Annotated in this window: 117 protein-coding genes and 5 pseudogenes (1 of these 122 running past the window's edge); 62 read left to right on the top strand and 60 right to left on the bottom strand. The window is 58.6% G+C overall.

The annotated features are described in order from the left end of the window. The 3 genes in view from ACODR6_RS12805 to ACODR6_RS12795 are tightly spaced (each overlapping or abutting the next) and all read right to left on the bottom strand, a layout consistent with a single transcriptional unit that may run on beyond the window. A protein-coding gene (locus ACODR6_RS12805) for an error-prone DNA polymerase (protein WP_203431542.1) crosses the window boundary here: on the bottom strand, positions 1-1,984 show its 5' portion. Its footprint begins 1,280 nt before the window's first position; 1,984 of the gene's 3,264 nt are visible here — the first part of the coding sequence; its start codon is at positions 1,982-1,984; its stop codon lies off the left edge, out of view. Beyond that, a complete protein-coding gene (locus ACODR6_RS12800; protein ID WP_148194865.1) occupies positions 1,981-3,492 on the bottom strand; it encodes a Y-family DNA polymerase in 1,512 nt (503 codons plus the stop codon). The genes ACODR6_RS12805 and ACODR6_RS12800 overlap by 4 nt, the downstream gene beginning before the upstream one ends. Beyond that, positions 3,413-4,165 (bottom strand): ImuA family protein, encoded by a 753-nt coding sequence (locus tag ACODR6_RS12795; protein ID WP_148194866.1) that lies wholly within the window; start codon positions 4,163-4,165, stop codon positions 3,413-3,415. The genes ACODR6_RS12800 and ACODR6_RS12795 overlap by 80 nt, the downstream gene beginning before the upstream one ends. 288 nt (positions 4,166-4,453) lie before the next feature. Here ACODR6_RS12795 and ACODR6_RS12790 point away from each other — a divergent pair, with 288 nt between their 5' ends. The 6 genes from ACODR6_RS12790 (at position 4,454) to ACODR6_RS12765 (ending at position 7,957) form a co-directional block, all read left to right on the top strand. After that, on the top strand, positions 4,454-4,705 hold the full coding sequence (locus ACODR6_RS12790; protein WP_246777737.1) for a hypothetical protein: 252 nt from the start codon (positions 4,454-4,456) through the stop codon (positions 4,703-4,705). A gap of 64 nt (positions 4,706-4,769) precedes the next feature. Further along, the gene (locus ACODR6_RS12785; RefSeq protein ID WP_203431541.1) at positions 4,770-5,462 is read left to right on the top strand and encodes a hypothetical protein; all 693 of its coding nucleotides are present in this window, start codon (positions 4,770-4,772) and stop codon (positions 5,460-5,462) included. Positions 5,463-5,488: 26 nt separating this feature from the next. Further along, positions 5,489-6,109, top strand: coding sequence for a GXWXG domain-containing protein (locus ACODR6_RS12780; RefSeq protein WP_489022575.1), 621 nt, complete (start codon positions 5,489-5,491; stop codon positions 6,107-6,109). Positions 6,110-6,258: 149 nt separating this feature from the next. Then, the gene (locus ACODR6_RS12775; RefSeq protein WP_162708794.1) at positions 6,259-6,429 is read left to right on the top strand and encodes a hypothetical protein; all 171 of its coding nucleotides are present in this window, start codon (positions 6,259-6,261) and stop codon (positions 6,427-6,429) included. 379 nt (positions 6,430-6,808) lie between these two features. Continuing rightward, on the top strand, positions 6,809-7,003 hold the full coding sequence (locus ACODR6_RS12770; protein WP_148194868.1) for a hypothetical protein: 195 nt from the start codon (positions 6,809-6,811) through the stop codon (positions 7,001-7,003). A gap of 438 nt (positions 7,004-7,441) precedes the next feature. After that, positions 7,442-7,957: an acyloxyacyl hydrolase gene (locus tag ACODR6_RS12765; protein ID WP_489022583.1), complete on the top strand. Its 516-nt coding sequence runs from the start codon at positions 7,442-7,444 to the stop codon at positions 7,955-7,957. A gap of 213 nt (positions 7,958-8,170) precedes the next feature. Here ACODR6_RS12765 and ACODR6_RS12760 read toward each other — a convergent pair whose 3' ends face one another. From ACODR6_RS12760 to ACODR6_RS12745, 4 genes are all read right to left on the bottom strand, one after another. Beyond that, positions 8,171-8,467: a DUF2934 domain-containing protein gene (locus ACODR6_RS12760; protein WP_203431539.1), complete on the bottom strand. Its 297-nt coding sequence runs from the start codon at positions 8,465-8,467 to the stop codon at positions 8,171-8,173. 113 nt (positions 8,468-8,580) lie between these two features. Continuing rightward, positions 8,581-9,771 carry a low temperature requirement protein A gene (locus ACODR6_RS12755; RefSeq protein ID WP_246777736.1) on the bottom strand — a complete coding sequence of 397 codons (1,191 nt, stop codon included), beginning with the start codon at positions 9,769-9,771 and terminating at the stop codon, positions 8,581-8,583. Positions 9,772-9,785: 14 nt separating this feature from the next. After that, positions 9,786-10,184: a TIGR02588 family protein gene (locus tag ACODR6_RS12750; RefSeq protein WP_203431538.1), complete on the bottom strand. Its 399-nt coding sequence runs from the start codon at positions 10,182-10,184 to the stop codon at positions 9,786-9,788. A gap of 11 nt (positions 10,185-10,195) precedes the next feature. After that, positions 10,196-11,062: a TIGR02587 family membrane protein gene (locus ACODR6_RS12745; RefSeq protein ID WP_148194871.1), complete on the bottom strand. Its 867-nt coding sequence runs from the start codon at positions 11,060-11,062 to the stop codon at positions 10,196-10,198. A 718-nt stretch (positions 11,063-11,780) separates the two neighbouring features. Here ACODR6_RS12745 and ACODR6_RS12740 point away from each other — a divergent pair. Next, positions 11,781-11,984 carry a cold-shock protein gene (locus ACODR6_RS12740; protein WP_130284340.1) on the top strand — a complete coding sequence of 68 codons (204 nt, stop codon included), beginning with the start codon at positions 11,781-11,783 and terminating at the stop codon, positions 11,982-11,984. Positions 11,985-12,166: 182 nt separating this feature from the next. Next, positions 12,167-12,619 (top strand): hypothetical protein, encoded by a 453-nt coding sequence (locus ACODR6_RS12735; RefSeq protein WP_489022574.1) that lies wholly within the window; start codon positions 12,167-12,169, stop codon positions 12,617-12,619. 100 nt (positions 12,620-12,719) lie between these two features. Here the strand turns inward: ACODR6_RS12735 and ACODR6_RS12730 are convergent, their stop codons facing one another. From ACODR6_RS12730 to ACODR6_RS12690, 9 genes and pseudogenes are all read right to left on the bottom strand, one after another. Next, a complete protein-coding gene (locus ACODR6_RS12730) occupies positions 12,720-13,121 on the bottom strand; it encodes a hypothetical protein (protein WP_246777735.1) in 402 nt (133 codons plus the stop codon). Positions 13,122-13,126: 5 nt separating this feature from the next. Continuing rightward, on the bottom strand, positions 13,127-14,158 hold the full coding sequence (locus ACODR6_RS12725) for a YihY/virulence factor BrkB family protein (RefSeq protein WP_210341278.1): 1,032 nt from the start codon (positions 14,156-14,158) through the stop codon (positions 13,127-13,129). A 110-nt stretch (positions 14,159-14,268) separates the two neighbouring features. Next, entirely contained in the window at positions 14,269-14,496 is a 228-nt protein-coding gene (locus tag ACODR6_RS12720; RefSeq protein ID WP_199629987.1) for a hypothetical protein, read from the bottom strand. A gap of 177 nt (positions 14,497-14,673) precedes the next feature. Continuing rightward, on the bottom strand, positions 14,674-14,994 hold the full coding sequence (locus ACODR6_RS12715) for a hypothetical protein (RefSeq protein WP_203431537.1): 321 nt from the start codon (positions 14,992-14,994) through the stop codon (positions 14,674-14,676). A gap of 551 nt (positions 14,995-15,545) precedes the next feature. Then, positions 15,546-15,719: pseudogene (locus ACODR6_RS12710) on the bottom strand (DUF2934 domain-containing protein); the annotation flags it as partial. A 12-nt stretch (positions 15,720-15,731) separates the two neighbouring features. Further along, on the bottom strand, positions 15,732-16,211 hold the full coding sequence (locus ACODR6_RS12705; RefSeq protein ID WP_112720379.1) for a pyridoxamine 5'-phosphate oxidase family protein: 480 nt from the start codon (positions 16,209-16,211) through the stop codon (positions 15,732-15,734). Positions 16,212-16,284: 73 nt separating this feature from the next. Next, the gene (locus ACODR6_RS12700; protein WP_148194873.1) at positions 16,285-16,641 is read right to left on the bottom strand and encodes a hypothetical protein; all 357 of its coding nucleotides are present in this window, start codon (positions 16,639-16,641) and stop codon (positions 16,285-16,287) included. A gap of 104 nt (positions 16,642-16,745) precedes the next feature. After that, positions 16,746-17,615, bottom strand: a complete 870-nt coding sequence (locus ACODR6_RS12695) for an alpha/beta fold hydrolase (protein ID WP_203431621.1) — start codon at positions 17,613-17,615, stop codon at positions 16,746-16,748. 4 nt (positions 17,616-17,619) lie between these two features. Further along, a complete protein-coding gene (locus ACODR6_RS12690) occupies positions 17,620-17,829 on the bottom strand; it encodes a hypothetical protein (protein ID WP_112720376.1) in 210 nt (69 codons plus the stop codon). Between the two features lie 141 nt (positions 17,830-17,970). Here ACODR6_RS12690 and ACODR6_RS12685 point away from each other — a divergent pair, with 141 nt between their 5' ends. The 6 genes from ACODR6_RS12685 to ACODR6_RS12660 all read left to right on the top strand — a co-directional run bounded on the left by ACODR6_RS12685 (position 17,971) and on the right by ACODR6_RS12660 (position 25,480). Next, positions 17,971-18,411: a pyridoxamine 5'-phosphate oxidase family protein gene (locus ACODR6_RS12685; protein WP_112720375.1), complete on the top strand. Its 441-nt coding sequence runs from the start codon at positions 17,971-17,973 to the stop codon at positions 18,409-18,411. A 738-nt stretch (positions 18,412-19,149) separates the two neighbouring features. Then, positions 19,150-20,640, top strand: a complete 1,491-nt coding sequence (locus ACODR6_RS12680) for an ATPase domain-containing protein (protein ID WP_203431535.1) — start codon at positions 19,150-19,152, stop codon at positions 20,638-20,640. Beyond that, complete coding sequence (locus tag ACODR6_RS12675) at positions 20,630-22,753, top strand: ATP-binding protein (protein WP_203431534.1); 2,124 nt, start codon at positions 20,630-20,632, stop codon at positions 22,751-22,753. Before ACODR6_RS12680 ends, ACODR6_RS12675 begins: the two co-directional genes overlap by 11 nt. Before the next feature lie 189 nt (positions 22,754-22,942). Then, positions 22,943-23,209, top strand: a complete 267-nt coding sequence (locus ACODR6_RS12670) for a hypothetical protein (RefSeq protein ID WP_203431533.1) — start codon at positions 22,943-22,945, stop codon at positions 23,207-23,209. A 449-nt stretch (positions 23,210-23,658) separates the two neighbouring features. Then, the gene (locus tag ACODR6_RS12665; RefSeq protein WP_203431532.1) at positions 23,659-25,098 is read left to right on the top strand and encodes a DUF7125 family protein; all 1,440 of its coding nucleotides are present in this window, start codon (positions 23,659-23,661) and stop codon (positions 25,096-25,098) included. A 19-nt stretch (positions 25,099-25,117) separates the two neighbouring features. Further along, the gene (locus tag ACODR6_RS12660) at positions 25,118-25,480 is read left to right on the top strand and encodes a response regulator (protein WP_112720371.1); all 363 of its coding nucleotides are present in this window, start codon (positions 25,118-25,120) and stop codon (positions 25,478-25,480) included. Positions 25,481-25,573: 93 nt separating this feature from the next. Here ACODR6_RS12660 and ACODR6_RS12655 read toward each other — a convergent pair whose 3' ends face one another. Further along, positions 25,574-25,960, bottom strand: a complete 387-nt coding sequence (locus tag ACODR6_RS12655; protein ID WP_203431531.1) for a response regulator — start codon at positions 25,958-25,960, stop codon at positions 25,574-25,576. Between the two features lie 206 nt (positions 25,961-26,166). On the opposite strand from ACODR6_RS12655, the gene ACODR6_RS12650 reads away from it, so the two are divergent. The 3 genes from ACODR6_RS12650 to ACODR6_RS12640 all read left to right on the top strand — a co-directional run bounded on the left by ACODR6_RS12650 (position 26,167) and on the right by ACODR6_RS12640 (position 27,422). After that, the gene (locus ACODR6_RS12650) at positions 26,167-26,376 is read left to right on the top strand and encodes a hypothetical protein (RefSeq protein WP_203431530.1); all 210 of its coding nucleotides are present in this window, start codon (positions 26,167-26,169) and stop codon (positions 26,374-26,376) included. Next, on the top strand, positions 26,369-26,578 hold the full coding sequence (locus ACODR6_RS12645; protein WP_112720368.1) for a hypothetical protein: 210 nt from the start codon (positions 26,369-26,371) through the stop codon (positions 26,576-26,578). Before ACODR6_RS12650 ends, ACODR6_RS12645 begins: the two co-directional genes overlap by 8 nt. A 343-nt stretch (positions 26,579-26,921) precedes the next feature. After that, a complete protein-coding gene (locus tag ACODR6_RS12640; RefSeq protein WP_112720367.1) occupies positions 26,922-27,422 on the top strand; it encodes a YciE/YciF ferroxidase family protein in 501 nt (166 codons plus the stop codon). Between the two features lie 40 nt (positions 27,423-27,462). Here ACODR6_RS12640 and ACODR6_RS12635 read toward each other — a convergent pair whose 3' ends face one another. Next, complete coding sequence (locus ACODR6_RS12635) at positions 27,463-27,753, bottom strand: hypothetical protein (protein ID WP_112720366.1); 291 nt, start codon at positions 27,751-27,753, stop codon at positions 27,463-27,465. A gap of 189 nt (positions 27,754-27,942) precedes the next feature. Between ACODR6_RS12635 and ACODR6_RS12630 the strand changes: the two genes are divergently transcribed. Continuing rightward, the gene (locus ACODR6_RS12630) at positions 27,943-28,197 is read left to right on the top strand and encodes a hypothetical protein (RefSeq protein ID WP_203431529.1); all 255 of its coding nucleotides are present in this window, start codon (positions 27,943-27,945) and stop codon (positions 28,195-28,197) included. Positions 28,198-28,420: 223 nt separating this feature from the next. Here the strand turns inward: ACODR6_RS12630 and ACODR6_RS12625 are convergent, their stop codons facing one another. Then, on the bottom strand, positions 28,421-30,364 hold the full coding sequence (locus ACODR6_RS12625) for a hybrid sensor histidine kinase/response regulator (protein ID WP_203431528.1): 1,944 nt from the start codon (positions 30,362-30,364) through the stop codon (positions 28,421-28,423). Positions 30,365-30,920: 556 nt separating this feature from the next. Here ACODR6_RS12625 and ACODR6_RS12620 point away from each other — a divergent pair. The 4 genes from ACODR6_RS12620 to ACODR6_RS12605 all read left to right on the top strand — a co-directional run bounded on the left by ACODR6_RS12620 (position 30,921) and on the right by ACODR6_RS12605 (position 32,765). Next, complete coding sequence (locus ACODR6_RS12620; protein WP_203431527.1) at positions 30,921-31,124, top strand: hypothetical protein; 204 nt, start codon at positions 30,921-30,923, stop codon at positions 31,122-31,124. A gap of 244 nt (positions 31,125-31,368) precedes the next feature. Continuing rightward, entirely contained in the window at positions 31,369-31,614 is a 246-nt protein-coding gene (locus ACODR6_RS12615; protein WP_130284381.1) for a hypothetical protein, read from the top strand. 116 nt (positions 31,615-31,730) lie between these two features. Then, positions 31,731-32,159, top strand: a complete 429-nt coding sequence (locus ACODR6_RS12610) for a response regulator (protein WP_348652544.1) — start codon at positions 31,731-31,733, stop codon at positions 32,157-32,159. Between the two features lie 90 nt (positions 32,160-32,249). After that, a complete protein-coding gene (locus tag ACODR6_RS12605) occupies positions 32,250-32,765 on the top strand; it encodes a sigma-70 family RNA polymerase sigma factor (protein WP_112720362.1) in 516 nt (171 codons plus the stop codon). Here ACODR6_RS12605 and ACODR6_RS12600 read toward each other — a convergent pair. After that, on the bottom strand, positions 32,762-33,379 hold the full coding sequence (locus ACODR6_RS12600) for a Crp/Fnr family transcriptional regulator (RefSeq protein ID WP_203431526.1): 618 nt from the start codon (positions 33,377-33,379) through the stop codon (positions 32,762-32,764). The genes ACODR6_RS12605 and ACODR6_RS12600 overlap by 4 nt on opposite strands. A 241-nt stretch (positions 33,380-33,620) precedes the next feature. On the opposite strand from ACODR6_RS12600, the gene ACODR6_RS12595 reads away from it, so the two are divergent. Further along, positions 33,621-33,881, top strand: a complete 261-nt coding sequence (locus ACODR6_RS12595; RefSeq protein WP_203431525.1) for a hypothetical protein — start codon at positions 33,621-33,623, stop codon at positions 33,879-33,881. Between the two features lie 371 nt (positions 33,882-34,252). Beyond that, complete coding sequence (locus ACODR6_RS12590) at positions 34,253-35,566, top strand: sensor histidine kinase (protein ID WP_489022573.1); 1,314 nt, start codon at positions 34,253-34,255, stop codon at positions 35,564-35,566. A gap of 21 nt (positions 35,567-35,587) precedes the next feature. On the opposite strand, the gene ACODR6_RS12585 is transcribed toward ACODR6_RS12590, so the two are convergent. Next, entirely contained in the window at positions 35,588-35,965 is a 378-nt protein-coding gene (locus tag ACODR6_RS12585) for a DUF4112 domain-containing protein (RefSeq protein ID WP_148194912.1), read from the bottom strand. Positions 35,966-35,969: 4 nt separating this feature from the next. After that, positions 35,970-36,359 carry a response regulator gene (locus ACODR6_RS12580; protein WP_203431523.1) on the bottom strand — a complete coding sequence of 130 codons (390 nt, stop codon included), beginning with the start codon at positions 36,357-36,359 and terminating at the stop codon, positions 35,970-35,972. A gap of 393 nt (positions 36,360-36,752) precedes the next feature. Between ACODR6_RS12580 and ACODR6_RS12575 the strand changes: the two genes are divergently transcribed. From ACODR6_RS12575 to ACODR6_RS12565, 3 genes are all read left to right on the top strand, one after another. After that, complete coding sequence (locus tag ACODR6_RS12575) at positions 36,753-37,667, top strand: hypothetical protein (RefSeq protein WP_203431522.1); 915 nt, start codon at positions 36,753-36,755, stop codon at positions 37,665-37,667. 125 nt (positions 37,668-37,792) lie between these two features. Next, the gene (locus ACODR6_RS12570) at positions 37,793-38,005 is read left to right on the top strand and encodes a hypothetical protein (protein WP_112720355.1); all 213 of its coding nucleotides are present in this window, start codon (positions 37,793-37,795) and stop codon (positions 38,003-38,005) included. A 334-nt stretch (positions 38,006-38,339) separates the two neighbouring features. Further along, entirely contained in the window at positions 38,340-39,155 is an 816-nt protein-coding gene (locus ACODR6_RS12565) for a DUF1206 domain-containing protein (protein WP_203431521.1), read from the top strand. A gap of 646 nt (positions 39,156-39,801) precedes the next feature. Here the strand turns inward: ACODR6_RS12565 and ACODR6_RS12560 are convergent. Further along, positions 39,802-40,038 carry a DUF6894 family protein gene (locus ACODR6_RS12560; RefSeq protein ID WP_112720399.1) on the bottom strand — a complete coding sequence of 79 codons (237 nt, stop codon included), beginning with the start codon at positions 40,036-40,038 and terminating at the stop codon, positions 39,802-39,804. A 366-nt stretch (positions 40,039-40,404) separates the two neighbouring features. Here ACODR6_RS12560 and ACODR6_RS12555 point away from each other — a divergent pair, with 366 nt between their 5' ends. The 3 genes from ACODR6_RS12555 (at position 40,405) to ACODR6_RS12545 (ending at position 41,926) form a co-directional block, all read left to right on the top strand. Beyond that, positions 40,405-40,623, top strand: coding sequence for a hypothetical protein (locus ACODR6_RS12555; protein WP_203431520.1), 219 nt, complete (start codon positions 40,405-40,407; stop codon positions 40,621-40,623). A 516-nt stretch (positions 40,624-41,139) separates the two neighbouring features. After that, a complete protein-coding gene (locus tag ACODR6_RS12550; RefSeq protein WP_203431519.1) occupies positions 41,140-41,436 on the top strand; it encodes a PRC-barrel domain-containing protein in 297 nt (98 codons plus the stop codon). 88 nt (positions 41,437-41,524) lie between these two features. Next, entirely contained in the window at positions 41,525-41,926 is a 402-nt protein-coding gene (locus ACODR6_RS12545; RefSeq protein ID WP_203431518.1) for a response regulator, read from the top strand. 56 nt (positions 41,927-41,982) lie between these two features. Here ACODR6_RS12545 and ACODR6_RS12540 read toward each other — a convergent pair whose 3' ends face one another. Continuing rightward, positions 41,983-42,342 (bottom strand): response regulator, encoded by a 360-nt coding sequence (locus ACODR6_RS12540; protein WP_112720349.1) that lies wholly within the window; start codon positions 42,340-42,342, stop codon positions 41,983-41,985. Positions 42,343-42,705: 363 nt separating this feature from the next. On the opposite strand from ACODR6_RS12540, the gene ACODR6_RS12535 reads away from it, so the two are divergent. Next, a complete protein-coding gene (locus tag ACODR6_RS12535) occupies positions 42,706-42,885 on the top strand; it encodes a hypothetical protein (RefSeq protein ID WP_112720348.1) in 180 nt (59 codons plus the stop codon). A gap of 22 nt (positions 42,886-42,907) precedes the next feature. On the opposite strand, the gene ACODR6_RS12530 is transcribed toward ACODR6_RS12535, so the two are convergent. Continuing rightward, complete coding sequence (locus ACODR6_RS12530) at positions 42,908-43,447, bottom strand: response regulator (RefSeq protein WP_203431517.1); 540 nt, start codon at positions 43,445-43,447, stop codon at positions 42,908-42,910. A 350-nt stretch (positions 43,448-43,797) separates the two neighbouring features. Here ACODR6_RS12530 and ACODR6_RS12525 point away from each other — a divergent pair, with 350 nt between their 5' ends. Next, positions 43,798-44,241, top strand: coding sequence for a PPC domain-containing DNA-binding protein (locus ACODR6_RS12525; protein WP_148194894.1), 444 nt, complete (start codon positions 43,798-43,800; stop codon positions 44,239-44,241). Positions 44,242-44,482: 241 nt separating this feature from the next. Here ACODR6_RS12525 and ACODR6_RS12520 read toward each other — a convergent pair whose 3' ends face one another. Beyond that, a complete protein-coding gene (locus ACODR6_RS12520) occupies positions 44,483-44,869 on the bottom strand; it encodes a hypothetical protein (protein ID WP_246777734.1) in 387 nt (128 codons plus the stop codon). 66 nt (positions 44,870-44,935) lie between these two features. On the opposite strand from ACODR6_RS12520, the gene ACODR6_RS12515 reads away from it, so the two are divergent. From ACODR6_RS12515 to ACODR6_RS12505, 3 genes are all read left to right on the top strand, one after another. Continuing rightward, positions 44,936-45,190 carry a hypothetical protein gene (locus ACODR6_RS12515; protein WP_489022572.1) on the top strand — a complete coding sequence of 85 codons (255 nt, stop codon included), beginning with the start codon at positions 44,936-44,938 and terminating at the stop codon, positions 45,188-45,190. A gap of 82 nt (positions 45,191-45,272) precedes the next feature. Next, positions 45,273-45,443: a hypothetical protein gene (locus ACODR6_RS12510; protein WP_203431516.1), complete on the top strand. Its 171-nt coding sequence runs from the start codon at positions 45,273-45,275 to the stop codon at positions 45,441-45,443. Positions 45,444-45,996: 553 nt separating this feature from the next. Continuing rightward, positions 45,997-46,383, top strand: a complete 387-nt coding sequence (locus tag ACODR6_RS12505; protein ID WP_246777733.1) for a DUF6894 family protein — start codon at positions 45,997-45,999, stop codon at positions 46,381-46,383. Here the strand turns inward: ACODR6_RS12505 and ACODR6_RS12500 are convergent. Then, the gene (locus ACODR6_RS12500) at positions 46,380-47,090 is read right to left on the bottom strand and encodes a Crp/Fnr family transcriptional regulator (RefSeq protein WP_203431515.1); all 711 of its coding nucleotides are present in this window, start codon (positions 47,088-47,090) and stop codon (positions 46,380-46,382) included. The genes ACODR6_RS12505 and ACODR6_RS12500 overlap by 4 nt on opposite strands. A gap of 406 nt (positions 47,091-47,496) precedes the next feature. On the opposite strand from ACODR6_RS12500, the gene ACODR6_RS12495 reads away from it, so the two are divergent. Further along, entirely contained in the window at positions 47,497-47,682 is a 186-nt protein-coding gene (locus ACODR6_RS12495; protein ID WP_203431514.1) for a hypothetical protein, read from the top strand. Between the two features lie 151 nt (positions 47,683-47,833). Continuing rightward, entirely contained in the window at positions 47,834-48,247 is a 414-nt protein-coding gene (locus tag ACODR6_RS12490; protein ID WP_203431513.1) for a BA14K family protein, read from the top strand. A gap of 80 nt (positions 48,248-48,327) precedes the next feature. Here the strand turns inward: ACODR6_RS12490 and ACODR6_RS12485 are convergent, their stop codons facing one another. From ACODR6_RS12485 to paoA, 8 genes are all read right to left on the bottom strand, one after another. Next, the gene (locus tag ACODR6_RS12485) at positions 48,328-50,382 is read right to left on the bottom strand and encodes a response regulator (RefSeq protein WP_246777732.1); all 2,055 of its coding nucleotides are present in this window, start codon (positions 50,380-50,382) and stop codon (positions 48,328-48,330) included. Between the two features lie 97 nt (positions 50,383-50,479). Next, a complete protein-coding gene (locus tag ACODR6_RS12480; RefSeq protein WP_246777731.1) occupies positions 50,480-51,541 on the bottom strand; it encodes a sensor histidine kinase in 1,062 nt (353 codons plus the stop codon). A gap of 5 nt (positions 51,542-51,546) precedes the next feature. Next, positions 51,547-52,113: a chemotaxis protein CheB gene (locus ACODR6_RS12475; protein ID WP_112720343.1), complete on the bottom strand. Its 567-nt coding sequence runs from the start codon at positions 52,111-52,113 to the stop codon at positions 51,547-51,549. Beyond that, on the bottom strand, positions 52,110-52,949 hold the full coding sequence (locus ACODR6_RS12470) for a CheR family methyltransferase (RefSeq protein WP_112720342.1): 840 nt from the start codon (positions 52,947-52,949) through the stop codon (positions 52,110-52,112). The genes ACODR6_RS12475 and ACODR6_RS12470 overlap by 4 nt, the downstream gene beginning before the upstream one ends. Next, a complete protein-coding gene (locus ACODR6_RS12465; protein WP_203431512.1) occupies positions 52,946-56,380 on the bottom strand; it encodes a response regulator in 3,435 nt (1,144 codons plus the stop codon). Before ACODR6_RS12465 ends, ACODR6_RS12470 begins: the two co-directional genes overlap by 4 nt. Positions 56,381-56,664: 284 nt before the next feature. Further along, on the bottom strand, positions 56,665-58,860 hold the full coding sequence (paoC, locus tag ACODR6_RS12460; RefSeq protein ID WP_489022571.1) for an aldehyde oxidoreductase molybdenum-binding subunit PaoC: 2,196 nt from the start codon (positions 58,858-58,860) through the stop codon (positions 56,665-56,667). Positions 58,861-58,862: 2 nt separating this feature from the next. Further along, positions 58,863-59,813 carry an FAD binding domain-containing protein gene (locus tag ACODR6_RS12455; RefSeq protein WP_203431511.1) on the bottom strand — a complete coding sequence of 317 codons (951 nt, stop codon included), beginning with the start codon at positions 59,811-59,813 and terminating at the stop codon, positions 58,863-58,865. Continuing rightward, positions 59,810-60,460: an aldehyde dehydrogenase iron-sulfur subunit PaoA gene (gene paoA, locus ACODR6_RS12450; RefSeq protein WP_203431618.1), complete on the bottom strand. Its 651-nt coding sequence runs from the start codon at positions 60,458-60,460 to the stop codon at positions 59,810-59,812. The genes ACODR6_RS12455 and paoA overlap by 4 nt, the downstream gene beginning before the upstream one ends. A 654-nt stretch (positions 60,461-61,114) precedes the next feature. Here paoA and ACODR6_RS12445 point away from each other — a divergent pair. Further along, on the top strand, positions 61,115-61,576 hold the full coding sequence (locus ACODR6_RS12445) for a ProQ/FINO family protein (RefSeq protein WP_112720337.1): 462 nt from the start codon (positions 61,115-61,117) through the stop codon (positions 61,574-61,576). Positions 61,577-61,631: 55 nt separating this feature from the next. After that, a complete protein-coding gene (locus ACODR6_RS12440; protein ID WP_489022570.1) occupies positions 61,632-61,838 on the top strand; it encodes a hypothetical protein in 207 nt (68 codons plus the stop codon). A 208-nt stretch (positions 61,839-62,046) separates the two neighbouring features. Here ACODR6_RS12440 and ACODR6_RS12435 read toward each other — a convergent pair whose 3' ends face one another. Continuing rightward, positions 62,047-62,211, bottom strand: coding sequence for a hypothetical protein (locus tag ACODR6_RS12435; RefSeq protein WP_203431510.1), 165 nt, complete (start codon positions 62,209-62,211; stop codon positions 62,047-62,049). Positions 62,212-62,549: 338 nt separating this feature from the next. On the opposite strand from ACODR6_RS12435, the gene ACODR6_RS12430 reads away from it, so the two are divergent. Genes ACODR6_RS12430 through ACODR6_RS12420 form a run of 3 tightly spaced genes read left to right on the top strand, consistent with a single transcriptional unit; the run spans position 62,550 to position 63,828 of the window. Continuing rightward, positions 62,550-63,170, top strand: coding sequence for a CHASE4 domain-containing protein (locus ACODR6_RS12430; protein WP_246777730.1), 621 nt, complete (start codon positions 62,550-62,552; stop codon positions 63,168-63,170). Then, complete coding sequence (locus ACODR6_RS12425; protein ID WP_489022569.1) at positions 63,137-63,454, top strand: EAL domain-containing protein; 318 nt, start codon at positions 63,137-63,139, stop codon at positions 63,452-63,454. The genes ACODR6_RS12430 and ACODR6_RS12425 overlap by 34 nt, the downstream gene beginning before the upstream one ends. Further along, positions 63,448-63,828 (top strand): EAL domain-containing protein, encoded by a 381-nt coding sequence (locus tag ACODR6_RS12420; RefSeq protein WP_489022568.1) that lies wholly within the window; start codon positions 63,448-63,450, stop codon positions 63,826-63,828. Before ACODR6_RS12425 ends, ACODR6_RS12420 begins: the two co-directional genes overlap by 7 nt. Positions 63,829-64,154: 326 nt before the next feature. Here ACODR6_RS12420 and ACODR6_RS12415 read toward each other — a convergent pair whose 3' ends face one another. Continuing rightward, positions 64,155-64,553: a DUF1236 domain-containing protein gene (locus tag ACODR6_RS12415; protein WP_203431509.1), complete on the bottom strand. Its 399-nt coding sequence runs from the start codon at positions 64,551-64,553 to the stop codon at positions 64,155-64,157. A gap of 169 nt (positions 64,554-64,722) precedes the next feature. On the opposite strand from ACODR6_RS12415, the gene ACODR6_RS12410 reads away from it, so the two are divergent. The 5 genes from ACODR6_RS12410 (at position 64,723) to ACODR6_RS12390 (ending at position 71,897) form a co-directional block, all read left to right on the top strand. Then, on the top strand, positions 64,723-64,968 hold the full coding sequence (locus ACODR6_RS12410; protein ID WP_203431508.1) for a hypothetical protein: 246 nt from the start codon (positions 64,723-64,725) through the stop codon (positions 64,966-64,968). 38 nt (positions 64,969-65,006) lie between these two features. Further along, positions 65,007-65,684, top strand: a complete 678-nt coding sequence (locus ACODR6_RS12405; protein WP_203431507.1) for a response regulator — start codon at positions 65,007-65,009, stop codon at positions 65,682-65,684. 146 nt (positions 65,685-65,830) lie between these two features. Further along, positions 65,831-67,009 carry a GAF domain-containing sensor histidine kinase gene (locus tag ACODR6_RS12400; protein ID WP_246777729.1) on the top strand — a complete coding sequence of 393 codons (1,179 nt, stop codon included), beginning with the start codon at positions 65,831-65,833 and terminating at the stop codon, positions 67,007-67,009. Between the two features lie 402 nt (positions 67,010-67,411). After that, complete coding sequence (locus tag ACODR6_RS12395; protein ID WP_489022567.1) at positions 67,412-68,638, top strand: MFS transporter; 1,227 nt, start codon at positions 67,412-67,414, stop codon at positions 68,636-68,638. A 295-nt stretch (positions 68,639-68,933) separates the two neighbouring features. Further along, positions 68,934-71,897, top strand: coding sequence for a PAS domain S-box protein (locus tag ACODR6_RS12390; protein WP_203431505.1), 2,964 nt, complete (start codon positions 68,934-68,936; stop codon positions 71,895-71,897). A 40-nt stretch (positions 71,898-71,937) separates the two neighbouring features. On the opposite strand, the gene ACODR6_RS12385 is transcribed toward ACODR6_RS12390, so the two are convergent. Both ACODR6_RS12385 and ACODR6_RS12380 read right to left on the bottom strand, forming a co-directional pair. Next, on the bottom strand, positions 71,938-72,336 hold the full coding sequence (locus tag ACODR6_RS12385) for a PAS domain-containing protein (protein WP_203431504.1): 399 nt from the start codon (positions 72,334-72,336) through the stop codon (positions 71,938-71,940). 89 nt (positions 72,337-72,425) lie between these two features. Further along, the gene (locus tag ACODR6_RS12380) at positions 72,426-72,761 is read right to left on the bottom strand and encodes an ArsR/SmtB family transcription factor (RefSeq protein WP_246777728.1); all 336 of its coding nucleotides are present in this window, start codon (positions 72,759-72,761) and stop codon (positions 72,426-72,428) included. Between the two features lie 177 nt (positions 72,762-72,938). On the opposite strand from ACODR6_RS12380, the gene ACODR6_RS12375 reads away from it, so the two are divergent. Further along, positions 72,939-73,199 (top strand): hypothetical protein, encoded by a 261-nt coding sequence (locus tag ACODR6_RS12375; RefSeq protein ID WP_203431503.1) that lies wholly within the window; start codon positions 72,939-72,941, stop codon positions 73,197-73,199. Positions 73,200-74,083: 884 nt separating this feature from the next. Then, complete coding sequence (locus ACODR6_RS12370; RefSeq protein WP_148194907.1) at positions 74,084-74,365, top strand: hypothetical protein; 282 nt, start codon at positions 74,084-74,086, stop codon at positions 74,363-74,365. A 40-nt stretch (positions 74,366-74,405) separates the two neighbouring features. Here the strand turns inward: ACODR6_RS12370 and ACODR6_RS12365 are convergent, their stop codons facing one another. Then, positions 74,406-74,615: a CrpP-related protein gene (locus ACODR6_RS12365; protein WP_199630043.1), complete on the bottom strand. Its 210-nt coding sequence runs from the start codon at positions 74,613-74,615 to the stop codon at positions 74,406-74,408. A 644-nt stretch (positions 74,616-75,259) separates the two neighbouring features. Then, the gene (locus tag ACODR6_RS12360; protein WP_203431502.1) at positions 75,260-75,550 is read right to left on the bottom strand and encodes an integration host factor subunit beta; all 291 of its coding nucleotides are present in this window, start codon (positions 75,548-75,550) and stop codon (positions 75,260-75,262) included. 243 nt (positions 75,551-75,793) lie between these two features. On the opposite strand from ACODR6_RS12360, the pseudogene ACODR6_RS12355 reads away from it, so the two are divergent. From ACODR6_RS12355 to ACODR6_RS12345, 3 genes and pseudogenes are all read left to right on the top strand, one after another. Beyond that, a pseudogene (locus ACODR6_RS12355) lies at positions 75,794-76,122 on the top strand (chromate resistance protein ChrB domain-containing protein); the annotation flags it as partial. Further along, a pseudogene (locus tag ACODR6_RS12350) lies at positions 76,073-76,321 on the top strand (hypothetical protein); the annotation flags it as partial. The pseudogenes ACODR6_RS12355 and ACODR6_RS12350, both read left to right, overlap by 50 nt. A 1,546-nt stretch (positions 76,322-77,867) precedes the next feature. Beyond that, positions 77,868-78,260, top strand: a complete 393-nt coding sequence (locus ACODR6_RS12345; protein ID WP_203431500.1) for a hypothetical protein — start codon at positions 77,868-77,870, stop codon at positions 78,258-78,260. A 924-nt stretch (positions 78,261-79,184) separates the two neighbouring features. Here the strand turns inward: ACODR6_RS12345 and ACODR6_RS12340 are convergent. The 11 genes and pseudogenes from ACODR6_RS12340 to ACODR6_RS12290 form a co-directional block, all read right to left on the bottom strand. Continuing rightward, positions 79,185-79,472, bottom strand: coding sequence for a hypothetical protein (locus ACODR6_RS12340; RefSeq protein WP_203431499.1), 288 nt, complete (start codon positions 79,470-79,472; stop codon positions 79,185-79,187). Between the two features lie 92 nt (positions 79,473-79,564). Next, a complete protein-coding gene (locus tag ACODR6_RS12335; protein WP_203431615.1) occupies positions 79,565-80,032 on the bottom strand; it encodes an Hsp20 family protein in 468 nt (155 codons plus the stop codon). Between the two features lie 831 nt (positions 80,033-80,863). Further along, positions 80,864-81,483: pseudogene (locus ACODR6_RS12330) on the bottom strand (TerC family protein). A gap of 778 nt (positions 81,484-82,261) precedes the next feature. Next, on the bottom strand, positions 82,262-84,505 hold the full coding sequence (locus tag ACODR6_RS12325) for a methyl-accepting chemotaxis protein (protein ID WP_203431498.1): 2,244 nt from the start codon (positions 84,503-84,505) through the stop codon (positions 82,262-82,264). A gap of 586 nt (positions 84,506-85,091) precedes the next feature. After that, on the bottom strand, positions 85,092-85,244 hold the full coding sequence (locus ACODR6_RS12320; RefSeq protein ID WP_199630027.1) for a hypothetical protein: 153 nt from the start codon (positions 85,242-85,244) through the stop codon (positions 85,092-85,094). Between the two features lie 55 nt (positions 85,245-85,299). Next, the gene (locus ACODR6_RS12315; RefSeq protein WP_203431497.1) at positions 85,300-86,166 is read right to left on the bottom strand and encodes a DUF1236 domain-containing protein; all 867 of its coding nucleotides are present in this window, start codon (positions 86,164-86,166) and stop codon (positions 85,300-85,302) included. A 121-nt stretch (positions 86,167-86,287) separates the two neighbouring features. Beyond that, a pseudogene (locus ACODR6_RS12310) lies at positions 86,288-86,500 on the bottom strand (DUF1236 domain-containing protein); the annotation flags it as partial. 227 nt (positions 86,501-86,727) lie between these two features. Continuing rightward, positions 86,728-86,952: an alpha/beta hydrolase gene (locus ACODR6_RS12305; RefSeq protein WP_246777727.1), complete on the bottom strand. Its 225-nt coding sequence runs from the start codon at positions 86,950-86,952 to the stop codon at positions 86,728-86,730. A gap of 569 nt (positions 86,953-87,521) precedes the next feature. Beyond that, the gene (locus ACODR6_RS12300) at positions 87,522-87,815 is read right to left on the bottom strand and encodes an ArsR/SmtB family transcription factor (protein ID WP_203431496.1); all 294 of its coding nucleotides are present in this window, start codon (positions 87,813-87,815) and stop codon (positions 87,522-87,524) included. Next, on the bottom strand, positions 87,802-88,041 hold the full coding sequence (locus ACODR6_RS12295; RefSeq protein ID WP_148195337.1) for a hypothetical protein: 240 nt from the start codon (positions 88,039-88,041) through the stop codon (positions 87,802-87,804). Before ACODR6_RS12295 ends, ACODR6_RS12300 begins: the two co-directional genes overlap by 14 nt. Before the next feature lie 692 nt (positions 88,042-88,733). Next, entirely contained in the window at positions 88,734-89,273 is a 540-nt protein-coding gene (locus ACODR6_RS12290; protein WP_203431495.1) for a Pycsar system effector family protein, read from the bottom strand. A 112-nt stretch (positions 89,274-89,385) separates the two neighbouring features. Between ACODR6_RS12290 and ACODR6_RS12285 the strand changes: the two genes are divergently transcribed. The 3 genes from ACODR6_RS12285 to ACODR6_RS12275 all read left to right on the top strand — a co-directional run bounded on the left by ACODR6_RS12285 (position 89,386) and on the right by ACODR6_RS12275 (position 95,699). Then, positions 89,386-93,051: a FecR domain-containing protein gene (locus ACODR6_RS12285; protein WP_203431494.1), complete on the top strand. Its 3,666-nt coding sequence runs from the start codon at positions 89,386-89,388 to the stop codon at positions 93,049-93,051. Further along, on the top strand, positions 93,051-95,015 hold the full coding sequence (locus ACODR6_RS12280; protein WP_203431493.1) for an adenylate/guanylate cyclase domain-containing protein: 1,965 nt from the start codon (positions 93,051-93,053) through the stop codon (positions 95,013-95,015). Before ACODR6_RS12285 ends, ACODR6_RS12280 begins: the two co-directional genes overlap by 1 nt. Before the next feature lie 288 nt (positions 95,016-95,303). Continuing rightward, positions 95,304-95,699, top strand: a complete 396-nt coding sequence (locus ACODR6_RS12275) for a helix-turn-helix domain-containing protein (RefSeq protein WP_203431492.1) — start codon at positions 95,304-95,306, stop codon at positions 95,697-95,699. A gap of 296 nt (positions 95,700-95,995) precedes the next feature. Here the strand turns inward: ACODR6_RS12275 and ACODR6_RS12270 are convergent, their stop codons facing one another. Then, entirely contained in the window at positions 95,996-96,310 is a 315-nt protein-coding gene (locus ACODR6_RS12270; protein WP_203431491.1) for a hypothetical protein, read from the bottom strand. A 405-nt stretch (positions 96,311-96,715) separates the two neighbouring features. Continuing rightward, positions 96,716-97,612, bottom strand: a complete 897-nt coding sequence (locus ACODR6_RS12265; protein WP_203431490.1) for a LysR family transcriptional regulator — start codon at positions 97,610-97,612, stop codon at positions 96,716-96,718. A gap of 228 nt (positions 97,613-97,840) precedes the next feature. Between ACODR6_RS12265 and ACODR6_RS12260 the strand changes: the two genes are divergently transcribed. From ACODR6_RS12260 to ACODR6_RS12240, 5 genes are read left to right on the top strand one after another with little or no spacing between them, the layout of a single operon-like run. Beyond that, on the top strand, positions 97,841-99,121 hold the full coding sequence (locus tag ACODR6_RS12260) for an ABC transporter substrate-binding protein (protein ID WP_203431489.1): 1,281 nt from the start codon (positions 97,841-97,843) through the stop codon (positions 99,119-99,121). Positions 99,122-99,123: 2 nt separating this feature from the next. Continuing rightward, a complete protein-coding gene (locus ACODR6_RS12255; RefSeq protein ID WP_203431488.1) occupies positions 99,124-100,080 on the top strand; it encodes a carbohydrate ABC transporter permease in 957 nt (318 codons plus the stop codon). Then, positions 100,080-100,307, top strand: a complete 228-nt coding sequence (locus ACODR6_RS12250) for a hypothetical protein (protein WP_489022566.1) — start codon at positions 100,080-100,082, stop codon at positions 100,305-100,307. The genes ACODR6_RS12255 and ACODR6_RS12250 overlap by 1 nt, the downstream gene beginning before the upstream one ends. Positions 100,308-100,336: 29 nt before the next feature. Then, positions 100,337-100,927, top strand: a complete 591-nt coding sequence (locus tag ACODR6_RS12245) for a carbohydrate ABC transporter permease (protein ID WP_489022565.1) — start codon at positions 100,337-100,339, stop codon at positions 100,925-100,927. A 36-nt stretch (positions 100,928-100,963) separates the two neighbouring features. Then, on the top strand, positions 100,964-102,466 hold the full coding sequence (locus ACODR6_RS12240; RefSeq protein ID WP_203431487.1) for a sulfatase: 1,503 nt from the start codon (positions 100,964-100,966) through the stop codon (positions 102,464-102,466). Between the two features lie 3 nt (positions 102,467-102,469). On the opposite strand, the gene ACODR6_RS12235 is transcribed toward ACODR6_RS12240, so the two are convergent. Next, the gene (locus ACODR6_RS12235; protein WP_348652548.1) at positions 102,470-102,823 is read right to left on the bottom strand and encodes a GFA family protein; all 354 of its coding nucleotides are present in this window, start codon (positions 102,821-102,823) and stop codon (positions 102,470-102,472) included. A gap of 765 nt (positions 102,824-103,588) precedes the next feature. Here ACODR6_RS12235 and ACODR6_RS12230 point away from each other — a divergent pair. After that, positions 103,589-104,563: a L,D-transpeptidase family protein gene (locus ACODR6_RS12230; RefSeq protein ID WP_203431613.1), complete on the top strand. Its 975-nt coding sequence runs from the start codon at positions 103,589-103,591 to the stop codon at positions 104,561-104,563. Between the two features lie 544 nt (positions 104,564-105,107). Here the strand turns inward: ACODR6_RS12230 and ACODR6_RS12225 are convergent. Both ACODR6_RS12225 and ACODR6_RS12220 read right to left on the bottom strand, forming a co-directional pair. After that, positions 105,108-105,497, bottom strand: a complete 390-nt coding sequence (locus tag ACODR6_RS12225) for a nuclear transport factor 2-like protein (protein WP_203431486.1) — start codon at positions 105,495-105,497, stop codon at positions 105,108-105,110. A 21-nt stretch (positions 105,498-105,518) separates the two neighbouring features. Continuing rightward, positions 105,519-106,271 (bottom strand): SDR family NAD(P)-dependent oxidoreductase, encoded by a 753-nt coding sequence (locus tag ACODR6_RS12220; RefSeq protein WP_203431485.1) that lies wholly within the window; start codon positions 106,269-106,271, stop codon positions 105,519-105,521. A 109-nt stretch (positions 106,272-106,380) separates the two neighbouring features. Between ACODR6_RS12220 and ACODR6_RS12215 the strand changes: the two genes are divergently transcribed. After that, positions 106,381-107,280 carry a LysR family transcriptional regulator gene (locus ACODR6_RS12215; RefSeq protein ID WP_489022564.1) on the top strand — a complete coding sequence of 300 codons (900 nt, stop codon included), beginning with the start codon at positions 106,381-106,383 and terminating at the stop codon, positions 107,278-107,280. 182 nt (positions 107,281-107,462) lie between these two features. Here ACODR6_RS12215 and ACODR6_RS12210 read toward each other — a convergent pair whose 3' ends face one another. The 3 genes from ACODR6_RS12210 to ACODR6_RS12200 all read right to left on the bottom strand — a co-directional run bounded on the left by ACODR6_RS12210 (position 107,463) and on the right by ACODR6_RS12200 (position 111,849). Further along, positions 107,463-108,827, bottom strand: a complete 1,365-nt coding sequence (locus ACODR6_RS12210; RefSeq protein WP_489022563.1) for an FAD/NAD(P)-binding protein — start codon at positions 108,825-108,827, stop codon at positions 107,463-107,465. A gap of 58 nt (positions 108,828-108,885) precedes the next feature. After that, positions 108,886-110,205, bottom strand: a complete 1,320-nt coding sequence (locus tag ACODR6_RS12205; protein ID WP_489022562.1) for an LLM class flavin-dependent oxidoreductase — start codon at positions 110,203-110,205, stop codon at positions 108,886-108,888. 420 nt (positions 110,206-110,625) lie between these two features. Continuing rightward, positions 110,626-111,849: an ATP-binding protein gene (locus ACODR6_RS12200; protein WP_489022582.1), complete on the bottom strand. Its 1,224-nt coding sequence runs from the start codon at positions 111,847-111,849 to the stop codon at positions 110,626-110,628. Between the last annotated feature and the right edge of the window lie 223 nt (positions 111,850-112,072).

Genomic DNA, 112,072 nt, shown 5'->3' with positions numbered 1-112,072 from the left:
CGCCACCGGTGAAGCCGGCACAGACCATGGCGACCTTCATTGCCGACTCTTGAAACAGCGGGACGCCCAGCGTCTTGCCGAGGACGGCCTCCAGTTCCGGTGTCGGGTACTCGACCTTTTCCTTGCCTTCTCTCCTGCGGAGGTAAGGATGGACCATATTGCCCTGAATCGGGCCTGGCCGAACGATCGCTACCTGGACGACGAGGTCGTAGAAGGTCCTCGGCTTCATACGCGGCAACATCGCCATTTGCGCGCGGCTCTCAATCTGGAAAGTCCCAAGCGTATCCGCCTCGCGTATCATTGCGTAGGTCGCGGCGTCCTCCTGCGGTATAGAAGCAAGATCCAGGGGTTGGTGTTTATGGTCGCGAATGAGATCGAAGGCCTTCTGCATGCAGGTGAGCATGCCGAGCGCCAGGACGTCGACTTTCATGAACCTCAAGGCTTCAACGTCGTCCTTATCCCATTCGATAATCTGACGATCGGCCATGCTTGCCGGTTCTATGGGAACGAGCTCGTCCAGGCGATCATGGGTGAGGACGAAACCGCCCGGGTGCTGGCCAAGATGACGCGGCGCTCCCATCAACTGTTGGGCGAGCTTGAGGGTCAAAGCCAGCCGGCGGTCCGCGGGATTGAGGTTCAGCTCCCGGATATTGCGATCGGGCACTTCCTCTGACCATGACCACATGCCCGAGGACAACGCCTTGATGACGTCTTCCGGCAAGCCCAGCGCCTTGCCCACATCACGGATCGCGCCTTTGGCCCGGTAGCGCGTGACCGTTGAGCAGAGCGCCGCCTTTTCCTTGCCGTAGGTCTTGTAGATCCACTGGATGACTTGTTCACGCCGCTCATGCTCGAAGTCGACATCGATATCGGGTGGCTCGTCGCGCTCCTTGGATACGAAGCGTTCGAAGAGGAGATCGTTGGTTTCAGGATCGATGCTTGTGACCCCGAGGATGTAGCAGATCGCCGAATTGGCGGCTGATCCCCGGCCCTGACACAGGATGCCCTGGCTCCGCGCGAATTTGACGATGCTGAACACCGTCAGGAAGTACGGCGCATAGCGCATCTCCTTGACGAGATCGAGTTCATGTCGGACGGCTCTAAGAACCTTTTGGGGCAAACCTTCCGGATATCGTTGGGGGATGCACTCCCTGACATAATGCTCTAACGACTGCTGGGCATCCATGCCGGGAACAATGGCCTCCTGCGGGTACTGGTACGTGAGCTCTTCCAGTGAGAACCTGCAGCGCTCGGCAATCTCCGTGGTCCTGGCCAAAGCTTCCGCATAGCGCGGAAAGAGGCGCTCCATTTCGTGTGGCGGCTTAAGGTATCGGTCGGCATGGCGTTCACGCTCGAAACCGAGCTCGTCAATGGTCGTGTTGTTCCGTATACAGGTGACCACGTCCTGCAATTGACGCCGCCCCGGTTTGTGAAACAGCACATCGTTTGTGACGACAGTGCGAACACGGTGCTTGGCCGCCATGTTGGCAATCTCGTGGAGCCGCATCTGGTCGTTCGGCCGACGTCGCAAGGTGAGCGAAACATAGGCTCGGTCGCCGAAGATTTCGGACATCTTCCTAAGGTGGAGCGCGCAAAGCTCGTCCGGCAGATCAGGAACCAAAATGGCGATGAGGCCATCGCTGTAGAGAGCGAGGTCGTCAAGTTGCAGGATACAATTGTCCTTGCCTCCCCTACCCTTGCCGAACGTGATCAGCCGGGTCAGCCGAGAGTAGGCCGCCCTGTCGGTCGGATAGACGAGAATGGACATTGCCTCTTGCAGGTCAAGACGACAGCCGACCACCAGGCGAACACCCGTGGCCCGCGACGCCTCGAGCGCCCGGACGATGCCGGCCAGGGAGTTTCGATCGACAACGCCAAGCGCTTCGATGCCCAACTCCTTTGCCGTCGCAAACAATTCGTCGGCAGAAGAAGCGCCGCGCAGGAACGAGAAATGGGTGGTGACCTGGAGCTCGGCATATCTCATCCGAATATCCCATGCATGAACCATTTGCGATCTCCCGTCTCCGGATCGACACCGTCACCGCTGCGGAATATCCAATATCGCTCTCCCATCTCGTTCTCCACCACGTAGTAATCCCGCACGGCCTCAAGCTCGCTCTCGCAGGTCCACCATTCGCCGAAGACACGCTCGGGACCGTCTGCCTTGCGCACATTATGCTGACGTCCCCTCCAGGTGATGCTGCGCGGTGGATAATCCGGCATGAGGGAAAGCGCCTTGATCTCGTCAGGCTGGTGAAGCAGCCGTATCGGCCGTCGCCAGTGGCCGTCCCAGGTCCCTCGGATATCATCCCCAGCAGGCGCAATCCGTCTGACGCTGCGCTCCGGAACATCCGAGGCGACCGGAGCGATACGGTAAACGCGCTGACCGCGATTGCCCAGGATGTCGATCAAAGGCGCAATGTCTGCCGCCGCCTCCTCTACAAGCGACGACGTCTTCTGTTGCTCTTGGAGTGGTTCGGTCACGACCGCGATGAGCGTCAGCTTCTCGATACCGAAACCTGGCTCGATTTTCTCGGTGCGGTCCTTGAACAATTTCGTCAGCCAGGCCTCGTCGCGAGCGGGCTTGGCAGTTCCTGCCCTTATCGCCTGGAGGGTGCCGTCGGTCTTTTCGACGATCAGGTCTATTTTGCGAGCCCCCAGACCGCGACGTTGGAGCTCGCCGATCAGTTGCTGGATGAGCCGACCCACATACTTGTTGATCGTTTCGGCGGCTGCGATGGGTTCAGCGAAAGCGCGTGATACGTCGATCCGGTCGGCTTCGCGGATTGGTTCGATCGGTTCGGAGATCCGGCCGAACATCTGGTCGAGGCGCCGGCCGACTTCCGGGCCGAACCGCAGCGCGAGCGGCGCTCTGGCCGTCGCCGACAACTCGCCGATGGTCCGGAACCCGAGCGTCCCGAGATCGGCGACGATCTTGGGGGCAAGCCTTAGCAATGCAACAGGAAGCCTCGCCACCGCATGGAACAGTTCACCGCGGCCAACGATGACCGTTTCACGCCTGATCGATCGAGCACAGGCATGAGCAGCGCCCCAGGTGTCGGCGATTGCCACCCGTGCGTTAAGACCCTTGGCTTTGAACTGGCTTGCGACACGGCTGAGCATTTTCTGCTCGCCGCCTTGCAGATGATCGGCACCCTCGGTGTTCATGACGATACCGTCGTTGCCATCCACGGCGACGACGGGCGAGTAGATGGAAAGCGCCCATAACGCAATCCGTTTGAGAGCTAACTGGTCGCCAACAGGGTCGGCATCCACCAACTTCAGGTCGCGAAAGATCGCCTGCGCTTTGGCAGCCGGCATTCCAGGGGTTACTCCGGCCCTGCGCGCCGCGTCATCGGCGGCAGACACCCAACGTCTGGAACCCGACTTCGCGATAACCGCGATGGCCTGATCAAGCGGAATAGAGGGATCGGCTCTCCGAATCCGATCGGTCGCCAGATCGGGGAAGAATATCGATACGACCCTTGTCATCGCAGGCTCCGATTTCGAACTCAGCACACTCGCCCGCACGCGATCTCATTAATTCCAACAACCACCTTGGCCTGCCGACGCCCTGAACCGGGAGATCAACGCTTGGCAGGACGCTGATCCTCCAGCGCGTCGTTGCCGCTGTTGGCTGACCAAAGTCGTTGGCTTCGATCTGTCGTCGCCACCGCCTTACGGCCAGGGCAATCGTACCCTTTCGTTCTGCAGCCAACTGAAGCCGCCTTGAGGCAGTCATGGGAAGTCGAACGAGTTCGCCTACTACCGCTCCGAGACCACCATAGGCCAGGCATTCCTCCATACTGGCAAGGACATCTTCCTCCTTGTCTCCTTCGACAAAGACAACCCGGCCGGGATGCAGACCGGATTGTGCCAGAGCAGGCATGAACAGGTCCGGGCGGGTTAGGCACCATACCACCTGACCGGTGGTTCTAGCTGCGATACCAGCGGCGAACAAAGCTGCCGCCGCCCCGTCGACGGTCCCTGCCCCCCCACCCGCGAATTCATGCAGCGCGCCGCGCGCCAGACCACCGCCTGGCAAGGTCGCGTCGATCTCGGCTACACCGAACGGCAGCGAACCGGCACGTCTTGCGATCCCGCCTTCAAGGGCGGAAATGCGCTCTCGCAGGTCGGCGAGAACGTGCTCGCGGGCAACAGTCATCTGTCACGAATCCTTTCGAAATCGCGTTAAAACATCCGGCTTCATGCCGTGAAAAGTTGATTGTTCCCTTTTTGTTCCTTATCTTGACCGCCGTCAAGATCGCCGATTCCAGGAATCTATTCCTCGAACTGGGCGATAGAAAAGATAAGCGAGGTGAATCAATTCCATAGTGGAAGCTTTCAGCTTAAATGCCGTTATCGAAAAAATTCGCCGTCGGTGCCTTGCCTGTTGAAAACCATGCGGCTAGCTAGCTGCCGCGCGATGAGATGCCCTGCGCCTGGAGAAGAGATGGCCAGAAGACACCACAACCTGGCCGGTGGCGATGGCCCCAGGCTAAAGGACTTCCGTGACGCAGTTATCGTGCTGGAATGTAGGTTCTGTCATCGCAGCGATGGCTTCGAGCGAAAGAGTCTCGTCGCACAATTTGGCGCAGACGCATGTCTGGCAAAGCTGCGCCGTCGACTGGCGATGGGCTGCGAGCGAATGGTCGGTTCCGAAGGCGATCGCTGCCAGACACGGTTTGCAAATCTTGAGCCGTAGACCGCTGGAACATTCACCTTCGTTGCCCGTTGGCTCCCCTAGCAACCAACGGAGGAGCATTTCCATGACCAACGTCTATAACGAAGGCGCGCCGAGCTTCGCAAGCGGTCTAGCCAAGAGCACCCTGACTGCATTCTTCGACAGCCGCAGCGACGCCGAAACCGCCGTCGAAAAGTTGAGGTCTAAAGGCGTCGCAGACGTGCGGCTTATGCCGGGCTACGAAGCCGACGGCGAAGGAGCATCGTCTGCCGCGGAAAGTTCCGGCTTCTGGTCAAGGCTCGGGGACTGGTTCTTCCCGGACGAAGACCGCGACGTCTATGCCGAGGGGTTGCGCCGCGGCGGTTTTCTTGTCTCCGCTTCCGTCGATCAGTCGAATTACGACACGGCGCATGACATTCTCGACGACGCGGGTTCCATAGACCTCGATGAACGCGCCGACCTTTGGCGCACCGAAGGCTGGACGGCAGGCACTGGTTCCCAACAGGCAGCAGCGTCCAAGGAAGACGTCTTCCAGGCGGACGCGGCTGCAGGAAGCGCATCAGGACCTGGCCGTTACACGCGAAGCACCCAAGCGACATCACCGCGAGTGCGGGGATACGACCTGACAGAACTGTCCCCCGACGTGGTCGACGACGTCATCCCGACGGGTCATCAGCGCGACGTCTCCGAAGGGGATCGACCTGCCGGAGATCGGCCATCGCAGGATCAGTCTATTGACGACGTCCGGCAAAGCCAGATGCTTCCCGGCAGCCGCTGATCGACCGGCAATCACGGAAGCCGCGTATGATGCGCGGTTTCACCATGGTTGCCGGAATGAACCGCTTGCATTTGTCCGGAGCAAGGATGACCAACGATCAGCAATTGAAGACGATCGCCTGGTTCGGCTCGCTGCCGCCAGTATTGCCGACGGAGATGGTCGGCCTTTGGCAGGGCGAAGGCATTTCTTCCGGTCATCCCCTCGACGGCGTGCTCGAAAATCTGCAATGGTTCGGCAAAAGGTTTCATGCGGATTTTAAAGCCGACGCCCTCCTGTTCCAGTGGCAGACAGGCCGGCTTATTGCCCTGGAGCCGTCTTTTCTGCCTATCAAACTTGCCCTGCGCTTGGCGGCCGTCGGCCGGACATCTATCGCCCGGAACTGGTTTTCGTACGTGCAAAAGGCATGCCGCGCGCGGGGCACGACGGCGATGGTCGAACTGCGGAAACTCGATGGCGCGCAGACAGCGGCTATGGTCTACGACAGCCAGCCGATCGCCGACTACTTCAAACGGATCTGTGACGACCAGATCGCTGGAATGATGGCCGTCGAGGGCGACGCGCGCCGATACTTCTTCCGTCTCTGGCGCGTGGAGCCCCGAATTATCAGCGGCGGTGACCACAGTAAGGGTAGCCCGCGAAACGACTGAGCGCCTTTGTGTGGCTGCAGCACGAGCCTGGCGCCGGACGCTCGCTCCTGCCACGAGCGCCCAACCGCTCCTTTCCCGCATCATCCGAAAAGACAGCTGCCATATGGCCTAAGACCGTGAAATGATGCCGGGCGAACCGGAGGATGACGATGCTGGCGTTGACGATCTGCCTGCCGATTGCTTTTGCGATCGTGCTCCTCGCTGCTGTTGTTTTGCGGCTCATTCCAGCTGGGGGAGAGGTCGAGGGCAGACGCGCCAGCAGCTATTCCCGTCGCATCGAAAAAAGTGGTTTGAAAGATAGTGATGTGCAGCGCTCTTGAACGCTGTGGCAGCATCAGGGCGACCTGATGACGGCAAGGCAGGGTCCGCGAAGCCGCCCGATCTCAAGGCCCTCGCTCTGCTCATGCTGCAGGAGAGATCTCCTTCATCATATCGCCGTCGATTGCAGCAAGATGCAGATATTTCAGGGCGAGGAAAATTTTTCAAGATTGCGCCGTTGCCTGTCCCGCGTCTGATCGCAGGCGACCCAAGGTGCCCCAACCGGAACGCCGCTCGATCCTGCTTTACCAGTTATTGCGAACCGACTTCGAAGACGAACGGCGCCGCTGAGCGTTCGAGGCCGGACAGACGATTGCAAGGACCACCACCAATCTGTATGTCGTAACCGCCTTTCGGATCCTGGGATGATGGGGGAGTTCCATGACGCTCCAAAATGATGACGACAGCGTCTACGAGGCGAGGGCGCGGAAAGCAGCCCGACGTATCGTACGCGATGAAGCGGTTCAGTTTGCGGCGTCTGCGGTTAACGGAGACGAGGCTGGCCTGGAAAACAACGCGCATGCTCTCGAGCAGGCAATCGTCGCGGCAATCATGGAAGGCGTCGGGAGGCGCTAGGTTTTTGCAACTTCGCACTAAGCCTTCAGTCTGAGGCGACGAACGGGCTGGAGCGCATCGGATGTTTCCGATCTGAGGCAGAAGCACCAGAATAATGGCCAGCGCCTGAAGTTACCAGCAACCTGCATCTTTCGTCGCAGGAAGTGAAGCCCGATGTTGTTGAGACAAGGGTGAACGCCGCGGAGCGTTTTGACAAGCGATGGCTGCAACGAGGCACACAAGAAAAGCCCCGGCATTGACCGGGGCTGAAGTGAGGTTGCCGACTGAGGAACGTGCCAGCGCAGCTATAATGCAACGGTGGCGTTGCGGGTTCCACGATTGATGCCGATTGTCATCTTTCGTACAAAGTCGGAATGCCCTTTACGCCGTTGATTGAGGGCTGGCATGATCGACGTCGACGATTCGGGGCGCCCAATGAAAATTCTACACGCTGCAATAATGGCGACACTTGCTGCGGGCACACCGGCGCTTGCAGATGATGGTGTTTTTGACGAGTTACGATTCGGCGCATCTGCGTCCATCCAGGGCGGCGGCGAACATGAAGACGGAATTTTTCCCGAATTTACGCTGTTCTTCGACCCCTTTGACCATGATCAATCGACGGGTCTGCAAAAGCTTGCTCGCCCTCGAATCCATCTGGGAACCTCCATCGGGACGTCAGGATCTGCAAGTCAGGTCTTCACCGGCTTTTCGTGGACAGCCGATTTTTCCGATAAACTGTTTGCAGAGGCGGGCTTCGGCGGCGTCATCCATACAGGCGACCTCGACAGCAACGACAACGGCCCAGCCCTTGGTTGCCGCCTGCTCTTCCATGAATACATAGGCGCGGGCTTCCGGTTCGACAGTCACTGGAATGTAATGGCACAGGTCGCCCATTCTTCTCACGCCAACCTCTGTGATGGCCCCAACAACGGAATGACACGCGCGGGACTTCAGCTTGGCTACAAGTTCTGAGGTCCTTGTGACCGCGCATAAGCAGCGTTAGCAAAGCAGCTCTTTGAAAACCTTCGTGATGACAGAGCAACTCGCTGGACGGCAGGACCTGGCCGCCCTTCTTCGCCTGCGTGTTTCCAAGATCGTAGCCTCATAGCGCAACCCATCAATAAGCTTAGTGGCCGACAGGCACCCCTGGGTACGCTGGCTAGAATTGAACCGAGACCAACTGCCTCAGTGCGTCGTGACGCCCCGAGCCGGTTTGGCGCCGCCAGACACCACAGGCTGCGATGACGCAGCGCTTGCTGATGACTTTTCCTTTTTAATCTTCCCGGTCGTCGCCTTTTTGGCATCTGGCGAAGAGGTCGTCATTTTAGTGGCCCGAGCAGGCTTGAGGGTGCTGGGCTGCGCGTTCTCTGCAATTTCCTGGAAGGCCTGCATCCAATGCTTCAGATCGTCCCCGTGCGGACGGCCTTCACGCTCCCATATCTCATAGGCGCGCTGGCGAATCTGGTCTTCGTGCGTAGACATCGTTTAGTCCCTGTTGTGGTGTGCTGAGCCGTAAGATGGGCCCAATCGAACGAATGGCGATAGCCGGTTCCAGATGGCTATAACCAGGAGATCACATGCCGTCAGACATGAGGCTATCGCTCGGGGCGATGCGACTGCGGCCGGCGACGCGCGGCATATTCGAATATGGCGGCGCAAAGCAATGCTGCCGTTGCTGCGATATTCAGAAGATAAAGCGGCACCAGCAGTGCAACGATACTGATTGCCGAGAGGCCAGCGAGACCAGCAAGGTGAGAAAAGGGAAACCGCTGGGCGGCTGCGAGCTTCAGCCAGATGTTCCCGCACAGAAAGAGCACGGGGCCCCCGATGATCGCGCAGGCACTTTTCCAGTCCCCCTGTTCCTCTGGATGCGAAAGCGCAAAGTCTTCGCCAACTGCTGTCAGGATTATGCCTGCGACGATCGGAAGGTGTCCGTAAGTGAACAAACTATGCGCGACCGCCTCAGGCTCGTTGGTTTCCTCCGCCTTCTCTGCCGCCTCCTCCTGGCCGCGGTGGAAGTAAATCCACCACATAGCGACGGTGCTTAGGAATGCGCCGCAGAAAACCAGGAACGTCAGATCTGGCCCCATATGCTCGACGGCATTGCGACCCGTGGTCAGGATCGTCTCTCCGAGACAAATGATGACAAAGAGTGCGCAGCGCTCAGCCAGATGTTCTCCGTTGAGGTTCAAGGTCTCTTTGTCGGCTCTGCCAAGCCCCGGAAAAGGAAAGCGCAGGAGCGGCACGCCATATTCGATCGCAAGGGCCAAGCCCCAGACTGCCAGACGCCACTCTGTGGATGCAAATGCGCCAGCCACCCAGAGCGTGCCGGCTATGCAGGCCCAGAACGTGATCCGACCGAAGGTCGAGGCCGATTTCGGATCGTGACTGCCAAACGCAACCCAGGCAAACAGCGATCGTCCGACCTGCATCAAGGCGTAGATGGCAGCAAAGGGCAGCGCATGATCGCCAAAAGCTTCGGGAAGCGCGATCGCCATTAGGATGGCTGCGAACATCAGGGCAAAAAGGAGATAGCGGACAGGCTCACTATCGGTGTTGAGGAGATTGGTCACCCAGGTCGTGTTGATCCAGAGCCACCAGATCGCCAAGATGAGCAGCAGGGCCTCACCAACAGCGGTGGACGTAAAATCCTCTGCAAGCGTATGAGAAAGCTGGATCAGGCCGAAGACAAAGACGAGATCAAAAAAAAGCTCCGGAAAGCTGGCTTTCGACTTTTTCGCCTCCCTGTCACGCAGCCAGCGCATCGGTTGCTTCTTCTTGCTCATCGGCACTCCATTGCTCATGGGTCTGCATAGCCGGCCGCGCGGACCGACAGGTCGCCGGCAGCAGGATCGGCGGAGAAAATCAGCGCCCCCTCGCCCGACGAGTTTGCCGGGACATAGTCGAGCGTCGTTTCGGCCGTCTCTGTTATTCCATCAGGCCGGCGCCATTCGCCACGCACGAGCACGGCCGCAGCTGTGGTATCGGCGATGTTTGTGATTTTGAACCGCACCTGTCCCTTGGGGATAGCGTCAGTGGGCGCAAGTCGGGAGACCACAAAGTCCGGTGGGGATCTGGAGTTCGTTGCCGCTTCATAGCCAACGATGGCGATAAGAATTGCAACGAGAAGGCCGCTGGCAACGCCGAGCGCCCATTCAACCGGGTGCGGTTTCGCTGAAGGTGTTTTCTTTCGTGCCACTTTTCGTCGTCCTACAAAATCAGGCGTGCGGCCGCTGCACCGATGGAGCACGGGAGGCCAAGGACCACCACGGCCGGGAGAATCGCCGATGCAGATGTTCCGCTGAAGCGTTCGAATATCCAGAGGCAAAAGGCGCTGACCAGCAGCGCGATGACATATCCCGGCAATGTGAACCGAACCACGATGTGCCAGGCGGGCACCTTGTCGCCGATCTCATGGCCCCCCTTGAACGAGACAGCGTAGACAAAACCGTGCATGACCGCCAGTGAGATGACAATGACGCAAAGAACATGCCATGGGCTCATTTTGAAGGACAGGAGGATCATTTCCTCGGTCGGAGCGACATTCAGGCCGAGAAACAAGGCCCCGAGCGCCATCAAGAACATCTCGCCGCTATAGTCGGCGGGGCCTTCCTGCACCGGATCACCTTCATCGCCTTTGGCACTCTCGTCGCCATTGAGCTGACTTCGGCCCAACAGAGCGCCGATACTGGCTGGTACCGCCTGGAGGGCGATCTTTCCGACAATCTCGTAGACAGGCTGGCCAGCCTTAAGCACGCCGACAGCGAGAAGGATCGCCACCGACGACACGATACCAATGGCAAAAGCGATCGCTGCATCACGGCTCGCATCGCGCCACGTCGACGTCTGTTCGAACCCGACGCGGTCCGAAAGGAGGATAAGAAGCGGGACGTTCACAATCAGAAGGAGCAGCAGACGCCAGCGATCCATGTAGAACCCCAGTTCCCACATCTCCATGGTCATGAACATCGGCAGAGCAAAGATCAATGCCCCGGCAAAACCTCGTCCGAGGCCTGCGGTAAACGCCTTGCCATCCCATTCACCGCTTGTTTGCGCTTCCGTCTTCGCTACCGCCATTTTCCTAGAGGTAGGAGGCCAATCGATTTTGGCGAGGAGCAAACCTTAACTCTTCGCATGTATTGACTGCAGGATTGTCATCGCCCTCGCTCCAATTCGCAAGACGCAACCGACGAGCTCAGCGATCTGATCCAAGTCTTGGCCGTCGTCTCGGCCCGGATCTGGGCCACCCCTCGGTCGAACCGTGCCCGACGCTCTTCAGAGATAGCTTCGATGCCCCGTGACACCGCGTCTCTTGAGCCTCGACTCGGCCGCACTGTACAGGCGAGTGAGAGGCCATGCGCGCATTCCGATGGTGAGAAATAAACACTGCCCTGTAGAGGGTCCCGCCTATGGTAATTGAACCAGACAATGTTGTTCTCTGGGACATCGGTGGGTGTCCGCAGAGCATTGCACCCAATACTCAGTCACGCTGAACCCTAGATCGCCGAAGTTCGGTTCATTGGAAAAGCTCGGGGCATCTGAAGCATCTTCAGCGCTGGCCCAAATCACAGATAGTGCGATCTACCCGGGAAGGCACGGCCTGCATCAAGATCGAAACTCGTCGTTTGCTTCCCCTCTCACCACGCGTGCCCGCTCTTCGTCCAACCGATCAAGCCAGCTAAGACACAATTGGGTTCCTTCCTCTTTCATTGTGTCACTTGCAAAAAGGCCGTTGTGCCCACCCGGTTGCCTGCCTAAAGTGAACACGTCTGGACCGACATATTCCGAGGAAGAAATGGCAACAGGAACAGTGAAGTTTTTTAACCAGGACAAGGGCTTCGGCTTCATCACGCCGGACGCTGGCGGACCGGATGTCTTTGTCCATGTCAGCGGGCTCAGCGGTCAGGGATCGATCAAGGATGGCGACAAAGTCACTTACGACGTCGGCCAGGACCGTAAGACCGGCAAATCCAAGGCCGAAAATGTCAGACTGGGCTGACTGCTCCTGCCCCGGCCGCGCAGGTGGCCGGGGATCGACGGCTGCATCGTAAGCGGCCCTCGTTCGGCGAAAGGTAGATGGCATCCCAGCCCGTAGACAATTTCTTCGATCGGAGCGCCGTATGGCGGAACCGCCGACCTTCGCGGTCGTTAGATTAACGCGAAAACGGAGGTTCCTACATCATGTCGAACGTCTCGAGGACCGGCAATACCGAAGAGATCAACACCGCGACCAGCCAGGTCGAGTTTGGAAGCTCTGTCGAGAGCAAGGCTCAGATCGAGGACGCGACCGCTGCCGGCGCCGATCTGAGCGCGGAACCTCTTTCCATCTATCGCCTGGAGCCGATTGCGGGTCCAGGCGATCCGAAATGGGCGAACGCACCGGGTCATGGTGTGGTTGTTGTGGCAGCGCGCACCTCCGGTGACGCGCGGATCGTCGCCGCCAGCCGCGAACTTGATTACATGGAGATCGATTCTGCGCCTGCAGAAGACGTCACGACAGCAAATGCCAGCTCCTTCCGCGACGATAAGCTCTACACCGTGATTGAGATCGCTCACGGCCGCACCGACGTGAAGCGCGGTGTTCTGGACGGCCAGATCAGCGTCGACACCATTCGACCAACGCAACGCGACTGATTACGAGGATGCTTTTTACGGCCTTGCACTGTCGTTGAACGGCAGGCCCCGCATGCGCCACTCGTCGCGCAAGACCCTCTCAAGATCATCGAGCGCGAACTCATCGAAATTTACCCATAACTGCACCTGCGGCGGCATCGGCGAGGGCGTCGACTGCAGGGTTCAGGTCCAAATTTCCGTTCATAGCGCCGCAGCGGAAACAGGATCGACGAGCGCGCACGCGTTCATCTCTTCGTTCCGCTGGCTGTACAGCGGCAGGGGCAATCGAGCTGCTATCAGCCTGCTCCTGCGCTTCGACGAAACGTGAGACATCGCCCAGGCGGCGCTCCTTCTTGCTTGCCTTGCTATCGGTTTCTAACATCACTGCTCCTTCGCATAACGAACGCCAGTTTCCTTGCGGAACGTCGCTAAAGATTCTGAAGATCCGGCCCAGGGTCGAAACGACGCTGTTCGCACGCTCCGCGGCGATCTTGAGGCCGTGTCGATCGCCCAGCTTAACCATGAAGCTTAGCCGGACTGACCAGAGGTCTTTCCGAGGCTGTCGGCGACGAAGGCACCGCGCACTCCCATTGGAAGCGGAGCGCCAGTTGTCGTGTCTCTCGCCGTCTGATGTTCGAGCTCGGCATTAAGCTCGGCGCCAACGATCAGAATCGTGACAGAAAGCCAGGTCCAGACCAGCAGGCCGATTAGCGCGCCAAGCGCCCCGTATGTCGCCTTGTAGTCTGCGAACCGGTCGAGATAGAGGGAAAAGCAGAGCGACATTGCCACGCAGGCGATCGTCGTCATCGCAGCACCCCAGGTCATCCAGCGCACCTTGGCGGGTTCACGGCTTGGGCCAAAGCGGTAAAGGGCCATGATGCCGCAAAAGAAGATCGCAAGCAGAACCGGCCAGCGTATCATCAGCACGATCTCTTCGGGCACCTCCCCCAGCCACACGTAGGAGAGGACGATCGGCAATCCCGCGACTAACCCGATCATTGCAATGACCACGATCGTAGCGCCAAGCGTAAACGCGAGGCCGGTCAGGTTGCGCCACAAGAAGGTCCGTTTTTCGTCTTCCTCATAGGCGACGTTCATCGCATCAAAAAGCGCTAACGTTCCATTGTGGGCGCTCCACAAAGCGATCGCGAAGCCCGCAAAGAAGGCAATGCCGAGCGATCCGTTCGGCTTTTTCGAAAGCTCCTGGATCTGGTCTGCGACAATGTCGAAGGCACCTGGCGGGAGAAGAACGGCGAGCTCCCGGATATGTTGGGCCATCGTCGCTCGATCCGCCGCAAGCCCGTAAAGTGCGACGACCGCGCCAAGGGCGGGAAAGAGTGCCAAAAACAGATAAAAAGTGACGCCGGCGGCGATCAGACTAACCCTGTCCCTCAAGACTTCTTCGTAGACGCGCCAGAAAACATCGACTAATCCCCGGGCGGGTATCGCCTCAGGCCGTTCGGCATCCCTTCCATGAGGATCTTCGGTCGCGATATTGCGACAGGGATCACCCCGGCTGCTGAGGCGAACTACGAGCCGCGTCGCGGCTAAGGCCATCATCGCGCCGGCGAGAGGGACAAGATATCGTTTGATCGACAGGCCCAAGTTGATCGGCTCCGTATTCTTTCGCGAAGGAACGCTTGCTGGTCTTCAGCGCAACTTTACGAACGTTAGCCCGGCGCTGCCTCGCCACTTTTTTGAAGCTTGGCGAGGCCAATCTCCAATACCTGATCCATCTCGCGTTTCAGCGGACCGTCCGTTGTGTCGTATCGATCGATTCCCGGCGATGACATAACAACGAGATGCTGCAAGGGCGTTATTCGCTCATCGACGACAGCTGCTATCCCGGCGGACCAGGCTTCAGAAAAGAGTTCCGGTGTCCATTGATCACTACTCATCCAGGCCTCCAGGCGACGGGCGGGTTCCTTGTCTCCTCACAAACATTTGTAAAGCCAATCGGTTCCGGCTGGCGTTGCCGAACCCGCAAAGAGTGGACCTCCGGCAAAACATTCAATGCTGTGCAAACGGAAAAAGGCCGGAGATGATCCGGCCTCCCTGTCGTCAGTTACAATCTGTCAGTTGTTGTTTTCGCCGCAGGCCTGATCCTGTGGCGTCGCATCACCCTTGCCGGCCTGGGTCTGGAGAGCGCCCTTGGCGTTCGAGCCGTCCTTACACTTGGTCTGTTCGGTCGTGCTGTTGGTCATCGTCGAGTCTGTGCCCATCGGCTTCATGGTCTTGGTGCCGGAAGAATCGCTGCTTCCAGCGCCGCCGCCGGCATCCTCGTTGGCGTTCTTATCGGTTGCCATGTGATTGGGAACCGGGTTGGACTGCGCGTAGGATACAGACGTTGCCATAGCGTGTGCGACGACGGATGCCGCAATAAGTTTGATACGCATTGGGAATTTCCTCCGTGGGAGTTTTCTGAGTTGGTAACCATTGCCAAACCTACGCAACGATGCCTGGTTCCACCGGCAGCAACAATAAATTCCCAAGTCCTACGGCAGTTGCCTCACTTCCGCCTTGTACTGGTTATCGTCAGAAGTTCTATCGCCGGCTCAGGCTGAGCAAGCGAAACCAAAGGTGTCATGACGCGTTGGTGATCCTTGCTTGGCGAGATCGAAATTGGCTGCCGGGTGGCTTAATCGCGGCCGGCCGTCAGCGATGAGCGGACATGATCTGCGAGCACAGTGTCGGTTGCGAGATGACGCTGAAAATCAGCCTCCTCCATCCGGCCCGACTGATAGGCGTTCAGCACTTCCTGCTGATCACCGGTCAGGGTTGTCAGCCCATCCCGCTCCGGAGGCAGAACGCCCAATTCCGTCAACAAACCATTGAGGCCGTCGCTGTTTTGTTTCGCCATGAGATGCGTCTCCTTTTGAGCGTGGCCGGCTGGCCCCGCCTCGAACGAGTGACTTTTAGCTGTCGCAGACTCGCCAAATGCGAGGTCATCGTCATGATCGTCCTCATCGAGCAGTTCCTGCATTGTTTCGTGATCATCATCGCCGAAGAGCTCGTCCTCCGCCTGCAGCCAATGTCGCTGGTCGGCACCGTCCGGACGTCCCTCGTCCTCCCATATTTCGAAGGCGCGCCGGCGGATTATTTCCTGTCTGTCGACACCCATGACCGCCTCGACCTACATTTGTACCTTGGCATTCTCGCCCATATCCGGCTTGGCGCTGGATACAGCAGCGGCAGCCATCTTGATGTAGCTGACGATGGTGCCTGGACTATCCCAATATTCGGCGAAGTTCGGCGTTACCTTGAGGATGCGGATCGAGGGATCTTCGGGACTATCCCACCATGCCTTGGCGGGGGTCGCCCAGAGGTCCCGGATCTTCTCCCGGTCGTTCTGGACCTCCGCGATGCCCGATATCGAGACGTATTTCTGCCCCTTGCTGTCTGCGAAGGCGAGGCAGACGGCAGGGTTACGCTCGATTTCGTCATCCTTGTGGCTGTCGATATCGGTAAGGAAGTAGAAGGCGTTGTCGACCCTCTCGGCATATGCCGACATCGGACGGGCGCGTAGATCGCTTCCCGACTGTGTGGTCAGCATGCAGAAGCCAATTTTCTCTGAAAGGTCCCATACCTTGTGCAGTTCGTCATGCTCCGTCATTTAAAAGCCTCCTGACTGTTTTCATTGAACAAAGTGCGGGGGCAGACTATGCCGCCGGCGTCCGAACATGACCTCATTGAACCTTCTCGGTGCCCGACGGTGTGGTGACCTGCGTCGGACCGCCGCCGTTGCCGCTCGGCGAAGGCGAACGATCTGTCTGCTCCGGCGGGGGCACGCTGCCATCGGCGGCATTATTGTCGAAGGTTCCTTCCCCTGAGGGCTGGGCATTGATGGGGTCATTCGCAGTTGCGGCCGTCGAGGTTTTGTCGGTGTCTATGCTCTCGCCCCACATATCGACACCTATCCAGACGATCATAGCAAGGACCAGGCCACCGATAAGGACCAGGAACACCGGCCTGCCCCATCGGCCCTGCCTTGCCTCAGTCGCCGTTTCGGTCACTCTTTCACTGCTGCGGTGGTTGTTATTCATAGTCTTTCCTTTCGCGGTCGCTTGACGCGGGTAGCAGGCGCGGATCCGAGATCACGAGCTACAAATATGACGCGCCATAAAAGTTCCATGCAAACCGACGCCTCTCAATCCTCAGTGAGGAGAAATGTCTTGATTGCGGCAGCCAGATCTCTTGGATTTTCTTCTGCGACATGATGCCCACTGTCGACCCCGAAGCCGTTGACGTCCCTGGCCCAGTTGCGCCATATCGCGACGGGATCGGTGTAGATTTGTTGCATGTCGTCGCGAAGTGACCAAAGACAAAGCATTGGGCAGGAAACCTTGCGGCCCGCCTCCCGGTCCTGCTTGTCATGGATATGATCGACGCGGATCCCGGCTCGATAATCCTCGATCATCCCGTGGATCACGGCTGGGTCATGGATGGCCTCACGAATGTCGGCATAGGCCTCCGCCCCCATTACGTCGGGCGACAGCTTGTCGTACCAAGCTTGGGGATCTGCGGAGATGACCCGCTCGGGCTTTCCGGGCTGGGCAAAGAAGAACCAGTGATACCAGTCGCGGGCGAACCGCCAATCGGCGCGTTCGAGATGTTCGAGCACAGGCAGGCCATCGATGATCACGAGCTTTCGCACAATGTCGGGACACATCATGGCCAGCCGGAACGCCGTCAGGCTCCCTCTGTCATGCCCGGCGAGAAAGAAGGACGGAAGACCAAGCTTATCCATCAGCTGGCGAAGCGATCTGGCCTTTTCCATCTTTGACGAATGGATCGAATCGGGCGCGTCCTGCGGTATGTAGGATTTGCCGAAACCAGGCAGATCGGGACAGACGACGGTGAAAAACGGCGCGAGGATTTCGGCGACGGTGCCCCATGTCATGTGCGTGCGGGGATGGCCGTGCAACAGAAGCAAGGGCGGCCCGCTTCCACCAATTCTGAGGCGGATGGCACCGGCATCGACATCTACCGTTTTGAGTTCGAAATTGGAAAACGGCATATCGTCAGCGTTCGCTGATTGACGGCAGATGGAGCTCGACTTCCCGACGTTTTTCTTCATCGAGAGGAGCAACATGCTCCTGCCAGAACCTTTCCGCCTCGGGAGTATCCTCATCCCATGCCCGCGTACTGACGATGTTATCGTCAACCTTGGCGAGCCTGCGGCCACCGAGCCGGCGGTACTCCTCTGCAAGCTGTTTCGATTGGGTCATCATGGTTGTGCTCCTTTCCTGCGAAAACACCGAGAAATGATCCAGGTTCCGGCGGACCTGCCATTTTCAGCGTGTTTCGCTTTCGCCGGAACATTCCGGAGCCTTTGATACTTATAGGATCTCAGTCACGCCCAGGAGGACATCATGCCGTCAATGACACTTGAGGACCTGTCCTCGCACTTGAGGAAAATCGACTTTTGCATGCTCTGCACCAACGCCGGCGCCGGCAGGATTGCCACCCGGCCGATGAGTAACAACGGCGACGTCGAGTATGACGGAGACTCGTGGTTTTTCTCCTACGAAGACACCCGCAAGGTCAGCGAGATCGAGGGGATAAATGACGTTTTGCTGACCTTCACCGCTCCCCCAAGCCTGCTGGGCAAACCGGGGATCTTCATCGCGGTTGAGGGAAGCGCTTCCGTCATCCGCGACAAGGCGATGTTCGAGGATCACTGGTCCTCCGGTCTAGAGCGTTGGTTTCCGGAAGGGACCGAGACGCCAGGCCTGGTTCTCATAAAGGTTTCGGCTGCATCTATCCGTTATTGGGACGGTGAAGAAAACGGCGATGTCATACTGTCTTCCTAGCCGTAGCAACGGCGCGGGATAAGAACTAGCCACACTTCGGGAGGACAGTCAGGTTTCGCCGCCGCCGTTCGATAGCGAGCTTTTGGCGGCCGAATAGTGGAGAACGGCACAGCTTAGAGCGGGGTCGAAACGAAGCACAATCGTTTTGCGAAACGAGACCGCCGAGAGGGGATCCTAAGATGGACCTCACGGACGATTAAGACCGCAACATGCCAACGGTTGCAGCGATGTCCAAAGCCGACCGACTCTGAACGGTCCAGCTTGCGACAAGAAAATTGCTTCGGCGTTGATCACCGATGGATTGGGACATGACCTCGTCCGGACGATTGATGCTCCGTCCGCGAGGAAGGCAGTGTTCCGCTATCGCCTGGAGTGAGATTTCTTTTTTGAACAGCGGGAACAATGGTAGCGCTGACACGTTTGGGTCTAGCCGCCGGGCGAAGTGACGCGGATCTAACGAGACCCCGGCTTTTTCGATGCAACCCGGCGGTCCTTGCTCTGTTTTCAGCACGTTCAATTTCCCCGATGACTGACGTCGTCGGGGATTTTTATTAGTCCTCTAGGTCATGCGCTGGTTTCGCGAGCGTGCGAGGCTGCCCGTCTTAACGAACCTGGTCACAGTGGATGCAGGTGCCAATCAGCGACAGATTTCCGCCCGAGACGAGCGAACGGGCTTGCCGGATTGTGGATCGATCATATTTCTTGAAAAAAACCAATTGATATCTAGGACCCGTAACGTTGCCTGACACTATTTCGACCGGAAATGCAGGTCTTGACATCATCCTCAAAGGCGGCCTGTCGCCACGACGACTTTATCTTCTGGAAGGCGCGCCTGGCTCCGGCAAAACGACGCTGGCCTTGCAATTTCTTCGCGAAGGAGTGCGGCGCGGCGAAAAGGCCCTTTACATAACTCTGTCAGAAACGGCTGAAGAGCTTGCGGCCGTTGCTGCATCGCATGGATGGGACAGTGGCGAGTTCGACGTGTTCGAGTTCGACTCCGCAGCCGAAATTTTTGGTGAGGGCCGTGATCAGTCGATCCTACACCCCTGGGAGATGGAGCTCGGCGAGACGATCAGGCTCATCCAAGAAGAGGTGGAGCGGGTTAAGCCTAAGCGCGTTGTGTTCGATAGCCTATCGGAAATGCGCCTGCTCGCACAGGATCCGCTACGGTATCGCCGGCAAGTGCTCGCTCTCAAGCAGTTCTTCTCGGGACGCGACACAACGGTGATCCTAGTTGATGACATGACCGGCAAAGCCGATGGCCGCGACGCTCATCTGCATAGTCTCTGCCATGGCGTTATAACCCTTGAGCGGCTGACGCTCGACTTCGGCGCCGCGCGGCGGCGACTGCAGGTCCAGAAGCTTCGCGGCATTGATTTCATCGCCGGCTATCACGATTTCACGATCAGGACAGGCGGGCTGCAGATCTATCCAAGACTGATTGCGGCTACTCACCACGGTGAATTTGCCGACGAGGTCACGCCGAGCGGCATACAGGGGCTCGACAACCTGCTTGGCGGCGGACCTCTTCGCGGCACGAGCACGCTTCTGACCGGCCCCGCTGGCAGCGGCAAGACGACGATCGCGCTGCAATATCTGCATGCGGCCTGCGAGCGGGGTGAACCCTCCACCGTCTATGAGTTCGACGAGCGGATAGGAACATTGATGGCTCGCGCCAAAGCCTTCGGTTTCGATCTGGAGAAGCATATTGCGAATGGCACGCTTTGCGTCGAACAGATCGACCCCGCGGAGATTTCGCCCGGTGAATTTGCATTTCGGGTGCGACGTGAGGTCGAGGAGCGCAAGGCCCGGATGATCGTCATCGACAGCCTGAACGGATATGTCGCTGCCATGCCTCAGGAGCAGCATCTCATCCTGCAGATGCATGAGCTCCTGTCCTACCTCAGTCAGAAAGGCGTTGTGACGCTGCTGATCGATCCTCAAACCGGTCTCGTCGGTGCGATGACGACGAGCCTCAACATATCCTATGTTGCAGATGCAGTCGTCTTACTGCGGTTTTTCGAAGCCGAGGGGCGGGTGCGCAAGGCAATCTCGGTCCTCAAGAACCGTGGAGGCGCGCACGAGGATACGATCCGTGAATTGAGGGTCGGTGCGGGCGGGATCCGCGTGGGCGAACCCCTGTCCCAGTTCAGGGGCATTCTGACCGGTACGCCCGAATATCTCGGTATACGGGATCCCTTGATGGAAGATCGAGATCGTGAGCGATAGGTCAGAGACGTCCGAAGGCCGGCGTATCCTGATCTGCGCGCCCTTCGGCAGGGATGCGGATGCGGTCTCATCGATCCTGACGCATAAAGGCTACGAGGCGGTCATCTGCCGCGATCTCGAAGATGTCGCAGGCATGATGAGCGAACAGATCGGCGCGATCCTGCTGACGGAAGAAGCGCTGGCAAGAAATGCCGACACCTTGAAGTCAGCGCTTCAGGCTCAACCCTCCTGGTCTGACGTGCCATTCGTGCTTTTGGCCGCGCCTCGCGCGGCGCGCATGCCCAGCGAACACTTGTCGCAACTGGCGCTCTTCGATTTGTCGAGCAACAGCGTTGTGCTCGAACGGCCACTCGGAAGCGCCTCTCTTTTCAGTGCGATCGCATCGGCGATGCGGCTGAGGCAGAAACAGTTCCAGATGCGCGATCGCCTGAGGGACCTCGATGAGAGCGAGACGCGGTTACGTCTAGCAACGAGTGCGGCGGGAATCGGGACCTGGGATTATAACCCTGCGACGGGGGCCTTGCGTTGGGACGAGCGCTGCAGGGCGATGTTTGGATTGACGTCTGATCGGCAAATTTCCTACGAAGGCACCTTTCTCGCTGGACTTCACCCACAGGACAAGGAGCGCGCCGACAACGCCGTCAAAGCTGCCTTGGAGCCCACAGGGCGCGGCGAATTCGAAGTCGAATACCGCACCATCGGCATTGACGACGGCAAGGAGCGTTGGATCGCTGCAAAGGGAGGCGCAATATTTTCTGGTGCGAGCGCGGTGCGCTTCATCGGAACCGTGATCGATATTACTGAAAGAAAGCGAACTGAAAGCGCTCTTGCGGCATCGGAGGCGGCGCTGCGTGTGGAGCGTGAGGCGCTCGACACCCTGAACCGAACGCTTGAACAGCGGGTTGCCGAGCGCACAGCCGCTCTGGAAAACGAAATGGCGGCTCGCAATCTTGCCGAGGAAGCCCTCCGCCAGTCCCAGAAAATGGAAGCGGTCGGTCAACTGACCGGCGGGATCGCACATGATTTCAACAATATGCTCACCGGTATCATTGGGGGCATCAATATCGCAAAACGCCGCATCGCAAGCGGACGGCTCGAAGACGTCGACAGATTCATGGACGCCGCCGTGGATTCGGCAAATAGGGCGGCAGCTCTGATTGCACGGCTGTTGGCCTTTTCTCGCCGCCAGACGCTGGACTCCAAACCAGTCGAGATCGCGCCGCAGTTGGAAGCAGCCAGGGAACTCCTGGAAAGGACATTGCCGGAGAACATACGCGTAGAGATCGACGTCGAGGCCGGGACCGGGGCAGCCTTGGCCGATGTCAACCAGTTGGAAAGCGCATTGCTCAATCTCGCAGTCAACGCGCGCGATGCTATGCCAGACGGCGGTCGGTTGAGAGTTGCCGCCAGGCGCTGCGTTGTCGAGGCCTGCGAGCGGAGTTTAGACTTGAAGCCGGGCACCTATGTATTGCTAGCCGTTAGCGATACCGGTATCGGCATGCCGGCCGATGTTGTGAACAAGGTGTTCGAACCGTTCTTCACGACAAAGCCGATCGGCCAGGGCACCGGCCTCGGCCTGTCGATGATTTACGGTTTTGTTCGTCAATCCGGTGGCCAGGTCCGCATTGATAGCAGGCCGGGACAAGGGACATCGATCGAGCTCTATCTCCCGGCGGCTGACGGGCCAAGCGATGATGAAGGACCGATGGTTCCAGAAGCGGCACCGGAGGGACGGGGGCAGAGCGTCCTTGTGGTCGAAGATGACGACGCAGTGCGCCTCCTGATCTGCGACGTGCTCGGTGAACTGTCCTATCTCGCCTTCGAGGCGGCCAACGCGGAAGCCGCCATCGGTATTCTCGCCTCTGAAAAAACGGTCGACCTCATGGTTTCGGATGTCGGCCTTCCTGGGATGAACGGCCGACAGTTGGCGGAAATTGCCCGGCAATATCGGCCGGATCTTCCGATCTTGTTCGTGACAGGCTATGCGGAAAACGCTGCCACAAAGGCAAGTTTTCTTGGGCCCAACATGGCGATGATCGGCAAGCCTTTCGCCGTCGATGATCTTGCCGCAAAGATCAATGAGATGATGCTGGCCAACAATCCCGGCCGATAGCTTGATCGGCAGAACAGACTAAAGCTCCAAGGACCGCCGCTGTGCGTGCTGCAGCTCCTGCGTGAGCGCGAGTGGACCGCACCTTCGACAGCAGTTCGAGCATGGGGTCGGACCACGCCTCACGGAAATCCCTGCAAGCGGATGGAACCGCGAGCGCTTCCTTCTGTTCTAATCAGAAAGGAGCCTATCATGATCTACGTCGCCTCCCCGCGTTTCAGTCAGGACCCGGCTGCCCGTGCGGCAAACCTCAAGGAATGTCTTGAGACGGCAAGCAAACATCTTGATGAGACATCTCGATCGTCATCTGCGGAGAAAATGGTCGCTCTGATCGAATCGGCAGTGCGGGCGGGATGGGAGGAAAATGAGGTCCGTGCCGCGCTATCGGCATCGCCTCAGCCCGGCGACGAAGCTGCGGACACGCCCTCACCGAACGTGGTGATGTCGTCGTCGATGTAAGTCTGCCCCTATCGGCGGCAATTCAAATGCCTGTGCGGCCGTTCGCGCGCAGCAGGGCGAACACCAACCCACTCGGCCTGAGCCGGAACCCGATCGATGAAGGGTCGGCCGCCCGAGACAACTGCCCTTGCCATCCTTGCTCAGCGAATCGATCATATTTAAGGGCATTGCAAGCGACCGCTGATCGACCGCAAATGTCTTTCCCCTGCCCTCGCCTCGACGGAGATACGAGGTATCGTGCGGCAAATTCGGCGATCGCGGCCTTTATAGGAAGCGTCGCCCGGTGTCCTTCTTATTTTTCATTAATCCAGAGAAAGCTTCGGCCTGCAGCAGAGGCCTAGGGATCGTCGACCGAACCGGCCGCTTCGCCAACGGCCTCATCATAAGGTGTTCCCAAATGGCGCCAAGCCTTCTAGGGTGCGGCAGGGGTAGTTGACGGAACCAGAATTGTGACACAGGCACTAGCAAGACTTCAAACGGGCGTTCCCGGCCTAGACGCCGTCCTTGGCGGAGGGCTCGTCGTCGGCGCATCATACATCCTGCAAGGCCACCCTGGCGCAGGAAAGACGATCTTCGCCAATCAGATCGCCTTCAAGACAGCCGAGAAGGGCAGCAAGGCGCTCTACGTCACGCTCCTTGCAGAGACGCACGAGCGGCTCTTTCAGGCGCTTGGCACTCTTGAGTTTTTCGACAGTTCACGTCTCGGTATCGACGTCACCTATGTCAGCGTGTTCCAGACCCTGCGTGATGAGGGTCTGTCGGCGGTCGTAAAGCTGATCCGGCAGGAGATCGCCCGTCAGGGGGCCACCCTGCTGGTGTTCGACGGGCTCCTGAATGCGCGTGATCGGGCCGATACGCAGCTTGACGTCAAAACCTTCGTCGCCGAGGTTCAGAGCCAAGCCGCCTTCGTCGGTTGCACTGTTTTATTCCTGACCAGCAGCCGGATCGCCGAAGAAAGCCCGGAGCATACAATGGTCGATGGGGTGATCGATCTTCATAACGAGTTGAGCGGTGTGCGCGCTGTTCGCCGCCTCCAGGTCAAGAAGTCCAGAGGAACCGCAGCACTTGGCGGGCACCATCAGTTCGAGATCACGTCTGATGGCGTGGCGGTATTTCCCCGAGTCGAGGCGCTTCTCGCTCATACGAGCGTGCCTGATCATGCGCCGACTGGATCAGTTTCGTCCGGGACGGGCGGTTTCGACGCATTGGTCGGAGGCGGCTTGCCTGAAGGTTCGGTATCACTCGTCTTCGGACCGTCAGGAAGCGGAAAAACCTCGCTCGGGATCAATTTCCTGTCGCTTGCGACGCAAGAGCAGCCGGCGCTTCATTTCGGCTTCTATGAGACGCCTGCCCGCCTGCGCGGCAAGGCAGCCGCGCTGGGTGTCGATTTCGAAGGGCTGATCAAAAATGGCGCTCTCGAAATGATCTGGAATCCGATGACCGAAAATCTCTTGGACAAGCTCGGACATCGTCTTCTCGACGCCGTGCGTGAGCGCGGCGTGAAAAGGCTGCTGATCGACGGCCTTGGCGGTTTCGAGCGTGGGGCGGTTCATCAACCGCGTATGGTCGAATTTTTCGCAGCTCTGACGAACGAACTGCGTGCGCTCAACGTTACTACAATCACGACCTGGGAACTGCGAGATCTCTTCGGACCCACGGTGACGGCGCCAGGATCGGAGATCTCCAGTCTCCTGGATAATCTGGTAATGCTGCGCCATGTAGAGATCGGATCGCGTTACAAGCGCACTGTTTCGGTCCTGAAGGTCCGTGACCGGGCGTTTGAACCGATCATCCATGAGATCGGATTCGGGCCGGGTGGGATGGAGGTTCGAGCGGCACTTGAACCGGTCGCGGGGGCCGCCACCGGATTGGCGCAGGGGCCGGCTTGACAACAGGGAACTGCCAGGGATGCCGCTGATCGTCATAGCCGAGGATGAATTCCTGCTCGCAGATGTCCTTACAATGATGCTGGAGGACGCGGGCTATGAGGTGGCCTCCGCATCACATGGAAAGGCCGCGCTGACGCTGGTCAAGCAAAAGCTGCCGGCGCTCGTCATAACGGATTTCATGATGCCGCTCATGACCGGTTTGGAGCTCGCTCAAGCTATGCGAGCTGATGCCACTCTTTCGTCCATTCCAATCGTGCTGGTAAGCGGCGCACAGGGAAGCATTGGGCGGGCGCACCCTGAGGTCTTCGATGCCGTCCTTGACAAGCCTTATCGGGAAAAAACGCTGATCGCGACCGTTGCCGGTCTGATCGGCAACAGGTGATAAAAGATCCACCAAACGTTTTCGGAAGAGGCAGAGAGCTCTGCTCGTCGTCTAGCCTAGTTATTATGAGCGTCCCGAAGTTTTGAAATGCCGTCATTGGGCTTTTGATGAGTTCGGCTCGGTATGCTCTGGACTAGCCCGAATGGCTGCGGCCAGTCGTATGGCGTGTCGCACAGCCTCGCGCGTCACCGGCTTTGCCGCGCCGCCCATCGCGTCGCTGGAACCCTTCGGCGCGTCCTGACCGTTCGTCAAATAAACAACCCCAATCCCAAAACCATTGACCAGGCTTTTGGCAATCTCCGGGCCGGTCATTCCGTTGCCAAGACGGATGTCGATGAGGGCGACGTCTGCGAGAGGCGCAAGTTCGAGCGCTTCGGCCAGCGTCGTGGCAATCCCGATCACTTCCCCGCCCTCCTGCAGGATGACCTCCTCGATTTCAAGAAACATCTGAGGCTCGTCTTCAATAACCAGGACGCGCATACCCACTCTCCCTCATGAAAGACGCCTCTAAACCAGAATAGCACGGGAGCGCCGGAGCGCAGACGATAAGTCAATGCCGGACTGCCATTGTCCGAAACCGGACATTTTTGAAAGAAGGCCGCGGCCGTGGGGTATCGAGGGAACATGACGGTCATCCCCGGGTTAGACTTCTAGACCGTTTCGAACAACGACCAAGGAGAAGCAAAATGGGAATGAATTCTCCCAAAGACGGGATGCCCGGCACGACGGACCAGTCGCCGCGCTGGGAAGGACCGAAATCGAACACGCCGCGCGGCTACATGCCAGCCAAGGACGATCCGGATCTCGACCGTGACGCCATGGGCGAGAACAATCGCGACCCAGAGACCAGAAAGATCTCCGACGCACTGAAGACAAAGGAGAACAGTGATGAGTAACGTCGAAAAGGATGCACGCGGACAGTTTGCGAAATCACAAGGTGACCGCAAGGCGTCCGGCGTCCACAGCGCCAAGCCCACTGTCGTGACCGGCTCAGAGGATGCGACAGCTCACAAGCGTCCTCCAGGTTCCAAAAAGCCGGAAAAGGACTGGGACATCAACTATGACCCGTCAGAAATGAACGAGGGACGCTCTCACTGACCCAATCCGGGGCTCCGCTGTATCAGGAAGCTTGAAGACGGTGATCAAGGTCAGGAAATCAGCGTTCGTTGGACAAGCCGCGTCGCCTTCGAAGATCCACGCGGCGAAAAACGTATGCGAACGTTTATGACGCGATGTGCCAGTGTTCGCCGGAGCATGGCTGATGCACTCTCCTCCGAGCGACTTCAAGTTCTCGATCTCGTAGCAGTTAGTGCCGTCATCGTGATGATGCCGCTGGTTGTGGTTCACGCGAGTTCGTCACCGCTTCTAGCGGGAACACCAGTTTTGGAACAAAGGACGCCGCTGTTTGTTGGACGCGTGCAAACCTAAAAAGGAGAACGACATGGCCACAGCAAAGACCCTCGACGACCTGTTTCTCGACACTCTCAAGGACATCTATTATGCCGAAAAGCAGATTTTGCGTGCACTACCGAAAATGGCCCGGGCTGCACAGTCTGAAGATGGCAAGGAAGGTTTTCTGAAGCATCGCGACGAAACTCAAGGCCAGATCGAGCGCCTGGAACAGGTATTCGAGATCATTGGGAAGCCGGCCCGAGGCAAGACCTGCGAGGCGATCCAGGGGATCATTGCAGAAGCAAACGAAATCATCGAGGAATTCGACGGAAGCATTGCTCTCGATGCTGGCCTGATCTCGTCAGCGCAGGCTGTAGAGCATTATGAAATTGCGCGCTACGGCACGCTGATTGCGTGGGCCAAGCAGCTCGGGCACAAGCAGGCAGTCACCCTTCTCCAGCAGAACCTTGCGGAGGAGGAGGCAACCGACAAGAAACTGACAGAACTTGCACTGTCAGCGGCGAACGCCAAGGGCACCAAGGCAGCTTGACATCTTGAAGCGCTGCGGCACGGTCGCAGCGCTTCACACCTCAGGCATTGTCAAGTATCGGCCAGTAGCAGTCGTTCCGGAAATCCGCTGGAATTGGGTCGAGGCGTGATAAGGCGCCTACCACAAATTCAATTTGCATTCGAAAGTGATCAACAGAACGCGGCACCGCAATACCGGTAATGCGCCGCCGTGCCTCCAGCCGATCATAGCCCGAATCTCGCAGCCGACGCGCGCCCTCTCTTCTGACCTGCGCTACATCAACCTGAGCGGCATTGTCTCCATTCACCCACCCATTGGCCGCGAGGCCACCCTCGATCACCCTGAATGCCATCTTCGTTCCACCGTCACCCCGACCCTAACTGGGATCAGAATCCGATTCGACGCAACGGCATCGATAGCGGGGCGGACGATGGTCGATTGATTCTAGCGGCGGTCATTGCTGATTTGCAACAGCTGGCCACAGGTGGGCAGGAACAACTTTCCGCCTGGTTCGATTGAGCAACTATTCAAGGGGCTGCAAATGACGAACTACCTGACATTGGAGGCCGGATGCGAGCGCAAGGGTGACTTAATCGTCAAACTTACCGTTCAAGTCACCAAATCCGCGGATTCATTCGAAACATCAAGGTTCGGAAGACGAGGACATGGTCTTTCTGGCGAGGAGACGGAACCGCCCGTTGTCCTGAGATCGCCGGTAATCATCTCGGCGATGCCAATATTGATCGAGCTTACGGAAGGTGTCGAGTGGGACGAAAGATGGGATCAACGCGCATGAAGCTTGTAAACCGGTTTGCACGGCAACATCAAAGCTTGCACACTGAGCCAAAAGATTCCGGATGCCAAAAGATAACAACCCGCTCGAGCGGATCCCTTGTCGGGCAGGCAGGCTCTCGTCACTGGGTTCCACCGCATCTTCGCGCAGCGGCTGGCAGATCAGTACGGAGTGACCGGTCAAAAGAGCGACAAATAGAATGTACGCAAACGGGGCTGAAGAACCTTCATTCTCCAATTCGATCAAGCAGGGCGGCAGGTCTGGCAGCTGCCAGCGCGACACTCAGCTGTGCCTGCGTGAATGGTTTCGAGAGCTTCACGACGTGTGGCGCCGTGCCGTCGGGCAGCTCCGCATAGCCTGTGGCAAGAACCAGCGCCACGGACGGGTGCGAAAGGCCGACTGTTCGGATCAGCTCCGCCCCTGTCATATTTGGCATGGCATGATCGGTCAGGATGACGTCCGGAATGAACCCTTCCTTGAGCAACTCGAGCACCTGCCCCGCTGATTCTGCCTGTATGGCCTCGTGGCCCAGATCTTCCAGCATCAGAATAGTGTTCATCAAGACGAGAGCATCGTCATCGACGGCAAGAACAGTCAATTGCGACGGTGATTGGACAAGCGGTTCGCTTGGCAGATGGGACGCCGGCTCGGTCAGATCAGCCGCGACTGGCAACCACAGTTGCGCCGTGCAACCAAGGCCCGGCGCCGACTTCAGATGAAGGGCCCCGCCTGCCTGGGCCATAAGGCCCTGGACCATGGGCAAACCCAGTCCAGTACCTTTGCCAATTCCCTTGGTTGTGAAAAAGGGCGTCGTGGCAAGCTCCAGGGTCTCGTCATCCATGCCGCCTCCTTGATCGGCGACCGAAAGACAGACATAGTGTCCCGATGGCAGTCCCTGGCTGTTGGTACCTGTGAGGCTTTGGCTCCCGGCGCTAATCGTGATCGTGCCACCATCGGGCATGGCATCACGCGCATTGACGACCAGATTCAGGAGAGCGTTTTCAAGCTGATTTGCATCCGACAGAACTGCCGGCAGGTCAGGCTCAAATCGGCTCACGATCTCGATCGCCGGACCGATCGAGCGTTCCATCAGTTCCGTCATTCCGCTTACAAGATCAGCGACCTTGACCGGTTCAAGTTTGAGGTCCTGCTTGCGGGAGAATGCCAGCAGCCGCTTCGTGAGAGACGCGCCCCTTCGCGCGCCGACGATGGCGTTGTCAATCAAATCGAGGACGCCTTCCCCGGCCAGGGTTCGTTTGCGGGCGATCTCAAGGCTGCCAAGGATTGCCATCAGCAGATTGTTGAAGTCGTGCGCGACCCCGCCGGTCAGCTGACCGACCGCCTCCATCTTCTGCGCCTGAAATAGCTCCTGCTGTGCACGGACCAACGCTTCTTCGGCCTGCCGCTTCTCGGTAATATCGCGGGTGATCTTCGCAAAGCCGACAAGGCTGCCGTCATCGGCATGTATGGCATCTATTATGACATTTGCCCAGAAGCGGCTGCCGTCCTTTCTGATCCTCCAGCCTTCCTTCTCAAAACGGCCTTCGCGCGCGGCTGTTTCAAGGGCTATAGAAGGCAGACCCGCTGCCTTGTCCTCGTCGGTGTAAAAGCGTGAGAAATGCTGCCCGATGATTTCGTCGGGCAGAAAGCCCTTGATGCGCTGAGCGCCAGCGTTCCAGCTGGAAACCTGGCCATCGGGATCGAGCAGATATATCGCGTAATCCGTGACACCCTGAACGAGCATGCGGAACTGCTCTTCCTGACGCTTGAGAATCTGTTCGGCCTTCTTGCGCTCAGAAAGATCCCTGGTGATTTTGGCAAAGCCGAGGAGCAATCCGCGACTATCGCGGATCGCATCGATCACGACATGGGCTGGGAAACGCTCCCCGTTCTTTCTGAGCCTGAAGCCCTCTGCCTCGAAGCGGCCGGTTGTGGCTGCCGTCTCCAGTGCGGTTGCGGGAACGCCGGATGCCCGGTCTTCCGGCGTATAGAAGCGCGAAAAGTGTTCACCGAGGATTTCGTCCTCCTCGTATCCCTTAAGGCGCTTGGCGCCCATGCTCCAACTGTTTACCCGTCCTTGCGGGTCAAGCATATAGATGGCGTAGTCGGTGATAGCATCGACGAGCAGCCTATATCGGCCGTCCAGGTCGCTCCCCTCAAGATCTGTCATGCTGGCAGTCCCAAAATCACTTTGCGCTATGGAGGTTTGGATAACAGCTATGATTTAGTCCAACCCGTTCATCCGGCAAGGCTGTGTACGATTCCGGTCATAAGGACCATATCTACTAGTCGAAGCTGAAGTTGTCTGGAAGCGGCGTAGCAATGCTGCAACAGTTTTCGTCATCGGTACTTCGAGATTTGGGAATGTCCGGTCTGTGGGACGGTGCCTCGGCACCGACAGCGCCACGGCGCGCACTCTCGAAACTGAAGATCCATCAGCATGGGACTGGACGGGCTCGCCCGCTATCCGCACTTTGTAGACCACCCGGACCTGTCTCATCGTCGAGAGCTTAAAAGCCATCGAACTTTGCGAGAGAGAGGGCGTTCGATCTTATGCGAAGCGAAATCGGACCGATCTCCGCTTGAACAAAATCGGAAAATTATCGTTTGCTTTCTATCGCGCGGGAGCCAGCATGATTCTCCAAAAGGGAAGCTTCGCTGCAGACTATCTGACTGGCACGCACATACGGAAAAGCCAGCGAAGTGAAAGATAAGGCGATTTGTCGATGAACCAGCCTCGAACGGTAAGATTGACCCGCGCCGATGCCGAGAGCATTGGACAATTGATCCGGTTCTGCCGGGAGCTCGCCAGCATTGTCCGCGATGCAGATCTTGCCGAACTGGATCAAATTACGGCCGCCATTAATCAGGCGCAGGCGTTTCTTGAGCGCAATGAAGACATGATCGAGCCGGACAACGCCCCGGTTTAAGACTGCTGTTCAATTTCGGCCATCCCGTCGCCGCATGGCGCGCCGGATAAGACCCTTCTGCCGTCTTTGCTCGATAAGGTAGTCAGCATACCCAAGGGCAACGTACAATAATGTTCGTCCGGCAACAGCGGCAATCAGCAGCAGTGCTATCAAAATGATCCATGTCATTGGAACGCCTCGGTATCGGGATGATGCTTCAAACGTGGAAATACCAGCCTGGTTCCCAACATCCGGGCTGTCGTCCATGGAACTGCTGGCGGCCTCGGTAGTTCGACGAAGCGACATGGGATACAGCCACGCGATGGAACCCTTTCGATCGAAATATGAATGGCGCAGGACAGGCACCGGATCCCTGGATGGCTTCGACGGCAACGTCCGTTTTGGGCGGGTTATCTTTGAGGTGGGTGGCGGCCCGCGGCAATGGCGATGGGAAGGCGGGCTTGACCCACGGATCAAGATGATCATTAAACCGCACGTCGGGGCAGCTTAACGAGAATCGGATGCTGTTGCACTGGTCGAAGCCCACTACGAAAGCTGCCTCAGATTGAATGGGCTGACAAAAGGCCGGGCGATCCAGTTCTCGTGGAGCGACGTACAGGAAGGACAGTGACGCTGACGCGCGGAGGCGGTGCCTCGCTCGGCATGGAGGGTAATGTGGATCAGAAGCTTAGCCTGCTCACTGGGAAGAATATCCTGATCGTTGAAGACGAATATTTCGTCGCCGACGATGTGCGGCAGGCACTCGAGTGGGCGGGAGCGTGCGTGGTCGGCCCGGCGCCTTCTGTCGAAGCCGGCATGGTATTAATCGACACGCGTGCCATCGACGGCGCGATCCTGGACATCCGGCTTGACGGTGAGACGGTTTTTCCGATTGCCGAACGGCTTCAGACAATGGGAATACCGTTTGTGTTCGCGACCGCTTATATCCGCAGCCAGATTCCCGACCGCTACGTGGGATATCATCTTTGCGAAAAGCCGACGGAACTCGGCGCCATTGCTGTCGCGCTTTTCGGCACCGCGAGAGGTGACCATTAGGCACCGATCCCTAGGTACGGTTGCGTACCTTGCCCTTTTCACCCGGAACAAAGGTACCTTCTGAGCTTTGATGAGGCAGGGAGGTGCACAATGGCCCTTAAAATCAATCGACAGTCGAACATAGAGCACGAGCTGGTCCTTCTGTTGCCGGCTCTGCGCGCTTTTGCGAGGACTTTTCATCGCAATCCGACCGAGGCGGACGACCTCGTCCAGGAAACGGTGGTCAAGGCGCTATCACACATTGACCGCTTTCAAGAGGGCACAAGGCTGAAGTCGTGGCTCTTTACCATCATGCGAAACACTTTCTGCTCGAAGTTTCGTGTCGGGAAGCGGGAGATTCTTGGCGCCGAAGATTGCGCCTCCTCACGTGGCAGCGTCCCACCCGAGCAGGAGTGGCGCGTGCGAGGCCATGAACTCGAGCGTGCCTGCGGCCAACTGCCCGAACCCTATCGATCGGCATTCGAGTTCGTGTTCATCGAAGGCCACTCCTATGAAGCGGCCAGTGAGCACTTCGATTGTCCAACCGGAACGATCAAAAGCCGCGTCAACCGAGCAAGAGAGCGGATTGCGCAAGACCTTGGCGAGTTGAAGAGTGGGACGCCCTAGCTGGGAGCATTGGGGCGCAGCGTTGCGACAAGATCGCGATAGGCGCTTTCTGCCTGCCCGTAGCAGCCCTGGCAGAATTGTTCCAGTCCGCGGCGATCCCTCACCACGACGAGACTGCGTTCCGAATGGATCGATCGCCGGCCCTCAAGCACATGAAGCGCCGTCGTCACGCTTGGACGGCGAACAGCCAGCATGAGTGAGAGGAATTCGTGTGTGAGGGATACACGGTCGCCGTCGATGCGGTCGTGGCACATCAATATCCAGCGCGCCAGGCGCTCTTCGACGGAGCAGTTGGCGTTTGCCAAGGCCGTCGAAGCTGTCTGCACCAGGAAGCTCTGGGCATACCGGTACATGATCTCGCTTACTGCCGGGTGGACTAGCAGGACGGGCCGGAAATTCTTTGTGCGGGCCCGCAGGCCATATCCCTCGACTTGCATGACGGCATCGAACGGCGCGCTTTGCCCCGTGGGCAATCCAGCGATTGGCGCTGCCCCCTCCCGTCCGACAATGCCCACCTCGCAAGACCGGCCCTCCGACGTCGTCATGATGATCGAGGCTATACCACCCTCCAGAAAGTAACAGAATTCCGGAACCTTCCCACTGGTCGAGAGCATCGTATTCTTTGCAAGGACGACAGGTTCAAGAAGAGGCCGTAGCGCAGACATCGCGTCTTTTGCGATAACAGAAAGCAGGTCCGTTGCGTTCGACTGCCTCGGTGGATGTGTCCATTGGCCGATCTCCCTTTGCCTCCCGAACGTCGGCGCAAAGCGCGAGTTCCAGCGCGGCGAACTCACCAAGGCCGGAACTTTCTACCTTGGAAACTGTTCGGCAATTTTCCTGAAAGGAGTTCGGCAGATGAGCGAGACCGCGCTGACACCGGGTCTGGAAGTTGTGCCCTCGGATGATCCAAATGTCTTCAACCTCGCGCACGAGGGTACGTATATCGGGGTTCTGGCCTGCGACGGCAGCAACCTGACCAGCAAGGCTCCGTGGGGTTGGCGTCTGAGCGTTGGTCACGGCGTTGGCACCTTGCCGCCGACTGGGACCTCGGCCAGTATAGAGGAGGCGATCGCTCAGGCTGAACGCGCCCTTCGCCGGATTACGACACGGCGCTGACCCGACTGTCAGGAGGGCAATCGACCAGGACCGTTCGCCTTCCAGTGCCCGTCCGGCCGATCAATCGCAGCCTTTCGCGTGTTTGTCTTCTGGCAGACATTGACTCCTATAGCCTGCTATCAGAGAAATGAAATCTACCGTTCGGCGGGGATTGAATGCGAACCCAACGCGATTCCACGATAGTTGGAAAGGCAGCGGTCGGCGCGATTGCGGCGATGTTCTGCGGATTGGCGGTCGTCCTTTCCTTGTGGCTCCATTCGAGCTACTGGTCGGCCGTCACACGCGGTGAAGAACAGGTCACGGCGACAACCAAGATCGTCGCTGCAAACGCGATCTGGATCAATTCGCTCGCTCGCCAGACGCTCTATCGCATGGCCGATGCGGTGGGTGACGCTTCCCAGCCGCTCGACGCTACCGGCATCAAGCATCTCAACCAGGCGACAGCCGGATTGCCTGTCACCGCAACGGCATACGTCATTGCGCCCGACGGCCACGTGATTTACTCCAACGATCGCGAGAACAGCCCTTCCGACATCGCCGATCAGCTTTTCTTCAAGCGATTGTCGAATGGGGCGGAGGATTACACTTCCGCTTTGACAATGCTTCGAGGCACGAACCGTCATGTGTTCCTGTCGGCAACAAGGATCGAGCGTAACCGAATTTTCGCAGGAGTTGCCGTGCTTGCCTTCGATGCCGGGATGCTGAGGGCGATATGGGATGCCGCATCCCTCGGAAAAGGTTCAACGGTCAGTTTCATCCGACGTGACGGGAAGCTGATCGCCAGGCATCCCGAAGCAAAGGATCCGGTCGATCTCGGTAACTATGTGCTGTTTACAGACTATATGCGAAAGGCAACGGCGGGCACCTACATATCGGCATCGCCCGTCGACGGTGTCACCAGGCTCGTCGGCTACCGGATCGTCGAGCGCACGCCCTTCGTGGCAATCGCCTCGGCAGAAGTGTCAGCCATCATGTGGCCGTTCTGGCGTGACGTCCTGACAGCGGCGACCGTTCTTCTGCTTGCGCTTGCCGCAGCCACGACCGGCGCCTTGAAGATCCTCAGTCTCGCCAAGGCCGAAGCACAACGCACCACCGAGCTCGCACAGGCAGTGCGCACCAACAAGGTGCTGATGCGCGAGATTCACCACCGGGTGAAGAACAATCTCCAGACCGTGATGGCTTTGATCCGGCTTCAGGGCCTCAAGCAGGAGACAGTCCAACGGCTGCACGAGCGTATCATTGCCATGTCAGCTGTCCATGAGCAGATGTATGGCTTCGACCAGTTTCGAAGTGTCCAAGCACGCGATTTCATACCAAACCTCGTCAGAACCCTCGTTGACCTCCATGATCGCGACATAGCACTTAATTTCGAGATCGACGATATCGAGATCGATGCGGACAAGGCAACACCGTTCGCGCTTCTCCTTAACGAACTCCTGACCAATGCAATGAAGTATGCTTTCGACACGCGCCAAGATGGCCGCATCGAGGTTCGGCTTCAAAAACTGTCTACCGGGCGGGTCAGACTGGAGGTGAGCGATGACGGAATCGGCTATGTGCCGGCAGGCGCCAGGTCAGGGATGGGAACCCGGCTGATCAAGTCATTTGTTTCGCAGATGAGCGGGGAATATCGCTATGAGCAGGCCGGCGGAACGGTCTTTATCGCGGAAATCTCACTCGGATAGCGGCGACGCGCAGCGTCATCGTCAGGACTGTCGGTCGATCCCGAAATGGTCGAGGATGATGCGGGCGTTACGCCGGTGGGATTTGAAATAGACATCGAAGAAGTCGCCTGCAATCGGGATGGTGCCCGACGCCGCATCAAGCCCGAGATTGACAAGCATTTTGACGAGCTTTTCGCGCGGAAGGCCTAGCTGTCGCGCCTCGTTGATGATCACCAGCCCAACCAGCGATCCGGCAATATCGCCAATGCCCGGGATCAGACCGAGTATCGCATCGGCGCCGAACCTTATCCCAAGGCCAGGAATGCCAACAGCGGTGTCCATGAGGTTTGCGAGGCGCATTGCACGACGGATCCGCACTTCCTCTGCTGGCGTCGGCCCCGAGTTGCGCCTAAAACTCATCGGCTCAGGCTGCCATTGTGAGCCGCTGCGGTGCAGGAATGTCCTCACCTTGAGTTTTGGCACTGATATAGCGCAACACTGCGGCCACATCGTCGTTTCGAACGGGTTTGGCGAGTACACCAAGCGAGCCGCGAAATCCCTCAACAGCTTCGGGATTGCCGGTCAGAAACACGACATTCACGCCGAACTCGTCGATGAGGCGGCGGGCAATTTTGGGACCCTCTACCCCGTCACGCAGCCGAACATCGACGAAAGCGACATCCGCCTTTGGAGCGAGCGCGAGAGCATCATCATATGATGCAGCAAACCCGACGGAGCGATGTCCGGCATAGTGGACGTCGTCTTCGAGGTTCAAAGCAAGGATGATTTCGTCTTCGACGATCATAACGTTCATGAAAGTGCGCCCTTTTAAGATCGCACATTAACGTTAAGCCGGATACTTTAGTTCCAGCTCATGAGCGATTTCAGCGGTCGAAGGGGATGTCCGTTATATTGTTAATTGGTTGACGACGCCCGCAGATCCCGACCGTTAGCGGCACGAGGGCGGCAATGGCGCGCTTTTGGCCCCCACTCGGCATTCAACTGTGGGCTGGCGCTTGTCTGACGTAACCTTGAACTGTGATCTTCCAAGTCGCGGTTGGAACAAACAACGCTTTGCGAAGTTACGACCCCGTTAGTCATTCTTTCAGGAGGTTTTAAAATGGGTCGTGGACTATTGCTTTGGTTGCTTGGGATCCCCCTGCCAATCGTCATTCTTCTCGTACTGTTCATGCGATAGGAGCGGCTCATGGCTCTTGGCTCCGAAACCGGCACCGGGCTCGTTCCGGTCGAATCGGCAAAATCAGCGATCTCCTGGGGTCCAATTATCGGTGGGACGGTCGCGTCAATCGGCGTGACGCTGATGCTTCTTCTGCTCGGTACAGGGATGGGCCTGACCATGGTATCTCCGTGGTCGGGCGAGAGCAGCTCGGCCGCGACCGTTGGGATTTCCGCAGCGATCTGGCTGGTCGTCGTGCAGTGGCTCTCTTCGGCCCTTGGCGGATATCTAACGGGGCGCCTGCGTACGAAGTGGGCTGTGGTCCATACCGACGAGGTCTTCTTCCGCGATACAGCGCACGGCTTCCTCAGTTGGGCACTGGCGACGATCTTCGTTGCTGGATTCCTTGCTTCATCTCTCGCATCGCTTGCGGGCGCTGGCGCAAGCGCAGCCGGTTCTGTCGCGACCGGCGCCGGGATCGCGGCGGCCGCGCCTGCAGCATCCGCCGCATCCACCAGCGATCTGTCGACGGGTTATTTCACTGATGCCCTTCTTCGCCCGGCCGAGGCCGGTGCCAGGGCAAAAGAGGACAACGCGGCGGCGACAGCGGAAATCTCGCGCATCTTGATGCAGAGCGCCGCGAAGGGATCGGTTTCCGATAACGACAAGGCCTATATCGCAAGCCTCGTTGCCGCACGTACCGGCTTGTCCGAACAGGATGCGCGCAACCGGGTTGATACGGTGCTCAAAGAGATCGAAGATGCAAAGGTTGCCGCGCAGGCTGCCCTCGACAAAGCGCGAAAGAGCGCGGCAACAACCGCTCTTGTGGGAACGATTTCGCTGCTAGTCGGCGCCTTCATCGCATCGGCTGCCGCCGCACTTGGTGGCCGCCAGCGTGACGAAGAAGAGGATTTAGTGCGCACGACGCGCGGCCCTCTCGTCTGAGTGCGCATTGAAAAGCCGGCAGCGCTCACGCGCTGCCGGCTTTTTGTTATCAAACGTACAGACACCCTCCGTCGTCTCATCTTGGTGTAGCATAGGCGCATGCAAGGCGGAGTTGTCGTGCTATCATGCCACCGATAAAAAATGCCAGGCTTCTGATTCTATTGGAAGGATTGAACCAGACAGAGTACATCTCGCCGCCGAGTGGCGTTGGGCTGAAAACCGGCCTGCGAGCTGTCGAACTGGGCCTCGTCCAATGGAACGACGACGTTAAAGCTGCGCGGTTCAAGCTGACGAAAAAAGGGCTGGGCTACCGGTCGCGCTTTGCAAAAGCCATCTGATCATCATGTATCCCGTCTGGATGAAACTGCCTGCATCGTTGCGCGAAGTGCGGCATCCAAGACTGCGCGGCCAGGCAGCAATCGGGCCAAGCGGGGCTGTCGACATATTCGCGCCCCTGCCTCGCCGCCCTCGATCAAAGTCTGACGCAAGTCGTCGTCGCTCAATTGGTGCTCCCGCTTTCTGTAGAACCTGGATATAGGCCTTAGACCGCGAACGGTAAGCCCCAGACGCTCAGTCGTTGCGGAGAAGCTCTGTTGGAAACAGCGAGACCGAACTCATGATGCCGTTGCGCGTTATGACGTGACAGCATCTATAAGCCAGGAGCAAACAAAAATGAAAAATCACGTCCGGTTCGCGCTTCTGGCGAAAGCCGGCTATGCGGCACGGGGTCTCGTCTTCCTTCTCGTCGCGGGACTGGCGCTATTTTCGGGTCTCACCGGCGGCACTCCTGAGACGAAATCAGCACTCTCAACGCTGCTGCAGCAACCTTTTGGCCGCGTGTGGGTCGGCCTTATCGGGATTGGATTGCTGGGCTTTGTCGCATGGCGACTCGCACAATCCCTAGCCGATGCGGATCGGCATGGGCGCGACGCAAAGGCAATGATCATTCGCTCAGCCCTGTTTGGCAGTGCGATCACCTATATCGGTCTTGCTGCCTATGCACTCGGTCACGCCTTTGCGGTCGGCGGCACGAGTGGAGGTTCTGGAGAAAAGGGCTTAGCGGGATGGATCATGTCGCAGCCATTCGGCTCCTACCTAGCGATCGCCGTCGGCGTCGGTTTCATTGTTGGCGGGGGCATGACCGCGCTCAAGGGTGTCACCGGAAAGTTCAGACGTTACATCAGGCTGGACGAACGGTCTGCAGCTTCATGGATTTGTATCTATGGTCTGCTCGCACGTGGCGCAGTCTTTGCGGTCACAGGCATGCTGTTCGTTTTCGCTGGCATCCATGTTAATCCTGATGAAGCGGGGAGCATGGCCGACGCCCTTGAATGGGTCCGTCACCTCCCGTTCGGCGGCATCCTTTATGCGGCAGTCGCAATTGGTCTGGCCGCATTCGGCATCTACAATTTGATCGAGGCGCGCTACCGAATCGTGCGCAGCCCATCGCTTAAGGACGTGACGAAGTCGATCCCGAGCACTCGCTGAGCAAAAAAGGGTATGAGCTATAGCCCGTCATCTTCGATTAGACGCGCAAGCTCGGCCGGACTGCGAATGCCAAACTCATACCATCCGATGAGCTCTCGGGCCTTAAGGCTGCTCGCGTCATCGGTGATTGCCAAGCCACGGCGCGCGCACCAACCGCGCAGGACGCGATCGATACAGTCGACATCCTCCTCGACCAGAGGCGCCTTGGGCCAACAGGTGGTGTTCATGTTCCCCTCATCGGCGTCAGATCGCCAAGATCCACGATAGGCGAAAGTTCAAGGCGCACAAGCGGTTTGCGGCCAAAACTCACAGCTGGTTGAAATCGTACAAACCGTAGTCGACCGGCGGTCCGCAGTGCCTTCCCTCCGTACCTCCCTTCAAGACTGAAGCAGATCGGCCCTGCCCGGTCCTGCCGCATGGGGAAATGGAGTGTCTTTAAAATCCAGCGGGCGTGGGCTTGACGGTTTATCGCCGATTTTCCTGCCGGTTTGCAATGTCGAGCAACAACCGTGAGGGCAACAGCCTGAGCTTCGGCAACAACGTGAACCATCGAGTTGACTAAATTGGGTTGGATCTTCGCCTCGACGATAGGAGAAGACATCAAAGACAGGCTGAGAAAGTCGCTAAGAGCTTGAATGGAGCAGGATCAGGAAAACCTGACCGCATCTTTGAAGGGCACGACCCGCACGACAGCTCCCGTTTCGTCGGTGATCTCGAAGCTTTGTCCATCGACAAGCTTGCCGAGCCTTACAATTTCACTCAAGAGTTCGCGAGCGCCTGTTAAGGCTTCCTCGACCGCGGCGTCGAGATCTGCGAGCTCGGTGCCATCGGGATCGGCGATATAATCGTCACCGTTGCGGATGTTGAAGAAAAATCGGGGCATGTTCACCATTCTCGGGAGCTCGTTTCCATAACCGTCGGTGCGCGGGATTTGTTCCGGGAACGTCCCCTGGCGGCGCCAGTGACTTCAATTTGGCCCATCGAAGTGGGAACCCTCAGGAGATGGCGGAGTTAAGACAGGGGTCGAACGCGAGCTCGGTGATGAGGAACGTGTTTACTCAAGCCCCTAGCGGAGATACCCGCGATGATGAGCGGCCAGCGGCCAGTCAGCACGATAGGCAAAGGCCACCGGTTTGAGACAGCTCGCATCGCGGAGAACAACCATGTCCGGCCGCTGTACGTCTCAGTCCCGGATCGAGCGGTAGAAGGCTCCCGGGTTCCAAGGCAGATAAATTGAAAGGCGCTATCAATGACAGACCCAAAAAATCAAGGTTCGCTTGACGTCGACGGTGAGGGCGTCATCGACGGCAACACCGGAGGTCAGCCAGCCGACCGCGGCGATGACGGGTTCAAGTTCAAGGCCATGCGTGAGGCTGTGCGTCAGCGCTCCGACGGTCTCATCGTAACATCAGACCTCGAAGATCATGAGGAACGCGAGGCGGCGCCTGGAACGCGAGAGCAGGACTAGGGACTGTCATTAATCGGTTGTTGATCAGCGGCGCTGTATCAGGCGTTAGGAAAAGGCCGCTTGTCTGACCCGTCAGCATTTACGAGAGGCCAGATCATCACAAATGGGTCCTGTCCAGTCGTCTGGCGGGCCGGTGATGTCACCCTACACCTAGGTAGCTGATGGTCGCGGCGCTCCTTCACTGCGCCAACTCTGGACGGGTCCGACAACGCGGCGCTTGTGAATTTCAGATAATCTGGTCTGCGCCTCATATGCCCTTGCTGGGGCTGCGCCTTCCATTTTCATCGATGACAATGCCCGCCTGGTCCAGGTCACGCGGAACATGCTTTTGTTGCCAGCAGCCGCCTGAGTAACAGCCAGGACCACTCCCAGGATTAAGAACCGTCCGAGGTCAACGTCGCAGAAAACGCATTGCCCTGATGAGTGCCGAAAACCGCTTTCAGCCTGCCTCGATTTGCCATGGAACAAAGCCGACGCGATAAGGGTTCATTCAACGCAACTTAAGGAGATGCAACAATGGAGCATGCAAATCATGTCCGGCTGACCGCCGACGAGCTAACACCAGCTGTTCTTGAAGGCGCTACCGTTTATGGCGCCGACGATCACAAGATCGGCAAGGTTGATCATGTTCACGGAAGCGGCACGGCGACCAGCGTTGTCATCGATGTGGGTGGTTTCCTTGGAATAGGCGCCAAGCCGGTGTCGGTGCCGGTCGGTGATCTTGAATTCATGCGTGACGAGGACGGCGACGTGCACGCCCTCACCGCCTGGACGAAGGATCAGCTGAAAGAGATGCCTGAGCACCGAGATTGACGGGCGGACGCGCCGACATGCTGGCCGCAGGGTCGGCGCGGTAGCTGTGCAGCCGATGAGAGCCCTATGTGCTTGAAGGGAGTGCGACATGGCTTACAACGTGCTTATTGTCGAAGACCAGCCGCTGATTGCCCTCAATCTTCAGGATACGGTCGAAGAGCTTGGACACCGCACGATCGGCATCGCCAGCAACATGTACCAGGCACTGATGCTGTCTCATGATGCGGAGTTGGCGCTCGTCGATGTCAACCTGGAGGATGGCCCGACCGGACCAATTCTCGGAAAGACGCTCGTCGATGCGAACGTCACCGTCCTGTTCATGACAAGTGACCCCGGCGCGCTACGTGGCGGCGTGCCGGGCGCGATCGGTGTAATGCAAAAGCCGGTGCCCGACAGGGATCTCGGCGATGCGATCCGCTATGCTGCGGATCGTCGCAGCGGCAAGGTTAATACCTCCGTTCCCAGAGGCCTTGTTCGGTTCGACGCGTGATCCAAATCCAGTCATTTGCACCATCGCACCGCACCACAAATGGTTCATGACGCCTGCTAGGCCGCAACGGGACCGGAAACGGCGGCCTTTCTGAGGCTCGCAGAAATTCGCGCGTCGCTGAACGGCTTGGCAACGATATCGATACAGCCGGATAATCCGCTTCCCACTTCTTTAGGGCTGCCAGTCACGAAGATGACCTTGATATGAAAGCGGTCCATAAGCCGCCGCCCAAGAGCTGAGCCGCTGGCACCGTCCGCCAGGCCGAGATCGACAAGCGCCGCCTCGGCGCGCGGAGCGTGGGCGAGAGCCTGTTCCAGCGTGACAACCGACCCTATGACTTCGTGCCCGGCGTCGCGAACGATCCGCTCCAGCTCAAGAGCGATGATTGGCTCATCCTCGATAATCAAAACACGCATTGATCCCTCCTACGATTAGTCCAGCAACTAGGTCGGGTTTAGAAAATGACCACGAAACCACACGGTTTTTTGATTGAAAACAGGCGGTTGGTACGGTTTCGTACCGGATCGACGGTCTCGTCCGCATGGTCCGTCTGGAAGCGTGGAACCCAACTTGCACCATCTCGTTAGCTTTGAACTGTGATGGGTGGCGGCCATGCACGGTTGCGACAAGAAAGTGCCGAAAACGTCTTTGCACAGCTTGCACATCGAAAGCGAACAGCAACTGACATTCGCCGCGCTTGACCAGTACGCTGCGCGTGACATAGGCGCAACCAGCGCCCGGCTGACAGAAGGCGCCAGTCTATTCAATGGAGAAAAAAAATGTCCGAATCTTCGAAGCCCGCCGTGCGGGGAATGCTTCTTTATCTCGGCGCGCTTCTTTCACTGGGCCTGATAGCTGGCGTGATCTTTACCCTCTCTGGCAGGCCTTCGAATCCTTCCGTGCAGTCGGCGGGCGAAACCATTCCTGAAGCGACAGCACTACCACAGCAAGCGAAATAGGCAGTTTTCGTCTTCACCGAGTTCAGGCGATGAGCTTCAGCAACTCCAGTCCCGCCGTCGGCTTAGCGACAAAAGTCACGCCGGCCTCGACATCGTCGTGCGAAAGCTTCACGAGACCTGAGGTCACGATAACCCGGGTCGCTGGCCATTGCGACCGGACCCGCGCAACCAGGCCGAGGCCATCCATACTGCCGGGCATATCTATATCGGTGTAGAGGGTGTCGATCCGGTTGGTCTTGAGTAGCACCAGCGCCTCGTCGGCATTGGCAGCTTCAAGCGTCCGGTAACCGGCGCGGTCGAGGAAGTCGACAATATCGAAGCGCAGGCGGCTTTCGTCCTCGACAACCAGGATACTGCGCTCAGCCATGTCCTCGATCGCGGCAGGCGCGCGCACGCGATCAAGCACTTCGCGACCATCTGGCGATGCCTGGGTATGCTCAAGAAGCTCGCGTTCGAGCACCGCCTGGTGCCAATGGAGATCATCCTGCCCGAAAGGCCGGCCGGCCTGCTCCCATAGAGAATAGGCACGTGCGGCGATCCACTCACTTCGATTACCGGTCATTGATCGATCTCCCTCCGTCTGCGGCGGGCAACGAACGTATTGCGGGTGAACTTGGTTCCATAGCCGAGCATAAATTCTCCCGAACGGGCGCCTTCCGTACGGTTTCAGACCGGATCGATCGCTTCAACTGACAGGAAGCGACCATGCAAAAACGCTTTCGTCATTTCGTAAAGCCACCTTGCGCTTTCCTCGCGCCCAAGGTCGATGAGGCAATTGCGTTCGAAGGGCGCGGTGGCATGTGCCGCCCAGTTTCTGGCTTTGCTCGGATCGTCCCACTACTGGAACTCCCTTCTGATGCCAAGGGTTAATGCCACACTCGGCAAAGGCCGATCTATGAAGGAGACGATATCATGAAAAGCAAGGATCTCGGCGATACCAATCCCTGGAGCGAACGCAACTGGGTTGCTGTCGTCGCCGATGGCGACGAGGCTTTCCAGGCCATCACTCGCTTTGCGGAAGATAAGCGCATCGCAGGGGCGTCGTTGACCGCGATTGGAGCATTCAGTTCCGCCACCCTCGGTTTTTTCGATTTCACGACACGCAGGTACAAGGAGATTGTGGTCGACCGGCAGGCGGAAGTATTGAGCGCGATCGGCGACATCGCGATCGGAGACGACGGTCATGCAAGCCTGCATTTGCACGTCGTTCTTGGTTTCGAGGACGGGTCGACCAAAGGCGGTCATTTCATAAGCGGTATCGTTCATCCGACATTCGAAATCGTCATCCGCGAGAGCGCAACCGGTTTCCGCCGCCGCAAACACGACGACCTCGGGATCGCCTTGATCGACCTTTGAGTGACAAGTCCGCGGAGCGTGGCGGCGGGGTTTTTGATCCTGTCCTGCGTTGTCTACGACAAGGGTCACGCAGCCCATCTGAACAAACTGGCCGCTTCCGGCGCGTCGCGGATACTTCGATCCGAAGCGCTTAACCTATGCTCGAGCGGAGGAACATTGCTGCGCCGATGACGGCACGGCCGCTCCGGCATCGAAAGTTGCCGGCCGGCAAGCCTGAACTCTTACCGGTCGACGCCGTCACTCAAGATTGAAAGGCCGGACCGACAGGATAGTCTGGATGAAGCGCATGGAATGTCGTCATAAGGGCGAGAGCGCGTGTGACCACGTCTTTCGCGAGTTCAGGATCATTGACGGCAAGATCACTCGCGACTGAGGACAGTGCTTTGCCGACCGATGCCATAACCGTCTCGAGCCCATCGTCCCCCTCATCGGCTGCCCAGCGTGCATTTCGCTCCAATGTGATCGCCAGCCGCTCCAACAACGCCTGCTTTTCCGCCACCCCCAATGTCGCGAATGTCTCTTCCGTCACCAGCAAATTCGTAGTTCCTCTTATGGACGCGGGCGGTAAACGCACATCAGGAAAAAAAGATGCACTCAAGTGCGCGTCGGCAGAAGGGTTGCGGAACATCGCAGCCGCTTGCTTGTTAGTGCTGCGACACTTCTGTCACAACTCACAAAAGACGGAACTCAAACCATGACCCTTGCCGGGAAGAAAATCGCCATTCTCATTGCGCCGCGCGGGACGGAAGAGCCGGAATTTGTCAAGCCGAAGGGGGCCGTGGAGGCGGCAGGTGCGTCCGTAACGGTCATCGGCATCGAAACGGGAAAGGGCCAGACGAACAACAGCGATCGGGTCCCCGATGGCAGCTATCAGATCGACAGCGTCGTTGCGAAGATCGTCGAAGAATTTGCAGAGGGCCGCCATTCCGAACAGGCCCGCGGCGCCTGATAGGCGTTTAATTGCGCTGCCGGGAGCGACGGACGAGCGAGTTCGCCGCCTCGCGGCTGCGCGGTGGAAAGGAAGTTTTGAGATGACGGAAGACAGCAACAAGCGAGCAGAGCTGCCGGAAACAAGCCCTGGCTTGGAGCCACCGATCAGGGAATCAAGCGAGCAGCGCGGCATGGCGCCCCGGCCGGATGAGAAAGAAAAGCTCGTGCCAATCGGCAAGTCTGGCTTGAGTGCTGGCAAGCCCGGCCGATAAGGCCGACGGGAGCAAAAACCCGGTCCCAGTGGTACCTCCTGAGGCGGATACCCGCCCTGTCAAGATCGAACGGCGGGCTTCTTGACCCGGTTCCGATTGCTGACGAGTACTATGCAGCATCCCATCTTTCAGCATGGGGTCGGCGGTTGGCGCCTAAGTGTCCTCCTCGAACTCCGGGTGCGGATTCCCGCTGCGAGAATGAAGTCGCTCGATCTTGCGACAGGAAAAATTGTACTACGCGCGAGATCCAGGACATCCGACCAATACATCTACTGACCGTCATTGCTTGCTGCCGGACGGACGACTTCCACGTGCCGGAACGGGAACTGGACGGGCTCAATCGCCGGGCCCGTAAGATTATCTTTCATGACCGGATCCGAAAGTGGTCGAGGACATGCTTGACCGCTCCATTCTAAAGGAATGACGCGAGGAAGACCTGATAAACCAAGTCGAAAGACGGCGCGCCGCATATCGGGCGAAGCTGACCCTATCGCCGAGGAAAAAGGAGGCGACACCCGTCAGCCCGCCACTGATGGCGACGCGTCGAACTTGGATGGCTGACAAGAATGAATGCGCGCCGGCTTTCTGGCGTAAACCCAAGCAGATCGCACTCATCGCAGCTCCGGAGCTGCGCCAAGACGATCGCGGCAGGAAAATGGTGGAACCGGTACCTTCGATCGCCGTTGTCACACGAAAGGAGACCGGCATGCGCTACTTTTTCAACGTCAAATCAGAGGCTTTCGACGAGATCGACAAGGAAGGCAGCGACTTTCCGGATGTTGCCGCAGCTCACCAGGAGGCGGTTCGTTCTGCGCGCGAAATGGTGGCTGAACTGGTTCTTAACGACGACCGCATCGACGGCATGCGTTACGAGATCGCCGACGAAGCAAACGAAGTCGTTGCGACCGTGTGGTTTCGCGACGTCCTCAAACTGGACTAGCTTGCTTCACCAATCAGACGTTCGAATTCTTCTTCGGGGATACCGTAGGAGCCTGCTGCATAGGCTTCGAGGCCTTCACGATCAAGGACTTCGATTGCACCACGCGTTGATCTTATCAGGTGAAGTCCCTCCAGCAGGTGAAGACCGGTTGTGACGCCCGGCCTTCGCACGCCAAGCAGCAGCGCGATGTAGTCGTGCGTGATCTCCATGACGTCGGCGCGTAGCCGGTCGTGACACATGAGGATCCAGCGCGCCAGCCTCTGTTCCAGCCGAAACTTCGCATTGGCAAGCGAGGTGTAGGATACCTGCGTGGCAAACACATGCATGTACTTGATGAAAGGTATCTGCAAGGTCGAGCTTTGGAGAGTAGCCTTCCTCATGTGGTCGATGGGAATCCGGTAACCGGATCCGGCAACATGCATTTCGATCAGATAGGGGACCTCGTTATCGCCGATAATTGTCGCGGTCGGTACAAAGCCCTCGCGCCCGAACATCCCGGCTTCCGTCGCGGTTCCAGTGGCGGCCACGGCAAGCACCGAGCCAATGCCGCTCTCGGGAAAATAGACGTGCTCTAGCGTCTTGCGCGGTTCGGCAATCCGGAATGCACTCGTCAGCCTCACGGGTTCGAGATAAGGTTCAAGCAGACCGAAATCCTCCGCTGTCAGTGCCCTTAGCATTTTATTTTTCAGGTCGCTTTGCTTTACCATATCAGCCGGTCTCATTGTTGGCATCAGTTTGACGATGCCGATCCTGTCTATCATCCGGAGAAATTGGGGTTCTCCAGCCGAACGGCAAGGTGCGGAGAAGTCCCTCCAACCAAGGGCCCCCGGAGGTAGTGGGCCAACGAAAACTTGCAGCTGCCCCCGGGGACCGCCGCATATGAAGCAGCGGCAGCATCAGATGGCCTCACCTGGGCGCCTCAAATCCAGGCAAGGAGCCTATAATTTGCGCGGCAAATCACGAGAATGAACGTACCCATCCAAACGGCAAAAAATTATCCTGATCAGGCACTTGATCATTTTCCGCACTGCAACATCTGCGCGAGAAACGCCTTTCTCTCCACCGTCGTCCGACGCGCTGAGGCAGGCCCCGAATTTTGCAGGAGTGTGCAGAATGGAATATGTCGAGCCGAAGAACGTAACCAGCGATGCTTTAACGCGGGTTTGGTCCGTCGCCGAATTTTGCGACCGGCATCGCATCGACGAGAGGGAGCGGCAGCGGCTGTTGGAACTGTTCGGATCTTTTGCAACTGCAAGCGAACTGCTCCACAACGCTCGGCGCGAACCCAAATTCAGATGATCGCACACTCGATCGACGGCTTTCAGGTCTGCGGTGTTGCTCACCTTATCATCGCCCTCCCAGGCATTTCGCCATTTTCACAGTTTCGTGTGCCAGGAACAACGTCTGGCGACGACCGTTCGCCTTTCGTTGACCTTTGAAGGATCCGAGAATGAAGACAATTGCAAAACCATTGCTCCTTGCTGCCCTCAGCGGCGCACTGACCCTGACGACGATGTTTCCCGCTGCGGCGATGCCGGTTCCGGTTGTGAAGCAGACACAGATCAGCAACCTAGAAGACGTCCAATTTCGCCGCCCCGTGAGGCGTGGATGGTATAATGGACATCGCGGTTATCGCTCGTACCACCGAGGCTATCGCCGCCACAGCGACGGTTTCTGGTACCCGCTTGCCGCTTTCGGTGCCGGCGCAATCATCGGCGGCGCTCTCGCGGCGCCCCGAGCCTATGCAGGTTCCAGCCGCCATGTGCAGTGGTGCTCGGAGCGCTACCGCACCTATCGTGCATCCGACAACACCTACGTGCCGCGCGCTGGTGTGCGCGCCGAATGCATTTCCCCGTACAACTAGTGCCAAGGGAGGCCGCCAGACACCAGGCGGCCTTTCTTGCCTCAGGGCCTGCAGGAGATCCTGAACCCTGAGCTCTCTGGCTACGTTTTCAACACACTGTCCAAGCGGACGACGTTGGCTGATTGAGCGATCCTTGATCGCTCGGCTGCCAGGGCTGCTGCCAGGTCTTCGGTCCGAAACGGTTTGGCGACGACCGGCCGCATCACTTCGGCTCCTGATTCCAGCTTGTCGCTGTAACCGGTCATCAACACGACAGGGAGGCGGGGATGGCTGCGTCCAATCGTTTCGGCAAGCTCGATCCCGGACATCTGCGGCATCATGATGTCGCTGACGATAGCCTCGACTTCTGGATGACGATCAAGGATTTCGAGCGCCTCAGCGCCTCGCCCGGCCGTGAAGATCGTCGCGACGAGACCTTCCAGCCCCAGACGGACCGACTCAAGCGATGCGGGCGTGTCGTCGACAATCAGGATGACTTTGGCGAGTTCTGCCGATGAAGGCTTGTTCTGTCTGGAGGTCTTTGGCGCATCGGATTTCGGCAGAAGGAGTGTGAAGGCGCTGCCATGTCCGAGCAGGCTGGAGACCTTGACCGCGCCTCCGGCTGCCAGGGCGAAACTATGAACCTGAGTGAGCCCGAGACCGGCCTGGCCGTTTTCCTTCGTCGAGAAGAAGGGCTCGAACACCCGCACCAGGTTTGCCGCGTCGACGCCCTTGCCTGCGTCTGTGACAGTCAGCGCCACGAAGGCGCCACGAAGCCGCGCATCTTCCAGGCCGGCCTCGGCGACATTCCTGGCCGAGATCGTCACCCTTCCTCCATCCCGCATCGCTTCCCTGGCATTGGTCAGGAGGTTGATAAGGGCAATCTCAAGCCCGGCCGGATCCACGTGAACGGGCCAGAGGTCATCATGGAGTTCAAAATCCAGCGTGACCGTGTCATTAAGAGCCTGGCGAAGAAGCGGTTTGATGGCAGCGAGTTTCTCGTCGAGTTCGACATGCGTCGCACCCTGGTTGGATCGCCTGGAAAATGACAAAAGGCGTTGGGTGATCGCCTTGCCTTTGGTGACGCCGTCGGCCATGTGGCCGAGCAAAAGCGTAACGCGCTGCTCGTCGCCTCTGCGCCGCTTGATGCCTTCGACCCCCGACTGGAAGACCATCAGGAGATTGTTAAAGTCATGAGCAGCCTGCCCCGTAAGCTTGCCGAGTGCGTCCATTCGCTGCCAGTTGGCGATGCTCTCGCGTTCGCGATTTCGCGCATCGATTTCCCGCAGCAGCAGGAATGCCCCAGCGCCTGACAGCAACAGCGTCACGCATGCGCCAGCAATCAGCAGCATCCAGGCCTTGTTGGCCAGTCGATCATATTCCTCGGCGGGGATGCCGACCCTCACGCGCCAGGGTGTCTCTGCAAGTGGTGCCTCGGCAGCCCTGAGGGTCCCCCCGGACGCCAACACTGCGTTGCTGAAGCTGGTGCCGGTAAAACTTGCGAATTCGTCGCCGGGCCTGCCTGAGAGTGCGGGCGCGCCGGTCGAGGCAACCAGCCGGTCTTGCCCATCGACGATCCATGCCGGCCAGGTGCCGGGAAGACCGGTCGCGGCCAGCAGCTCGGTAACGGTCTGCGGGCCGATCACCGCGGAAAGCACAGCCTGAAGCTTGCCTCTTCTTTCGATAGGGACGCGGATAGCGAAAGCCGCCCTGCCCTTCGGACCGACAACGACGTTCCCAATGACCGGCTCGCCCGTTTTGAGTAGCCTTTCGTAACTCTCGACATCAACAATACGCCGGCTTGCCGATGCATCCAAGGGGGGAAGCGAGAGAACGACATTACCGTCCTGGTCTGATACGCGGATCTGCTCCCATCCCGGCACCCGTTCACGCAGCCGGCGCGCCGTCTCTGCAAAGCTTGAGCGAGAAACCGGAAGATCGAACCTTGGCGAGTCGGCGATCACTGACAGGAGCTGTATCTGGGTATTGAGCTCGCGCTGGACCGTCGCGGCGATCGTGTCGGCCCGTAACCGAACGTCATCATCGAGCGACCGTCGTTGCTCGGTCACGAAGAACCACTCCATTCCCGCGGCCAGGATGATGACCGGTATGAGGGAGGCGCTGAGGAGAAGGAGCGCTGGCCGGACTTTGTTCAAGCGATTTCCCAGATGTTATTCGGCAACGGTTATGACATATGCGAGCAAGCCAAACTTGCAAGCGGGCCAGACTGCGGACTGCCGGCTGCATTGCCGGTTATTTTATCAGGCCTGACGCAGGAATTTCGAGTGAAATCGAAACGCCGTCGCCGGCCCATTTTCGCTCGATTGCCGCATTCAGACCTTTGAGCGCGGCTCTTTCGAGCGTCGTCCCGAAGCCTTCCCGATCCGTGGGACCAGTCATCTCGGGCGAGCCTTGCTCGACCCACCTGAGATGAAGGACACCCTCGGACATCGAAACGTCGATCGAAAGCTGTCCCGAGGGCGTGGAAAGCGCGCCATACTTGGCGGCATTCGTCGTCAGCTCATGGAGAAGGAGCGCGAGCGAGGTCAGCGCGTTACCGCGCAGCGGAGCGTCCGCTCCGCTGATCGCGATATTGGCTTTCTGCCTGTTTTCATGGGGAGCAACGATCGCTTCCAGGAGCGCCTTTACGGTTGTATCAGCCCAGCTGATCCCGTCGCCGCTTCCAAGTTCGGGCAGCGTCAGGTCATGAGCGCTGGCAAGTGCCTGTATGCGCGACCTGAGGTCGCTCTCGAGGTCGGCGGCGCTGGTGGCCGACCGGGCGCTGAGCGAGATCAGCCCGGCCGTGATGCTGAACAGGTTCTTGACCCGGTGATTGATCTCCCGCAACAGCACGTCCTTGTGCCCGGCTGCTTGCCTGAGAGCCTCGGCCTGAAGGGCGAGCTCGTCCCTTTGCGCTGCCAGCTGTTGTCGCTGACGATAGAGTTCGACGAAAACCTCGGCCTTGCTGCGCAGGATGTCTGGCTCGATGGGCTTCTGGATGAAGTCGACCGCTCCGGCCTCGTAGCCCCGAAACCGGCGCTGTCCGTCTGTCGTACCAGCAGTCACGAAGATAATCGGGATGCGCCGGGTCCTTTCGTTTCCACGCATCAGCTCGGCGAGCTCGAAGCCGTTAAGGCCCGGCATCTGCACGTCGACCAGCGCCAGCGCTACATCGTTTTGCAGCAGGATCTCCAGCGCCTGGTCGCCTGATCGGGCCTTGAGAAGCAGGAGGTCGTCGCGCCGCAGCAGCGCCTCCAGGGAAAGCAAATTTTCCTCAAGATCGTCGACGAGGAGAAATGGGACGGGCGCCAACAAGTGATCTAAACCTCTTTTAAAAATTCGCCGATCGCTGCAATCGACATGACATGCGCCGCGGGACACATTGCGATAGCTGCTTCAGGCATGGCGGATGCGAAAGCCGTAAGCGGGTCCTGGATGAGGGCGATCCCGCCGGCAGCGCCGACCGCCTGCAAACCCTTTGCGCCGTCATGGTTGGCGCCGGTCAGCACGATTGCAATAAGAGACGGCCCATAGGCATCGGCAGCGCTCTCGAACAGAACGTCGATGGACGGCCTGGAAAACAGGACCGGCTCATCGCTCGATAGTGACACGGTCTTATCGAATTCAACGAGGAGATGGTAGTCGGGCGGCGCAAAATAGATCGTGCCTGGCTCTATCGGCTGCTTGTCCTCGGCCTCCTCGACGCGCAGGCTGCATTTGGCGCGGAAGAGTTCGGCCATGACGCTGCGCTTGTCCGGCGGGAGGTGAACAACCACTAGGATCGGGATAGGGAAGCTGACAGGCAAGAGTGGCAGTATCGCCGAAAGCGCCTCAAGTGCACCTGCCGACGCTCCGATTACCACGGCTTGCGGCCTGATCGCGCTCATTCTCCCTGCCTTTGGTAGATTTTCTCCTCACGGACGAAGTCTCTGAAGGCGCCGGATTGAGGCGAGAAGCGCAGGCTCTCCTTGGCACCAAGCCCCAAAAAACCCTTGCGGGCGAGCGAATCCTTGAAGAGGCCAAGTGCCCTGTCCTGTAGGTTTCGATCGAAATAGATGAGGACGTTGCGGCAGGAGATGAGGTGCATCTCGGCAAAAACGGCATCGGTTACCAGACTATGGTCCGCGAATACGACATTGCGGCGCAATGTCCTGTCGAAGGTGACCCGGCCGTAGGCTGCCTGGTAATAATCCGAAAGCGAGGACTTTCCCCCGGACTTGCGGTGGTTTTCGGTAAAGAGGGGGACGCGGTCCAAGGGATAGACGCCTGCTTCCGCCGTTTTCAACGCGTCCTGGTTGATGTCGGTGGCGTAAAACAGCGTGCGCTCTTCCAGCCCCTCTTCCCTGAAAAGGATGACCATGGAGTAGAGCTCCTCACCGCCGCTGCAGCCGGCAACCCATAGCTTGATCGATGGATAGGTGCGCAGATGTGGAACGACCTTTTCCCGGATCGCCCTGAAATAGGAGGGATCGCGAAACATCTCGCTCACCTGTACCGTCAGGTAGCGCAAGAGTTGCCCGACCATTTCCGGATCATGAAGCAGGCTTTCCTGCATGGCTGAGAAAGTCGCCAGCCCGAGCTGCTCGCGCGCCTGCTTCAGGCGCCGCTTGATGGAGGCAAAGGCATAACTGCGGAAATCGTAGTGGTACTTCAGAAACAGGGCTTCGAGCAGCAACCTGATCTCGATGTCCTCGACCTTCTCGGGGATCGGTACAAGCGTCATTTCGGCATCCAGACCCGTACCAGCGACAGAAGCTTCTCGACGTCGAGCGGCTTTGCCATATAGTCATTTGCGCCCGCTTCGATGCAGCGCTCCTGGTCGTCCGGCATGGCCTTGGCCGTCAGCGTAATGATCGGCAGTTTCTTCCAAGCGGCATTCTTGCGGATCTCGCGGGTCGCCGTCAGGCCGTCCATGACCGGCATCATCACATCCATCAGCACCAGGTCGATGCCGCCATCGGCTTGCGCTGCGGATTTTTCCAGAGCTTCGAGCGCTTCCCGGCCGTTGCGTGCAATTTCGATTATCGCTCCCCGCGGTTCCAGGATATTGGTGAGAGCATAGACGTTGCGCACATCGTCCTCGACAACGAGGATCCGCCGGCCTTCAAGAAGCGCGTCCCTGTGCCTCGCCTGACGGATCATTTTTTGCCGTTCGGCCGGCAGTTCGGAGATCACCTGGTGCAGGAAGAGGCTCACTTCATCGAGCAGCCGCTCGGGGGATTTCGCACCCTTGATGATGATCGACTTGGAATAGCGCCTGAGCTTCTGCTCGTCGTCCGCGGACAACTCACGACCGGTATAAACGATGACCGGCGGGAATGCGTAGGCGCTCTCCTGGCTCAAGGTCTCCAGGAGGGAATATCCGGACGCATCGGGGAGCGTCAGATCCATGACCATGCAATCGAACGTCTCCTGCCTTAGCCGGTCGAGGCATTCGGCCGCCGTACTTGCTGTCACCGTCTCGACGTCGTGCGAGGCGAGCAGTCGCGCAACAGCCTCGCGCTGCACCGGATCATCCTCGACGATCAGGACGCGACGAACACCCTGGGACAACCGGGCTTCGAACTTCTGGAGCACATCGACAAGCTGATCACGATTGACGGGCTTGATCAAGTAACCGACCGCGCCGAGTGAATAGGCGGTTTCAAGATGGTCGCTGCCGGATACGACGTGGATCGGTATATGGCGTGTCTGAACGTCCTGCTTTAACCGGTCGAGCACCGCAAGCCCTGATTGATCCGGCAACCCGATGTCAAGGACGATGGCACTCGGCTTCAAGTCCTTTGCAAGCGTCACCGCTTCCTCGGCAGTTCCGGCAACGATGGTCTGGAAGCCCATTTCCCGCGACAGATCACGGACGATCGATGCAAAGGCATCATCGTCCTCGACGACCAGCAGGACACGCTTTGTCTCGTCGAGCGAATGGCGGTCGTCCTCGACGCGGCGGATCGGCCTTTGGGGCGCCGCGGGAGGCTCCCTGACAGCGGCAATGATCGGTTCAACGGCTGTGGCGGGACGCATATCGCGCGGTGTCACCTTGGCCGGATCGTATTGTTCGGGCAGGGTCACCGTGAACGTGCTCCCCTTTCCGAGCGTGCTCTCCAAATCGATCGCTCCGCCAAGAAGCCTGACAAGCTGACGCGAGATCGACAGCCCAAGCCCGGTGCCGCCAAACCGGCGGCTGATCGTGCCGTCGGCCTGGTGAAAGGCATCGAAGACTGTATGCTGCTGCTCGCTGGCGATCCCGATCCCCGTATCGGAAACGGAAAACGTCACCTGCCCGCCCGCCGCGCGGCGGATTGACAGCGATACCTGCCCTTCCTCGGTGAACTTTATCGCATTTGAAAGCAGGTTCTTGAGCACCTGTTCAAGGCGTTGCGGATCGGTCTCGATGACGGCAGGGCAGGCGCTGTCGACCTCGATGGCGAAGGCAAGCGCCTTGTCTGCAGCCAACGGCTGGAAGACCTGCCGGAGGTTGCCGGCCAGCCGTTCAAGCGTGACCGTCTCGGGCCTGATCTCGACATGTCCGGCCTCGATCTTCGAAAGGTCAAGGATGTCGTTGATCAGGTTCAACAGGTCGTTGCCAGAGGACTGGATCGTGCGTGCGTACTTGACCTGCTCGTCGGTCAGATTGTCTTGCGGATTGTCGGCAAGAAGCTTCGCCAGAATGAGCGAGGAGTTGAGTGGGGTGCGCAGTTCATGCGACATGTTTGCAAGGAAGTCAGACTTGTACTGGCTCGCCTGCTCAAGTTCGCGCGCTTTCAGACCGACGGCGACATTGGCGCGTTCCAGCGCGTCGCGCTGGGTTTCCAGTTGCTGGGCCTGCTCTTCGAGCTGGGAATTCGTCTGTTCGAGCTCGACCTGTTGCTGCTCCAGCCGCGACTGCTGTTCCTTCAGCGCCCGGCTTTGCTCCTCCAGTTCCTCGTTCGAAACCCGCAGTTCCTCGCTTTGGGTCTGAAGCTCTTCGGACTGGCGCTGTGTCTCTTCAAGGAGATCCTGCAATTCGCTGCGGTATGTGGCCGACCTGACGGCAATGGAAACGGCTTCGGATGCCCGTTCCAGGAGGGCGACGATCCGTTCGTCGACCGGGTGCAGGAAGCCGAGTTCGATCACGGAATTGACGGCGCCAGCGACGCTTCCTGGCAGAATTACCAGGTGCTTTGGTTTGTGTGCACCGAGAGCGGAACTGAAGGTGAGGTAGCCGTCCGGGACATCATCGACAACGATTGCCCTGTTTTCGGCAGCCGCCTGACCGAGCAGCCCCTCTCTCAACCTGAATTGCGAGCGAACGCTGGCGGCGTCACCCACGCCGTAGAGCGCCTGTCTGTGGAAGGTGTCGCCGCCGCCAGAAAAGATGGCGCCGGCCACTGCGCCGGAGTAGCGGGCAAGATAATCCAGGATGCTGTTGCCCAGTTTGGCGATCTCCTGATCGCCCATCATCGCACTGGCAAGCCCGACCTCACCGGACTGCAGCCACTGGTCCCGGCGTCGCGCAAGCGTGGCCCTGCGAACCAGAAAGCCGATCGTCGCTGTCAGGACCAGGCCGAGAGCAACGGCAAAAACCGTGCTCAACAAAGCGCGTTGCTGTGCCTGTTTCATTTCCACGAAGCGCTTCAGGCGTATGTCAGCTTCTGCGCCTGATATGGCAGCGATCTGAGCGCGGATCGCGTCCATCTCCTGCTTGCCGCTGTCGGCGTTGACAACCGCAAGCGCTGCTTCGAGACCTTGAGAACGGCGCAGATCGATCGTCTGGGCAAGTTCGGAAAGCTTCGCATCGACATGCTGTTTCAACGTCGCCAGTCTCTGGCTCTGCCCGGGATTGCCTCCCGTGAGTTCGCCGATCCTATCGAGCTGCCGCGGGATCGCGCGCAGCGCCTCATTGTAAGGTGCGAGGTAGGTCTCAGTGTTTGTCAGGAGGAAGCCGCGCTGGCCGGTCTCTGCATCCTGTATCTGCGATAGCAACTCGTCGAGCGCAACGATGGCCACATGCGTCTGGACAACCCGTTCGTTCCCATCCTCCAGTGCCTGCAGATTGAAGAACGATACGAACCCGTTGAGAAGGAAGAAGAGCACTGCGCCTGCCAGACCAAGAGCGACAGCAGGGTCGAGACCGAGCGTTGGTTTCGATCGATCCGGCATACGCGCGTCAGTCATTCTAACCTCATTGGCATTCGCGGGGCATTCTTGTCATGACGGGAGGCACCCGGAAGACCCCTCGCCCGGACACGCGACGAAATCTAACGGCAGATCTCGTCTGTGGAAGATGCACGCGCAAATATTTCTTGCCAGGCACACAGATTTTTTCAATCCGTAGGTGCGTTGGCGCACACTCTGCGCCGCAGCCCGGGCTACGCGCCACCAGGGGCCGATAATCTCATGAAACGAAAGGCCGTCTGGGGCCTTGCATCCGGTAACAGGGTGGACCGCGACGCGAGCGACTAGGCGACGACTGGCAGACCGGCGATCAACTTGTCGAGGGTGATCGGATACTGCCTGACGCGGATGCCTGTCGCGTTAAAGATTGCATTGGCGACGGCCGCCGATACACCGCATAAGCCGAGTTCTCCGACGCCCTTGGCCTTCATCGGTGATGACATCGGATCTGTCTCGTCCATGAAAATGACGTCCTGATGAGGAATGTCGGCGTGAACCGGCACTTCGTAGCTCGCCAGATCATGATTGACGAAAAAGCCGCGACGTGTGTCGACTGCGAGCTCCTCGGTCAATGCAGCACCGGCCCCCATGGTCATTGCGCCGATGACCTGGCTTCGGGCTGTGATAGGGTTGAGGATCCGCCCGGCGGCACAAACGGCAAGCATACGACGGATCCGCGTCTCCCCGGTAAAGGCATCGACCCCAAGCTCGACGAAATGAGCCCCAAAGGTCGATTGCTGATGCGTCTTGGCGAGGTCACCCCATTCCATCGTATCTTCGCCAACCAAACCGTCTCCCGCTGCCTCCGCGAGCGCCACCGTGCGATTGCCGGACCGGACCTGGCCGTTCTCGAACACCACGTCATCGGAGTTGAAACCGAGTTTGCTCGCCACCGCCTCGCGCAACTTCACGCAGGCCGCATAGACGCCTGACGTCGATGAGTTGGCGCCGAACTGCCCCCCGGATCCGGCGGACACCGGGAACTGTGAGTCTCCCAATCGGACTCTGACCCTGTCGATCCCGACACCCATCATTTCCGCGGCCGTCTGCGCTATGATCGTATAGCTTCCGGTGCCGATATCAGTCATGTCGGTCTCGACCGTCACGATGCCGTCGCTATCCAGTTTCACCCGCGCGCCCGAAGGCATGACGAGATTGTTGCGGAAGGCAGCTGCGACGCCCATCCCGACAAGCCAGTTTCCCTCCCGGCGCGAAGCTGTCGCGGGGCGCCTGTGCCACCCGAAGCGCTCGGCTCCCAGGGCCAGGCAGCCGATCAGATTGCGATGAGAGAACGGTCTATCGGGATGTTCCGGATCGACCTGGGTATCGTTGACCATGCGAAATTGGACTGGGTCCATTGCGAGCTTCACGGCCATTTCGTCGATTGCAATCTCCAAGGCCATGAGGCCTGGCGCTTCACCGGGAGCGCGCATGGCATTGCCTTCTGGCAGATCGAGCGCGGCAAGCCGCATGGCAGTCATGCGGTTGGCTCCAGCGTAGAGCAGCCTTGTCTGATTGACCGCAGTTTCGGGGCCGCCGCCTTTGAGATCGCCGGACCAGCTCTCGTGGGCGATCGCGGTAATCTTACCGTCGCGCTCGGCGCCGATGCGGATCCGCTGGATGGTTGCCGGCCGGTGGGTCGTATTGTTGGGCATCAACGGGCGTGGGAGAGCAACCTTTACCGGGCGACCAACCTCTTTTGCCGCGAAGGCGGCGAGGACGGCGTCAGCGCGCAGGAACAGCTTGCCACCAAAACCGCCACCGACGAAGGTTGACATAAGGTGAACCTTTTCCTTGTCCACGCCGAGCGTCGTTGCGAGGTCGCTCCGCCACCAGTCGATCATTTGGCTCGACGTCCAGACGGTGAGCTGGTCTCCATCCCATGAGGCGACCGACGCATGTGGCTCCATCATCGAATGGGACTGGTCTGGTGTGGTATAGGTTTCATTGAGGCTGACGGGTGCCGATCGGAACGCCCGTTCGAAGTCGCCAACTGCGGTATCCGGTTCAGTGGACTCGTCGGGCTTTTGTGCCGACGCCATAGCAGCCCGCAGGTCAAAGGTACCGGCCTCCGCTTCATAGTCGATTTTCAGGTCAGTGGCAGCCGCGCGCGCCTGTTCAAATGTCTCGGCGACCACCACGGCGACAGCCTGATGATAATGTTGAATCTCGGCGCCGCCAAAGAGCGTGGCGGTGTTGTATTTGCCCTTGTCGAGGTCACCCACATCGAGCGTCGTGACGATGCCGAGCACACCGGGCGCCTTGCGTGCGTCGCTGGCGTCGATCGCCCGGACCTTACCCTTGGCGATCGCTGCGCCAACGGGGTATCCATACGCGTAAGGCGCGTTCGGCTCGTTCCACTCATAGGCATAAATCGCCTTACCCGTGGTCTTCAGCTCGCCGTCAATCCTTATGGTCGGCTTGCCCACCACCTTGAGCTGGTCGATCGGATTGGTGGTTGCCGGCTTGTCGAACTGCATGATTATCCCCTTGCCTGCGCAATGACGGCTGCGAGCGCTCGCTCTACCAGCTCGAGCTTGAAGCGGTTCTGTTCGGTCGGGCGGGCATCTGCCATCAAGGCGGCGGCAGCGGCTTTGGCTCCGTTTTTCAGTTCCTTGTCCCCGTCCTCGACACGCCATGGCTTGTGGGCGACGCCACCGGCGGCGACGCGACCGCTGCCATCGGGCTGAATGACGGCACCGATCGAAACAAGCGCAAATGCGTAGGATGCACGGTCTCTGACCTTCCTGTAGATGTGGCTGCCGCCGGCTGGAGCCGGCAGGACAACGCTTGTGATCAACTCGCCGGGCTCGAGAACGGTTTCGATGTGGGGCGTCTCGCCCGGAAGCCTATAAAATTCACCGATTGGTATTGCGCGAACCGCGCCGTCTGCCTTGACAGTCTCGACGACAGCGTCGAGCGCGCGCATGGCGATCGCCATGTCGCTCGGATGCGTGGCAATGCAGGCATTGCTGATGCCAACGACTGCATGCTGGCGGGTGAAGCCGCCTATCGCCGAACAGCCGCTGCCGGGCTGGCGCTTGTTGCAGGGTTGGTGCGGATCGTAGAAATAGGGACAGCGCGTGCGCTGCAAGAGGTTGCCTGCGGTGGTTGCCTTATTTCGAAGCTGACCGGATGCTCCTGCCAACAGCGCTCGCGACAGAAGAGCGTAATCGCGACGCACGACCTCGTGTGAGGCTAGTGCGGTGTTGCGTACCAGCGCTCCGATCCGAAGACCGCCTGCCTGCGTCGGTTGAATCTCATCAAGCCCAAGTCCGTTGACGTCAATCAGATGGGCGGGACGTTCAATCTGAAGCTTCATCAAATCGAGCAGATTGGTCCCGCCGGCAATGAATTTCGCCTCGGGATTTTCCGCAGCCGCCCTTGCAGCGGACGATGCAGAGCTAGCGCGCTCATAGGTGAACGGTCTCATGGGTTGATCCCTCCGACCTCTTCGATCGCTTCCAGGATGTTGGAATAGGCACCGCAGCGGCAGATGTTGCCACTCATGCGCTCGCGAATCTCCGCATCAGTAAGGCCGGGTGGTCTCGTCAGCTCTTCGGTGACGTGGCTTGGGATGCCGGCCCGGATCTCTTCAAGTACGGCGACGGCCGAGCAGATCTGGCCAGGCGTGCAATACCCACATTGAAAGCCATCATGTTTGAGGAATGCGGCCTGCATCGGATGGAGTTGACCGGGTCTCCCCAGTCCCTCGATTGTCGTGATATCGTCGCCTTCGTGCATCACGGCGAGCGTAAGACAGGCATTGATACGCTGGCCACCGACATGCACGGTGCAGGCGCCGCACTGCCCATGATCGCAACCCTTTTTTGTCCCGGTGAGGTGCAGGTGTTCGCGCAGGAGGTCGAGAAGCGTCGTCCGGTTGTCAACGTCAAGCTCATGCCGCTCGCCATTGATGGTGAGTGACACAGGGGTCGAATATGTCATCGTGTCTCCTGCAGATTGGGCCAACGCACCTCTTTTGGCAGTGCCGGTGGCCATGACAGTGTCTTTGGAAGAGATAAGAAGCGCCACGCGACAAAGTTCCAGTGTGATCGACGCGTCAGGAATGACTGGCAGTGGGCCAATCGTGCGCGGAGCGAGAGGTGCACTTGAGCCGGCAGCTTGGTCATGGGTGTCGCTTGCGCTTGCACCGGCTGGCGATGATCAGTGCAGAGGGTTCACCGCCTCGCGGTCCACGATGTCCCTGACATCTTTCGCGGGTACAAGAGCCCCGCGATAGCGAATGACGGGATTTTTCCGCGGCGAGGGTTTCAACGCATGTGCTGGCGGTCGAGCTGGCGACCGATAGACATCCCGTGCTGCGCCGTATTCTGAAGCGCTATTCCTGTATCGGTCATGCTGCCCTCCTGAGAACGATTGGTGCATCCAAGGGCCGTGATCAAGATTAGTGATAAGACAACAAGTATCTTCATGAGATGTCTCGATGGTTGGGGCGCCGGCCGATGGCCGCGCCTAACTATATCCATCCCTTAACCCGCGCCGCGACCGATGGTTCCGCTTCCGCGGCAGGGTCGCGCGAGCATAAGTCAGTCTCGCGTTTCGATAAGCGCGGCCGACAATTTCTGACCTCGATATGAAATATCGACCGATCTTGACCGGGATCTTGTGGTGCAGGAACAATAGGGTTAGGTGCTTTTCACCATAGCGCACCTAACAAGTCCTATATTCTCGTAGTATAGAGCCTTTTCCAACGACCACACGGAGGCAGAAATGCGAAAGACCTGGACCGTCAGCCGCGGCCCGATCGCCGCCACGCCGGCCGATGTCGAAAAGGCGAGCGCGATCAACGCCATGCTTTGCGAGCCGATTGGCATACTGCCGAAGGCTCCGGGCGATCCAATCCGTCCCTTTTCCCTTGGCCTGTTCAATCACATCAAGACGCGCTTGAAACCCGAGTTCGGCGTAAGCGCCTTGCGGCGCGCCACCGCCTTCTACATTTTCTCAAAACGCTATTATTTCGCGAGCGCGCAGCCAGATTCGATGCGGCACGACATCGACGGCAAGCCTGTAGCGCCACTGACCGCGGCTGACCGGGCGGCTGCACAGAAATCCTTTATCGAGGTGAAGAGAAGCCTTGAGGAGCGTCGCGACGGTGCGGTAGGTCGAACGCGGCCCAAGGAGGATGGCGATGGGCGGCGACCAAAGGCGGGTGACCTTGCGCGTCGGCTATAGCTTTCAGGAATGGCCGCCCTAACTCGTTTTGATGTGAAGCGAGGGGAATGCTGCGATGAACACGCACATATTCGATAAAGTCATAGCGGAACTGGAAGGGTTGCAGGCTCAGATCGCGGCCATTAATGCGCGCCCATTCATGCCCGATGCGCCGTCGCCGATTGCAATGCACACAAGACATTCGAAGAAAACCCGATCTGGCGATACAGGGGCTGCGGCGCGCGTCCAAGACGCCGCAAAGAGGCTAACGAAACAGGGTTGATCTCTCCTGATATGTCGCGCAGCAGGAAAACCGATCGTCAGGATTCCGGCCCCCTGCTTTGAAGTGCCTTCGACGACGCCGCTAGGTCATCGTCTCCGGGACAACCGGGGATATGATGAAAGCCGGTGCAGTGTCGCAGATGCCAAAACCGATGCGGCAAGCGAGAGTAGCTTCTGCGCACTTCAAGCTTCGCGGCGCTATGCCGGAATCAGGGCGCTAGACACTCTTCGCAGATGCCGCAGCCGTCTTCGTCGAGAATGGACTTCGAACGACCGCAGCAGATGCAGGTGTGCTCGATGTCACTAAATATGGCTTCCGGCGGCAGGATCTCGATCTCCGATGCGGCAGTCAAGTCTACGGTCTCGTCTTCCATCTCGAGTTCTCCAGGTTCGAGGTTTCATCTGAGATGGGGAGCCGATCCGTTGAAACAAGATGCCCACACAGCTGGCCAGCGACTTCGAGCAGCCGATGCGATGGCCAAGCAATCATGGCTACCAAACTGCGCAATCAAGTCTAACTTCCACCAGCACTCACATCATCCAGGACCATGGCCTCTGGAGCAGGTCGCAGTGCCCCTTTGCTTCCACATGAGCAGCCGAAGCCCGGTCGACCCCCCGGCGCTCGGTACGCAACCGTACCGCGCAGCGCCTTAAGGTAATGTTTGCAGTCCTGGCCTAGATTGTGCTGAGAGTTTCCACGAGCCATCGTCTCATGCCGCTACCAAAGTTCCCAAAACCGATCCTTTTGACGAAGGCCGCCCTAGGCACGCTCGCCTTCGTCTCCGCCCTCGTCATCTTGTCCCTCCTCCTCACGATTGCCTTCAGCGAAATGAGACGCGACGCCAACTGGATTGACGACGCGCGAGCCGGTCAAGCTGCAAGAGCGGCGATCAAGTCCTTCCAATCACGGCTTGAAGCGACCGTACGCGACAATGCGATCTGGGACGACGCCTACTTACAGATGCAGTCGCCCGCCGGTGCGGCCTGGGCCTACGAAAACTGGGGGAAAGTCAGCGCCGATTACCCACTATACGACGTCGCGGTCGTCTTAACGCCCACCCTCGGCGTCTTGAGCGCCTATAAGAAGGGCATCGCGTTCGACCCGATGAAAGACTTCGGGGCAGGTCTGCTCCGCCTGGTGGCAAATTCTGCGGGAACCGAACCGGCTGCGTCCACCGCTTTCATTCCCACGCAAGAGGGCCTTTATGTCGTCGCTGCCGATCGTATCCAGCCTTACGACAGCAGTCCAGAGGTCTTGACACTGCATACTCTGGTCTATGCGAGGTTTTCACCCCCGACGTGGTCGGCCAGCTCGAAACGACCTTCGACATAACGGATCTTCGACTGGCGCCTGCGCTGGCGACCGAAGCAGGGCCGGTAAGTCCCGAGGTGTTCATCCCGCTTGCCGAACGTTCCGGTCTCATCGATGATCTCGGCAAACTGATGCTCAGACAGGCGCTCGGTGCGGCGATGCCGTGGAATGGCATTTACGTGTCGGTCAACGTCTCCCCGAGCCAGCTTAAAAATCCGCGCTTCGCTGAAGACGTCATCACCATCGTTTACGAAACTGGTTTTGATCCTCGGCGACTGAGCTCGAGGTCACCGAAGGTGTGCTGATTGCCAATCCAGAACAAGCCAAAAGGAGCATGGAAGCCCTCAGGAAGCTCGGCATAAAATTCGCCCTCGACGACTTCGGATCCGGCTATGCAAGCATCGGTGCCCTTCGGGAGTTCGGTTTCGATCGGATGAAAATCGATCGATCTCTGGTCGTGGAACTGGACGATCCCAAGGGATTGAAGATCTTGAATGCGACGGTCGCGCTTGCCGATGCTCTAGGAATATCGGTCACGGCGGAAGGCGTCGAGACCGAAAAACAAGCCGAAGCCCTCTTCTGCGCCGGTTGCGACCAGGTTCAGGGATACCTCGTTGGGCGACCGATGGACGTCCTGCAGTTCAACACTTTCGTCGCCAATCGTCTAGCAACGGCATAGACGTCGCTTGCGGCCTGCGGCACATGCATCGATCAAGCAGCTGTCGATTCGGACCATTTACGACCAAACGTTCCCGCCGTAAGCCGTGTACCGGCCAGCATAGCCGCAATTGCTGCGATCGTTAAAGGCAGGCAACGATCGGCCCGGGGCAAGTCGGCAATTTCCGAACATCGCACATTCGGATTTTCCGCGAATGGCTGTGCGCGCCGAGGTGCGACACGCAACACTCCCTGATTCAGCACGATCGTGTCGATTGCAGCCGCCGGCGACCTGCACGTGCTTTTGCGCAAATGCTGGAAGGCAGCATGAAGCTGCCTTCCGCAAGGTCAGTTGATGACCTGGATTACCTTTCGCGACGACGGCTCGACGATAACCCGCTCGTCGTTGACGATAGCGTAGGAGTATTTCGGATTTTCTGGCACGGGTGTGACGACAACTGTTTCAGGAAGCGGCTGGCCGACGACCACCTTTTCCTTAACAACAACCTTGGCCGAGGGAGCAGGCGCTTCGCGGACATAGGTTACAACCTTTTCGGGGGGCGGATCGATCGCGGTGCCGACGACGGCGCCTGCGACACCTCCCACAGCCGCTCCAACCGGTCCGCCGACGATTGCGCCGGTGACCGCGCCGCCGGCTGCACCGTTAACGGTCGACGACTGGGCAAAGGCACCGCCGGCAATCACACTTGCGGCTGTCACAGCGCCCAAGAAAAGCTTCGTAATCATGATTTTGTCCTCCTTTCCTATCCGCGGTCTTGCAACCGCTCAACAGAAACGGCGATCACAAAACCCGGTTCCGCACCCCGGACCTCAGTCCCATTCCGATTACGACCATGGTCCGGGGATCTCGCTGAAAGCCTGTGCTAGAGTCTTTCAATGAAGAGGAGTTGGAAGAATGCATCGTCGTGAACTCGGAAGGCGACGGCTAGCCATGCGTCTGCCGAAAGTGCGCAGCAGGATCATGCACGCTGCCCACCCTTGGCAGCTTGAGCTCTTCGAGGCTTATGAACTGGCTGTCGAATATCGTGAGCTCATGCGGATAAACCCTTCCGAGGCCGGTCTGTTCGAAGAATACTGCGAAACATGTCTCGACATAGAGCGTGACGTCACCCGGGCGATGTCCGGCGCACCCTCTTCTTGAATCGGGAGCCGTTCGCTACGACGCTCCTGGAGGACATCTTGAATTCAATCAGCATTGCCATCGTCGATGACCACCCGCTCTTTCGGGAAGGCGTCTCGAGCGCACTGTCACGCTATGACGATCTCATCATCGTCGCGCATGGTGAAAGTGCGGCGGACGCCTTGGTGCTCGCAGCAACATACCGGCCCGCGATCCTTCTGCTTGACATAACCATCCCTGGCGGCGGAGCTATAGAGGCGATCCAGGGCATTATCGCGGCCAGTCCCGAGACCAAGGTGGTGATGTTGACCGCAAGTGAAGAGATTGAAACACTTGCGTCGTCTTTTCGCCATGGCGCTTCCGGTTACGTCGTCAAGGGCGTCGGCCTGCGCGAGCTTGCACAGGCGCTTCGTCAAGTCGCTAACGGCGCGCGCTACATCTCCCCGCTCATGTCCTCGCGGCTGGCTGCGATATCGGCAGGCGGACCGCGACTGCAGAACCGGCTGACGAAACGGGAACGGGATATCATCTGGCTTGTCGTTGAAGGGCTGATCAACAAGCAAATAGCACTTCGCTTGAACCTCCAGGAGAAGACGATAAAGCATCACATGACCAACATCCTGAAGAAACTGGGCGTGACAAACAGAACTGAGGCTGCGCTGCGCTGGCGAACTTTGGCCGGCCCAACCGATATCAAAGACGCGTTGTCCGCGGGCACTGGCAAATCCGCAATCTGAGCGTCTTGTGAAGGCCAGGGCGGAGGAACCGTCGGAAAGCCGTTCCGGCAGCCGCTTTAATCGGGTCACTCGTTTTTTGGCTTCCACTCGTTGCAAAACAGCCCTTAATGTAATCAAAGTGACGTTTCGATGCAGGAGCGTCCTTGGTGGCAGAACAATTCACATCAGACATAGCTGCGGTTCAGTCGATCGCCGCCGTGCCAAGCATCCTCGACGTCGTGTGCAGGACAACGGGAATGGGATTTGCCGCCGTTGCAAGGGTAACGGAGGATCGCTGGATCGCCTGCCAGGTACTGGACCACGTGAACTTCGGCTTGCCGGCCGGGGGCCAACTCAAGATCGAAACCACCATCTGCAACGAAATACGCGACCATCGCCAGGTCGTGGCGATCGACAACGTCGCCGAGGACGAGACATATTGCGACCATCACACCCCGCGGATGTACGGTCTCCTGAGCTACATATCCGTGCCTATCGTTTTGTCGAACGACACATTTTTCGGTACGCTCTGTGCCATCGACAGCGCGCCGGCCAAGGTGAACAACCCGCAGGTTATCGGCACATTTAAGCTTTTCGCCGAGCTTATCGCCCATCATCTTGAAGCCAACGAACAGCTCAGGGCAGCCAAGGACGACCTCGTTGACGAGCGCGCGCTCTCGGAATTGCGTGAGCAGTTCATCGCGGTCCTTGGCCACGACTTGCGAAACCCGATGGCTGCACTTGATGCCGGTATAAACCGCCTTCTGCGGAAGGGATGGGACGACAAGTCCCCCGACATGTTGCGCCTGATGAAGGCAAGCATTGTGCGTATGGCAGGGCTGGTCGACAACGTCATGGATCTGGCGCGCGCTAGGCTGGGTGACGGCATCACCCTCAATATGGATTTGGACAGGGATCTCTCCGAGACACTCGACCAGGTCATCGGCGAGTTCAAAACCGCTCAGCCCGACCAGGTGATCGAGACGACCGTCATCCTGCCGCGCATCGGACTGCCAGTCGACCACGCACGTATCGCCCAAATGTTTTCGAACCTTCTTGGCAATGCGCTGACCCACGGATCCCGGACCGACCCTGTCAGGATTATCGCAGGCATCAGCGGCGAAACCCTGTGGCTCGACGTCATCAATCGCGGCGACGCTATCCCGTCCGAAAGGATTGCGACACTGTTTCGGCCATTCCATCGTGGAAACGACACGAGCCGTGAGGGTCTCGGCCTTGGGCTCTACATCGCCTCGGAGATTGCTAAAGCGCATGGTGGCACGCTGACGGTGACTTCAGATCCCGAAGCAACACTTTTCAGGTTCGAGATGCCCGTCACCGGATGACCATTTGTGCCGCCTTTGCGGCTGCCCAATGGTCCTCCAACACAGCGCAGGAGGATGCAAAACCGAGGCGCGGAGCGCCATGACGTGAAGGCTAGGTCCCGCGCGGCAAGTCCTCTCGTAGCTGCGCTGCCCAATGTTTAGCTGCTATCGTGCTGCCCGCGACGTGAGACTCGCCACCTTTCACTGACACAATCGCAAGCGATGCTTGAATGTGCACTGCTGACACTCGTTTTGGCAAAGGAAACGCCCGGAACCATGTAGAGCCCTCCTCGTTGCTTTCGCGTAAGGCAGGCCATGCGCGATGACGGCTCTTCAGGGCGCGACGTTTCAAATGGGCTGATCCTGCCACACAGCGACAAAAAAGCAGCCCGACCGCCGGGTGGACGGAGTTACGAGGCCGAAATGACAGCGACGTCCTTGCCTGCCCTGTCCGCCGCGTTCCTCATGAGCATGTATTTCAGAAGCTACTTCGGCGTGGTCGGTCCGGCCCTCACCGCTGAACTGGGCCTGTCGCCGCAACAGTACGGCTGGCTCGCATCGGCGTTTTTCGCATCTTTCTCGATCCTGCAGATCCCGGTCGGAATGTCGTTTGACAGGTGGGGCGTGCGCTTTCCGATGGCAGCGATGATGGCCTGCGGAGCCGCAGGGGCTGCGCTGATAGCATTAACGCCCGGGTACCAGGCGGCGATCATGGGCCAAATTTTGATTGGCTTCGGTTGCGCGCCGATCTTCATGGGTGTCCTGTTTTATGTCGGACGGACAAATTCACCGGCGAAGGCGGGACAGCTTGCTGCAACCGTCAGCGGAATCGGTTCGATGGGCGCGCTGATCTCGGCCTCGCCACTATCTTGGTTCGTTGAGGTATTCGGCTGGCGATCTGCATGCTGGGCGGCCGCATCAGCAATGGCGGCGAGCGCAATTGCTGTTTGCGTCGCGCTCGGCAAGACGCCCTCAGCCGCGAGCGAAGCGCCGGCCGCTGAGCACCGCAGATCGATTGTGCCACTGCTTTACCTCGTTCCCATCTGCATGACGCTCTCCCTTGGCGGAACGTTTCGCAATGCTTGGGCTGCGCCATATGTCACGTCCGTCTTCGGCACACATACGGCAATAGGTGAGATCCTCACAGCGATCAGCATTGTTGGCATCGTCACAAGCGTCGTCCTTCCCGCAGTCCTCGCCCGTGTTGAGGGACGCAGGATTGTGATCTTCGCCTATGTCGCGGGCGTCATCTGTGCCGTCATGCTGTCCGCAGGGCCGGATGGCAGTTTCCCTGCAGCCTGTGCCGGGCTGTCCCTCCTTTATGCTATGGGGAACGTGCACCCGCTCATCATGACAGAAGCCCAGGCCCGCATCCCTTCGCACATGCGCGGCATTGCGCTTGGAGTGCTGAACACGCTGGTCTTCTTGGGCGTGTCGGTAGCCTCGGTGGTGTTCGGGCAGATCGCAGGACTGTCGCTGGCGCCAACAACAACCTATCGCCTGATCTTCGCCGCGACCGGCCTGGCGCTCGCCATCGCTTTGTTGTCATATGTCATCGTCCCGCGATCGGATCGAACCCCGCGCGCCCACACCGACAATTCGCGTCAAGACGCTGCGACCCAGGCGAACAGTGTGACCGGCAGCGACTGAAAGCGAAAAACGCGGCTAGCGGTTCGACAGGCCTGATCGGCAAGCTCAGCGGATTGACTTTGGCAATCGCGTCTCCCCGGGTAACAGGGCTTCGGATCGACTTAGTACTTTGTGCGATATCGTTCGACACCCCGACGAAAGAGGAGGGTGTTCTGGAGCCTTTTCCGCTTTTGCCACTCCTCCGGGTCCTCGCCGGATCCCCGCGTCGCAGAGGCTGCTCGGCTGAAGTCAATCAGCCGAGAATAATTTCGCATGCATGCTGTCCATAGGGCAGGATGCGCGCTAGGTTCGCCAAATGGATGATACGAAACAATATCTTGAAGGCCACGCATTCGTTGGTGGTGGTGAAGCCGGCGATGCCATCCGGCAGATGGATTGGGGACTGACGCCGCTCGGACCAATCCGAGCATGGTCAGCGGAATTGAAGGCTAATGTCCAGACCGTGCTAGCGTCACCGGTTCCGATGGTGGTTCTGTGGGGACCGGAAGGCATTCTCATCTATAATGACGGTTATGCAGCTGTATGCGGCCCTCGTCACCCCGCAGCTCTTGGCGGAAAACTTCTTGAGGTCTGGCCTGAGGCTGCAGACTTCAACGCTCATGTGATAGCAGCTGGATTGCGGGGTGAGACGCTTAGCTTCCATGGCCAAGAGCTCGAACTCTGGCGACATGGCAGAGCTGAGCAGGTGTGGATGGACCTGGAATATCTGCCGATACGAGATGCCGCGGGCAAGCCGATCGGCTCCCTGGCGATGGTGTTTGATATCACCCACCGCGTGCTCGCCGAGCGTCGCCTGGCGCAGAGTGAAGAGTTATACCGCTTCCTGGACGAACTTGGTCAGGCAGTTGCGGGCCTGCATGATGCAGATGAAGTTCTCGCCGTCACGACGCGCCTAATAGGCGCACATTTGAGCCTCTCAAACTGCGCCTATGCCGATATGGATCCTGATGAGGATGGCTTCACCATCCGTGGTAACTGGCACGCACCTGGGTCTCCCTCGATCGTCGGGCACTATAGTCTTTCCGATTTCGGAACTCTAGCGGTGCAGGAGCTGGCCGCCGGCCGGCCGCTGATCATCAATGACAATCTTGCCGAGATCGCGCCCGAGGAGGCAAAAACCTTCCAGGATATCGGGATCACTGCAACGATCTGCATGCCGCTGGTGAAAAACGGTCGGTTGACCGCTTTGATGGCAATCCATGACAAGGCACCGCATCGATGGTCCGACTACGAATTGACGGTCATCCGCGAGGTCACGGAGCGATCGTGGGCCCATGTCGAGCGTGTGGGTTCTGAAGCAAACCTTCGCGCGAGTGAAGAACAGCTTCGCCTGGCCGTCGATGCAGCTGAAATCGGCCTTTGGGATGTGGACGTGGTTGCCGACACCTTGTTCTGGCCGCCCAGGGTCAAAGCGATGTTTGGCATCTCGCCCGACGTCCCCGTTTCGATGCAAGATTACTACAGCGGCCTTCATCCTGAGGACCTCGAACGAACTTCGGCTGCTTACGCGGCAGCGGCAGATCCCGCCGTGCGCGCCGTCTACGACGTGGAGTATCGGACGATTGGCAAGGAAGATTCAGTCGTCCGCTGGGTCGCGGCGAAAGGGCGTGGCGTATTTGAAGGGGAGCGCTGTCTACGAGTGATCGGAACCGCGATTGACATTACCGAGCGCAAGAAGACTGAGCTTGCCCTACGCGACCTCAACGAGACGCTGGAAGCGCGGGTGGCCGAGGGGCTGGCCGAACGCAAGCTTCTGGCTGATGTCGTTGAGAACACGACAGCAATCATTTTCGTGGCGGACCAGGACTTCCGTTGGCTGGCGATGAACAGGGCGGCAAGCACCGCGTTCGAGCAGGTCTATGGCGTGCGCCCGGTGATCGGAGCATCTATGCTAGAGGCGCTCGATCACCTCCCCGAGCATCGCGAGCATGTGCGCCGGACCTGGTCGAGGGCGCTCGCCGGCGAGGAGTTCACGCTGGTAGACGAGTTCGGAGATACCGCATATTCCAAGCGTTGGTTCGAACTCAATTTCAACGTGCTGCGAAACACTGCGGGTCGCCGGATCGGTGCCTACCAGATTGTGTATGACATCACAGGGCGCTTGGCGGAGCAAAGGCGCCTGGCGGAGGCGGAAGATCAACTTCGACAGGCGCAGAAGGTCGAAGCGCTCGGTCAGTTGACCGGCGGCGTCGCTCATGACTTCAACAACTTGCTGACCCCGATCATCGGCTCTCTCGACATGCTGGTGCGCAGGCAAATTGGGACCGATCGCGAGCGCAAGCTGATTGGTGGCGCATTACAGTCGGCCGAGCGCGCCAGAATACTCGTCCAGCGACTTTTGGCGTTTGCTCGGCGCCAGCCGCTGCAGCCGCTACCGATCGACGTGACGACGCTTGTCGCCGGGATGGGAGAGTTAATCCGAAGCACGACTGGCCCTCAGATCCAGGTTGTCATTGACGCAAGCCAGGACCTTCCGGCGGCCCGAGCCGACCAAAATCAGGTCGAGATGGCCCTTTTGAACCTCACCGTGAACGCCAGGGACGCCATGCCGACAGGCGGCACGCTGCGCATCAGCGCGAGCGCTCGCGAAATCCATCCGCAGAAGCCTGAAGATCTGAAGCCTGGCCGCTACGTCGTTATCTCTGTTGCCGATACCGGCGAGGGAATGAGTGATGAGGTCCGAGCGCGTGCAATCGAGCCATTCTTCTCGACCAAAGGCTTAGGACAAGGAACCGGACTGGGCCTTTCAATGGTGCACGGCCTTGCACAGCAACTTGGCGGCGGCATCCGCATCTTTAGCCGGGTGGGTGTTGGCACGAATATTGAGCTCTGGTTACCAGAGGCCGGTGACGCCCCTGTCAGTCTTGCGACCAATGACCCCGGCGGCACGACGTCGATCGGCCATCGAGGGACGGTGCTGCTCGTCGACGATGAAGATTTTGTTCGCATTAGCGCGGCCGATATGCTTGAGGAGATCGGCTTTGATGTCGTTGAAGCCTCCAATGGCGAGGCTGCGTTGGCATCGCTCGACAGCATCGCAGATTTAAAGCTCGTCGTGACGGATCACTTGATGCCGGGCCTGGATGGGGTCGAACTTGTGAGGCGTGTTCAGCTGCTGCGGCCTAATCTGCCTTGCCTGATCGTCTCTGGATATGCCGACGTCGAGGGGATCGCACCGGATCTACCCAGGCTGACGAAGCCGTTCAAGGTTGAAGACCTTAGAGAAGCTCTTATTGCGTCGGGATTTGGAGCAAATTGAGTTCTGGCCAACTGCACATCCTCGACCAAGCTCCCCGGCTTCAGTTGCTGGCGACCTGAGCTGTGGAAGGTGCAGGTATCACCACTCCGGCATAGTGGACGGGATTGTCGGTTTTGTCTCGAAAGCAACGCCCGAAGGCGCGCACGGCATTGTACTTTCCCAGCAAGCCGAGCGTGCGGTAAAATTGCTCCGTGGGATGCTCCGCGATGATTGCATCGCTGATCTGCTTCGCCGATGACGCCCGGTCGTCAGGGTGCACACGCTCAAGGTAGGTTCTGATAGGAAGCCCCCTCTCCGTCATGGACGGGTCTAGCCCGAAAAGCGACGCAACGGCGCTGTCGGCATAGACAAGATCGCTAGAAAGGTCCCAGGTGAAGAGGCCCGGGTCAGGCATGCGCTCGGTCGTAATCGACGTCGAAAATTCGAAGCTGTCCGTCATCCCCACCACCAAAATTTCCAGGTGAGAATGCCATCTCGCATAACAACTTCAAGGCGGCGAATCGCGAAGATCCGGACTTTTTGTGCACCTTATTCTGACATGGGTGCGGCATAGATGTCCTTCAACGACCGCAAGAGCTTCAACACACCCGGGTGGCCAGTTGAGTAAAAGATGCTCTGCGCCTCACGGCGGGTGACGACAAGCCCGCCCTCCCGCAGGATCGACAAATGTTGTGATAAGGCTGACTGGTTGATTTCAAGTCGCTCACCCAGTTCACTTACTCGGATTTCCTCGTTGGAAATGATCGAAAGAATTTTCAGGCGGACCGGGTTGGCCATGGCAGAGAGAAGTTTCGACTTTTCAATCAGATCTGGATGCATGATGGACATTTTTGTTGTTGGGCGTGCAGTTGCGGCGCAAAGCATCAGTCAACGTCCGACTTCTTCAGCGCTTCGTGTCTATAGGCGCTTTGCAGAAAGCCTTGCAACCGCTTATTGATTTGCTGCATCCGATCAGACGGCCATCAGACAAGCTCGGCACGTGACGCGGCGTAAGTGGCGGAAGCTAGCAGGATTGAGCGCCCGGCACTTTCGGTAGCGCTGTTGCAGATCAATCTTTTTGGGAAGGTCATCGGTCGTTTCCGCTGGGGCGGGCTGTCCAGAAAGACCGCGAGGAAGATGATGAACATGGCCCCGCTCTTTGAGGAGAAGGCGGATGCAGATGTGCTGCACGACATGATCAGCTTTGCGAGCAAGCAAAAACTGCTTTATCGCCCGAGACGCGAATTCGGACTTTTTCGAAGGGAAACCCAACCGCACGCGTTCGGCTCTGCCTCGCCTCGACAACCCGTCGGCAGTGTCTAGCAAAGTCCGCGCGCCGGCCTCGCGCGGGCTTTTCCTTTAGGCCTGCGGAACCAACAGACGTTCGGTGTGTCTGGTCATCGGCATCTGATTGTTGGTGACACGATCGGGTGTCAGGCTCTTTCAGTCGATGCAAGAGCGTGCCCACGTCTTTGACCTGGGCAGGGCAGCGGCGTCCAAGTTAGTATTCAGCGCTGACCTTTTTGCATGCACCCAGATCGGCTCAAAGAAACCTGTGCGATTTGGCAATCGCAAAACCGCCATTGCGGGCAGCAGGTTTCCCAGTGTCGCTCGAGGCCCCCGCTCCGCATGCAAGATGGCGTTTGCGTGAAGCAGTCTTGGAGATGCCGCTGAGGCGCAATTAACATGGTTGCAAATGTAAGTGCTCTGTCACACCTAAAGGAGATTGGCCCACGGATGGGGCTGGGTTGAAGCCTGGGGTTTGCAGGGCGATCTCAGTGGCAATTGGATTCAAACCACTTGCCGGAGAGCAACGTACACCTTCTGCGGGTGATGTCGAGAGTTCGCTACCGTACCAACATGCCGGCCGTCCATCCGTGCCAGCGCCATGAGCGTCACGCGCGCAGCAGGGTGTTGCAACAAAGCACGCAGGCTTATCGCAGTACGGGATTAATAGCCTTCGTTGTCACCGACCGCCTCCAACCAAGATCCCATCGCCCCAGAGCCCACTGTTCGTCAACGGTATCAAAATCGCGAACACATCAGGAGAGCGCGCTGCAATTAGATCTCGACCGTCTCGTTGAAACCTGCTCGGCTCGCTACAGACACCGGCGCTCGGAAGTCCTCGACGTTACCGCCGGCTTATCATGTATACAAAAAGGCCACCGCGAGGAATGCGCCGATCGCGGTGGCCCAAGTAGCACTTCATGAAAAAGAACCGCTTCACGAACCACGGAAAAGCGGTGCTCGATTATCTACCAAAGGCTTCAATCCCAATCAAGCGATTGCTGGTAAACCAGATCTTGAAGGATCCCGTCAGCCTCTCGACCGAAAAGCCGGCGCAGCTTGACGCAGCAACAAGGCGCTCCCGTTTGACGAGCGCCAACAGGTTTTGGCAGAACCAATATCCACCATTTGAAGACTCGCCGGCCGTAGAGTCACAAGCAGGTGGAGAAGTGGGGCTCCTATCCGTCGTGACGTCATTGTAACAGGCTGCCATGGTGTGCCCGCACCTTGACCGCAGAATAATCATGCGCCCAGCTTAACGCGGGACGCGTCCTCTATTCGCCAGCCAAAGAACCATGCCTCTGCCCGGAAGAGCCAGCTCTCCTTCTCGATTTGCGATCCGGCGTTTTCGAGATAAGGGAGAACAGGATTATCGCGTTCGGAGCGCCCCAATATCCTCGCATTAATGCCCCGCTGTTGCCAGTCGAGTATCGCGTCAACGTCAAAGCCCATCCGGATCTCCATGCTGCACGTTACGCTCGAGCGTTGCAGCCGGGCAACTTCTGTGGCGCGAGGCTTGCGTGAAACTTGCATATTGCCTTTAAAACGTCAAAAGCCGGGATATGGTCCGCTAGCGTACCGGCTTGGAGCGTACCAGTGCTCTTCCCAAGCGTGGTCGGGCCGTGTGTCGCCTGGTAAACATCCATGTCAATATTAGCCCAGACGCTCCAACACCGTTTTCTGTTCGTTCTTAACTCTTCGAGAAGAACCCAGGCATGCAAAGCCACAGGCGCGTGAATGAGCGTGCCGTCGGACTGGTGTCTTCAAAGCCCTCCTGCCTATCGGAAGAGTTGCGTTGTTCGGAGCCAAGCTGCCATCATCCGATACCGATAATCTTGCCGGGGCAAATTCGAAATTGGGGATGACCGCTCGGAAGTGCGGCGTTGCGCGTGCTCGATCCGAGGACGCGCTCAGTGGGCTTCAACGGTCGCACAACCGCAACACAATTCGGGTCGCGGCACCGTTTCGGAGCAAATCGCGACGCGACGGCACGGTCAGGTCTGGCTTCTTTTGTCTGCGGAGATACCAGATATGGCTGGCTGGTCAGCGATAGAGGCGTCTTCAGCTAGCGGCCGCACACCGACGGCGAAGGAAGCCTAGTCCCTCCTGGGTTCGTTCAGCCGATCACTGATCGCCTTGCCTGGGCGAAATAACGGCACCCACTTTTCTTCGACGAAGACCGCATTGCCGTTGCTCGGGTCGCGGCCAGCGCGTGACGGTCGATATCGAACCTGGAAAGCACCAAACCCCCGAATCTCTACGCGTTCTCCTCTTTCGAGCGCCTCGACAATACTCTCGAGGATTGTTTCGACGATCTTCTCTGCGTCCTGACGATACAGGTGAGGATTACGAGCCGCAACAGCCTCAATCAGTTCGGATTTGATCATTTGGAAAACCTCGTCCAATCCCCGTGGCCCATAACTCTTTACTTCATTTCAGGTCATCCACTTCGCTATATATGACTTGCCTTGCGGAGAAAATCCGGGATTTCATCCTGGACCCGAACCAGGACATGACTGTGCGGTTCCCTGCGAGGAAAGACGACAGGACAGGGCTATTGGACGGCCAGTAGAGCTAGAGCAGATCCACATTCAAGATTCCAGGGACCCGCAATTACCGAAGCGGCCGAGATCATCTGCCAGCGGGGAAAGAAACTTAGCCACGGCGTCGCCGCCCACCTGAGGCATGTCGGAATTCAGGCCGAGGTAACTTTGAAGGCGGCTTCGAGGCTTGGAGAAGGACAGAGGGCAACCTGGTGCCGGATAACAAGTTGCCCCCGCGCGACCCGCAGGGTCGAACGGTCTGGGTTACGCGCTCTCGTTGAAAGATCGACCGCACCGCCTGACCCTGGCTAATTCGTCGCTTCGTTGATCCTTCTGCCGTATTCACCGTCGTTCCGGCTTCCAAGGTTGCGCTTGTCGGCGAACGCTTCGGCGCAACGCCCTTCGACGTCGAGGATCGCTGGAACGCTCTTCGTGCTGCCGGGCGCGATCGCGATCATGGACCTGAGCTGGATCTACGCGCTCTACGAAAACGTCGGCGCAGTCCAGGCGCTGTTCTTCGGACCAAACGCCGCGGTCCTTGCGATCGTGCTCGGTGAGGTCGGTTGTATCGGCAGCAGGTCTCTGAAGAACAACGTCATGATCGGACTCGCCGCCGCGTTGAGGAGACAAGTTTCGACATTCGCTTTCAAGGAAATGGTGGAAAGCGAAATTTGCTCTCTGAGTCCGCGAACCTCGTCGATACAGGACGATCGCTGGCCAGATCTCGGAAGCCACGGGTAGCCGCCTACAGCCCCGTTAGGGTGCCTGAGTGATCGCAGAAGTCGGGCGAGGGTCGACGAGGTTCCGTCCGAATGGGTTTAAGGCGACGAGCGCGACTAGGATCACGAGGAGCGATGCTGTGAGTATTCCGCGCGACTTTGCCATGTTTCGAAGCCTTGCGTTGAGTCCTATCACGAGCCGTCAATAGCGGATGAAAAGTCCGCTGCATTGGCGAGCAGCGGACCATATCAGCATTATTTGGTCTGGGTAATTCGTCAAGATATCTCACCTTCTCGACGAACCCAGAGTGCCGAAGCAAGATTGAAAAATTCTTAATTGCACGCTTCCTGGATAGAGTCGTCGCGCGTCATTACCGGCTGGGCGAGTATAGATAGTCGGCTTCTTCAACGGTCTTGGGAGCTTGATGGCCCAATTCACGCTCGACGACGCGATATGGCGTCGGCGCCGAACAACCTTCAACTTTGGTTACGATCTGAGCGCCCGAGAGACATAGCGTCCGTGAGACTGCGCATAACCCCGTTTCATTCCTATGGGCACGATCATTGATACGGCCGGTCTTTATAAGTCTTGCCCAGGACTTAGGTGTCTGCCGGAGGTTGACGTATCGAGCGGCTCGGTGCCTCGTGGTGACGCTTAAAATATGCCGGTCGGGACCTCAAACTCCCTCCCATCAAATGCGAGAGCGGCTGAGCGGCATCGCAGATGACCTGCTGCTTGAATTTGGCGATCCGAGCATGCCGAGCCGTCGCTACCATCAGGCTCCGCGGCCAGACGCGCTGACTGACCTACAAGCTCTTTATGCTGGATCCGCCACTATGCCGAAGCGGGAGCCGAAGGCCATTGATGGCTATAGGCTTGGCCAACTCGGAGTTGGGCCTTGCTGGTGGTTCTGAAAGCGTCAACCCGTACAACGCCCAACGGTGCGCAGGCCGGAGCAAACGATATCGTTGACATGCCTGGAACCAAAACCGAGGTGCAAGCGTTTCGGAGGTGCCGGTCAGCTCGCCTTGTTAGCACACTCACTTCCTCGGATTCGCTCCAGGCGGACGCTGAGACTTTTTGTGACCAGTCAGTAGGTACGACCGATTGCCCACACCATGAAGACGAACGAAAGTGTTGCGGCAAATGCTGCGATGGCGAGATTAGTGTCCATAGCTACCCTCTTGTGAAATTGTGCGCACTGAACGCGCAAGAGAAGGTTTTGGTTCCCCGATGCCGGCGAGGGGGAAATCGGTTTTCGAAGTATGCTTGTCTGCAACCGTACTGATAATTTGAAGGGACTCTTGTCATCCGATGTGATTAGGTCAGCGATGTAATGTGCGACCTGGCGGACCTCTGTGTCGCAGGGAGGGGCTCGCCTATGTATTGAGTAGCGAGCCCTTCCCCTTCGCGCCTGATCACATCCTCACGTTCACCCACCTTGACGGTCATCGCCAAACCCCTTACCGACTGCGCGTCGCGGTCTTTTGAGTCATGGGGCGGTATAGAGATTTCCCGATCTGACAAGGATGTTCGGGCCTTTGCCAGTCCTGGGACTATTTCACAAGAGCACACAGGAAGCAGCGGGGAGATTTTGACGAAATTGCGGAAGGGCGACACACCGGCAACGGTTGATGACATAGCGGGCCTGTTTCAGCACATAAACCTCATGCAGCGGACTTTGCTCAGCATCGGCGCGATAGCATTGCGAAGCGCCCAATCGCCGAAGGAAATCGAACAAATCGACGCGCAGGTTCAAGCGATGGTCGACGACTTTACGAACAGGGTCACCGCTCTCGCTAAGCGACTTGATATCGATGTCGTAGATAACTGACGAGTTGGTCGGATCTGGTCTCGAATGATAAGGATCGCAAGCCCTTCAATCGAGCAGTCGGCGCGCAAGGCCCTGTACCTGGCCGCTTCCCGTTGCTCGTGAAAGGACAGGAACCTCAACCGCATTCGAGAAGCTCGAGGTCGCGGCGACGTTGATGAAGGCAAGGATACTAACAGTGGATCTAGGTCTTCATGTCGATAATCTGGACAGTGTTATTGATCGTCAATTTTATTTCGGACGTATTTGCCAGAAGAACCGGCCGGTGTCGGAAGCACGAAACGCCTTCGACGATACAGACGTACATTCCTCGGTTCGGGCCCGCAGCGGATCGAGCCCCCCTCACACAGAAAGCGCTTCTTAATGTCCAAAAGGGGTGCACGACGTGTATTCCAGCAGTGACTCTTCCTCATTCTGAAAGCTTCGCGGCATTCCGCTAATGGAGCATCACATGCTGCAGGACTTCTTCGTCCCGCCGCATGTGCACCATGGCGAGAACGAGACTTTCCATGGGCTTGACAGAAATGTCCACTTTATAGTCGATGACGAATCCGGCACCGGCGGTCCCTTCGCGTTCAGGCCGCGGGCGTTCAAGATCATCTCACCGCTGGATCCGTTCCTGACCAGCACCAACGGCACTTCGGAGAAACGGTGCGCGCGCCGTCAATGCCTTCTTGAGGAACCGAAGATTCCACAGTGGTTTTTGTCACTGGGGAAAAGCTGCCTTGAAAGTGCGTCGAGGCGCTCGGGCACCGAACGGTCAAGGCCTCCGTGCGGGCCGGGTCGCCGCCTCCGATAACAACTTGTTCGCTGTTAGCGCGGCGGCTCCAGATAAGATCAATTGGAGGCTGATAAAGCGATCGGCAGGGCGACATGACGATGCACGAGGATACAGCCGTGACGGTTCGCGCCTTACGCAGGCGGCCGTCAGTGAACCGAGTAGCTGAGCATCCTATACGGATGGCTCGCGCCGAAATGTTTGATAAGTTCGTTCGCCTGCCTGAGCACGTTCTCCGCATGACGAATGTCGTCGCGAGCAAGTTCGTCGGCGTTGAGAAGGATGGCCTCGGCCATCGTCTTCGATAAGACACCGAATTTGCGATTACCCTCGACCATGGATTCGAGAGCAGCGCCGTCCAGCAGACGGCCCACCGCGATAAAGAGCTGCTCGCGCTCCTCGACGGACAACTGTGCAATGTCTGAAGAATGATGCATGGAAGGATTTCTTACTTGCGGAAGGCGGGGCGCCCGCCACCGGGTCCCGTATACGGACACCCGGCGGTCTGCCGCGGCCTCTAAATCAGGGATTACGCTGCGTGCTGATCGGCCTCGATCCGCAAAACGGTCTCCTGGCTGCCCGGACCGATTGCGATCTTTCGCGGTTTCAGGGCCTCCGGGATCTCTCTACGAAGCGATACCGTCAGAAGGCCGTTGGCGAGCGAAGCGTCTTCGATCCGTACATGATCGGCAAGTTCAAATCGACGCTCGAAGCTCCGTGCTGCGATGCCCCGGTGTAGATATTCACCTTGCTGGTCCTCGGCCTTGCCTCCCTTGACGACCAAGAGGTTGCGGTCCTGGGTAATGTCGAGGTCGCCCCGGCCGAATCCAGCAACCGCCATCGTTATGCGATACTCGTCCTCGCCTGCCTTGATGATGTCGTAGTGAGGCCAGGTGTCGTTTGCCTGCAGGCGCTGCGTATTGTTGAGCAGATTGAAGACGCGGTCGAAGCCGATGCTGGACCGGTACAGCGGTGAAAAATCAAGTTCAGTTCTCATACCAAAACCTCCGTAAAGCGAGTTGGAAGGAGACGCAAATTCACGCCTCCGGTTTTTGGCCCCCATTGGGCGACCGCGCCGACGATTTGGGATCGCGGTTTTCGAGCGTCAAGAGATCTGACGAAAAAATTTTAGAGCACATTCCGCTCGGTCTTGACGTTGATGTCAATCGCGCCGATCTTCCTAGTCGCCTGAGGATTTTCATCCGTTTTCTAGGAGACGCATCATGAGCATCCAGGGATTAGCACCGTTTCGTGACTCGAAACGTTCTTCATCGAAGGTGGAGGGGCTGCCATGAGACGGTCGGCTGTCACCTCGCCCGACGGGCGACGCAAGGGCTTGGCAACCACACCCGCAGACCTCGCCGTCCGTTACGCTGAAAACCTTCGCCGCCTTGCACGCGAAGCAGGAAAGATGGACCGCCCCCTGCTCGCTAACAGCCTTCTTTCCGTCGCCCACCAGATGAAGACATGGCCGACGCCAACGCAACCGACGAGCTTGGTCTAAGCTTGCTGCGGCGGGTTTGCCGCCTGATTGGTCGCGTCGAGCGCATGCTCGACCACCAGGCAAAGGCGTCGATCTTGCACTGACACTTTAGTCGCGGCCATTGCCCTTCGGGCTGCCCCTTTCGTCACGAGACTTGAAGGGCTAACCAGGTCCGAGCGTAGCTTTGACAAGTCGGTCTCATCCACCGACGCACAGGCGCGTCGTGAAGCGCCCATCAGCACATATACCTGCACCGGGAGCCTTCACATCAATCAGCGTAATCGCTTTCAACCTCGGTGACCGCTCGCAGCCCGTTTAAAGCCGGGCCGGGATCCATGCGCATATCTACGCCGTCGACAGGTTTATGAAATAAGGCATGACTTCGACCGCTCCTCGGTAAATCATGTCAAGCGCTACGTAGAGGATGACGGCAAGGCCGATATAGGCTATCCAGCGATGACTGTTGAGCTGGCGGGCAATGAAGTTCGCGGCCAACCCCATCAATGCAATCGACAGCATCAATCCAAGTATAAGAACGCTCGGATGCTCGCGCGCCGCACCGGCGACTGCGAGCACGTTGTCTAGCGACATGGACACATCGGCGACGATGATCTGCGTTGCAGCCTGAAGGAATGTCGTTCGGGGAGTGTTCGTCTCGTCTGGGACCTCCTCGCGGCGGTGGCCTGACCACAATTCGCGCCACATCTTCCAGCACACCCACAGCAGTAAAAGTCCACCCGCGAGGAGAAGACCGACGATCGCAAGAAGATAGACTGCGACGCTGGCGAAAACTATCCGAACTGCAGTAGCGGCGAGATACCGACAAGGATGGCTTTGCCCCGTTGCGAGCGCTCAAGACCAGCAGCCGCGAGACCTATGACTACAGCGTTGTCGCCAGCTAGCACAAGATCAATCGTAATCACCTGCAGCATTGCGGTCAGACCGGCCGGCGTGAAAATCTCCATCATGGGTGGACCCTACCCTCCGACGTTTCTCAATTGCAAACTCGCCTCGAAGCGAAATGCCCATTCGCATACTCAGTTCCGTGTCACGGTTGCGAGAGAACTCGAGATTGTCCGGAGGTCGATCGGCGCGACGACAGAAGCCCTATGATCTGTGACAATGACCCTGAGGCGTGAGTGACATCGTCTGCAATAGCAGTGGAAGAAGCTCGGCGGGAGCAGAAGTCTCGTCAGTTCACGGAAGACACGAAGGCTGCCGTCTACAAGAGTGTCGCCGGTCTTCTGCCCGACGTGATCGGGAGGCCTTGCAAAGACACCACGGTCATTTTCCACGATCCGGAATCTAGGAATATGGGACAAGGCCGGACTGACGCTTCGCGGCTGCCGTTGGTCAAGAAATGATCGTGATTTTTGGCGGGCCGCGCCGCTGTCCGTGAAGCGCGACAATCGTTCTAAACGATCCACTTAACGCGTTCGGTCGCGAAACCACGCACGTCGGCACCCACTTCCAAGCATTTCAAACAGGCACAAGTCCGGCATCGTTCCGCACATGTCAGAGAACATGTTTTGTTCACTGGATCTGCTCGACACGAGGAGGGGAGAGATTGACCGATGTCGTCAACCTTTACGATTGCGCACGCCCTGGTGAATGAGACACCGTCGCTGACAACTCGCCCATCCCATCAGCTTCTTAAAGACGTTTACTGAGCCCGCTCTGGTAATTGTTATCGGCCGACGCTCGTCAGCGTCGGCGATATTGGAGCAGTGGGAGGTACGACGGTCAAAATTCTTCCCAGTTCTGATCAGGAGCGACCACCGTTGCAGTTCGACCGCCCCCAAACGATCGGGTCACTCTTTCCGTCATCGCTCGTATTGGCGAGGCAACAGCTCGGACGCTTGGTTCCGTGATGACCCTTGCGGCTTGGGCCATGCTGACCGTTGCCGCAGGGGCGTCGGATAAGCGGAACTGTCCTACCAAAGACTTCAGTTTCGCGGATTCTGCGGCAAGTGTAGCACCTGCGGCATTTGCCTCTTCGACCATAGCTGCATTCTGCTGTGTCACCTGGTCCATTTGATTGACAGCGGTGTTCACCTCAGCCAGGCCGACCGATTGCTCACGGGCGGAAGTAGCAATGGCATCCATGTGGGTGTTCATGCTGACGATATAGGCTTGGATATTCTGGAGCGCCTCACCAGCTGCACTGACGAGCTGGACACCGTCCTGAACATCGTCACCGGATGCACGGATGAGCTCCTTGATCTCCTTTGCGGCCTTGGCAGAGCGCTGCGCCAGTTCTCGGACTTCCTGCGCGACAACCGCAAAGCCTTTCCCCGCTTCGCCCGCACGGGCAGCTTCCACGCCAGCGTTGAGCGCGAGGAGATTCGTCTGGAACGCAATCTCATCGATGACGCCGATGATGTTGGAAATTTCACTCGACGATTTCTCAATTTCGCTCATCGCCTGGACCGCATTACGGACAACATCGCCCGACTGGCTGGCGCTGCTGTTTGCCTGGATTGCGATCGAGCGCGCCTCATCCGCCCGCTTCGACGAGTTCGCCACATTAACCGTAATCTCGTCCAGCGCTGCGGCCGTTTCTTCAAGCGAAGCTGCCTGCTGCTCTGTCCGTCTCGAGAGATCGTCGGCGCTCTGGCTGATTTCCCGCGAGCCACTTTCGATGGAGCTCGTGGATGTTGCGACCGCCGCCAACGTCGAGCGCAGCTGCTCGACCGCGCGATTGAAGTCGACACGAAGGCTTTCGAACTCGTTGGCAAATCGATCAACAAGACGTACGTTGAGATCGCCCGAAGCAAGTTTCTCCAGGCCGCGTGCCAGACCTTCGGTCGCTTGAGCCATGGCTTCCGCCCGTAATTGGTCGCGTTCAGCGATCTGGCGGCGCTCCTGATCCGAAACTTTCCGCTGGTGATCCGCATCTTCCTCCAACTGAAGGGTGCGGATCGCATTGTCCTTAAAAATCTGCACCGCATGCGCCATTGCGCCGACTTCGTCGCGGCGCGCAGTGCCTTCGATCGATACAGCGAGATCGCCGTTGGCCAGCCTCGACATGGTTGCGGTTAGCCGGGCGAGCACCCCGGCAAGCGAGCGCGCAAAGAAATAGAAACCGAGCAAAGAAATGATTGCGACAAGAACCGTACCCAAGACAGTCGTCAAAAGGGCGGCCTGTGCATTTGAAGCGACGTCGGTAACGTTTGACGCCACCTCCAGCACACCAATGGTTTGCCCCGAAAAGTTCTTGAACGGCACGGCATTGACGACCACTGTCGTCTCACCGTCGGCGACCTCCCGTGGGCTGAACACTCCATCCATCGCCGCCTTGAGTTCTTCGGCAGAGAGCTTGGATTTCGAACCCGTCGAGGCTTGGACCGCCAGTTTGCCGTCATTAAGAATGTAAACGGTGATCGCGCCGTCGATCCGGTCGGCAATCGTATTGAAATAGTCGTTCGTGAGCCCCGTGCCGACATCGACGACCCCGACCGTCTTTCCATCGGCAACGATCGGCGCAGACGCGAACATCGAGACCGCCGTCCGACCGGGCTCGATCCCTGCAACAAGCTTACCGCTCGCTAGCGCCTCCACGACGGTCTTCCGCCGGCCGGTCATATCGTCGCCAAACTTGTCCGGTGAATGAATTCGCGCGAGCGCGATACCCTTCGCATCGATGAAGGTAATGTTTTGAAGGCCGCCGGCGTCTTTGATCGCCGGCATCGCGGAGACATAGCGGGCGATTATATTGTCTTTGTCGCCGCCTTTAACCAATGTCGCCGTCTCAGGCTCTCCAGCGAGCGCGATAGCCAATGCCGAGGCGGCCTTCTGCTGGGCAGCCATATCGGTCTGAATGAGTGAAAGGTCTCCTGCTGCCTCGCGGTGAAGGGCTTCGTCAACGGCGACCGATTGCCGATACCAAGCACTTCCTCCAATTGCGATGCTTGAAAACAGAACCGCTGCGAAACCGCAGGCCGTAATCGTGAGCCACAAGGGCCGCTTGATGTTCACATCCGACATATTGACCGTCCTTATACGTGACAGACATCACTGAGATGAAAACGAAAACGATTTCTGAACCGGGACTACAATTTCTCACTAGGTGAATTGCTTCTCCAGCCGCATGGGAAGGAATTTCCGATCGATGTGGCAGCAGCCTTTGAGACCAACCGTCGCCATCTGTCGAGGACGATCTCAGTTTCCAGCCCTTCAATGCCGACACGTGTGTTGCGTTGCCGATGCGAGGCACCCTATCTACGAGGACGCTTGCACTCAGGCGAGACTCGTAAGCTCCGACATCACAACGATTAGGCCGCTGTCACCGGACGCCTTCTCTCCAAAAGCTCAACGGCGGGGTGCGCAATAGTCACGCCGATCACGTAGAAAACGAGAAAATCGGAGCGCGGGACCTCGGGTAGATCGTCGCCCAAAGTTCGACAGCGCTTTGTGAACGCGCGTGGCGAGCGGCTCGTCATGGGATCGCCGCTCGCCTTTGTTGTCGCATATAGGGTGCCTTATCGGTCAATGATCATGTTCCACGGTGAGGTGGTCAGGCATCCCTCATCAGCTCGGATTGGGGTCTGATGCTCTTTGTGTTAATAGCCTATCACGGTGATATGCCAGCCGCGGGGACGAAGACGCGGGCGGGCGACGGGCGCTCCGTCGTCAGCACCAAGCCCCCACAGACGCAGGCGATAGCGATGACAATGACGATTAACGGGAAACCGATACCTGATGATTTTTCTTCACCGTAGATCATGGACATTCCTCCAGCGGCCCCGACGGCGCAAAGTGACGCCGCCGGGTACTGCCTGCTAGGCCTCGATGATGTAGACGATCGTCAGCGCGTCCGGATCGACGATGACGATCCGGCCGTCCGCAAGGAGGAAAAAGCGGTAGCCTTCATACGCCGGTACGATCTTAACGATTCGCGGCGGCAGCCTCTCAAGGTGAACCCGCTTAGGGATAGTTGTGCCGACGGAAACCGTGAAGTCGACTTCTTTGACCGGTGCAACGTGGACTTCCTGGATCACCTGTCGGATTTCAGTGCGCTGTTCGACGGTCACGTTGACGTTGGTCTTGGAATTGGTCGTCTCGTTGCTTGTCGTGCTGTTATTGACGTTCGCCTCGGTTGACTTATGAGTGGAGGTGTTCTGATCGGCAGAACTCTTGGAAGCGTCACCACCTTGAGGGCTCGTGCCAGACGTGGTGGAGTTCTTTGTGGTGCCGTTATTCGCGTCCGTCGCCGCGTCGTTGGTGCCAGACTTCGCCTTCTGCTCGGTCATCGTGCCGCTGGAGGCGTCTTGCGATGCAGACGTCTTCTTCATGTCGGCAGAGGGTTTCCCGGGCTCAGTTCCGCTTGCACCATCGGTCGACTGCTTTGTCCTGCTCTCCTGCCCATCGGACCCTTCGTCGCTCTTCTGCTTGGCTTGATCCTTGGTTTGCGGACATGCGCCTGACGCGTCGGGAGTGCAATCCGTGCCGGAGGCATGCGAGCCGGCATCCGACTGACTTGACTGGGACCCAGAGACGGCATTGGTCGAGGTCGCGCCTGACTGGGAACCGGATTGAGCGCCTGACTGCGTTTTCGTGCCGCTTTGTGCGGCGGCCGGAGTGGTCGCTAACGGCGAAACGCTTAGAGATAACGCGGCCAGCACAGCGGCGAGATGGGTTCGTTTCATGACATAATCTCCAAATTCTAAGAGGCAGCGCCGGCCGTAACGAACGCTTGTGTCGCGGCAGGCGTGGCCACTTGTTGATGGTAGACGGCTGTCGCCGCCCGACGATCACGGCGGAACTGTCTTACTGGATGACCTGGATGACCTTCCGGGTGGAAGGTTCGACGATCACGCGCTCATCGTTGACGATGGCGTAGGCATAGCCAGTTTCGTCGGGGATCGGCGTCACCACGACGGTGTCAGGAAGAGCCTGTCCGACAACGATCTTCTCCTTGACAACCACGCGTTCCTCGGGAGCAGGAGCCTTTTGGACGAAGGTGATTACCTTCTCCGACGGCATGGCCGACTGTGCAAATGCAACGCTCGAAGTCATAAGCGCGGCGGCGGCGATTGCTGCTCTGATATTCATGATGTTTCCTCCTTTTTGATGGACCGTTCCACCGGGAAGGCCAAACTTTCGCACCGCGCACTCGTTCCAGACCCCGGACCTCAGTCCGGGGTCAATTCGACCTTAGTCCGATGCCTCTGCAATTCGCCGTTTGGAGCGAAGGCCCGCCTCGATCATCAGTTCGTCAAATGCTTCACGCGCGGCCATGACATTCGCTGGTTCAAGCGGATTGCCGTCGTCGAAAACCACTGGTGGCCGCGCCAGTGATGCAGGGGAGCGTCTGGGGCAGCGATCCGCGTTTTCGGCAGACTGACGCGCCATGATTTGGCCAGCGGCATGAGCTGCCCGCCAGACGCGCCGATGCCATGCAGGAGGATGACGAGGTGGTCGAGGGATGACATGACCGATCCTGGAGGTTGCGGAATGGCCCGACGGCGCTCGACATTAAGGAAGCGAGCAGCCGTCTCACCCCACACATAAGCCGTCACGCAGACGGCGGCGGATACCGCTGCGGAAGCTCACGTGATGATGGGGTGGCAGATCGTAGATGGTTTACATGCAGCGCCTCCGCAAGGAGGAAAGGCTGGCCATACGCTACTGGACACGGGGCCCGAAGCCGTTGAAGCGCCCTCTCGACTTCCCCACATCTGAGGAAACCTTCACGAATGGCTGTCATGGTAACCAGGATCAGGAAGACGCTGGCCGTGCAACAGCGTTCAGCGGCCTTCGAACGCACGAACAAGATTGTAGCAGACGCCGCAGATGAAGAGCGGCATCTCCGGGAGGAGAGCGCGCGACTTTGCAAACTGAGGTTGGCTGCTTTGAATGCGAGGGAATGAACCACAGATCTCGTGCAACGAAGCTGCTTGTCGATCAGGCGCTGCAACTGCGACCGACAGGCCGCTCTCCGGCTGTCACACCGCTGCCGCTGCCGATTGGAGAAGGCCCATGACGACCTCGGTTAATGCGGTCATACAGGCTGTCGATCCGAGGAGTCTGGCTGGAAGCTGTCGATCCAAGATCTTATCTCTTCGGAGGCACAATGGTAGAATACTGTTCGGCCGCATCTCCGCGTTCTGATCAGGCCGGCCTTGCGCAGCTCGCGTAGATGAGCGGTTGCAGTCGATCGGCTCCGGTCGCAAAGCCGAACAATCTGCTCGGCACGTAATTCGCCTTCCGATACCGCCTTAGCGAGCCTAAGCTTCAGGGGATGGGAAAGTAGCGCCCGGAACAAGGCGCGCTGATCGGGATTAATGTCGATCATCAAGATCCTGAAGGGAGGGACTGTAGTGGAGACCAGCCGGACAATCAACGGCGGAGAAGAACTCAAAGTTATCAAGCATCGCGTGGCTTTCAGAGCCCATCACCGCGACAGTCCAAAATTCGCGCTCTCCACCGAAAACGGATGAAACCATGACAATCTCGGTACGGCTGCTGCCTCGTCGGCGAGCCCAGTAAAACTTTTCGGTTTCGAGCTCTGGTCGGTCCATACTATTCCTCCGAGGGAGGACCGGAAATGGTACCGCCTGACTTTCAGATAGGGCGACTGCAGTCAATTGCCAGCGGAGATCGTACCGAAGATCGAAGTCGAGCTTAGCGGCTCGTCTTCCAGAGCGCTCTTTCGCCCGGATCAGCGCTTTCGTTGCGCAATTCTCTCAAGGTCGAGGCTACCAGTCCCACAAACATGGTCGCGATAAGGACTGTCAGTATTGTCAGAAGGGCGAACATTTTATTTCTCCAGCGTCCCATATGAATGAGCGCCATGTGAAAAAGTTCCGCGAGATTTCCGCGACGCGCGGATGCTGTCAGCGCTTCGATAAGGCGAAAATTCTTGCAGAGCCTAGCAGCGGCTCGCCGTCTGCCTGATTGCCCGCGCGTGCGCTCTGCTCGCCAGTCTGTGGCGCGGGCGACTGAGAGCTCTTTTACCTCCGCCCCAGAGCGTGTTCCGGAAACGATCCGACAAATTCACCGGAAACCGCCTCCTAATCATTCGTTCGCGGCGCGGTCTAATCCATCGATGCCCTCACCTGCGAGACATTGCTGTTAAGCAACTCGCTGCCGATGCCGGCTGGGACGTGTCGTGCAGCCGAAGCGTCGAGGCAGCACACAGATACGGTTTAAGACCAGAAGGAGCCCTTCTTCGAAATTGATTTTATCGAGAGATTGGGTGTGAGTTTCACCCTCACCCGGCGATCAGAAGCAGCACATAAGCGATGACGGTGACCATCAATCCGCGAAAGGCGAGTGTGACGCAGCGATACTTGCCGCGCGCAATGGTGGAGAGAATATCGGCATTGTCGAGATATTCGGCGAAGAGATAGCGCTCGTCGCGCCGTGTCGCCGCGTCCCAGAAGAGCTGCCGGTGCTCGCCCCAGGTGCCCCAGAATAGCGAGGTGGACTTCGTGAGATGGCGCGGCAGCACCACCAGGATCGCTGACAGGATCGAGAAGACGGACGCCGCTGCAAGCAGACCGGAGAACAGAATGTGCTGCAGGTTTCCGTCCGCATAGCGCGTCCATGTAAAGACCGCGCGTACCTCGCTGGAGCTGACGAGAAAGGCAAGCATGAAGGTGAAGATGTAAGCCGCCTTCTGATCGGATATCTTGATCTGATCGTAGAAGATGTCGTTTATCTTCTTGATATGGTCGAAATATTCCGATCCGATATCCCCTGTCGTGGGATCGCTCATCATCAGTTCAGTCGCACTTTCGAAATCCGCCACGCACTTACCTCCGCCGCAAAGTGTTTCCCTGATATTACACTTCACAACCAAAGCAAGAGCATAAGTAGAACTCTGCTTGACTTTTGGCGGCACCAAAGACAAACGCTTTTCTATGAGGGGTAGATTTACGAATTCCATGTCCGCCGTGATGGCGTTGACTGTGGCGGCGTCTTTTGCTGCGCGGCCGGCAGCGGCCGACCCTGTTTTGCGCGCCGAACCGGCAGCCGGTTCCGTCATCGATCGCAAGATGGGCGAGGAAGTCCGCTTCGTCGATCTGTCGAACTGGCAGAATGTCGACCTGCACCAGGATCTGCTCGGCGGCGACGTGCTGCGCACCAATGCATCCGGCCAGCTCGCTATCCTCTTTGCCGACCGCACCCAGGTTCGCCTCGGCCGCAATTCGGCGCTGCAGGTCAAGAAGATGGCGCGCGACGGCGACACGATCCTCAACCTGCAATCCGGTACCATGTGGGCCCGCGCCCAGCGCGGCGGCACGGGGCTGACGGTCGAGACCCCGGCAGCGGCCGCCGCGATCCGCGGCACGGACTGGACGCTGACTGTCAAGGGCGACCAGACCTCGCTGATCGTTCTCGAGGGACAGGTCGAGCTAAAGAACGACTACGGCAGCGTCCAGGTGGCCGAGGGCGAAGGCGCGGTCGCCACCATCGGCCAGGCGCCGCGCAAGCTCGTCATCGTCACGCCGGATGATCGCGAGCAGATGCTCTTCTACCTGACGCTGCGCAGCGGCTTCACCTTCATGCCCGCCTCGCCGCTTCCGGTGCAGAAGATGCGCAGCGAGCGCAGCCGCATCGAGGCCAAGGCGCCCGGCACCCGCAGCGCCGAGGATTGGTTGACGCTTGCCGAAGTGCAGCTCTCGCTCGATGGCCGCAGGAAAGCGCTGGAATCCCTGGCGCAGGCCCGCGCCTCCCGTCTCTCCGCCTCCCAGCGCGCCCGCGCCGATCTCATCGAGGCGCTGATCGCCGGCGCCGAGAAGCGCTATGACGATGCGGCAAAACTCTTTGCCAGAGCCGAACGCTCCCTCGATCCGCTGCGCCGCGGCATCGCAGCCTACGGCGGCTATTACGCCCGGTCGCTCCGCGATCCCTCCCGCAACGAGAAGCCGCCGGCGAGCGTCACCGGCCCCTACGCCGCGGTGATGAAGGCTTATACGGCAGGCTTCCTCGAAGACATCCCGGCAGCGATCGCCACGATGAAGCAAGCCGAGGCGCGCTATCCTGACGACTCGACGCTTCCGGCGCTGCGCGCCCAGCTCGCGCTTCTGATCAACGACCGCGTCCAGATGCAGGATGCAATCGCCCGCTCGCTGGCGATCGACCCGCAGGACCCGAACGCCCTGCAGGCCCGCGCCCGCATGCGCGCCGATTATCAGGGCGATCTCGAAGGCGCCCTCGCCGACTTGAACGCGGCGATCGGAGTGGCGCCCGGCTCATCCATGGCCTGGAACGACCTCGGTCTGCTGCAGGATGCCCGCGGCGCCTCGCGCGAAGCCGAAGCCGCGCTGAAGAAAGCGATCGAGCTCGATCCCGACGATCCGATCGGCCACGCCAATCTGGCAATTCTCTATCTCGATCAATCGCGGATGAAGGAAGCCAAGCGCGAAATCGACCTCGCGCTCGCCGCCGACCCGGCCTTCGACATCGCCCTTCTCGCCCGCGGCCGCTACTATCTGCAGATGGGCGAGATGGACAAGGCGATCGACGATCTCCTGGCATCCTCGACAGCCAATCCGGCACATTCGCAGGCGCAGCTGATGCTCGCCGCCGGCCACTATGAAAAGGGCGACCGCGTCCTCTCCGAACAGGCGCTGGATAATGCCGACCGGCTGGACAAGAACGATCCGGTAATCTCGTCATTCCGCACCGCCGTCGCGATCGACGATTACGATCCGGATGGCGCGCTTGAGAATGCCCAGGAATTCCTGCGCCGCTCCAAGGCCCGCGGCGGCCACTACGGCTCGCTCGGCGCCAATCAGGATGCCGGCTCGACGCTCAACAACGCCTTCCGCCTGCGCGGCCTCAACGCCTGGGGCCGCTATTACGGCGATGCGGTCTTCGACCCCTTCGCCGGCAGCGGCTATGTCGACCAGTCGATCCGCGGCAACATCCGCCCCTTCGCCAATACCGAGATCTTCGACGACGAGATCGATCTCTACAAGCTGAACTCGAACAGCTTCTCGGCGCTCTTGCAGGGTCTACTGCTCGATCCACACATGCTGTCCGGCCGCTCGCGCTCTGCCAACCTCCTGCGGCGGCCTTTTCTTGAAGGGTCGCTTGGCGCGGGCTTTATCAATTCGGCTGGCGAGACGAAGCCGACAGGTGAAGCGGAACTGCAGGGTTTTGCCAATGCCCCGTTCCCGGTGAGCGGGTATCTGAACTTGACGTGGGTGCAGACGCCGTATGGCGGCGATTATGGTCAATCTCTAGTCGGTTTGCTCGGGCCTGGAACCAACAATGGCGATATCAAAAACTGGTCCGGTAATGCGTATTTGACCGCAACGCCAAATCCCGACGATCGCTTCGTCCTCTACGCCAATCATAGCGATAGCCGGATCGATCAAACTATCGATTTCCCCTTCGCACCGGGCGGTGTGCCGTACAACGAAAGCGACAGGGTCAACTCAAGGGAGACTGCGGCCGGGATTGGTTGGAGCCATACCTTCGGGTACCGCAACGTTGTAAATTCAGCTTTCTTCTATACCGATAGTGAACAGCGCATTACCCAAGGTTTTGGCATACCACCAGTTACAGGGCGCTTTGCGACAAGTTCTCAACAGAACTATATAGTTGCGATCAACCACCTCTACGGAAGTGATGATTTAACTTGGCGGTACGGCCTGGAAGGCGGTGTCATCCATGCAGAGGCGTCGGATTCATTTCCTTTCGCGGCCGGAACTGATGAAGCAATCGGTCTTGGCCGTGCCTATATCGACCTGCTTCATGAAATCACTCCCACGCTGAAAGCCGAGTATGCAATCTTCGGAACGTTAGTGGATGGCGAGACAACAGACACGGCTAGGATTGAGCCTCGCCTTGGTGTCGCTTGGACACCTTCCGACGGCCAGTGGTTACGTGTTGCCTACATGCGCCAGAGCTTCGACCTTGGCAGCCCGACGCTGTCGCCGATTGGCGTTCTGGGCCTGCAATCAAACCAGCTATACTCGGGCAACGACGGATACACCGACACCATTGCGGTACAATGGGACGCGCAGTGGACCGATAGCTTCTTCACGAGTGTCGAATACCAGCATCAGCAGATCAAGGATCTGAACCTGGGTTATCCGATCACCAGCCCCTTTGTTCCCTATCTTCCAGGGGGCATCAGCATCAGTGATGGTAGACTTGATCGGCTAAGTGCCACAGCCAACGTTGCTCTCTCCTACGGCTTTGGTATCTCTGCAACGGTTGCCTATGCGCACTCCAAAAACGAGGATGCGAGCAACATTGGCTTCGGTGAGGCTTTGCCTTATGTGCCGGAACGCAGTGCCCAGCTTGCTGTCACTTGGGTCAACGAAGCCAATGTCAAAGCAACACTCGCGGCCAACTACATAGGCACACGCGAGGGGCAACTCGGTCCCTTCACGACCGTTAAACTTGACGACTACTGGACCCTCGACGCCAACATGATCTGGGAGCCGCTCGACAAGCGGTTCGCCCTCGAAGCGTCTGCCTTCAATCTTCTCGACGAGGATTTCGAGGTTGCGCCCGGCGTGCCGGGCTGGGGGCGTGCGGTCAAGGGCAGCCTGAAGATCCGCTTCTGATGCGCTCCAATCCCCGCCAGTCCATCCGCGCTCCCGGCTGGCCGTTCAGCAGCCGGCCGGTCAGGCTTGCCGTGCTCGTTCTGGCGACGCTGGTGGCGATTTCGTTTCTGTCGCGGCTGCCGGCCTGGTCGCTGCTCGAACTCCGGAGCTTCGACTATCTCTCGACGGTCGATGATCCGCTGCCGCCCGAGGATGCGCCCGTCATCGTCGCGATCGACGAACCGGCGCTGGCGCAGATCAACGCCCAATGGCCCTGGCCGCGCCGCCTGCATGCCGACCTGATCAAGGCGCTGCGGGCCGCCGGCGCCAAGGCGATCGGCCTCGACATCATCATGGCCGAGCCGTCGTCTCCCGAGAATGACGCGGCAATCACCGCAGCCTCTGCACCCGATCTGGTGCTCGCCGGTGATGAAACGCTGATCCAGGCGCCGCAGGCCGATCAGCTGATCCGCACCACGCCGATGCCGCAGTTCACGGCCGCCGGTGCCAGAACCGGCATCGCCTCGATCGAGCTTGGCGGCGATGGCACCTTCCGCACCATTCCCGCCTATCGCGACGGCTTTGCCGTGATGCTGGCGGCCGCTGCGGGAAAGGCGGCCGCGATGCCGCCCGCGGGCGCAATGATCCAGTCCTTCGGCCCGGCCCGCAGCTACCCGACGGTCTCTTATTATCAGGCGCTCGATCCGCCGACTTTCCTGCCCCCTGATTTCTTCAGGAATCGCGTTGTGCTCGTCGGCCTCAGCCTGCAGAACGCACCCGAGATCGACAAGGGCGGCGCCGATACCTTTGCGACACCCTATACCGTCCACACCGGCAAGCTGGTGGCTGGCGTCGAGCTCCAGGCAACGATCTACGACAATATCGTCCATCGCTTCTATATCGCCAGGGGCGCGCTGCCGCTCGTGGCACTGGCGATCCTCGTCGCGGCGATCCTCGCGGCGGCAACGGTCTGGCGCTCCACCAGCTGGCTGACACTCGCAGCCGCGATTGCCGCGATCGGCGTCTTCGCTACCGCAAGCTTCGCCGGCATCCGCTTCGGCCATGTCTTCGTCTCACCGCTTGGGCCCTCGATCGCCTATATCGCCGTCGCCTTCGGCCAGGCTGCCTTCGACTTCGCCGAGGAGCGTCGCAACAAGCAGCAGATCACCCGCGCCTTCTCGCAATATATCTCGCCGGAACTCGTCAAGCGGCTGACGGAAGACCCCTCGCAGCTGAAGCTCGGTGGCGAGCGGCGCACGCTGTCGGTGCTGTTTTCGGATGTGCGCGGCTTCACGACCATCGCCGAGACGATGAAGGACGATCCTGAGCAGCTGACGACGCTGATCAACCGGCTGCTGACGCCGCTGTCCGAAGTGGTGATGAACCATGGCGGCACGATCGACAAATATATGGGCGACTGCATCATGGCCTTCTGGAACGCGCCGCTCGACGATCCCGATCATGCCATGCATGCCGTCACCGCATCGCTGGCGATGCAGGAGGAGATCACCAAGCTCAATCGCGAGCTGGAAGCCGAAGCCAAGGCCTTTGGCACGCCGCTGCATGTGCTGAAGATGGGCGTCGGCATCAATACCGGCGAATGCGTCGTCGGCAATATGGGCTCCACCCGCCGCTTCGACTATTCCTGCCTCGGCGACAGCGTCAACCTCGCCTCACGGCTGGAGGGCGCCTCGAAGAATTATGGCGTCGCGCTTCTGCTCGGCGAGACCACGGCATTCCTGGTCAGCGGCAGATACACGATCGCCGAGCTCGACCGCGTCATCGTCAAGGGCAAGACCGTCCCTGCCCCTGTCTTCACCATTCTGCACCGGGCCAATGACGATGCGCTCGCCGCCCACGCGCTGTTCCTGCAGGCGAAATATGCCGGCGAACTGGTCGAGGACGATCCCCGCTTCGACGTGATGGCGGCGATGATCCCGGAACTTTCGGGATATTATACCCTTATGAGGTTTGCCTCGACTTGAGCCGAAGAGCAGAAAACGACGCGAACATCGTAATGCGAAGGCGCGGATACATGAGATCGATCGCAACAAAGGCGCCGCAAAGCCACACCCGGACAACGCGAAAGCCGCGACCGGCTTCTTCCTGAAAGAACCGATCGGGGGGGTGGCCATACCGTCATCGCCACTCTCTGGCCTCGTGAGCTGCTCCACTCCGTTTCATGCATCAGACTAAGGTCCGACCCAGCTGAAAAGCATGGACAGCGCACGCTCGCTAGTGCAACCGTTGCACACCAACTCTCCAGGAAAGTCATGCCGAAAATTCCCGCTATTCCCTCTCATATCGATGTTGCCGTCGGAAGCCGTCTACGAACCCGCAGAAAGCTTCTCGGCATGTCGCAGACCAGCTTGGCCGGCAAGTTGGACATCACATTTCAGCAGGTCCAAAAGTACGAAAAGGGCACAAACAGGATCGGCTCCAGCCGTCTGCAGCAGATTGCCAATATTCTTGGGACGACTCCAGCCTGGCTTTTTGGCGAAGAGGAGGAAAACCGACACGGGGCGGTCGGGCCATCTGCGATAGAAGACATGATTGGAACAGCTGAGGGTATTGCGCTGAACCAGGCGTTCATCAGGATCAAAGATGCCGGCGTGAGACGCTCATTGATAGCGCTGGTAAAGACCCTTGCCAGCAATCACGACGAGTGACATGCGGAGGCTCCGCACGACCTTGCAGAGGCCCGACGATGTTGGCCTGCGCGAAGGCTAAGTGGAGCGATCAAGAACCAGGCCTGGCAGTCATCGCAAACGCCCCGGGTTCCTTCGAGGGTTCCGGCAGGGAGTGAGCTGTCCTTATGCCGGTCGTGAGATGCTTACATCTGGTTCGGCGTCATTGGAGGCGGCCCCGGGCATTCCGAGACCAGAGGTTGACTGCATGCGTGGTCTACGGGCTCCGGATGCTGACCTCACCTGCTGAACGCCAATATCTTTAAGCTCAGCAGCCTTCATCCGGGACCATGGTCGTCGACGGATTTCCGGATCCAGCGGTCAGCGTCCTCGCCACGGCCACGCTTTGCAGGGTCGAACCACTCTCCACCAAATTTCGACATGAATGCGGAAGCTCCCGCTCGCGTGGCGAAACAATGGATATTGAACATCTGCCCGTCGCACGTCACCGATGGGATGACACTGCAGCGTAGCAGACGGTTGCAGTAAAGCGCTTGCTCGTCTGCCAAGCCGCCTTCCGACAGTGCTTTCAAGAGCGCGATCTGATGAGGCCAGCCCCGATTGATTGTCGAAAGAGTTAGCTTCTTCGCCACATCGCACTCCATTGAGTTGTCGGCAAGTCCGGTTGACATATATCGCAAAAAGAACAAAATGTGAACATAGGAATTTCGATTAAAGCTTGGCTGCCTCTGGGCCACGGAAACCGCACAAGGAGTAATTCAATGAGTGACCTCGACCGTCCCACGCTTCAGCGCACCCCTACTCTCGTAGCCCGCAAATGCAGTTGCGGGGATTGGGCGGGCTTCGGCTTCGGGAAAGGCGAGCGTGAGGAATGGTGGTGCTGGAGCCACTACCCTTACAAGACTTCTGCCCGGATGGAGGCCGCTGAGATCGCCGACGCGCTCTCGTTGAGGGTAGCGTAGAAGCACCGATGCTGAGAGCCGATGGAAGCTTGCGACGAGGTTGGGGCTACGCCGGTTGGTGAGACCCGCTGCCTGTCATTCTAACGCTGGCAAATCGAATGAATGAGCAGATCCTCTGACAAGACGAAGGAAATCTCTGACAGCTGGCTTTGCAGATGCCGCCGCGGTGCAGATTGCTCCTGATGCCTGGATACCGCCGTGCTCCGGAATGTTGACCTTCGCGATACCAAGGCTTTTGAAGAGACGCTCGAAGCCGGTCGACGCGGCCATCAAAAACGGAGATCCTCGCAAGAGGAAAAGCGCCTGCGTCATGGACTCCGCTCGGACAGCATAATCTCGAGGAAGCGATGCCACCTGACCTGCGGGCCCATCGTCATCCCCGTAGCCAGGGCTCAGCCAGCGTTCTTCGAGCAACTTCTCGATCGTCATATCATGTGCCTTTGCAAGCCTGTGTCCCGCATCGCAGTAGACATAGGTCGCCTGTCGTACAAAGGTCTCGAACTCCACCTGCATAACCGCCTCGTACTTGTAAGAGAGCGTGCCGAAGACGAGATCATAGATGCCCTGTCTCAACCCCTCGAAGCGTGTACCGTCGTCGGCGATCGTGAGCTGAACGACGACGTCCGGATGGCTCTCGCTGAATGTGCGTATGATCTCGGGCAGAATGACCAGTCCCCAAAGATCACCAGTGGCCAGCCTGATCACCGCCTTGGCGCGCCCCTGAAGATGCTCGATTTCTTCGCGCACCTCGGCAAGCGCTGGCAATATCTGGACAGCTTTGCTGTAGAGCGCGGACCCATAGGGACTCAGTTCCACACCTGCACCCGTTCGGACGAACAATGGAACGCCGTAGGAATCCTCCAGCTGGCGGATGGCCCGCGATAGCGCCGGCTGCGAGATGTTCAGCTTTTTCGCAGCACGTGAGATTGAGCGTAGATCAGCGACCTCCACAAATTGACGCAGTTCCTTCATCCTCTCCCCCATGCAAAATCCGCATAACATATAGCATGTTTGCATTTGACCAGACGGTAGTATCGCATCATTCTACACTCAAAAAGTAGACTATTAACGTTTGGTTTGCCGGATGCGGCGCAATGACGTGAAAACAATAGCATACGGATGGCTTGGGTCGAGGGTAAGCAAAAAACAGCGAGGCCGTGAAGTTTGGCCACATGCACGGTCAACGGGAGAATAGACAGCATGATCAAGATGCGCATAGCGAGTGCGATACTGGCAGCAGGTGTTGCCACGCTTTCAGCGGTGATGTTGGCCGGGAACGCACTCTCGCAGGAAAAGATCGAGCTGGTCTTCCGTCAATTCGATCCGCCGACAGAAATCGCGGGGCTCATCGCGGCTGTCGATGCATGGAACTCCAGCCATCCTGATGTCCAGGTCAAACTCCAGACGATGACGGGCGGTGACACCCTCGCGCAGCTGGCACGTGAGGTACCTGCCGGGGCTGGGCCTGACGTACAGCAGCTCGCCTTCGTGTGGACGCGTGATCTCGCGAAGTCGAAGCTCCTTCTGGATCTGGACCCGCTGATCAAAAGCGCCGCACCCGCTGCAGGCATTGACGACTTCCTTGCCGTCGACCTAGCGAAGCTCGATGGGAAACTGTTCGGCGTTCCATGGACGGCCGATACCTTCTCCATGGCGTATCGCCCCGATCTACTTCAGGCAAGCAGCGTCGAAGGGTTTCCAGACACCTGGCAGGCTCTCGCCGATGCAGCCAAGAAACTGACGAACGGAGACCAGTACGGCTTTTGCTTTCCGGCCGGCAGCTCACCTGACAGCGGGATGTGGATCCTGGCGAACTACTACCTGTGGAGCAACGGCGCGACACTGGTAAACCAGGACGGTTCCGGAAAATGGACCGTCTCGGTCACGCCAGAACAGCTCACCCAGACAATCGACTATTTCAACAAATTCTTTGTCGATGCCACCGCCCCTGAAAACCTGATTACCGTCAATGCATGGGGTGATCCGGAACTGGTGGGCGGTCTCGGTCGCGGCGACTGCGCGATCACATTTTTCCCGCCGCAGACATTCCGTGCTGCAGAGAAGCAGTCGGAGAAACCGCTGTTGACCGCTCCCATCCCGCAGGGTTCGGCAAAACGCGTCTCGCATCTCGGCGGTCGCGCGCTTGGCATCAACCCGAACAGCAAGCATCAACAGGAAGCCTGGGAATTTGTCCAATACTTGACGGGGCCGGAGACCTTCAAGACATACAACCAGTATCCCGCCCAAAAATCCTTGCTTTCTAAGCTTCAGTTTCCCGCAACCGAGCAAGGCTATGTGGCCATGCTGCCGGTCGCCCAGACCTTCGAGCGCTATATTTCATCACCGATCCCGGTTTCCAGCATGACGGCGCTCATCAACCGGGAATTCGGTGCTGTCTTCTCCGGCCAGCGCGAGCCTGAGGAAGCGGCTTCTATCATCATCAAGGAGCTGAACGACCTGCTTGCCCGTGGCAAGGGCTGAGCATGTCGGCGACCGTGACTGAACAGAGGCGCGCCGCTGGCGTTGTCCGCAAGGCCAGCACGTCTTTCCATTGGTTGGAACCGTATGGATTGATCCTACCGGCGATGGCGGTCCTCGCATTCTTTTTTGCGGGACCCGCAATCTACAATATTGCGCTCAGCTTTCAGCAGGTCAGCCTGTTCGATCTCGGAAAGCCGAACGCATGGGTCGGGTTTGACAACTTCATTGCCGTTCTGAGCGGCGCCGGCCTCGGTGTCGCGTTCTTCAACACCGCTGTGATGCAGACCTTCATCACGGTCCTGTTACGGCTGGTGTTTGGATTGGCACTCTCGATTCTCCTCAATGCGGCTGTCTTCCGGCGATGGCATCTTGGCTGGCTTGTGCGCTCGCTTGTCCTCATACCGTTCGTCACGCCACCGGTTGTCGCTGTGGCTGCGTGGAAATGGCTCCTCGATCCGCGGTACGGCGCAGTCAACCAGTTACTGATTTCAATCGGCGTGATTGAACGCGGGATCCCGTTCCTGTCGCGGACATCTACGGTCTGGGGCGCTGTCGAGACGATGCTGATCTGGCGCGAGCTTCCGTTCGTTGTCATAACCTTTCTCGCCGCGCTGCAATCAATTCCCAAGGAGCTGAAAGAGTCAGCGCGCATTGATGGCGCATCGGAATTCCAGATTCATATGCGCATTGTCCTGCCGATGCTCAAACCCGTTATCGCGGTTGTCGCCTTGTTGACGACCATCTGGACATTTAACAACTTCGTCTATGTATGGCTGGCGACGCGCGGCGGGCCTGGCGATTACACCCAGGTTTTGGCGACTAAGATGTACACGGTCTCGTTTGTCGACTACCGCGTTGGCGAGGGCGCAGCCATCGGGGTGCTCATGAGCGTGATAATGTTCGTATTCGCGCTCGCCTATTTGACGATCCTGGCGCGTCAGAACAAAGGAAAAGGCTGATGGCCACGTTGTCCACACGCCAGAGCCGGCTCCAGTTTGCCCGGGATCTGGCAACCGTTATTTTTAGTTTAATCATACTGCTGCTGTTGGCCTTTCCCTTCATCTGGGTCGTACTTATCTCATTCCGCCCAGACAGGGAGAGTTTCAGTCGGACATTCAGACTGATCACCAGTGTCACCCTGGACAACTACTACACCCTGCTCGAGAACTCGCCCTTTCCCTCATAAACAGCGCGCTCGTATGTTCGATCTCGACGGTGGCAGCTGTCATCATCTCGTTGGTTGCCGCCTACGGCTTCTCGAGGAACCGCAACTTCAAAGGGCGCGGTGTTCTGCTGATGCTGGTCATCTGTACGCAGCTATTCCCGTTCGTGATCCTGATTACGCCGCTCTACTCGCTGTTTCTTCATCTGGGGCTGATCGACAACCCCGTGAGCCTGGTGATCTCCTATACGGCGATGAACCTGCCCTTCGCCATTTACCTGCTGCTCGGCTATCTCGACACCATCCCTCAGGATCTGGACGAAGCCGCCAAGCTGGATGGTGCATCGACGCTGCAGATCATCTTCAAGGTTATTCTCCCTATCGCGTGGCCGGGCCTCGTCACCGTCGCGGTCAATGCCTTCGTGTCCGCCTGGGACGAGTTCCTGTTTGCGCTCACCTTGATGACCTCGGACGAAAAGAAGACCGTGCCCGTTGGCCTTGCAGGCTTTTTCGGCGAGTACACAACGCAATGGAACCTAGTGATGACGGCATCAGTCATCACAACGCTTCCTACGCTGATCCTCTTCATGTTCCTGCAGCGCAAGCTGGTCTCCGATCTCGCCGCCGGCGCGGTCAAACTCTAGTCAGGAACGCTCCTCGAACCCCTGCGAAGGTCTGCCATGAATATCATCCTCGTGCTCATCGACAGCGTTAACAGAAACGCGCTCTCCGCCTACGGTGGAAGCGAATTCGAAACGCCGAACCTCGAAGGGTTCGCCAAGCGAGCGTGGCGGTTTGATAATCATTTTGTCGGCAGCCTTCCATGCATGCCGGCGAGGCGAGAAATCTTTGCGGGCTTCAGCGGTATGCAATGGCGGCCGTGGGGACCGCTTGAACCATTCGACCTTCGTCTTCCTAAGCTGCTCGAAGAGGCTGGCTACACGACAGCTATTGTCACCGATCATTATCACTACTGGGAGGAGTCAGCGAATGGCTATATACAGAGCTTCCAGGGCGCGGAGTTCATCCGCGGACACGAACTCGATTTCTGGGAACCGCTTGTCGCAGATGAAGACTTGCCGCAGTGGGTAACAAACATCGAGCGTTGGCGGCCCGGCTACGGACACCGCTACTTTTCCAACGTTAAGGATTTCAGCGACGAGAAGGACTTCTTTCCTGCGAAGGTGATGACCGCCGCCAGCGACTGGCTGCGCAAACCCAAGGCAAAGCGCCCGTTCTTCCTTCAGGTCGAATCCTTCGATGTCCATGAACCGTTCGACGTGCCTGAGCCCTATGCCTCCATGTACGGGGATGCGAGTGGACGAGACCATTTTACGCTTTGGCCACCCTACCAGGATGCCGCGCGGCAGGCGGAGTTCTTTGCGCTAGCTACGGCCGAGGAAATCGCCTATGTGCGATCACAGTACGGCGCCAAGCTGACGATGACCGACAAATGGTTCGGCAGGCTTCTTCAGACATTGGATGAAGAGGGCCTTTGGAACGACACGGCCGTTATCGTGACGACTGACCATGGGCACGACCTTGGCGAGCGTGGTGGCTATGGCAAACAGTTTCCGCACTTCGATAGTCACGCCAACATCCCGTTGATGGTTTGGCACCCGCATTTGAAATCGCATGAGGGGCGGGTAGAAGCGCTGACGTCGACAGTCGATATTTTTGCCTCCGTTCTGGAGATTGCCGGAGTTGCGAGACCGGACCGCTCGCACTCGAAGTCATTTGTTCCGCTCCTGGCAGGAGACCTCTCATCCGCCCGCGATGCTGTGATCTATGGCACATTTGGACAGGGGGTTTGCTGCACCGATGGCGACTGGACCCTGATCCAACCCCCGGATCGAACAAAGCCGCTTTACGCCTATTCTACGATGGTGCCGACGACGATCGATCCCAAAGACACGGCTATCGAGCACGGCCTTTACATTCCGGGTGTCGAAATGCCCCAATGGAAGCTGCCGATCGCTTCAGACGGTCCCCAGGATCGGAGGGCCATGGATAGCGAACCTTTCCTGTACCATCGCAAGTCCGATCCCAACCAGCAACACAATGTCTGGAACACGATAATCGAACAAAGATTTCGCATGGAGCGAATTATGAAAGACATGCTCATTAACTATGGCGCGCCCGCGGAGCTGCTCACGCGGCTCCAACTGCCTTTCGGCGGGTAAGTTCTACGACGCCCCCGATTGCTCACTGAAAACCCACCGCGGTTCAAAAGTCGTAAATAGCCTCAGACCCTTGGTCTGGCGGCGGCGTCTCCGAAGCCATACTTCATTCGGCGTGCCTTGATAGCTGGCTGAGATTTTTAGCCCACGGAAACATGACGAAAACCAGAACTGCGCGGCCGGTTCGAGATTTCGCCGAGGGTTTATTGTTCCCAGCCGGATGCCCACCTGCTCTGCGTCTTCCATCTCTGCTGTTATAAAGATAGGAGAGCCGCAAAGTCCACAGCAGTACTGCATCCCTCTGAGGCCGTTGGCGGCAAGCTTGACGTACTCCTTGGGGTTGCCCGAGGTGATAGGCACTGTCACAGTCACACGATAAGCGCTTCCCGTAAGCCTCTGTCATTGCAGTGACGGATCCTGACGTCATTGCGGCCTACCTCCGCATAGTAAACGATCTGCCACAGGCACAAGCTCCGTCGACATCGTCTGGAAAATTCCTTTCCTTACCCGTGAACGGGAGAGATAGAAGCAACCTGTCATAAAGAGCCATGCTGTGGCGCTTGCTTCGCACCAAGGGGATTACCGCGGCGGCCCGGACAACGCCCTCCCGAACTGCAAGAGCTTTGAATTCCCGGCCCCATGCATCGTCATCGATCCCTCGCCTGCTCGATCTAGAGTCGGAAAAAATCGCAAGAGCCTTCGCCGGCCGCTCGACCGTCGCGAAGAAGCACAACCGGGAAGAATTCCGCTGCCTGTCGCCAAGAGCCTTGTACTCAAAGCCTGTAGATACTTTGAGTGCGCGGTGCGACACCCGGCCGGGTCTTGCCGACTGACCCTGAAGGGCATCAGGTACAAGAGGATGTAGCGCACGCCGATTGGAGCAGCCCTCTCTCCCGCGTATCTCATCTTCTTCCCAGGTCGCCCACCAGTTATACTGTTTTTGTAAAACAGTTTAACTCCGGGGCTGTCGATGAAATCCATGGACCTGATGCTGGCCGCGCCGGAACCAGCGACTTTTCTATCTCGACCATATCATCCGACAGAGCATCGTCGCAGTGGTGTCAGCAAATCTTCGCGCTCCTGGCCTCCAATGGAACAATTGAGCTTTTCAGCCCTTTTAGTGCAATGAAAAGACTTCTGTTTGGCTCAATGATCTTTCTCGGCTGGCTTGGCTTTTCGCACGCCCAGGAACTGTCGCCCGATGCAATCAACAACTCGGATGTCTTATCAGGGCTCAACGGGCAGGTTGCGCAGGATCCGCCCGTCCCGAATGCCGCAATAATCCATCTTCAGGTCCTGCTTGACCGGGCAGGCGCATCGCCTGGTGTGATCGATGGTTTTGATGGCGCCAATGTCAGCAAGGCGGTTGCCGGTTTTGAAGCAATGCAGCATCTGCCGGTGGACGGCAAGCTCGACGCTCAGGTGGTAGAGCGGCTCGGCGACGACAAGCATGTTGTAGGCCCGTATATTATTGCGCCGGATGACGCCGACGACCTCGTCAATGAAGTGCCGAGAAATTATGCAGAACAAGCCAAGATGGATCACCTCGACTATACAAGCGTCGCCGAAAAGCTTTCCGAGCGCTTTCACATGGATATCGACCTTCTCCATGCCCTCAACCCGTCCGCAAATTTTTTGCCCGGCGAGACGATTTCTGTAGCCGTTGTCGGAGCACCCAGAACCGGCCAGGTGAAGCGGATCGAAGCGCGCCGCGGGGTTGGGCAGCTCGTCGCCTTTGCCGATAATGGGGATGTTCTGGCGATCTATCCGGCGACAATTGGAAGCGAAGACAATCCGTCGCCTTCCGGAAAGCACAAGGTCAACGGCGTTGCACGCAACCCGACCTACGAATACAATCCGCGTGTCAATTTCCAGCAAGGCAAGAACAAGACGAAGCTTTCGTTGCCAAGCGGACCGAACAATCCGGTGGGGTCTGTCTGGATCGATCTCTCGGAGCCGACCTATGGCATCCACGGAACGCCTGAACCATCCCTCATCGACAAGGCTGGCTCACATGGCTGTGTGAGATTGACCAACTGGGACGTCGAGGAATTGGCAAGCATGGTCAAGCCTGGCGTTGTCGTGGTCTTTACCGACTAATGCTGGCCGCCCGGCTGGACGGTCGCTACTGACTTCGATCCACTGGCGACCCCTGACGCAGTAGCGGGATGGCGACGCCGGTTCTCATTCGTCGCGGTGAAGGGAGAGATTGCCGTCCACGGTCACAAACCCGTCGGGATCTGGCGTCATGATGTAAATGAGTTCCTCGCCGCCGATGATCGCGAGCTGAATCTGCCAGGCATCGACTTTCTTTTTCTTGACGCTGCCGGCGCAATCCGTGCCACGTTCGAGTGCCGCCGGCCTTTCAAAGCGTTGCTGTCGACACCAGGAACGGCGCCCATGATGAGGTCAGGCCGCTGAACTGGGCGCCATGCGTTAAGCTATGGGCGAGAGCTCGCTTGCGCATGGCGCCCTTAAATGTCTGATAGCGGATGAATGGCGGATTGCCGGCTGCGCACTCGAAGCGTTCCTCTCCGCAGCCCAAGTGAAGAAATCGCCCTCATGCACGAGCGCCCAAGGCGGTCCATGGCATCGCGCCGAAACGCGCCGCCCATGTTATGTGGGCGACGGCTCCACTTCAGCGTCAGGCAGGGATCGGAGGACTGGTCGGGTCAGGCGCTCCATCGAAAAACAGATAGAGGCCCTCGATCTTGCCGTCTCTGGCGATGACGAAGTCGGTTCCGGCGTAGGCTGAATCCTCTCCTGGTACACCAGCTACCCATCTCACCCTGCCCGCTCGATCATGAAGAATCTCAGCGTCAGCCAGGGGCGTGTAACGGAAGCTTGGATGCATTCCACGAATTTCGCCGGCGACGCGAACGATCGCGTCGCGTCCTTGATAAATGCCATGCGGTTCGACGAAGACGGCATCTTCATGCAGGATTTCCTCGGCAACTTTGCGGCGGAGGGCTTCGTCGCCCTCCCCGAAGATTCCCTGAAGGTTTCGTTCAAGCAATGTTGCAATGTCGGCCATGATCGTTCTCCTATTGCGGGCTTAGATCTGAACCTGGCCGCCATCGACGAACAGCTCGACGCCGTTCACGAAGCTTGCATCCTCAGACGCCAGGAAGAGTACGGCTTTCGCGATTTCCTCCGGTTTGCCGATACGGCCTGCCGGGATGAGGCTTGCGAGGTAGCTCTTCGTGTTTTCGGCACTGTCGCCGTTGCCGAAGAGCTCGTTCAGGCCTGCGGTATCGGTCACGCCGGGGCTGATCGCATTGACGCGGATGTGGCGATCCTTGAGGTCGAGGATCCAGTTGCGGGCGAAGCTGCGGATCGCCGCCTTCGTGGCGGAGTAGACGCTGAACGCAGGCGTGCCGGAGACGCTGGTCGTCGAAGAAGTGAGAATGATCGATGCGCCGTCCCGCAGCAGAGGGAGGGCCTTCTGCACGGTAAAGAGCGTGCCCTTCACATTTGTGTCGAAGGTGTTCTGGTAGTGCTTTTCGGTGATGGCGCCGAGCGCTGCGAACTCGCCGCCGCCTGCGTTGGCGAAGACAACGTCGATTTGCGAGTGCTTCTGCTGTACCGCGTCATACAGACGATCGATATCGGTCAGTTTGCTCATGTCGGCTTGGATACCTGTCACCCGGCCGCCAATCTCCTTGACGGCGGCGTTCAGTGTTTCCTTGCGGCGACCCGTTATGAATATGGCCGCGCCTTGCTCCGAGAACGCCTTGGCTGTTGCCAGACCGATACCGCTGGTGCCGCCAGTGACGATGACGACCTTCTGTTCGAACTTCTTGCTCATTGTCTTGCTCCTTATGTCTGCGGCGTTTTGCCGTTGAAAAGAAGATGACAGCAGAACGCTGATGCACATAGTCTGCAAAAATGGTACCCATCGTTCCATCTCGAGAACGATGATGAAATCTGACCTCAATGACCTTTTCTATTTCGCCGAGGTTATCGACCACGGCGGTTTCGCTGCGGCCGGGCGTGCCCTTCGCGAGCCGAAGTCAAAGCTGAGCAGGCGCGTGGCGGGCCTTGAGGCCCGGCTGGGCGTTCGCCTTATCGAGAGATCAAGCCGCCGCTTTCGCGTTACAGACGTCGGGCAATCCTTCTACGAGCGCTGCAAGGCGATGCTGGCTGAGGCAGAGCGGGCCGAGGCGCTCGTTGCCGAAGCCCAGTCCGAACCGCATGGCTTGATCCGGATAAGCTGCCCGACAGGGCTCGTTGAACCCATCTCGGATTTGGTGGCCAGGTTTCTCGCACAGCATCCGAAGGTCCGCCTGCAGCTCGTTGCCGTGGATCGGCCCGTCGACCTGATTGAGGAGCGTGTCGATGTGGCACTTAGAGTTCGAACGTCACTCGACGGCGATGCGTCGCTGACCATGCGTTCGCTCGGAAGCTCAATCCGAATCCTCGTTTCGGCTCCGCAGATCGCCAGCCGCATTGGCAGCATCGAAGATCTCGCACGGGAGCCGACCCTGTCGACGACGGATGACCATGGCGAGGTGAACTGGTTTCTCGAAACCGACGATGGCTGTTCACATACGCTTGTTCATCAACCGCGTATTGGGTGTGCAGATTTTACTGCCGTTCGAACGGCAGCGCTCGCTGGCCTGGGCGTCGCGCTGCTGCCTGACCACACATGCCGAGAGGCATTGGAGCAGGGACGGCTGGTTCGCGTCTTACCTGCTTGGCGCGGCATGAAAGGACTTGTGCATCTGGTGTTTACGACGCGGCGCGGCCTTCCTCCGGCTGTCAGGAAGTTCATCGACAGCCTCGCGTCTGGTTTCCCTCGCGAAGCACTCGGTTGATCCCGGCCTCTTCCGGACGAAACCAAGTTGCCGTGTAGATTTCGAAGGGCGGTACGGTCGGACGAATACCAAGCACTGATGCCTACGTTTCGGCGAGATAAGCAGCAGGGATCAGGGAGCAGGTGCTGCCAACGCCAACGGCCCGAAAAACCGCGGCGATAGTCGCAGCCGGCTGTCGCCGGTCATTCTCTCGCTGTGATCACGGAAGCAATTTCGTTTGCAACGGCCTGCGCTTGGACGCGAATATCCGGCACGGCCGTGATCTCCCAGAACTGGCCTGCGGTCAGCGCGCCGACCGCATAGAGCCGCGCGCGGATTGCGGTATCGCCGGGCACTCTCGATTGCGGATCGACAACGATGCCGAGACCCCGCGGATCTGCCTTGATCAGAGCCTGACGCTTCATCTCCGCAAGCAGCGGTGAATGCGCGATACCCGCCCTTTCGACGCCGGTGCAGTTGATCAGCCAGTCAACGTTCATTCGCTTTCCGTCCCATGTTCCCTTGGCCCGGTAATTGATCGACAGGCCCTTTCCTGTCTCCTCCACTGCCGAGAGGAAGCCCGCATGCACAACGACTTGGCCATTTTCCACCAGCTCGCGAAAACGGCCGTGCACATCTGGCGCCACCCGATGGCGGTGAATGTTCCACCACGGCAGGGCGTGACGAAGAAATCGGCTGCGCTCGGCCGCAGGCAGGCGCGCCCAGAGCGCTTGCGTCTGCGGGCGCAGGCGGTCCATGACCGAGCGCCAGTCGCCTGTAACCCTGCTTTCCTCGCGCAGCCGGTGAAGCAGCGCGCTCATCTTAACCGGCAGGGTCTGCGGATCGAAGTCGGCGGGCGGCTTGGGCGCCACCACATGCCCATGAGGGACGAGCCCACGTCGCGAAAGTACATCAATCTTGCCACGGAAACCGCGCGCTTGCAGCGCCAGAACCTGATCGATCATCGTCAGGCCGGAGCCGAGGATGCAGACGACGTCTTCTCGCCCAACACGCCGTAGCCAAGAAAGCCGCCACGGGTTTTCGATGATCCGCTCTTTGGCCGAAGCGGCCAATCCCGAGACATCGACCGGCAGCGGTGCATTGCCAACGCCAAGGCACAGCACAACATTCCGGCCTGCGATCTCGCCGCCATTGTCGAGGAGAAAGCCGAGCGTTTCGTTGTAACGCTCGACGCAGCCTGTCGCTTTGGCCCGGATGAAATCCACCCTGCATCGCTGCTTCTTGTTGCGCAGCAGTGCTGCCAGGCTATCGCGAACGTAGAGGCCGTAATCCTGTCGGGAGGCAAAATCACCCTCCTTCAACGGCCGCTTGCGCTCGGCAAGCCACTCTACAAAGCCATCGGGCCTGTCGGGAAAGAGGCTCATCCGCCCTGCCGGGACATTCAGCCGGTGAAGATAAAGCTCCGACCTGTAGGCGGTGCCGCGGCCAAAGCCCGGGTCATCGCCAATAACAGCCACCGCCGCGGAAGCCGGAAGGCGTTCAATGAGATTGCAAAGTGTCGCAATCGCCGAGAACCCAGACCCGACCAAAACCGCATCATAGATCATTCATAGCCCTCGCATGCGCACAGCAAACGCGTCCGGACAGGATCGAGTTCCCACGGCTTCAAGCGTAGCGGCTCTTCGGCCGCGAAAGCCCGAGGTGGTCGCGTAGCGTTTTTCCCTCATAATCCGTGCGAAAGAGCCGCCGCCGTTGGAGCTCCGGAACCAGCCGCTCGACAACATCGTCGAGCCCCTGCGGCAGATAGGGGAAGACGACGTTGAAACCGTCGGATCCCCCTTCATAAAGCCACTCGGCCATGTCGTCGGCGATCTGCTGCGGCGTGCCGACAAAGGCGAGACCCGAGTAGCCGCCATAGCGCTGCGCCAGCTGGCGGACGGTCAAACGCTCCTGCTCCGCGAGCCTCAGCACCTGCTCGCGGCCGGTCTTGCTGGCATCGGTCTCAGGCACCTCGGGAAGCGGCTGGTCAGGGTCGAATTTCGAGGCGTCATGGCCAAGCGCGATCGACAGCGAAGCGATAGCGCTGTCGTAATGCACGAGGGTATCAAGACGGGCGCGCTTCGCCCTCGCCTCCTCAAGTGTATCCCCGATCACCACGAATGCCGCAGGCAGAATCTTCAGATGATCAGGGTTGCGCCCCACCTTTCCCATCCGCCCCTTGATATCGGCATAGAGCGCCTGTCCGGAGGGCAAGTCGCGCGGCGAGCAAAAGACGACCTCAGCCGTTTCAGCGGCAAGCTGCCGGCCCGGGTCGGATTGACCGGCCTGAACGATGACGGGCCATCTTTGTGGAGGGCGGGCGATATTAAGCGGACCCCGTACGGACAGTTCAGTGCCTTTATGGTTGAGGGCATGCAACTTCGCCGGGTCGAAGAAGGCACCGCTTTCGATATCGCGGATAAAGGCGTCGTCGTCGAAGCTATCCCACAAACCGGTGACGACGTCATAGAATTCGCGCGCACGTTCGTAGCGTTCGCCATGAGCGACATGCGCATCAAGGCCGAAATTCAGTGCAGCATCGGGATTGGAAGTCGTGACGATGTTCCACCCGGCGCGTCCGCCGCTAATGTGATCGAGAGATGCGAAGCGCCGCGCCACATGATAGGGCTCGTCGAACGTGGTCGATGCCGTGGCGACGAGACCGATGCGGCTCGTCAGCGCCGCAATAGCGGAAAGCAGCGTGAACGGCTCGAACGACGTGACCGTGTGGCTGCGCTTCAAAGCCTCCTCGGGCATGTTGAGCACGGCAAGATGATCGGCCATGAAGAAGGCGTCGAACTTCGCCGCTTCCAGTTTCTTCGCAAACGCGACGATATGGGCAAAGTTGAAATTCGCGTCCGGATAAGACCCCGGATACCGCCAGGCTCCGGTATGGAGGCTGACGGGGCGCATGAAGGCGCCCAGATGAAGTTGCCGTTCGGTCAATTGCGTTCACCTTCTCGGCTCCCGGTGCCGATACTTGTCGGCGGCGTGGGAACTCGGTTGTCGCTTGGGTTCGGCCCAATATTCTCTACGGCGCGCCGGCGCTAAAGGAATATATTTTCGTTCTGCAACTCGGCTGCGAAAAGAAGCCGTGTTTGCGCACGAGCATCAGGTGCCACGTACAGGTCCGCACACGTTAGCATGTGGTGGCGGATGTCGGCACTATGGTACCCGCGCCCAGTCTCACGAGACTCTTTCCACTGAGGAAATAGCCTGCTCTTCAACCTGGCTTTACGAGTTAGCACGCACGGAAGCCGCGCCTTCGCTACGGAAAGCCACACGGCGCCGCCGCAGCATGCAGCTCTGCGTTGAATCGACCTTTTTTGTGTGAGCATTCCCGCAAGCGATGGGCTGTTTCCGAAATCACTCGCCCCAGAGGCAGGAAAGCGGGACCGCCGCCAGTCTATCACCAAAGGGTAGGATCTTGTCCCCGTCGTAAAGAACCCATCCTGCCTTGAAGGCGCTTCCGGTGGCAGCCGCAACTTTCCGGAGGCCCTTGAAATCCGGCGCTGTGACCGTCGCCGCAGCCTTTACCTCAAGCCCGATGATATCGCCGCTCTCATCTTCCAGAATAATATCGACCTCGTCCTGATCTTTGTCACGATAATGATGGAAGGTCGGTCGAGCATCGCTCCATGTGGCGAGCCTGAGAATCTCATTGGCAACGAAGGTTTCGAGCAGGGCACCGAAGGCCGAGCGGTCTCTTGCAATACGATCCTGGGTCAATCCCGTTAATGCGGCAAGAAGTCCGCTATCCAGGAAGAACAGCTTCGGCGTCTTCACGAGACGCTTCAGTGGATTGCGGAACCATGGCTCGATCCTGCGCACCAGAAACAGGTTCTCGAAGATGCCGATATAGCGACGCGCGGTTTTATCATCGAGACCGATTTGTCCTGCCAGCTGCGCGAAATTCAAGAGCTGTCCCGAGTGATGTGCGAGTGCGCGAAGTAGCTGAGGCATCTGGTCGAGACGCTCGACATCGGCGATTTCGCTAACGTCGCGCTCGACAATCGCTCGGATATATTCTCTTGCCCAAGCAGAACGACGGCGAGGATCGGGGCGTGCGATCATCTCCGGATATCCGCCAGTGAGGACGTGTTCGATCAGGTCAGACCCGACAATAACGCTCCCAGGCGCCGTAAGCTCTCCGGCAAATGCCTTGTCGAGGAAATTGCCCTTCCCTCTCAGGACTTCTGCCTGGCCCAGGGGCAGCAGGGTCACAACCTCCATCCTGCCGGCAAGGCTTTCCGAGACGGTCGGAAGCGCAAGGATGTTGGCGGATCCTGTCAAAAGAAATCGGCCGGGACGTCGGTCGTTGTCGACGGCGCTTTTGATGGCGCGCAACAGTTCGGGAGCCCGCTGCACTTCGTCGAGGATTGCAGTATCGATTTGCCTGATAAAGCCGACCGGATCGGTCTTTGCCGATGCGAGCGTCGTGTCGTCATCCAGCGTGAAATACGGCCGGTCTGTCTTGAGGAGAGATCGTACCAGAGTGGTCTTGCCGCATTGTCGGGGTCCATTCACGAGGACGACCGGCGTATCTGTCATGGCTATGGCCACGCGTTGAGACGCACCTCTGGGAAACAGCAGGTCGGCCTTGTTGTTGCTGATCAAATATTGGCCCCTTTGGAACTAACCGTAACTATTCGTCTGATCCGGAAGATATCTTCGTCCAATCCGGATTTCAAGTTCGGCCAATCCGGAAAGGCACGCCGTCTATATCGGAGCTGCCGTCCAGCCAAAAAATTGAGATGGCAAAGGAGAAAACAAAGCGTACTCGGTCGCAGCTCGATCCTCTTGCCCCCGGCTG

This window comes from Rhizobium sp. FG96 (genome assembly GCF_057808655.1).
Note: the sequence above shows the minus strand (reverse complement) of the source record. Positions and strands in the feature narration are given on the sequence as shown.

Bases quoted from the DNA above. Each gene is read 5' to 3' on its own strand.
- ACODR6_RS12800 (WP_148194865.1), bottom strand. From the start codon at position 3,492: ATGACAAGGGTCGTATCGATATTCTTCCCCGATCTGGCGACCGATCGG.
- ACODR6_RS12795 (WP_148194866.1), bottom strand. From the start codon at position 4,165: ATGACTGTTGCCCGCGAGCACGTTCTCGCCGACCTGCGAGAGCGCATT.
- ACODR6_RS12790 (WP_246777737.1), top strand. From the start codon at position 4,454: ATGGCCAGAAGACACCACAACCTGGCCGGTGGCGATGGCCCCAGGCTA.
- ACODR6_RS12785 (WP_203431541.1), top strand. From the start codon at position 4,770: ATGACCAACGTCTATAACGAAGGCGCGCCGAGCTTCGCAAGCGGTCTA.
- ACODR6_RS12780 (WP_489022575.1), top strand. From the start codon at position 5,489: ATGATGCGCGGTTTCACCATGGTTGCCGGAATGAACCGCTTGCATTTG.
- ACODR6_RS12775 (WP_162708794.1), top strand. From the start codon at position 6,259: ATGCTGGCGTTGACGATCTGCCTGCCGATTGCTTTTGCGATCGTGCTC.
- ACODR6_RS12770 (WP_148194868.1), top strand. From the start codon at position 6,809: ATGACGCTCCAAAATGATGACGACAGCGTCTACGAGGCGAGGGCGCGG.
- ACODR6_RS12765 (WP_489022583.1), top strand. From the start codon at position 7,442: ATGGCGACACTTGCTGCGGGCACACCGGCGCTTGCAGATGATGGTGTT.
- ACODR6_RS12760 (WP_203431539.1), bottom strand. From the start codon at position 8,467: ATGTCTACGCACGAAGACCAGATTCGCCAGCGCGCCTATGAGATATGG.
- ACODR6_RS12755 (WP_246777736.1), bottom strand. From the start codon at position 9,771: ATGAGCAAGAAGAAGCAACCGATGCGCTGGCTGCGTGACAGGGAGGCG.
- ACODR6_RS12745 (WP_148194871.1), bottom strand. From the start codon at position 11,062: ATGGCGGTAGCGAAGACGGAAGCGCAAACAAGCGGTGAATGGGATGGC.
- ACODR6_RS12740 (WP_130284340.1), top strand. From the start codon at position 11,781: ATGGCAACAGGAACAGTGAAGTTTTTTAACCAGGACAAGGGCTTCGGC.
- ACODR6_RS12735 (WP_489022574.1), top strand. From the start codon at position 12,167: ATGTCGAACGTCTCGAGGACCGGCAATACCGAAGAGATCAACACCGCG.
- ACODR6_RS12730 (WP_246777735.1), bottom strand. From the start codon at position 13,121: ATGGTTAAGCTGGGCGATCGACACGGCCTCAAGATCGCCGCGGAGCGT.
- ACODR6_RS12725 (WP_210341278.1), bottom strand. From the start codon at position 14,158: ATGATGGCCTTAGCCGCGACGCGGCTCGTAGTTCGCCTCAGCAGCCGG.
- ACODR6_RS12720 (WP_199629987.1), bottom strand. From the start codon at position 14,496: ATGAGTAGTGATCAATGGACACCGGAACTCTTTTCTGAAGCCTGGTCC.
- ACODR6_RS12715 (WP_203431537.1), bottom strand. From the start codon at position 14,994: ATGCGTATCAAACTTATTGCGGCATCCGTCGTCGCACACGCTATGGCA.
- ACODR6_RS12705 (WP_112720379.1), bottom strand. From the start codon at position 16,211: ATGACGGAGCATGACGAACTGCACAAGGTATGGGACCTTTCAGAGAAA.
- ACODR6_RS12700 (WP_148194873.1), bottom strand. From the start codon at position 16,641: ATGAATAACAACCACCGCAGCAGTGAAAGAGTGACCGAAACGGCGACT.
- ACODR6_RS12695 (WP_203431621.1), bottom strand. From the start codon at position 17,615: ATGCCGTTTTCCAATTTCGAACTCAAAACGGTAGATGTCGATGCCGGT.
- ACODR6_RS12690 (WP_112720376.1), bottom strand. From the start codon at position 17,829: ATGATGACCCAATCGAAACAGCTTGCAGAGGAGTACCGCCGGCTCGGT.
- ACODR6_RS12685 (WP_112720375.1), top strand. From the start codon at position 17,971: ATGCCGTCAATGACACTTGAGGACCTGTCCTCGCACTTGAGGAAAATC.
- ACODR6_RS12670 (WP_203431533.1), top strand. From the start codon at position 22,943: ATGATCTACGTCGCCTCCCCGCGTTTCAGTCAGGACCCGGCTGCCCGT.
- ACODR6_RS12660 (WP_112720371.1), top strand. From the start codon at position 25,118: ATGCCGCTGATCGTCATAGCCGAGGATGAATTCCTGCTCGCAGATGTC.
- ACODR6_RS12655 (WP_203431531.1), bottom strand. From the start codon at position 25,960: ATGCGCGTCCTGGTTATTGAAGACGAGCCTCAGATGTTTCTTGAAATC.
- ACODR6_RS12650 (WP_203431530.1), top strand. From the start codon at position 26,167: ATGGGAATGAATTCTCCCAAAGACGGGATGCCCGGCACGACGGACCAG.
- ACODR6_RS12645 (WP_112720368.1), top strand. From the start codon at position 26,369: ATGAGTAACGTCGAAAAGGATGCACGCGGACAGTTTGCGAAATCACAA.
- ACODR6_RS12640 (WP_112720367.1), top strand. From the start codon at position 26,922: ATGGCCACAGCAAAGACCCTCGACGACCTGTTTCTCGACACTCTCAAG.
- ACODR6_RS12635 (WP_112720366.1), bottom strand. From the start codon at position 27,753: ATGGCATTCAGGGTGATCGAGGGTGGCCTCGCGGCCAATGGGTGGGTG.
- ACODR6_RS12630 (WP_203431529.1), top strand. From the start codon at position 27,943: ATGACGAACTACCTGACATTGGAGGCCGGATGCGAGCGCAAGGGTGAC.
- ACODR6_RS12625 (WP_203431528.1), bottom strand. From the start codon at position 30,364: ATGACAGATCTTGAGGGGAGCGACCTGGACGGCCGATATAGGCTGCTC.
- ACODR6_RS12620 (WP_203431527.1), top strand. From the start codon at position 30,921: ATGAACCAGCCTCGAACGGTAAGATTGACCCGCGCCGATGCCGAGAGC.
- ACODR6_RS12615 (WP_130284381.1), top strand. From the start codon at position 31,369: ATGGAACTGCTGGCGGCCTCGGTAGTTCGACGAAGCGACATGGGATAC.
- ACODR6_RS12605 (WP_112720362.1), top strand. From the start codon at position 32,250: ATGGCCCTTAAAATCAATCGACAGTCGAACATAGAGCACGAGCTGGTC.
- ACODR6_RS12600 (WP_203431526.1), bottom strand. From the start codon at position 33,379: ATGCTCTCGACCAGTGGGAAGGTTCCGGAATTCTGTTACTTTCTGGAG.
- ACODR6_RS12595 (WP_203431525.1), top strand. From the start codon at position 33,621: ATGAGCGAGACCGCGCTGACACCGGGTCTGGAAGTTGTGCCCTCGGAT.
- ACODR6_RS12590 (WP_489022573.1), top strand. From the start codon at position 34,253: ATGGCCGATGCGGTGGGTGACGCTTCCCAGCCGCTCGACGCTACCGGC.
- ACODR6_RS12585 (WP_148194912.1), bottom strand. From the start codon at position 35,965: ATGAGTTTTAGGCGCAACTCGGGGCCGACGCCAGCAGAGGAAGTGCGG.
- ACODR6_RS12580 (WP_203431523.1), bottom strand. From the start codon at position 36,359: ATGAACGTTATGATCGTCGAAGACGAAATCATCCTTGCTTTGAACCTC.
- ACODR6_RS12575 (WP_203431522.1), top strand. From the start codon at position 36,753: ATGGCTCTTGGCTCCGAAACCGGCACCGGGCTCGTTCCGGTCGAATCG.
- ACODR6_RS12570 (WP_112720355.1), top strand. From the start codon at position 37,793: ATGCCACCGATAAAAAATGCCAGGCTTCTGATTCTATTGGAAGGATTG.
- ACODR6_RS12565 (WP_203431521.1), top strand. From the start codon at position 38,340: ATGAAAAATCACGTCCGGTTCGCGCTTCTGGCGAAAGCCGGCTATGCG.
- ACODR6_RS12560 (WP_112720399.1), bottom strand. From the start codon at position 40,038: ATGCCCCGATTTTTCTTCAACATCCGCAACGGTGACGATTATATCGCC.
- ACODR6_RS12555 (WP_203431520.1), top strand. From the start codon at position 40,405: ATGACAGACCCAAAAAATCAAGGTTCGCTTGACGTCGACGGTGAGGGC.
- ACODR6_RS12550 (WP_203431519.1), top strand. From the start codon at position 41,140: ATGGAGCATGCAAATCATGTCCGGCTGACCGCCGACGAGCTAACACCA.
- ACODR6_RS12545 (WP_203431518.1), top strand. From the start codon at position 41,525: ATGGCTTACAACGTGCTTATTGTCGAAGACCAGCCGCTGATTGCCCTC.
- ACODR6_RS12540 (WP_112720349.1), bottom strand. From the start codon at position 42,342: ATGCGTGTTTTGATTATCGAGGATGAGCCAATCATCGCTCTTGAGCTG.
- ACODR6_RS12535 (WP_112720348.1), top strand. From the start codon at position 42,706: ATGTCCGAATCTTCGAAGCCCGCCGTGCGGGGAATGCTTCTTTATCTC.
- ACODR6_RS12530 (WP_203431517.1), bottom strand. From the start codon at position 43,447: ATGACCGGTAATCGAAGTGAGTGGATCGCCGCACGTGCCTATTCTCTA.
- ACODR6_RS12525 (WP_148194894.1), top strand. From the start codon at position 43,798: ATGAAAAGCAAGGATCTCGGCGATACCAATCCCTGGAGCGAACGCAAC.
- ACODR6_RS12520 (WP_246777734.1), bottom strand. From the start codon at position 44,869: ATGTTCCGCAACCCTTCTGCCGACGCGCACTTGAGTGCATCTTTTTTT.
- ACODR6_RS12515 (WP_489022572.1), top strand. From the start codon at position 44,936: ATGACCCTTGCCGGGAAGAAAATCGCCATTCTCATTGCGCCGCGCGGG.
- ACODR6_RS12510 (WP_203431516.1), top strand. From the start codon at position 45,273: ATGACGGAAGACAGCAACAAGCGAGCAGAGCTGCCGGAAACAAGCCCT.
- ACODR6_RS12505 (WP_246777733.1), top strand. From the start codon at position 45,997: ATGGCTGACAAGAATGAATGCGCGCCGGCTTTCTGGCGTAAACCCAAG.
- ACODR6_RS12500 (WP_203431515.1), bottom strand. From the start codon at position 47,090: ATGGTAAAGCAAAGCGACCTGAAAAATAAAATGCTAAGGGCACTGACA.
- ACODR6_RS12495 (WP_203431514.1), top strand. From the start codon at position 47,497: ATGGAATATGTCGAGCCGAAGAACGTAACCAGCGATGCTTTAACGCGG.
- ACODR6_RS12490 (WP_203431513.1), top strand. From the start codon at position 47,834: ATGAAGACAATTGCAAAACCATTGCTCCTTGCTGCCCTCAGCGGCGCA.
- ACODR6_RS12475 (WP_112720343.1), bottom strand. From the start codon at position 52,113: ATGAGCGCGATCAGGCCGCAAGCCGTGGTAATCGGAGCGTCGGCAGGT.
- ACODR6_RS12470 (WP_112720342.1), bottom strand. From the start codon at position 52,949: ATGACGCTTGTACCGATCCCCGAGAAGGTCGAGGACATCGAGATCAGG.
- ACODR6_RS12465 (WP_203431512.1), bottom strand. From the start codon at position 56,380: ATGACTGACGCGCGTATGCCGGATCGATCGAAACCAACGCTCGGTCTC.
- paoC (WP_489022571.1), bottom strand. From the start codon at position 58,860: ATGCAGTTCGACAAGCCGGCAACCACCAATCCGATCGACCAGCTCAAG.
- ACODR6_RS12455 (WP_203431511.1), bottom strand. From the start codon at position 59,813: ATGAGACCGTTCACCTATGAGCGCGCTAGCTCTGCATCGTCCGCTGCA.
- ACODR6_RS12445 (WP_112720337.1), top strand. From the start codon at position 61,115: ATGCGAAAGACCTGGACCGTCAGCCGCGGCCCGATCGCCGCCACGCCG.
- ACODR6_RS12440 (WP_489022570.1), top strand. From the start codon at position 61,632: ATGAACACGCACATATTCGATAAAGTCATAGCGGAACTGGAAGGGTTG.
- ACODR6_RS12435 (WP_203431510.1), bottom strand. From the start codon at position 62,211: ATGGAAGACGAGACCGTAGACTTGACTGCCGCATCGGAGATCGAGATC.
- ACODR6_RS12430 (WP_246777730.1), top strand. From the start codon at position 62,550: ATGCCGCTACCAAAGTTCCCAAAACCGATCCTTTTGACGAAGGCCGCC.
- ACODR6_RS12415 (WP_203431509.1), bottom strand. From the start codon at position 64,553: ATGATTACGAAGCTTTTCTTGGGCGCTGTGACAGCCGCAAGTGTGATT.
- ACODR6_RS12410 (WP_203431508.1), top strand. From the start codon at position 64,723: ATGCATCGTCGTGAACTCGGAAGGCGACGGCTAGCCATGCGTCTGCCG.
- ACODR6_RS12395 (WP_489022567.1), top strand. From the start codon at position 67,412: ATGACAGCGACGTCCTTGCCTGCCCTGTCCGCCGCGTTCCTCATGAGC.
- ACODR6_RS12390 (WP_203431505.1), top strand. From the start codon at position 68,934: ATGGATGATACGAAACAATATCTTGAAGGCCACGCATTCGTTGGTGGT.
- ACODR6_RS12385 (WP_203431504.1), bottom strand. From the start codon at position 72,336: ATGACGGACAGCTTCGAATTTTCGACGTCGATTACGACCGAGCGCATG.
- ACODR6_RS12380 (WP_246777728.1), bottom strand. From the start codon at position 72,761: ATGCTTTGCGCCGCAACTGCACGCCCAACAACAAAAATGTCCATCATG.
- ACODR6_RS12370 (WP_148194907.1), top strand. From the start codon at position 74,084: ATGAAAAAGAACCGCTTCACGAACCACGGAAAAGCGGTGCTCGATTAT.
- ACODR6_RS12365 (WP_199630043.1), bottom strand. From the start codon at position 74,615: ATGGGCTTTGACGTTGACGCGATACTCGACTGGCAACAGCGGGGCATT.
- ACODR6_RS12360 (WP_203431502.1), bottom strand. From the start codon at position 75,550: ATGATCAAATCCGAACTGATTGAGGCTGTTGCGGCTCGTAATCCTCAC.
- ACODR6_RS12340 (WP_203431499.1), bottom strand. From the start codon at position 79,472: ATGCATCATTCTTCAGACATTGCACAGTTGTCCGTCGAGGAGCGCGAG.
- ACODR6_RS12335 (WP_203431615.1), bottom strand. From the start codon at position 80,032: ATGAGAACTGAACTTGATTTTTCACCGCTGTACCGGTCCAGCATCGGC.
- ACODR6_RS12325 (WP_203431498.1), bottom strand. From the start codon at position 84,505: ATGTCGGATGTGAACATCAAGCGGCCCTTGTGGCTCACGATTACGGCC.
- ACODR6_RS12320 (WP_199630027.1), bottom strand. From the start codon at position 85,244: ATGATCTACGGTGAAGAAAAATCATCAGGTATCGGTTTCCCGTTAATC.
- ACODR6_RS12315 (WP_203431497.1), bottom strand. From the start codon at position 86,166: ATGAAACGAACCCATCTCGCCGCTGTGCTGGCCGCGTTATCTCTAAGC.
- ACODR6_RS12305 (WP_246777727.1), bottom strand. From the start codon at position 86,952: ATGTCATCCCTCGACCACCTCGTCATCCTCCTGCATGGCATCGGCGCG.
- ACODR6_RS12300 (WP_203431496.1), bottom strand. From the start codon at position 87,815: ATGATCGACATTAATCCCGATCAGCGCGCCTTGTTCCGGGCGCTACTT.
- ACODR6_RS12295 (WP_148195337.1), bottom strand. From the start codon at position 88,041: ATGGACCGACCAGAGCTCGAAACCGAAAAGTTTTACTGGGCTCGCCGA.
- ACODR6_RS12285 (WP_203431494.1), top strand. From the start codon at position 89,386: ATGAGGGGTAGATTTACGAATTCCATGTCCGCCGTGATGGCGTTGACT.
- ACODR6_RS12280 (WP_203431493.1), top strand. From the start codon at position 93,051: ATGCGCTCCAATCCCCGCCAGTCCATCCGCGCTCCCGGCTGGCCGTTC.
- ACODR6_RS12275 (WP_203431492.1), top strand. From the start codon at position 95,304: ATGCCGAAAATTCCCGCTATTCCCTCTCATATCGATGTTGCCGTCGGA.
- ACODR6_RS12265 (WP_203431490.1), bottom strand. From the start codon at position 97,612: ATGAAGGAACTGCGTCAATTTGTGGAGGTCGCTGATCTACGCTCAATC.
- ACODR6_RS12260 (WP_203431489.1), top strand. From the start codon at position 97,841: ATGATCAAGATGCGCATAGCGAGTGCGATACTGGCAGCAGGTGTTGCC.
- ACODR6_RS12255 (WP_203431488.1), top strand. From the start codon at position 99,124: ATGTCGGCGACCGTGACTGAACAGAGGCGCGCCGCTGGCGTTGTCCGC.
- ACODR6_RS12250 (WP_489022566.1), top strand. From the start codon at position 100,080: ATGGCCACGTTGTCCACACGCCAGAGCCGGCTCCAGTTTGCCCGGGAT.
- ACODR6_RS12240 (WP_203431487.1), top strand. From the start codon at position 100,964: ATGAATATCATCCTCGTGCTCATCGACAGCGTTAACAGAAACGCGCTC.
- ACODR6_RS12230 (WP_203431613.1), top strand. From the start codon at position 103,589: ATGAAAAGACTTCTGTTTGGCTCAATGATCTTTCTCGGCTGGCTTGGC.
- ACODR6_RS12225 (WP_203431486.1), bottom strand. From the start codon at position 105,497: ATGGCCGACATTGCAACATTGCTTGAACGAAACCTTCAGGGAATCTTC.
- ACODR6_RS12220 (WP_203431485.1), bottom strand. From the start codon at position 106,271: ATGAGCAAGAAGTTCGAACAGAAGGTCGTCATCGTCACTGGCGGCACC.
- ACODR6_RS12215 (WP_489022564.1), top strand. From the start codon at position 106,381: ATGATGAAATCTGACCTCAATGACCTTTTCTATTTCGCCGAGGTTATC.
- ACODR6_RS12210 (WP_489022563.1), bottom strand. From the start codon at position 108,827: ATGATCTATGATGCGGTTTTGGTCGGGTCTGGGTTCTCGGCGATTGCG.